The 115343-nt window shown below is 70.1% G+C and carries 93 protein-coding genes and 4 tRNA genes (2 of these 97 cut by a window edge); 28 read left to right on the top strand and 69 right to left on the bottom strand.

The genetic code is table 11. The features are described 5' to 3' along the window. A protein-coding gene (dnaJ, locus tag ACHBTE_RS13890) for a molecular chaperone DnaJ (RefSeq protein ID WP_394724064.1) crosses the window boundary here: on the bottom strand, positions 1 to 73 show its beginning. It extends 1064 nt beyond the left edge of the window; 73 of the gene's 1137 nt are visible here — the first part of the coding sequence; its start codon is at positions 71 to 73; the stop codon falls past the left edge of the window. Continuing rightward, a complete protein-coding gene (hrcA, locus tag ACHBTE_RS13885; protein ID WP_394724063.1) occupies positions 74 to 1090 on the bottom strand; it encodes a heat-inducible transcriptional repressor HrcA in 1017 nt (338 codons plus the stop codon). It abuts the gene before it with no gap. A 163-nt stretch (positions 1091 to 1253) separates the two neighbouring features. Here hrcA and ACHBTE_RS13880 point away from each other — a divergent pair, with 163 nt between their 5' ends. Then, positions 1254 to 1997, top strand: coding sequence for an MBL fold metallo-hydrolase (locus tag ACHBTE_RS13880; RefSeq protein WP_394724062.1), 744 nt, complete (start codon positions 1254 to 1256; stop codon positions 1995 to 1997). Positions 1998 to 2039: 42 nt separating this feature from the next. Continuing rightward, on the top strand, positions 2040 to 2855 hold the full coding sequence (locus tag ACHBTE_RS13875) for a DUF3097 domain-containing protein (RefSeq protein WP_394724061.1): 816 nt from the start codon (positions 2040 to 2042) through the stop codon (positions 2853 to 2855). Here ACHBTE_RS13875 and ACHBTE_RS13870 read toward each other — a convergent pair. The 3 genes from ACHBTE_RS13870 to ACHBTE_RS13860 form a co-directional block, all read right to left on the bottom strand. Continuing rightward, positions 2833 to 3423: a Uma2 family endonuclease gene (locus ACHBTE_RS13870; protein ID WP_394724060.1), complete on the bottom strand. Its 591-nt coding sequence runs from the start codon at positions 3421 to 3423 to the stop codon at positions 2833 to 2835. The genes ACHBTE_RS13875 and ACHBTE_RS13870 overlap by 23 nt on opposite strands. A 101-nt stretch (positions 3424 to 3524) precedes the next feature. Next, entirely contained in the window at positions 3525 to 4757 is a 1233-nt protein-coding gene (gene hemW, locus ACHBTE_RS13865) for a radical SAM family heme chaperone HemW (RefSeq protein ID WP_394724059.1), read from the bottom strand. 62 nt (positions 4758 to 4819) lie between these two features. Next, entirely contained in the window at positions 4820 to 7057 is a 2238-nt protein-coding gene (locus ACHBTE_RS13860; protein ID WP_394724058.1) for a SpoIIE family protein phosphatase, read from the bottom strand. A 102-nt stretch (positions 7058 to 7159) separates the two neighbouring features. Between ACHBTE_RS13860 and ACHBTE_RS13855 the strand changes: the two genes are divergently transcribed. Beyond that, positions 7160 to 11302, top strand: coding sequence for a HAMP domain-containing protein (locus ACHBTE_RS13855; RefSeq protein ID WP_394724057.1), 4143 nt, complete (start codon positions 7160 to 7162; stop codon positions 11300 to 11302). A 12-nt stretch (positions 11303 to 11314) separates the two neighbouring features. After that, on the top strand, positions 11315 to 11875 hold the full coding sequence (locus ACHBTE_RS13850) for a two-component system response regulator (RefSeq protein ID WP_394724056.1): 561 nt from the start codon (positions 11315 to 11317) through the stop codon (positions 11873 to 11875). A 108-nt stretch (positions 11876 to 11983) separates the two neighbouring features. Here the strand turns inward: ACHBTE_RS13850 and ACHBTE_RS13845 are convergent, their stop codons facing one another. Both ACHBTE_RS13845 and lepA read right to left on the bottom strand, forming a co-directional pair. Continuing rightward, positions 11984 to 13858, bottom strand: coding sequence for an AMP-dependent synthetase/ligase (locus ACHBTE_RS13845; RefSeq protein WP_394724055.1), 1875 nt, complete (start codon positions 13856 to 13858; stop codon positions 11984 to 11986). Positions 13859 to 14086: 228 nt separating this feature from the next. Next, positions 14087 to 15955, bottom strand: a complete 1869-nt coding sequence (gene lepA / locus ACHBTE_RS13840) for a translation elongation factor 4 (RefSeq protein WP_394724054.1) — start codon at positions 15953 to 15955, stop codon at positions 14087 to 14089. A gap of 241 nt (positions 15956 to 16196) precedes the next feature. Here lepA and rpsT point away from each other — a divergent pair, with 241 nt between their 5' ends. Further along, entirely contained in the window at positions 16197 to 16463 is a 267-nt protein-coding gene (gene rpsT / locus ACHBTE_RS13835) for a 30S ribosomal protein S20 (protein ID WP_015660447.1), read from the top strand. 255 nt (positions 16464 to 16718) lie between these two features. On the opposite strand, the gene ACHBTE_RS13830 is transcribed toward rpsT, so the two are convergent. The 9 genes from ACHBTE_RS13830 to leuS form a co-directional block, all read right to left on the bottom strand. Then, positions 16719 to 17114 (bottom strand): nuclear transport factor 2 family protein, encoded by a 396-nt coding sequence (locus ACHBTE_RS13830; protein ID WP_394724053.1) that lies wholly within the window; start codon positions 17112 to 17114, stop codon positions 16719 to 16721. 290 nt (positions 17115 to 17404) lie between these two features. Next, a complete protein-coding gene (holA, locus tag ACHBTE_RS13825) occupies positions 17405 to 18391 on the bottom strand; it encodes a DNA polymerase III subunit delta (RefSeq protein ID WP_394724052.1) in 987 nt (328 codons plus the stop codon). A 91-nt stretch (positions 18392 to 18482) separates the two neighbouring features. Beyond that, positions 18483 to 18728: a hypothetical protein gene (locus tag ACHBTE_RS13820; RefSeq protein ID WP_394724051.1), complete on the bottom strand. Its 246-nt coding sequence runs from the start codon at positions 18726 to 18728 to the stop codon at positions 18483 to 18485. Between the two features lie 63 nt (positions 18729 to 18791). Then, positions 18792 to 19631 carry an arylamine N-acetyltransferase gene (locus ACHBTE_RS13815; protein WP_394724050.1) on the bottom strand — a complete coding sequence of 280 codons (840 nt, stop codon included), beginning with the start codon at positions 19629 to 19631 and terminating at the stop codon, positions 18792 to 18794. Positions 19632 to 19635: 4 nt separating this feature from the next. Beyond that, positions 19636 to 22287, bottom strand: coding sequence for a ComEC/Rec2 family competence protein (locus ACHBTE_RS13810; RefSeq protein WP_394724175.1), 2652 nt, complete (start codon positions 22285 to 22287; stop codon positions 19636 to 19638). A 26-nt stretch (positions 22288 to 22313) separates the two neighbouring features. Next, positions 22314 to 23423 (bottom strand): helix-hairpin-helix domain-containing protein, encoded by a 1110-nt coding sequence (locus tag ACHBTE_RS13805; RefSeq protein WP_394724049.1) that lies wholly within the window; start codon positions 23421 to 23423, stop codon positions 22314 to 22316. 405 nt (positions 23424 to 23828) lie between these two features. Continuing rightward, positions 23829 to 24674, bottom strand: coding sequence for a DegV family protein (locus ACHBTE_RS13800; protein ID WP_394724048.1), 846 nt, complete (start codon positions 24672 to 24674; stop codon positions 23829 to 23831). Between the two features lie 92 nt (positions 24675 to 24766). Then, complete coding sequence (locus ACHBTE_RS13795; RefSeq protein ID WP_394724047.1) at positions 24767 to 25579, bottom strand: hypothetical protein; 813 nt, start codon at positions 25577 to 25579, stop codon at positions 24767 to 24769. Between the two features lie 243 nt (positions 25580 to 25822). Further along, positions 25823 to 28705 carry a leucine--tRNA ligase gene (gene leuS, locus ACHBTE_RS13790; protein WP_394724046.1) on the bottom strand — a complete coding sequence of 961 codons (2883 nt, stop codon included), beginning with the start codon at positions 28703 to 28705 and terminating at the stop codon, positions 25823 to 25825. A 613-nt stretch (positions 28706 to 29318) separates the two neighbouring features. Here leuS and ACHBTE_RS13785 point away from each other — a divergent pair. Both ACHBTE_RS13785 and ACHBTE_RS13780 read left to right on the top strand, forming a co-directional pair. Continuing rightward, positions 29319 to 30542 carry a cytochrome b/b6 domain-containing protein gene (locus ACHBTE_RS13785; RefSeq protein ID WP_394724174.1) on the top strand — a complete coding sequence of 408 codons (1224 nt, stop codon included), beginning with the start codon at positions 29319 to 29321 and terminating at the stop codon, positions 30540 to 30542. Then, a complete protein-coding gene (locus ACHBTE_RS13780) occupies positions 30539 to 32155 on the top strand; it encodes an NADH-ubiquinone oxidoreductase-F iron-sulfur binding region domain-containing protein (RefSeq protein WP_394724045.1) in 1617 nt (538 codons plus the stop codon). The genes ACHBTE_RS13785 and ACHBTE_RS13780 overlap by 4 nt, the downstream gene beginning before the upstream one ends. Positions 32156 to 32289: 134 nt before the next feature. On the opposite strand, the gene ACHBTE_RS13775 is transcribed toward ACHBTE_RS13780, so the two are convergent. From ACHBTE_RS13775 to ACHBTE_RS13730, 10 genes are all read right to left on the bottom strand, one after another. Continuing rightward, positions 32290 to 32362, bottom strand: a tRNA-Ala gene (locus tag ACHBTE_RS13775). Positions 32363 to 32517: 155 nt separating this feature from the next. Beyond that, positions 32518 to 32751 carry a hypothetical protein gene (locus tag ACHBTE_RS13770; protein ID WP_003976229.1) on the bottom strand — a complete coding sequence of 78 codons (234 nt, stop codon included), beginning with the start codon at positions 32749 to 32751 and terminating at the stop codon, positions 32518 to 32520. A gap of 3 nt (positions 32752 to 32754) precedes the next feature. Further along, positions 32755 to 32928 (bottom strand): hypothetical protein, encoded by a 174-nt coding sequence (locus ACHBTE_RS13765; protein WP_394724044.1) that lies wholly within the window; start codon positions 32926 to 32928, stop codon positions 32755 to 32757. 325 nt (positions 32929 to 33253) lie between these two features. Further along, a tRNA-Ala gene (locus tag ACHBTE_RS13760) sits at positions 33254 to 33326 on the bottom strand. Positions 33327 to 33430: 104 nt separating this feature from the next. After that, a complete protein-coding gene (locus ACHBTE_RS13755) occupies positions 33431 to 34102 on the bottom strand; it encodes a histidine phosphatase family protein (protein WP_394724043.1) in 672 nt (223 codons plus the stop codon). Next, complete coding sequence (rsfS, locus tag ACHBTE_RS13750; protein ID WP_394724042.1) at positions 34093 to 34539, bottom strand: ribosome silencing factor; 447 nt, start codon at positions 34537 to 34539, stop codon at positions 34093 to 34095. The genes ACHBTE_RS13755 and rsfS overlap by 10 nt, the downstream gene beginning before the upstream one ends. A 147-nt stretch (positions 34540 to 34686) precedes the next feature. Next, the gene (locus ACHBTE_RS13745; protein ID WP_394724041.1) at positions 34687 to 36399 is read right to left on the bottom strand and encodes an LCP family protein; all 1713 of its coding nucleotides are present in this window, start codon (positions 36397 to 36399) and stop codon (positions 34687 to 34689) included. Positions 36400 to 36424: 25 nt separating this feature from the next. After that, complete coding sequence (nadD, locus tag ACHBTE_RS13740) at positions 36425 to 37063, bottom strand: nicotinate-nucleotide adenylyltransferase (protein WP_394724040.1); 639 nt, start codon at positions 37061 to 37063, stop codon at positions 36425 to 36427. Positions 37064 to 37142: 79 nt separating this feature from the next. Further along, complete coding sequence (locus ACHBTE_RS13735) at positions 37143 to 37307, bottom strand: hypothetical protein (protein ID WP_394724039.1); 165 nt, start codon at positions 37305 to 37307, stop codon at positions 37143 to 37145. A 131-nt stretch (positions 37308 to 37438) separates the two neighbouring features. Next, positions 37439 to 37600 carry a hypothetical protein gene (locus ACHBTE_RS13730; protein WP_394724038.1) on the bottom strand — a complete coding sequence of 54 codons (162 nt, stop codon included), beginning with the start codon at positions 37598 to 37600 and terminating at the stop codon, positions 37439 to 37441. A 115-nt stretch (positions 37601 to 37715) separates the two neighbouring features. Between ACHBTE_RS13730 and ACHBTE_RS13725 the strand changes: the two genes are divergently transcribed. After that, positions 37716 to 38846 carry a M48 family metallopeptidase gene (locus tag ACHBTE_RS13725; protein WP_394724037.1) on the top strand — a complete coding sequence of 377 codons (1131 nt, stop codon included), beginning with the start codon at positions 37716 to 37718 and terminating at the stop codon, positions 38844 to 38846. A gap of 138 nt (positions 38847 to 38984) precedes the next feature. Here the strand turns inward: ACHBTE_RS13725 and ACHBTE_RS13720 are convergent, their stop codons facing one another. From ACHBTE_RS13720 to proB, 5 genes are all read right to left on the bottom strand, one after another. Next, positions 38985 to 40112, bottom strand: a complete 1128-nt coding sequence (locus ACHBTE_RS13720; protein WP_394724036.1) for a hypothetical protein — start codon at positions 40110 to 40112, stop codon at positions 38985 to 38987. 122 nt (positions 40113 to 40234) lie between these two features. Continuing rightward, positions 40235 to 40837 (bottom strand): hypothetical protein, encoded by a 603-nt coding sequence (locus ACHBTE_RS13715; RefSeq protein ID WP_394724035.1) that lies wholly within the window; start codon positions 40835 to 40837, stop codon positions 40235 to 40237. Between the two features lie 172 nt (positions 40838 to 41009). Beyond that, the gene (locus ACHBTE_RS13710; RefSeq protein ID WP_394724034.1) at positions 41010 to 42296 is read right to left on the bottom strand and encodes a glutamate-5-semialdehyde dehydrogenase; all 1287 of its coding nucleotides are present in this window, start codon (positions 42294 to 42296) and stop codon (positions 41010 to 41012) included. Positions 42297 to 42379: 83 nt separating this feature from the next. Beyond that, complete coding sequence (locus ACHBTE_RS13705) at positions 42380 to 42835, bottom strand: hypothetical protein (protein WP_394724173.1); 456 nt, start codon at positions 42833 to 42835, stop codon at positions 42380 to 42382. A gap of 262 nt (positions 42836 to 43097) precedes the next feature. Next, the gene (gene proB / locus ACHBTE_RS13700; protein ID WP_394724033.1) at positions 43098 to 44225 is read right to left on the bottom strand and encodes a glutamate 5-kinase; all 1128 of its coding nucleotides are present in this window, start codon (positions 44223 to 44225) and stop codon (positions 43098 to 43100) included. A 190-nt stretch (positions 44226 to 44415) separates the two neighbouring features. On the opposite strand from proB, the gene ACHBTE_RS13695 reads away from it, so the two are divergent. Beyond that, positions 44416 to 45825 (top strand): polysaccharide pyruvyl transferase family protein, encoded by a 1410-nt coding sequence (locus ACHBTE_RS13695; protein WP_394724032.1) that lies wholly within the window; start codon positions 44416 to 44418, stop codon positions 45823 to 45825. A gap of 111 nt (positions 45826 to 45936) precedes the next feature. Next, the gene (locus ACHBTE_RS13690) at positions 45937 to 47985 is read left to right on the top strand and encodes a hypothetical protein (protein ID WP_394724031.1); all 2049 of its coding nucleotides are present in this window, start codon (positions 45937 to 45939) and stop codon (positions 47983 to 47985) included. Here ACHBTE_RS13690 and ACHBTE_RS13685 read toward each other — a convergent pair. The 11 genes from ACHBTE_RS13685 to ACHBTE_RS13635 form a co-directional block, all read right to left on the bottom strand. Beyond that, a complete protein-coding gene (locus tag ACHBTE_RS13685; RefSeq protein ID WP_394724030.1) occupies positions 47954 to 49174 on the bottom strand; it encodes a glycosyltransferase family 2 protein in 1221 nt (406 codons plus the stop codon). The genes ACHBTE_RS13690 and ACHBTE_RS13685 overlap by 32 nt on opposite strands. Before the next feature lie 237 nt (positions 49175 to 49411). Beyond that, entirely contained in the window at positions 49412 to 51514 is a 2103-nt protein-coding gene (locus ACHBTE_RS13680) for a hypothetical protein (RefSeq protein WP_394724172.1), read from the bottom strand. A 146-nt stretch (positions 51515 to 51660) separates the two neighbouring features. Beyond that, positions 51661 to 53160, bottom strand: coding sequence for a D-ribitol-5-phosphate cytidylyltransferase (locus tag ACHBTE_RS13675; protein WP_394724029.1), 1500 nt, complete (start codon positions 53158 to 53160; stop codon positions 51661 to 51663). A gap of 513 nt (positions 53161 to 53673) precedes the next feature. After that, positions 53674 to 55224 (bottom strand): alkaline phosphatase D family protein, encoded by a 1551-nt coding sequence (locus ACHBTE_RS13670; protein WP_394724171.1) that lies wholly within the window; start codon positions 55222 to 55224, stop codon positions 53674 to 53676. Positions 55225 to 55491: 267 nt separating this feature from the next. Next, positions 55492 to 57009: an FG-GAP-like repeat-containing protein gene (locus ACHBTE_RS13665; protein WP_394724028.1), complete on the bottom strand. Its 1518-nt coding sequence runs from the start codon at positions 57007 to 57009 to the stop codon at positions 55492 to 55494. Between the two features lie 238 nt (positions 57010 to 57247). After that, positions 57248 to 58693: a GTPase ObgE gene (obgE, locus tag ACHBTE_RS13660; RefSeq protein ID WP_394724027.1), complete on the bottom strand. Its 1446-nt coding sequence runs from the start codon at positions 58691 to 58693 to the stop codon at positions 57248 to 57250. A gap of 105 nt (positions 58694 to 58798) precedes the next feature. Further along, positions 58799 to 59053, bottom strand: a complete 255-nt coding sequence (gene rpmA, locus ACHBTE_RS13655) for a 50S ribosomal protein L27 (RefSeq protein ID WP_356180782.1) — start codon at positions 59051 to 59053, stop codon at positions 58799 to 58801. Between the two features lie 14 nt (positions 59054 to 59067). Beyond that, a complete protein-coding gene (rplU, locus tag ACHBTE_RS13650) occupies positions 59068 to 59388 on the bottom strand; it encodes a 50S ribosomal protein L21 (RefSeq protein ID WP_003990208.1) in 321 nt (106 codons plus the stop codon). Between the two features lie 257 nt (positions 59389 to 59645). After that, positions 59646 to 63773: a ribonuclease E/G gene (locus tag ACHBTE_RS13645; RefSeq protein ID WP_394724026.1), complete on the bottom strand. Its 4128-nt coding sequence runs from the start codon at positions 63771 to 63773 to the stop codon at positions 59646 to 59648. A gap of 262 nt (positions 63774 to 64035) precedes the next feature. Further along, positions 64036 to 64800, bottom strand: a complete 765-nt coding sequence (locus tag ACHBTE_RS13640; RefSeq protein WP_394724025.1) for a TIGR03936 family radical SAM-associated protein — start codon at positions 64798 to 64800, stop codon at positions 64036 to 64038. Between the two features lie 48 nt (positions 64801 to 64848). Continuing rightward, a complete protein-coding gene (locus ACHBTE_RS13635; RefSeq protein WP_394724170.1) occupies positions 64849 to 65928 on the bottom strand; it encodes a hypothetical protein in 1080 nt (359 codons plus the stop codon). Between the two features lie 189 nt (positions 65929 to 66117). Between ACHBTE_RS13635 and ACHBTE_RS13630 the strand changes: the two genes are divergently transcribed. From ACHBTE_RS13630 to ACHBTE_RS13620, 3 genes are all read left to right on the top strand, one after another. Next, positions 66118 to 66825, top strand: coding sequence for a hypothetical protein (locus tag ACHBTE_RS13630; protein ID WP_394724024.1), 708 nt, complete (start codon positions 66118 to 66120; stop codon positions 66823 to 66825). 39 nt (positions 66826 to 66864) lie between these two features. Further along, entirely contained in the window at positions 66865 to 67377 is a 513-nt protein-coding gene (locus ACHBTE_RS13625; protein WP_394724023.1) for a GNAT family N-acetyltransferase, read from the top strand. 166 nt (positions 67378 to 67543) lie between these two features. Beyond that, positions 67544 to 68140, top strand: coding sequence for a dihydrofolate reductase family protein (locus tag ACHBTE_RS13620; protein ID WP_394724022.1), 597 nt, complete (start codon positions 67544 to 67546; stop codon positions 68138 to 68140). Between the two features lie 15 nt (positions 68141 to 68155). On the opposite strand, the gene ACHBTE_RS13615 is transcribed toward ACHBTE_RS13620, so the two are convergent. The 12 genes from ACHBTE_RS13615 to ACHBTE_RS13560 form a co-directional block, all read right to left on the bottom strand. After that, entirely contained in the window at positions 68156 to 68554 is a 399-nt protein-coding gene (locus ACHBTE_RS13615) for a hypothetical protein (protein WP_394724021.1), read from the bottom strand. A gap of 253 nt (positions 68555 to 68807) precedes the next feature. Further along, positions 68808 to 70781, bottom strand: a complete 1974-nt coding sequence (locus tag ACHBTE_RS13610) for a TIGR03960 family B12-binding radical SAM protein (protein ID WP_394724020.1) — start codon at positions 70779 to 70781, stop codon at positions 68808 to 68810. Between the two features lie 150 nt (positions 70782 to 70931). Further along, on the bottom strand, positions 70932 to 72431 hold the full coding sequence (locus tag ACHBTE_RS13605) for a CHAD domain-containing protein (RefSeq protein ID WP_394724019.1): 1500 nt from the start codon (positions 72429 to 72431) through the stop codon (positions 70932 to 70934). 67 nt (positions 72432 to 72498) lie between these two features. Then, the gene (gene rodA, locus ACHBTE_RS13600; protein WP_394724018.1) at positions 72499 to 73698 is read right to left on the bottom strand and encodes a rod shape-determining protein RodA; all 1200 of its coding nucleotides are present in this window, start codon (positions 73696 to 73698) and stop codon (positions 72499 to 72501) included. Further along, positions 73695 to 75971 (bottom strand): penicillin-binding protein 2, encoded by a 2277-nt coding sequence (mrdA, locus tag ACHBTE_RS13595; protein WP_394724017.1) that lies wholly within the window; start codon positions 75969 to 75971, stop codon positions 73695 to 73697. The genes rodA and mrdA overlap by 4 nt, the downstream gene beginning before the upstream one ends. Positions 75972 to 76107: 136 nt before the next feature. Beyond that, positions 76108 to 76788, bottom strand: coding sequence for a rod shape-determining protein MreD (gene mreD, locus ACHBTE_RS13590; RefSeq protein WP_394724016.1), 681 nt, complete (start codon positions 76786 to 76788; stop codon positions 76108 to 76110). A gap of 13 nt (positions 76789 to 76801) precedes the next feature. Beyond that, positions 76802 to 77857: a rod shape-determining protein MreC gene (gene mreC / locus ACHBTE_RS13585; protein WP_394724015.1), complete on the bottom strand. Its 1056-nt coding sequence runs from the start codon at positions 77855 to 77857 to the stop codon at positions 76802 to 76804. A gap of 148 nt (positions 77858 to 78005) precedes the next feature. Then, on the bottom strand, positions 78006 to 79025 hold the full coding sequence (locus ACHBTE_RS13580; protein WP_004931372.1) for a rod shape-determining protein: 1020 nt from the start codon (positions 79023 to 79025) through the stop codon (positions 78006 to 78008). A gap of 268 nt (positions 79026 to 79293) precedes the next feature. After that, complete coding sequence (gene ndk, locus ACHBTE_RS13575) at positions 79294 to 79707, bottom strand: nucleoside-diphosphate kinase (RefSeq protein WP_030943193.1); 414 nt, start codon at positions 79705 to 79707, stop codon at positions 79294 to 79296. An 82-nt stretch (positions 79708 to 79789) separates the two neighbouring features. After that, positions 79790 to 80146 carry a DUF4233 domain-containing protein gene (locus ACHBTE_RS13570; protein ID WP_394724014.1) on the bottom strand — a complete coding sequence of 119 codons (357 nt, stop codon included), beginning with the start codon at positions 80144 to 80146 and terminating at the stop codon, positions 79790 to 79792. Positions 80147 to 80153: 7 nt separating this feature from the next. Then, on the bottom strand, positions 80154 to 81656 hold the full coding sequence (locus tag ACHBTE_RS13565; RefSeq protein ID WP_394724013.1) for a bifunctional folylpolyglutamate synthase/dihydrofolate synthase: 1503 nt from the start codon (positions 81654 to 81656) through the stop codon (positions 80154 to 80156). A 237-nt stretch (positions 81657 to 81893) separates the two neighbouring features. Continuing rightward, entirely contained in the window at positions 81894 to 84518 is a 2625-nt protein-coding gene (locus tag ACHBTE_RS13560; protein WP_394724012.1) for a valine--tRNA ligase, read from the bottom strand. 136 nt (positions 84519 to 84654) lie between these two features. On the opposite strand from ACHBTE_RS13560, the gene ACHBTE_RS13555 reads away from it, so the two are divergent. Further along, on the top strand, positions 84655 to 85620 hold the full coding sequence (locus ACHBTE_RS13555) for a hypothetical protein (protein WP_394724011.1): 966 nt from the start codon (positions 84655 to 84657) through the stop codon (positions 85618 to 85620). 805 nt (positions 85621 to 86425) lie between these two features. Here the strand turns inward: ACHBTE_RS13555 and clpX are convergent. The 5 genes from clpX to ACHBTE_RS13530 form a co-directional block, all read right to left on the bottom strand. Beyond that, a complete protein-coding gene (gene clpX / locus ACHBTE_RS13550; RefSeq protein ID WP_394724010.1) occupies positions 86426 to 87709 on the bottom strand; it encodes an ATP-dependent Clp protease ATP-binding subunit ClpX in 1284 nt (427 codons plus the stop codon). 180 nt (positions 87710 to 87889) lie between these two features. Continuing rightward, positions 87890 to 88570 carry an ATP-dependent Clp protease proteolytic subunit gene (locus tag ACHBTE_RS13545; protein WP_394724009.1) on the bottom strand — a complete coding sequence of 227 codons (681 nt, stop codon included), beginning with the start codon at positions 88568 to 88570 and terminating at the stop codon, positions 87890 to 87892. A 70-nt stretch (positions 88571 to 88640) separates the two neighbouring features. Continuing rightward, positions 88641 to 89246, bottom strand: a complete 606-nt coding sequence (locus tag ACHBTE_RS13540) for an ATP-dependent Clp protease proteolytic subunit (protein ID WP_394724169.1) — start codon at positions 89244 to 89246, stop codon at positions 88641 to 88643. A gap of 259 nt (positions 89247 to 89505) precedes the next feature. Further along, positions 89506 to 90900, bottom strand: a complete 1395-nt coding sequence (gene tig, locus ACHBTE_RS13535) for a trigger factor (protein WP_394724008.1) — start codon at positions 90898 to 90900, stop codon at positions 89506 to 89508. Between the two features lie 254 nt (positions 90901 to 91154). Then, positions 91155 to 91231, bottom strand: a tRNA-Pro gene (locus tag ACHBTE_RS13530). Between the two features lie 131 nt (positions 91232 to 91362). Between ACHBTE_RS13530 and ACHBTE_RS13525 the strand changes: the two genes are divergently transcribed. After that, positions 91363 to 91433, top strand: a tRNA-Gly gene (locus ACHBTE_RS13525). A gap of 69 nt (positions 91434 to 91502) precedes the next feature. Here ACHBTE_RS13525 and ACHBTE_RS13520 read toward each other — a convergent pair. After that, positions 91503 to 91700: a hypothetical protein gene (locus ACHBTE_RS13520; RefSeq protein ID WP_394724007.1), complete on the bottom strand. Its 198-nt coding sequence runs from the start codon at positions 91698 to 91700 to the stop codon at positions 91503 to 91505. 592 nt (positions 91701 to 92292) lie between these two features. Next, positions 92293 to 92487 carry a hypothetical protein gene (locus tag ACHBTE_RS13515; RefSeq protein ID WP_030044846.1) on the bottom strand — a complete coding sequence of 65 codons (195 nt, stop codon included), beginning with the start codon at positions 92485 to 92487 and terminating at the stop codon, positions 92293 to 92295. 611 nt (positions 92488 to 93098) lie between these two features. On the opposite strand from ACHBTE_RS13515, the gene ACHBTE_RS13510 reads away from it, so the two are divergent. Beyond that, the gene (locus ACHBTE_RS13510; protein WP_394724006.1) at positions 93099 to 94229 is read left to right on the top strand and encodes an acyltransferase family protein; all 1131 of its coding nucleotides are present in this window, start codon (positions 93099 to 93101) and stop codon (positions 94227 to 94229) included. Positions 94230 to 94256: 27 nt separating this feature from the next. Here the strand turns inward: ACHBTE_RS13510 and ACHBTE_RS13505 are convergent, their stop codons facing one another. Both ACHBTE_RS13505 and ACHBTE_RS13500 read right to left on the bottom strand, forming a co-directional pair. Further along, a complete protein-coding gene (locus ACHBTE_RS13505; RefSeq protein ID WP_394724005.1) occupies positions 94257 to 94775 on the bottom strand; it encodes an HD domain-containing protein in 519 nt (172 codons plus the stop codon). A 17-nt stretch (positions 94776 to 94792) separates the two neighbouring features. Then, complete coding sequence (locus ACHBTE_RS13500) at positions 94793 to 95971, bottom strand: PP2C family protein-serine/threonine phosphatase (protein ID WP_394724004.1); 1179 nt, start codon at positions 95969 to 95971, stop codon at positions 94793 to 94795. Between the two features lie 162 nt (positions 95972 to 96133). On the opposite strand from ACHBTE_RS13500, the gene ACHBTE_RS13495 reads away from it, so the two are divergent. Continuing rightward, a complete protein-coding gene (locus ACHBTE_RS13495; protein ID WP_394724003.1) occupies positions 96134 to 97390 on the top strand; it encodes a GNAT family N-acetyltransferase in 1257 nt (418 codons plus the stop codon). 22 nt (positions 97391 to 97412) lie between these two features. On the opposite strand, the gene ACHBTE_RS13490 is transcribed toward ACHBTE_RS13495, so the two are convergent. Together ACHBTE_RS13490 and ACHBTE_RS13485 are read right to left on the bottom strand one after the other, a co-directional pair. Continuing rightward, positions 97413 to 98222: an Fpg/Nei family DNA glycosylase gene (locus ACHBTE_RS13490; RefSeq protein ID WP_394724002.1), complete on the bottom strand. Its 810-nt coding sequence runs from the start codon at positions 98220 to 98222 to the stop codon at positions 97413 to 97415. Between the two features lie 80 nt (positions 98223 to 98302). Then, entirely contained in the window at positions 98303 to 98791 is a 489-nt protein-coding gene (locus tag ACHBTE_RS13485; RefSeq protein WP_394724001.1) for a ribose-5-phosphate isomerase, read from the bottom strand. Positions 98792 to 99018: 227 nt separating this feature from the next. Between ACHBTE_RS13485 and ACHBTE_RS13480 the strand changes: the two genes are divergently transcribed. Then, on the top strand, positions 99019 to 100485 hold the full coding sequence (locus ACHBTE_RS13480) for an amino acid permease (protein ID WP_394724000.1): 1467 nt from the start codon (positions 99019 to 99021) through the stop codon (positions 100483 to 100485). 67 nt (positions 100486 to 100552) lie between these two features. On the opposite strand, the gene ACHBTE_RS13475 is transcribed toward ACHBTE_RS13480, so the two are convergent. Continuing rightward, positions 100553 to 102628, bottom strand: a complete 2076-nt coding sequence (locus ACHBTE_RS13475) for a protein kinase (protein ID WP_394723999.1) — start codon at positions 102626 to 102628, stop codon at positions 100553 to 100555. Between the two features lie 304 nt (positions 102629 to 102932). Here ACHBTE_RS13475 and ACHBTE_RS13470 point away from each other — a divergent pair, with 304 nt between their 5' ends. Then, positions 102933 to 103661, top strand: a complete 729-nt coding sequence (locus ACHBTE_RS13470; RefSeq protein ID WP_394723998.1) for an LPXTG cell wall anchor domain-containing protein — start codon at positions 102933 to 102935, stop codon at positions 103659 to 103661. 161 nt (positions 103662 to 103822) lie between these two features. Here the strand turns inward: ACHBTE_RS13470 and ACHBTE_RS13465 are convergent, their stop codons facing one another. Continuing rightward, positions 103823 to 104404 carry a biotin transporter BioY gene (locus ACHBTE_RS13465; protein ID WP_394723997.1) on the bottom strand — a complete coding sequence of 194 codons (582 nt, stop codon included), beginning with the start codon at positions 104402 to 104404 and terminating at the stop codon, positions 103823 to 103825. A 441-nt stretch (positions 104405 to 104845) separates the two neighbouring features. Between ACHBTE_RS13465 and ACHBTE_RS13460 the strand changes: the two genes are divergently transcribed. Further along, positions 104846 to 106237: an amino acid permease gene (locus tag ACHBTE_RS13460; protein ID WP_394723996.1), complete on the top strand. Its 1392-nt coding sequence runs from the start codon at positions 104846 to 104848 to the stop codon at positions 106235 to 106237. A gap of 218 nt (positions 106238 to 106455) precedes the next feature. Here ACHBTE_RS13460 and ACHBTE_RS13455 read toward each other — a convergent pair whose 3' ends face one another. Continuing rightward, positions 106456 to 107235, bottom strand: a complete 780-nt coding sequence (locus ACHBTE_RS13455; protein ID WP_394723995.1) for an SAM-dependent methyltransferase — start codon at positions 107233 to 107235, stop codon at positions 106456 to 106458. A gap of 177 nt (positions 107236 to 107412) precedes the next feature. Next, on the bottom strand, positions 107413 to 107592 hold the full coding sequence (locus ACHBTE_RS13450) for a hypothetical protein (RefSeq protein WP_394723994.1): 180 nt from the start codon (positions 107590 to 107592) through the stop codon (positions 107413 to 107415). Between the two features lie 174 nt (positions 107593 to 107766). On the opposite strand from ACHBTE_RS13450, the gene ACHBTE_RS13445 reads away from it, so the two are divergent. The 8 genes from ACHBTE_RS13445 to ACHBTE_RS13410 form a co-directional block, all read left to right on the top strand. Further along, positions 107767 to 109188, top strand: coding sequence for an ABC transporter substrate-binding protein (locus ACHBTE_RS13445; protein ID WP_394723993.1), 1422 nt, complete (start codon positions 107767 to 107769; stop codon positions 109186 to 109188). Between the two features lie 4 nt (positions 109189 to 109192). Beyond that, a complete protein-coding gene (locus ACHBTE_RS13440) occupies positions 109193 to 110074 on the top strand; it encodes a carbohydrate ABC transporter permease (protein ID WP_394723992.1) in 882 nt (293 codons plus the stop codon). Then, a complete protein-coding gene (locus ACHBTE_RS13435) occupies positions 110071 to 110901 on the top strand; it encodes a carbohydrate ABC transporter permease (protein WP_394723991.1) in 831 nt (276 codons plus the stop codon). Before ACHBTE_RS13440 ends, ACHBTE_RS13435 begins: the two co-directional genes overlap by 4 nt. Continuing rightward, entirely contained in the window at positions 110898 to 111986 is a 1089-nt protein-coding gene (locus ACHBTE_RS13430; protein WP_394723990.1) for an ABC transporter ATP-binding protein, read from the top strand. Before ACHBTE_RS13435 ends, ACHBTE_RS13430 begins: the two co-directional genes overlap by 4 nt. After that, a complete protein-coding gene (locus ACHBTE_RS13425; RefSeq protein ID WP_394724168.1) occupies positions 111986 to 112837 on the top strand; it encodes a DeoR/GlpR family DNA-binding transcription regulator in 852 nt (283 codons plus the stop codon). The genes ACHBTE_RS13430 and ACHBTE_RS13425 overlap by 1 nt, the downstream gene beginning before the upstream one ends. After that, the gene (locus ACHBTE_RS13420; RefSeq protein WP_394723989.1) at positions 112815 to 113894 is read left to right on the top strand and encodes an ABC transporter ATP-binding protein; all 1080 of its coding nucleotides are present in this window, start codon (positions 112815 to 112817) and stop codon (positions 113892 to 113894) included. Before ACHBTE_RS13425 ends, ACHBTE_RS13420 begins: the two co-directional genes overlap by 23 nt. Next, positions 113891 to 114919 (top strand): 2-hydroxyacid dehydrogenase, encoded by a 1029-nt coding sequence (locus ACHBTE_RS13415; RefSeq protein ID WP_394723988.1) that lies wholly within the window; start codon positions 113891 to 113893, stop codon positions 114917 to 114919. The genes ACHBTE_RS13420 and ACHBTE_RS13415 overlap by 4 nt, the downstream gene beginning before the upstream one ends. Before the next feature lie 72 nt (positions 114920 to 114991). Then, positions 114992 to 115343: the 5' portion of an FGGY family carbohydrate kinase gene (locus ACHBTE_RS13410; protein ID WP_394723987.1), read on the top strand. The gene runs 1070 nt beyond the window's last position; 352 of the gene's 1422 nt are visible here — the first part of the coding sequence; the start codon lies at positions 114992 to 114994; its stop codon lies beyond the right edge, outside the window.

Raw genomic sequence — 115343 nt, 5'->3', positions numbered from 1 at the left:
GGAAGGCCTTCTTGATCTCTTCCTGCGACGCGTCGCGACGCACGCCGAGCACGGCGTAGTAGTCCGTGGCCACTTACGACTCCGCCAGGATCTGTCCGACGTAACGTGCCACTGCGCGTACCGCTCCCATCGTTCCCGGGTAATCCATGCGGGTCGGTCCGACCACGCCGAGCTTGGCGACTGCCTCGCCGCCCGAACCGTAGCCGACCGAGACCACGGACGTGGAGTTGAGTCCCTCATGGGCGTTCTCGTGACCGATGCGCACGGTCATGCCCGAATCCTTCGCCTCGCCCAGCAACTTGAGGAGCACGACCTGCTCCTCCAGCGCCTCGAGCACCGGCCGGATGGTGAGGGGAAAGTCATGTCCGAAGCGGGTGAGATTGGCGGTGCCGCCGATCATCAGCCGCTCCTCGTTCTCCTCGACGAGTGTCTCCAGCAGGGTGGAGAGCACGGTCGAGACGGTGCCGCGGTCCTCGACGTCGAAGCCCTCGGGGAGGTCCTCGACGAGCGTGGGCACATCGGTGAAGCGCCGGCCCGCGACCCGGCTGTTCAGCCGCGCGCGCAGATCCGCGAGCGAAGCCTCGCCGAAGGGCGCCGGGCAGTCCACCATCCGCTGCTCGACCCGGCCGGTGTCCGTGATCAGTACGAGCATCACCCGCGCGGGCGCGAGGGAGAGCAGCTCGACGTGCCGGACGGTGGACCGGGTCAGCGACGGGTACTGCACGACGGCGACCTGCCGGGTGAGCTGCGCGAGCAGCCGGACCGTACGGGCCACGACGTCGTCGAGGTCGACGGCGCCTTCGAGGAAGTTCTGGATGGCGCGCCGCTCGGGCGGGCTCATCGGCTTGACGCCGGCGAGCTTGTCGACGAACAGCCGGTAGCCCTTGTCGGTGGGGATGCGCCCGGCGCTGGTGTGCGGCTGGGCGATGTAGCCCTCGTCCTCCAGGGCCGCCATGTCGTTGCGGACGGTCGCCGGGGAGACGCCGAGACTGTGCCGCTCGGTGAGCGCCTTGGAGCCGACCGGCTCCTCCGTCCCGACATAGTCCTGGACGATGGCGCGCAGCACCTGGAGCCTGCGTTCGCTCAGCATCTCGCGCACACCTCCAGAGCTCGTCCCCTTGACATCTCGCCTGGCACTCTGCGCGTGCGAGTGCCAGCCGTCCCCGGCCAGTGTACGGCCGTGGGGTACACCCCGGGCAAGGCCGGTTCCGTCACGCCGTGCCCCGACGTGCTGTCTTGGCTAGCGTCGCCGTATGACGGTGACTTGGGAAGAGCTCGGGTGGGAACGGCTTGCCGCCGGGGTGGGCCGGTGCCGGCTTCCGGTGTGGGACTGCACGGCCGGGCTGGTCGTGGGGGCGGAGGCGGCGCTGGTGATCGACGCGGGGTCAAGCCTCAAGGAGGGCGCACGGCTGCGTACGCAGGCGCAGTGGCTCGCGGGTCGTCGTGTGACCCATCTCGCGCTGACCCATCCCCACTTCGACCATGTCTTCGGGGCGGCGGCGTTCGCGGGGGCGGAGATCTTCGGGGCCGTCGGCATGGACACGGTCTTCGAGCAGCGGCACGCCCGTGAGGAGCTGCGCGCGGACGCGGTGGGCCACGGCCTGGACCCGGAGTCGGCGGAGGAGGCGGTGGACGCCCTGGCCCGCCCCCGCCACCACGTCAGCGGCGAGTGGACGCTCGACCTGGACGACGGCCACCAGGTGCTCCTGGCGAACGTGGGTCCGGCCCACACCGCGCATGACCTGGTGGTGCTCGTGCCGGCCCGCTCGCCGGGCGACCGGGAGGTGGTCTTCTGCGGCGACCTGGTGGAGGAGTCGGGCGAGCCGCAGGCGGGCCCCGACGCCGTGCCCTCCCACTGGCCGGCGGCCCTGGACCGGCTCCTGGACCTGGGTGGCGAGGACGCCCTGTATGTGCCCGGTCACGGAGCGGTGGTGGACGCGGGGTTCGTACGACGCCAGCGCGACGCCCTCGCGGACCGCTTCGGCGTGTCGCGTTGATCTGTACTCCATCGGGGCCCCGCTTCTCCTATCGTCATCCGAATGCGCCAGTACTCGCCGGACCTGACACCGCCTTGGAAGAAGCCCAAGCCCGTCCCCGAGGTCCCGGCGGACCCCGGCCTGGTGGTGGAGGAGCCCGGCACCGGTTTCTGCGGGGCGGTGATCCGCTGCGAGGCGGGCACGGTGACTTTGGAGGACCGCTTCGGCAAGCACCGGGTGTTCCCGCTGACGCCGGGCGGGTTCCTGCTGGAGGGGAAGACGGTGACACTGGTCCGCCCCGCAGGCGCGGCCCCGGCACGCCCCACCCGTACGGCCTCCGGTTCTGTCGCCGTCCCCGGCGCCCGTGCACGCGTGGCCCGGGCCGGCCGCATCTATGTGGAGGGCCGCCACGACGCCGAACTGGTGGAGAAGGTGTGGGGCGACGACCTGCGCATCGAGGGCGTGGTCGTGGAGTACCTGGAGGGCGTCGACGACCTGCCGTCGATCGTGGCCGAATTCGCACCGGGTCCGGACGCCCGGCTGGGGGTTCTGGTGGACCACCTCGTGCCGGGCAGCAAGGAGTGGCGGATCGCCGAGTCGGTGACGAGCGAGCACGCCCTGGTGGTGGGCCATCCGTACATCGACATCTGGGAGGCGGTGAAGCCGTCGTCGCTGGGGATCGCCGGGTGGCCTCGGGTGCCGCACGGGCAGGACTGGAAGACGGGGGTGTGCCGGGCGCTGGGGTGGCCTGCGGAGAACACCGGGGCGGTGTGGCAGGCGATTCTGGGGCGGGTGGGGTCCTACAAGGACCTGGAGCCGGAGCTGCTGGGGCGGGTGGAGGAGCTGATCGACTTCGTCACGGGTAGCGGTGGGGCTTGACGTTGGGGAAGGTTCCGAACTCGCTGGTGTCCAGTTCGAGCCCCAGATTCTCCAACGGGACCGGGTCGCCGAATTTGATGATCTCCTGGCTGAGGTAGTCGGCGTCCTCGCCCTGGCCCGCGGGCTTCGTCAGCAGGACACAGTGCGCCATGATCGGGTCGAGAATGAGGTAGGCAGGGATCTTTCCCGCGGCGTAGATCGAGCGCTTGACCACGTAGTCCTGGTGGACGCTGGACTTGGAGACGACCTCCACGACCATCGTGACCAGCTTGGAGGGCAGCAGGCGGCCCGAATCAGGAAGGGCATCTCGCGCCACAACCACCAGGTCCGGTACTGGCTCGCTGGCTTCATCCAGAATGTCCACGTCCTGAGTCTGGAGGCGGGACCAGTGCTGCCGCGGGATCTGGTCCTGTACATCGGCAACGATCATGTTGTGCACGATGTCAGGGCTGGCCATCATCACAATTACCCCCCGGAGAAGCTCCATCTTGACGCCCTCAGGAGGCTCAAGCTCCTCGAAGATCTTCACCATGCCGGTGGTCATCGGTCGGTCGTCCACAGCGGTCATCTCCGCAGCCTCCGGTTTCCGCCACCGCTATTACGGCAGCAGCCTACGAACCAGGTTAGGAACCGAACCGACGTTCCGCACCGATTCACACGTCCGAGTGATCAGTCCACCAAATCCCTGACCACCGCGTCCGCCAGCAACCGCCCCCGCAACGTCAGCACCGCGCGCCCCTCCGCATACGGCCCCTCCTGAAGCAGCCCCTCCCCCAGCGCCCGCCGAGAAGCCGCGAGCCCCTCCTCCCGCAGCAGCTCCAACGGCACCCCCTCCCGAAGCCGCAGCTCCAGCAGAATCCGCTCGACCCGCCGGTCCTCCTCCGACAGCAGCTCCCGCCCCGCCCCCGGCGACCGCCCCTCCGCCAGCGCCGCCGCATAGGCCCCTGGATGCTTCACGTTCCACCACCGCACCCCGCCCACGTGCGAGTGCGCCCCCGGTCCCGCACCCCACCAGTCGGCGCCCCGCCAGTACAGCTCGTTGTGCAGGCAGCGACCCGCCTCCGAGGTCGCCCAGTTGGACACCTCGTACCACTCGAAGCCCGCCTCGGACAGCGCCGACTCGGCGATCAGGTACCGGTCCGCGTGCACGTCGTCGTCCGTCATCGGGACCTCGCCCCGGCGGATCCGGCGGGCCAGCTGGGTGCCCTCCTCGACGATCAGTGCGTACGCCGAGACATGGTCGGGGCCGGCGCCGATCGCCGCGTCCAGCGAGGCCCGCCAGTCGTCGTCCGTCTCGCCCGGGGTGCCGTAGATCAGGTCCAGGTTGACGTGCTCGAAGCCCGCCGCGCGGGCCTCCGCGACGCAGGCCTCGGGGCGGCCGGGGGTGTGGGTGCGGTCGAGGATCTTCAGTACGTGCTGCTTGGCGCTCTGCATGCCGAAGGAGATCCGGTTGAAGCCGCCTGCGCGGAGGGTGGCCAGATAGGCCGGGTCGACGGACTCCGGGTTCGCCTCCGTCGTGATCTCCGCGTCCGGCGCCAGTCCGAACTCGTCGCGGATCGCCCCCAGCATCCGTACGAGATCGTCGGCGGCCAGCAGGGTGGGGGTGCCGCCGCCCACGAAGACCGTGCGGACCTCGCGGGGGTCGTCGCCGAGGACCTTGCGGGCCAGCCGGATCTCGTCGACGAGGGTCTCGGCGTAGTTGTCGCGGGACGCCAGCACTCCGCCCGTGCCGCGCAGCTCGGTCGCCGTGTAGGTGTTGAAGTCGCAGTAGCCGCAGCGGGTCGCGCAGTACGGGACGTGCAGGTAGAAGCCGAGGGGGCGGTCGGCCGCGGCGGCGAGCGCGGTCAGCGGCAGCGCGCCGTCGGCGGGGACGGGCTCGCCGTCGGGAAGTGCGGAGGGCATGTCCTCCATTGTCCAGCACCCGCGCGTACTCCCCGCCGCCCCTCGATCAGCTGCCAGATCGGCTACTCGGCCTGCAGCACCAGCAGCGCCAGGTCGTCCTCCGGCGGCCGGCCGCCGAACTCGTGCACCAGCCTGCGGATCCGCTCCGCGATCAGCTCGGCGTTCAGACCGGTGCACCCGGCCAGCGCGGTGGCGAGCCCGTCGCCGTCGTCGAACTGGCGGGAGCCGCTGCGCCGCTCCGTCACCCCGTCGGTGACACACAGCAGGGTGTCGCCGGAGCGCAGCTCGAAGGTCTCGCTGGTGTACGTCGCGTCCTCGACGACCCCGAGGAGGGTCTGCGGGTGCGCGGCCGTGTGGACCTCGCCGCCCTCGCCCAGCACCAGCGGCAGCGGGTGCCCGGCGGAGGCCAGGGTGCAGCGGATGCCGCCCTCGAACGGGGTCAGCTCGCCGTAGAGGAGGGACAGGAAGCGGGTCTGGGGGCCGTCGCCGGGGGCGACCGGGCCGACGAGGGCGCGGGCGGCGGCGTCGGCGGCCTCGGTGGCGTCGTCGAGGAGGAGCTGGTTGAGGCGGTCGAGGACATCGGCGACGCGATAGCCCTCGCGGGCCAGCAGCCGCAGCCAGGGGCGGGCGATGCCGATCACGACGGCCGCCTCGGGGCCCTTGCCCTGGACGTCGCCGATGGCGAAGCACCAGCGGCCGTCGCCGGCCGGGAAGAGGTCGTAGAAGTCGCCGCTCGGACCGCCCTTGTCGCACGGCTCGTACACCAGGGCGCTGGCCACCCCGGGGATCTTCGCGACGGCCCCGGGCAGCAGTCCGCGTTGCAGGACCCGGCTGATGGTGGCCTGCCGGGCGTACTGGCGGGCCGCGCCGATGGCGAGGGCCACCCGGCGGCTGAGGTCCTCGACCAGCCCCGTGATCTCGTCGGGGAAGCGGGCGAGGCCGGCCCGGCCGATGACCAGGGTGCCCAGCGGACGGCCGCCGGCGATCAGGCGGTATGCGAGCGCCGTGCCGCTCGTCCGGCGCTCGCCGAGCGCCTCGCCCGGCCAGGGGTGCGGGACGGGCCCGGCGCGGTGGCTGTCGGTCGGGTGCGGTGGCTCCTTCTCCAGGGCGCGGCGGAGTTCCTCAATGAGGTTCTCGGAGCCGTGCCAGACCCGGGCGAGCCGGGGTCCGGCTCCCGCGATGCCGTCCATGGACCGGCCGGCCTCGCCGTCGGCCTCGCCGGGGCGGGGGTAGCCCCAGCGGCCGGCGACCTCGTCCTCCAGCCACACCGCGCACCAGTCGGCCAGCCGGGGCACGATCAGCTGGCCGGCGAGCGCGGCGACGAGGTTCTCGTCGAGCTGCCCGGCGAGCAGGTCGGACGCCTCGGCGAGGAAGGAGAGGGCGCCGCGGTTGAGCCAGTCCCGCTCGCGTTCGGCGGCGCGCTGGGGTTGGTCGGGGTGGTGGGGTCGGTCGGGGTGGGCCGGGCCGCCGGGGTGCCCGTGGTGGTCATGAGGGCGGGGACGGCCGGGGTGCCGGGGGTCGCCGGCGTACAGGGCGTCGTGGCCGTGGTCGGCGTGCCGGGGGTCGCCCGGGTGCTGGAGGAGCCCGCGGTCGGTGGGCTCGGCCCGTTCGAGGGGATCGAGGGAGGAGGTGAGGGGGGCCGGTGGTGCGGGAGCGCCGGGTGAGGGGGGCGGCTGGGGCGCGAGGATCTCGGCGACGCGCAACCCTCGCTCCAGCTCGCACTCCTCGGCGTACGCCGCCATGTCGTCCCTGTCCGCCCCGAGATTCCCGGCGTCCCCGGCGTCCCCGGCGGGCAGCCGCGCCCACACGGTCTTGGCGCCGGTGCGGTAGGTGACGCCCCAGGACTCGGCGAGCCGGGACACCAGCCGCAGTCCGCGCCCGTACTCCGGGGTGTCGTACGGCGCCTCGGGCTCGCCGTTGCGGGGGGCGCGCGAGGGGTGGTGGTCCAGGACCTCGACGAGGAGGGCGCCGGTGTCGTCCTCGAGCCGGCAGGTGAGCTCGACCTCGGTACCGGCGTGCACGACGGCGTTGGTGACGAGCTCGCTGACGGCCACGACGGCGTCGTCGACGAGACGGTCGGTGAGGCGTTCGGTGCCGGGCAGGCCGGAAGTCGCCCATTCGGTGAGGGCGGCGCGCACCAGGGAGCGGGCGGACCCCGGGGACAGGGGGCTGCCGGGCAGGGTGGTGCGGGTCTCGGGCTGCGGCGGTGCGCCGCGCTCCGCGCGGGGGTGCGCGCCCTCCTGCGCGGGCGCGTCAGAGGCACGGGTGACGGTCTCCCGTTGCACCGGAATGGCCCCCATCAACAGCTCCCCGAACGGTTCGGACGAATACGCCTCGGTCGACGCCGACAGAGTGACAGACTGGCCACGCCCATAAGCACCGAGTTACCGAAGTGGGCCGCCATGAGTGAGAACCGTGCTACGCGTGTGCTCGAAGACGGACACAAAGACGGTCAAATTCGAGCATCCGATCTACGCCCGCTGCTCGCCGCGATGACCGCGGCCCGCGACGGCGACTTCCGCCGCCTACCGGAGACCGGCGAGGGAGTGGTGGCCGAGCTGACGGCGGTCTTCAACCAGATCATGGACCGCAGCACGCATTTCAACCGTGAAGTGCAGCGGGTCAAGCGCGAGTTGGTCCGGCACGGCAGGCTGGACGAGCGGCTCTCGGCGAGCCCGGGCCCGGGTGACTGGACGACCCGGGTCAATGACGTCAACCAAGTGCTGGACGCCCTGGTGGCCCCGGCGGCCAACGCCACGCGCGTGCTGGACGCGGTGGCCGGCGGCGACCTCACCCAGCGCGTCGATCTGCACGACGGCAGCCGCCAGCTACGCGGTGACCTGCGGCGCCTGGGCCGGGCCGTGAACAAGATGGTCGATCAGCTCTCCCTGTTCACCGGCGAGGTCACCCGGGTCGCCCGCGAGGTCGGCACCGAGGGCCGGCTCGGCGGCCGGGCCAAGGTGCAGGGCCTGTCGGGCAGTTGGCGGGATGTGACCGAGGCCGTCAACACCATGGCGTCCCGGCTGACGGCGCAGGTCCGCGACATCGCGTTGGTGACGACGGCGGTGGCGAGAGGCGACCTGACCCGTACGGTCACCGTCGAGGCGACCGGTGAGCTGCTCGAACTCAAGCTGACCGTCAACACGATGGTGGACCAGCTCTCCGCCTTCGCCGACGAGGTGACGAGGGTGGCCCGCGAGGTCGGCACGGAGGGACAGCTGGGCGGCCGTGCGCAGGTGCGGGGCGTCTCCGGCGTATGGAAGGACCTGACCGACAACGTCAACTTCATGGCCTCGAACCTGACCTCGCAGGTCCGCAACATCGCCCAGGTCACCACCGCCGTCGCCAACGGCGACCTGAGCCAGAAGATCACCGTCGACGCCCAGGGCGAGATCCTGGAGCTGAAGTCGACCATCAACACGATGGTGGACCAGCTCTCCGCCTTCGCCGACGAGGTCACCCGCGTCGCCAGAGAAGTCGGCACCGAAGGAAACCTCGGCGGCCGGGCCCAGGTGCGGGGCGTCTCAGGCGTATGGAAGGACCTCACCGACAACGTCAACTTCATGGCGGACAACCTCACTTCGCAGGTCCGCAACATCGCCCTGGTGTCCACCGCCGTGGCCCAGGGCGACCTCGGCAAGAAGATCACGGTGGAGGCGAAGGGCGAGATCCTGGAGCTGAAGTCCACCATCAACACGATGGTGGACCAGCTCTCCGCCTTCGCCGACGAGGTCACCCGCGTCGCCAGAGAAGTCGGCACCGAAGGAAACCTCGGCGGTCAGGCCCAGGTACGCGGCGTCTCAGGCGTATGGAAGGACCTCACCGACAACGTCAACTTCATGGCGCTGAACCTGACCTCCCAGGTCCGCAACATCGCCCAGGTCACCACCGCCGTCGCCAACGGCGACCTCTCCAAGAAGATCACCGTCGACGCGCGCGGCGAGATCCTCGAACTGAAGGACACCGTCAACACGATGGTGCAGCAGCTGCGTGCCTTCGCCGACGAGGTCACCCGCGTGGCCCGCGAGGTCGGCACCGACGGCCGCCTCGGCGGCCGGGCGCAGGTGCTGGGCGTCTCCGGGGTCTGGCGGGACCTGACGGACAACGTCAACTACATGGCCGACAACCTCACTTCCCAGGTGAGGAACATCGCCCAGGTGACGACCGCCGTCGCCAACGGCGACCTCTCCAAGAAGATCGACGTGGACGCGCGCGGCGAGATCCTGGAGCTGAAGACCGCCATCAACACGATGGTCGACACGCTCTCGTCCTTCTCCTCCGAGGTCACCCGCGTGGCCCGCGAGGTCGGCTCCGAGGGACGGCTCGGCGGCCAGGCCCGGGTGGAGGGCGTGTACGGCACCTGGAAGCGCCTGACGACGAACGTGAACGAACTCGCGTCGAACCTGACCACCCAGGTCCGCGCGATCGCCGAGGTCGCCTCCGCCGTGGCCCAGGGCGACATGTCCCGCTCCATCACCGTGGAGACCCAGGGCGAGGTCGCCGAGCTGAAGGACAACATCAACCTGATGGTGGCCAACCTGCGCGAGACGACCCGCGCCAAGGACTGGCTGGAGTCCAACCTGGCCCGCCTGGCCGCCCTGATGCAGGGCCACCGCGATCTGATGGAGGTCGCCGACCTGCTGCTGCGCGAGCTGACGCCGCTGGTGAACGCGCAGTACGGCGCGTTCTTCCTGGCCGACCCGGACGAGGAGAGCGCCGCGCTGCGTACGACCGTGCCCACGAAGGGGCTCGCCTTCATCGCCGGGTACGGCTCGGCCCAGGGCACCACCATCGAGACCGGCGGCCTGCCGGTGCACGGTCTGGTCCGGCAGGCGGCCCGCGAGAAGAAGCGGATCCTCGTCGAGGAGGCCCCGCCGGACTACATCAAGATCAACAGCGGGCTCGGGGAAGCGGCACCGAGCAGTGTCGTCATCATCCCGATCCTCTTCGAGGACAAGCTTCTCGGCGTGATCGAGCTGGCGTCCTTCTCCCGCTTCTCGGATGTGCACCTGGCGTTCTTCGACCAGTTCGTGAACACCATCGCCGTCGCCATCAACACCATCATCGCCAACTCCCGTACGGAGTCCCTGCTCGGCGAGTCCCAGCGCCTGGCCCGGCAGCTCCAGGAACGCTCCGACGAGCTCCAGATGCAGCAGGCGGAGCTACAGCGTTCCAACGCCGAACTGGAGGAGAAGGCGGCGCTGCTGGCCACCAGTTCGCAGTACAAGTCGGAGTTCCTGGCGAACATGTCGCACGAGCTGCGCACCCCGCTGAACTCCCTGCTGATCCTCGCCCGGCTGCTCTCCGACAACCCGGACGGCCATCTCTCCGACCAGGAGGTCCAGTTCGCGACGACGATCCACCGCTCGGGCTCCGACCTGCTCCAGCTGATCAACGACATCCTCGACCTGTCGAAGATCGAGGCGGGCCGGATGGACGTACGACCCAAGAAGCTCCCGCTCATCAAGCTGCTCGACTACGTCCACGCCACGTTCCGCCCGCTCACCATCGACCGGGGGCTCGCCTTCGAGGTGTCGGTCGGCGAGGACGTGCCGCGCGAGATGTACTCGGACGAACAGCGCCTCCAGCAGATCCTGCGCAATCTGCTGTCCAACGCGATCAAGTTCACCGCGACGGGCAAGGTCGAGCTGCGGGTGCACCGGGTGAAGGACCCCGAGCACCGCTTCGTCCGCGAGAGCGACGAGGTGATCGCGTTCGCCGTGTCCGACACCGGTATCGGCATCGCTCCGGAGAAACTCCCGGTGATCTTCGAGGCGTTCCAGCAGGCCGACGGCACGACCAACCGCAAGTACGGCGGCACGGGACTGGGCCTGTCCATCAGCCGGGAGATCGCGGGCCTGCTGGGCGGCCGTATCGTCGCCGAGAGCGAGCCCGGCAGGGGCTCCACGTTCACGCTGTACGTCCCGGTCATGAGCCCCGGTCACGCCGCCCTCGGCCCGGTCCCCGAGGACCGCCCGCTGCCGGTGCCGGAGCAGCTGTCGGCCGAGTCCTTCCAGACCGCCCACGACCCGTACGACTCCTGGCCGACGCCGACCAGGCTGGAGGCATGGCAGACCGGCCGGCCGGGCCGGGTGCTCCCGGGCCGCCGGGTGCTCATCGTGGACGACGACATCCGCAACGTCTTCGCGCTCACGCATGTCCTGGGCCGGGTCGGCATGCCGGTGCTGTACGCGGAGAACGGCCGCGAGGGCATCGAGACCCTGGAGCGCAACCCGGACGTGGAACTGGTCCTGATGGACATCATGATGCCGGAGATGGACGGCTACGAGACGATCTCCGCCATCCGCCGCACCCCCCGCTGGGCGGACCTGCCCATCGTCGCCCTGACGGCGAAGGCCATGCCCGGGGACCGGGAGAAGTCCATCGCGCGGGGCGCCCACGACTACGTGCCGAAGCCGGTGGACGTGGATCAGCTGCTGACCGTCGTCTGCGACCTTCTGGACCCCGAGGGCGCGGTCAGCACCGTAGTACCGGAACCGGGCACTTCCGATGAGGAAGAGGTTCCGCCGACCATCACCGAGTGAGGCCACTTCATCATGAGCGCTGAGGCAACGACCGAAGAGCGTGCCGGCATCCTCCTGGTCGACGACATGGAGGACAACCTGATCGCGCTGGAGGCCGTACTGGGGTCCCTCGACGAGCCGCTCGTCCGCGCGCGTTCGGGCGAGGAGGCGATGAAGGCGCTGCTTCGGCAACGTTTCGCCCTGGTGCTGCTCGATGTCCGCATGCCGGGCATGGACGGCTTCGAGACCGCCACCAACATCAAACGGCTCGACCAGACGAAGGACGTCCCGATCATCTTCCTGACGGGCGCGGAGGACGAGCCCGGCTACGCGTTCCGCGGCTACGCCACGGGCGCGGCCGACTACTTGACCAAGCCGTTCGACCCATGGGTGCTGCGTGCGAAGGTGGCGGTCTTCCTGGACCTCTACCGCAAGAACCGACAGCTGGAGCGCCTGCTGAGCCGGGAGCACGGCCACAGCATGCAGTTGAGCGCCAAGTTGGCATCCCTGGAGGAACAGCTGTCCGGCGACACCCCCGCGGACCTGACGGAACTGCGCGCCAGGGTCCATGAAATACGCCGGCTCGTCGGTTAGGGATGCGCGTCCCGGCCGAAGGGGCGCGGGGCCGTATCGATCTGCGGCCCCGCCGCGGGGGCGCGACCAGCCACGACGGACCGGTCGCCACACCCCGCTCGCAGTCTTTTACACCTCGCGCGTCCCGGCGTACATCTCTTCGATGAGCGCCTTGTACTCCCGCTCCACCACCGGCCGCTTCAGCTTCAGGCTCGGCGTGATCTCACCGTGCTCCACATCGAGGTCCCGCGGCAGCAGCCGGAACTTCTTGATGGTCTGCCACTTCTGAAGGCCCTCGTTGAGCTGCTTCACATACCCGTCGACCAGCTCGACCGTGGCGGGCGCGGCCACGACTTCCGCGTACGACTTGCCGCCGAGGCCGTTCTCCTCGGCCCAGCCGAGAATCGCGACCTCGTCCAGCGCGATCAGTGCCGTGCAGAAGTTCCGGTCGGCGCCGTGCACCAGGATGTTGGAGACGTACGGGCACACCGCCTTGAACTGGCCCTCGACCTCGGCAGGCGCGATGTACTTGCCGCCCGACGTTTTGATCAGGTCCTTCTTGCGGTCGGTGATGCGCAGGTACCCGTCCGGGGAGAGCTCGCCGATGTCGCCGGTGTGGAACCAGCCGTCGGCCTCCAGCACCTCGGCGGTCTTCTCGGGCAGCCCGTGGTAGCCCTCCATGATGCCGGGGCCGCGCAGCAGGATCTCGCCGTCCTCCGCGATCCGCACCTCCGTGCCGGGCAGCGGCTTGCCGACGGTGCCGGTGCGGTAGGCCTCCCCCGGGTTCACGAAGGACGCGGCGGAGGACTCGGTCAGGCCGTAGCCCTCGAGGATGTGGATACCGGCGCCGGCGAAGAAGAAGCCGATCTCCGGGGAGAGGGCGGCCGAGCCGGAGACGCAGGCACGCAGGTTGCCGCCGAAGGCCTCGCGGATCTTGGTGTAGACGAGCTTGTCGGCGACCTTGTGCTTGGCGGCGAGGCCGAAGGGCGCGGAGTGGGTGCCGGTGCGGCGGAAGTTGTCCTGGGTGACCTTGGCGTACTCGCGGGAGACCTCGGCGGCCCACTGGAAGATCTTGTACTTGGCGCCGCCGGCCGCGCGGGCCTTGGCGGCGACCCCGTTGTAGACCTTCTCGAAGATGCGCGGGACGGCCGCCATGTACGTCGGCTGCACGACCGGCAGATTCTCGATGATCTTGTCGACGCGGCCGTCGACGGCGGTGACGTGGCCCACCTCGATCTGCCCGGAGGTGAGCACCTTGCCGAAGACGTGCGCGAGCGGCAGCCACAGGTACTGCACGTCCTCCGCGCCGACCAGGCCGGTCGCGGCGATCGCCTTCGCCATGTAGGACCAGTTGTCGTGCGGCAGCCGTACGCCCTTGGGGCGGCCGGTGGTGCCGGAGGTGTAGATGAGGGTGGCGAGCTGGTCCTTGGTGATCGCGCCGACCCGCTGCTCGATCAGCTCGGGGTCCTTCTCCAGCCGGGCCGCGCCGCGCTTCTCCAGCTCGTCCAGGGTGAGGATCCAGTCGGCGGTCTCGACGCCGGCCGGGTCGACGACCACGACATGCGTCAGATTCGGCAACTCGGCGCGCTTCTCCTGCGCCTTGGCCAGCTGGGCGGCGTCCTCGGCGATGAGCACCCGGCTCTCGGAGTCGGCGAGGATGAACGCCGATTCATCGGCGTTGGTCTGCGGATAGACGGTGGTCGTCGCGGCGCCGGCGCACATGATGCCCAGGTCGGCCAGTATCCACTCGATACGGGTCGAGGAGGCGAGGGCCACCCGCTGCTCGGGCTGGACGCCCAGCTCGATGAGGCCGGCCGCGATGGCGAAGACGCGCTCGGCGGACTTCCCCCAGCTCAGCGACTTCCAGTCGTCCGGACCCTGACCCGCGGCCGACGGTACGGGATACCGATATGCCTCGGCATCCGGTGTGGCGGCCACGCGCTCCAGGAAGAGGGCCGCCACGGACGGCGGACGGTTCTCGATCAGTGTCTGTGCGTCGCTCACGACATCCTCCGGGCCCGCGACTGTGCGGCTGGTTCCACTCGCGTTGTTTAACTCGCGAGTAACTATCGAGCAGGGATCAGAGTAAAGGGCGGCAGGCCCCGGCGTAAGGGCCCGCGGCCTGTCACTTCCTCCGAAGACCCTCCCCGTACACGCACAGGGGCCCACCGCACTTTCGTACGACGGACCCCCGATGCGGCGATTTGCCGGGTCACCCGGTGTTACCTGCGGCTACTTCTTGCCCTTGCCCGACCCCGCGCTGTCATCGCTGCTCAGCACGGCGATGAAGGCCTCCTGCGGAACCTCCACCGAACCCACCATCTTCATCCGCTTCTTGCCTTCCTTCTGCTTCTCCAGCAGCTTGCGCTTACGGGAGATGTCGCCGCCGTAGCACTTGGCGAGGACGTCCTTGCGGATGGCGCGGATGGTCTCGCGGGCGATCACCCGGGAGCCGATGGCGGCCTGGACCGGCACCTCGAAGGCCTGCCGCGGGATGAGCTCCTTGAGCTTGGCGACGAGCCGGACGCCGTACGCGTACGCCTGGTCCTTGTGGGTGATCGCCGAGAAGGCGTCCACCTTGTCGCCGTGCAGCAGGATGTCGACCTTGACCAGGCTGGAGGTCTGCTCGCCGGTGGGTTCGTAGTCCAGCGAGGCATACCCGCGCGTCTTGGACTTCAGCTGGTCGAAGAAGTCGAAGACGATCTCCGCGAGCGGCAGGGTGTAGCGGATCTCGACGCGGTCCTCGGAGAGGTAGTCCATGCCGAGCAGGGTGCCGCGCCGGGTCTGGCAGAGCTCCATGATCGAGCCGATGAACTCGGTCGGGGCGAGGATCGTGGCGCGTACGACCGGCTCGTACACCTCGTTGATCTTGCCCTCGGGGAACTCGCTCGGGTTGGTGACGGTGTGCTCGGTGCCGTCCTCCATCACCACCCGGTAGACCACGTTCGGCGCGGTGGCGATGAGATCGAGGCCGAACTCGCGCTCCAGCCGCTCGCGGATCACATCGAGGTGGAGCAGGCCGAGGAAGCCGACGCGGAAGCCGAAGCCGAGCGCGGCGGAGGTCTCCGGCTCGTAGACGAGCGCGGCGTCGTTGAGCTGGAGCTTGTCCAGGGCCTCGCGCAGCTCCGGGTAGTCGGAGCCGTCGAGCGGATACAGGCCGGAGAAGACCATCGGCTTCGGGTCCTTGTAACCCCCGAGCGCCTCCGTGGCCCCCTTCTGCTGGCTGGTGACGGTGTCACCGACCTTGGACTGACGGACGTCCTTCACACCGGTGATCAGGTAACCCACCTCACCGACACCGAGGCCGTCGGCCGACAGCATCTCCGGCGAGTTGGTCCCGATCTCCAGCAGCTCGTGCGTGGCGCCGGTGGACATCATCCGGATCCGCTCACGCTTGTTGAGCTGGCCGTCGATGACACGGACGTAGGTCACGACACCGCGGTAGGAGTCGTAGACCGAGTCGAAGATCATCGCGCGGGCGGGCGCGTCCTTGACGCCGACCGGGGCGGGGACCTCGGCCACGACCTTGTCGAGCAGGGCATCGACGCCCAGGCCCGTCTTGGCCGAGACCCGGAGCACATCGCTCGGGTCGCAGCCGACCAGGTTGGCGAGCTCCTCGGCGAACTTCTCGGGCTGCGCGGCCGGCAGGTCGATCTTGTTCAGTACGGGGATGATCGTGAGGTCGTTCTCCATCGCCAGGTAGAGGTTGGCGAGGGTCTGGGCCTCGATGCCCTGGGCGGCGTCGACGAGGAGGATGGTCCCCTCGCAGGCGGCGAGCGACCGCGAGACCTCGTAGGTGAAGTCGACGTGCCCCGGGGTGTCGATCATGTTGAGGATGTGCGTGTTGCCGGGGTCGTGGGTCGGAGCCCACGGCAGCCGCACCGCCTGGGACTTGATCGTGATGCCGCGCTCGCGCTCGATGTCCATCCGGTCGAGGTACTGAGCACGCATCTGCCGCTGCTCGACCACACCGGTCAGCTGGAGCATCCGGTCGGCGAGCGTGGACTTGCCGTGGTCGATGTGCGCGATGATGCAGAAGTTGCGGATCAGAGCCGGGTCGGTACGGCTCGGCTCGGGCACATTGTTAGGGGTCGCGGGCACGCAGGGTCCTGTCTCTTGAGGCGCCTTATGCCTCGGGTCGGATCGATACGTAGGTTCCATGGTCCCATGGGCGGCGACCTGGAGCGGGTTTGGGCCATTCTCCGGCCCGCTGGTAGTCTGGGTGGCTGTGTCTCATGCCCTCTCAGCGCGAGGCACATCCTCAAGAAATCACCTGGTACGGGACCCGGTCTCCTTACGAGGAGCCTCCTGGCCCCGTGCCTGAACCTGAAAAGGCTCATTCGTGGCGAACATCAAGTCCCAGATCAAGCGGATCAAGACCAACGAGAAGGCCCGGCTGCGCAACAAGGCCGTCAAGTCCTCCCTGAAGACCGCGATCCGCAAGGCCCGTGAGGCCGCTGCCGCGGGTGACGTCGAGAAGGCCACCGAGTACCAGCGCGCTGCCGCGCGTCAGCTCGACAAGGCCGTCTCCAAGGGCGTCATCCACAAGAACCAGGCCGCCAACAAGAAGTCGGCGCTTGCTTCGAAGGTCGCGTCCCTCAAGGGCTGACACCTTTCTTTGATCTGACCGCCGGAGGGAATCGAGCGGGCCCTCTCTCATCCGCTCCCGTCCGGCACCCCGGATCCGCACGCGGCCTGCGTTCGCCACGCGGGTGCGGATCCAGCAGCTTCATCCGAAGGCCCCGGTGCCTCACCCTTCCCCAGGGTGGGCGCCGGGGCCTTCGGCATGCCGCAGCGGGCCGGTGCGGCACCGCCGCCGGGGGACGCCGTCGAAGGCCGTCGACGCCCGACCGAAGGACGCCGGTCAGCTCCAGAACTCGTCGGCCCTGTCGATGTCCTCGACGCACTCGTCCAGATCGGTGGCCTTGTCTCCGACGATCCGGAAGATGATGGCGCCCTCGTCGTCGATGTGCTTGCCGTTGCGGTCGGCGCTGAAGTGGTGCACTGCCACGACATGGCCCCGGCCGTCGACCAGGAGGGAACGCAGCTCGGCCCGCATGGTGCCGTTGGTCTCCGCGGCGAGCCGACCGTACATGTCGACGATCGCGTCCACGCCCTTGAAGTCACCCGAGAGCGGGTGACTGCCGGGCACATGATGCGTGCAGTCCGATGCCATCAGCTCGCGCAGGGCGTCCATGTCACCGCGTTCGAACGCCTCATAGCCCCTGCGGACGAGCTGTGCGTGCGGGTGCTCAGCCATGGCGACCGCCACCTTTCATGATCCGGCGGATGAACGGCTGACAGGACAATTTTCCACCCCGGGGCCTATCTCGGCGCCCGGGACGAGCGGGACCCTTCACGCCGGGGTCGGGGGCGTGGGCGTTTTCGGCCGTCGGATTCTTCGGCCGTCGGATTCTTCGGCCGTCGAGGTTGTCGACCATCGAGGTTCTCGGCCGTCCGCTTCGGCATGGGTCTCGGCATGGGCCTCGGCCTTCGGCTCCGGCTTCCGGCCTCGACTCTCGGACGCCGCTACAGCCAGTGGTGATGTGGCTACCGGCCCCTGGCCCGCGCCGCCCGCGCGATGACGACGACCGCCTTCTCCAAGGCGTACTCCGGGTCGTCCCCGCCCCCCTTCACACCGGCATCGGCCTCCGCTACCGCCTGCAACGCCACCGCCACGCCATCGGGCGTCCAGCCCCGCATCTGCTGGCGCACTCGGTCGATCTTCCAGGGGGGCATGCCCAGCTCCCGCGCCAGGTCGGCGGGGCGACCGCCGCGCGCGGAGGACAGCTTGCCGATGGCCCGGACGCCCTGTGCGAGCGCGCTGGTGATCATCACGGGGGCCACGCCGGTCGCCAGCGACCACCGCAGCGCCTCCAGCGCCTCCGCGGTCCGCCCCTCCACCGCCCGGTCGGCCACGGTGAAGCTCGACGCCTCGGCACGGCCGGTGTAGTACCGGCCCACCACCGCCTCGTCGATGGTCCCTTCGACGTCGGCGACCAACTGGCTCACCGCAGACGCCAACTCCCGCAGATCGCTCCCGATGGCGTCGACGAGCGCCTGACACGCCTCCGGCGTCGCGGACCGCCCGGTCGCCCGGAACTCAGCGCGCACGAACGCCAGCCGGTCCGCCGGCTTGGTCATCTTCGGGCACGCCACCTCCCGCGCCCCCGCCTTGCGCGCGGCGTCGAGCAGCTTCTTGCCCTTGGCCGCACCCGCGTGACACAGCACGAGGGTGATCTCCTCGGCCGGTGACCCCAGATACGCCGTCACGTCCTTGATCGTGTCGGCCGCAAGGTCCTGAGCATTGCGCACGACCACGACCTTGCGCTCCGCGAACAGGGAGGGGCTGGTCAGCTCGGCCAACGTGCCCGGCTGCAGCTGCTCCGGGGTCAGCTCCCGCACATCCGTATCGGCGTCGGCGGCCCTGGCGGCCACCACCACCTCCCGCACGGCGCGGTCGAGCAGCAACTCCTCCTGCCCCACGGCGAGGGTCACGGGAGCGAGGGGATCGTCATTCGCAGTCTTCCTGGGCATCGCGACAAGGATGGCACGAGGGACTGACATCGGGGCCGGGCCGCCCACGAGGTGGCCAGGTGCCGCTGCCGGGCTCCGAGCAGGCGGGCGGCTACGGCTCCTCGCGCCACCCGTCCCACTCCCCCGCGAACTCGTCCAGCGCCCCCGGATCGAGCCGCCCCGCCTCGTCCCGCAGCACCACCAGCCACTGCGCGTCCTCCGCGTCGTCCTCTCCGGCCAGCGCATCCCGCACCAGCCGCGGCTCCTCATCGATCCCGAACCGCTCCCCGAGCGCCGCCACGACCTCCTCCGCCGCGTCTCGGTCGGGCAGCACCAGCACATGTCTCACATCACTCACGGAGGCATTCTCATGCACCGACGGGAGGTCGATCCGCGCCGGGGGTCAGTGCGCGCGCACCCATCACCCGGCCCGGCCGGGCCCCCGTACCACGGGCACCCGATCCAACGCGAGCCCGAACCGCTCCCGGTACACCCCCAACACCTCCTCGTCCGTGTCCAACTCCCGCTCCTCCCGCGCCCCGTCGGCCGCCGTCGCCTTGAGCGTGCGCCCGCTCAGCGTGATCCGCCCTCCGTCCTCCGTCACCCGGGAGCACACCAGCGACTGTGTGAAGTGCGAGGCAGGCGAGGTGCTGTGCCACCACGCCCCGGCCGCGAAGTCGCCCAGCACCCGCGGACGCCGCTCCAGCCGGTACTCCGGCCTGCCCGCCATGACGACCTCCAGATCCGCCGCCTCCGCCACGTCGTGCCCGCCGCGCACCCCGGCCGCGTCGGGCTCGGCCTCGACGATCCGGAACACCCCCGCAGGATCCTCCTGCTCACCCCGCGCCTCGAACGCCAACGGATAGTGGCTGTGCGCCCCGAACCCCACGTCCGCCAGCCATGTGCCCCCGTCCACCGTCCGCACCTTCAGTGCCATGTGGTCGTAGGGAATCCCGAGCCGCCCCTCCTTGCCGTGCACCCGCGCCGCGAGTAGCGTCACATCGAACCCCAGCGCGGTGAGCAACGCCCCGAACGCCCCGTTCAGTTCGTAACAGAACCCACCCCTCCTGGCCCCCACCACCTTGTCCAGCAGCCTCTTCTCCTCCAGGACGATCTCCTCGCCGAGATGGATCGACAGGTTCTCGAAAGGCACGGTCTGCACATGGCGCAGGTGCAGCTCGCGCAGCACGTCCACGGTGGGCCACGCCGGGTACTCGACCCCCAGGCGACGGAGATAGGCATCAACCTCAACGGAATCCATGCCCTCAGTCTCCCGCCACCCGCAGCGCCGCGCCCGTGCCCGCCACCGCAAGCGCCCCGTCCACGTCCGTCCGCCTCACCATCGCCCCCTGCGCCCGCAGCGCCGCGAGCGTGCTGGGAGCCGGGTGGCCGTACTGGTTGCCTTCACCGCAGCTGATCAGCGCCAGCCGTGGAGCAGCCCTGCGGATGAGCTCCGCGTCCTGGTACGCCGAACCGTGGTGGGCGACCTTGAGCACATCCACCCCGCCCAGCAGTGCTCCTGCCGGTGATCTCAACAGTGCCCCCTGGGCCGGGGGTTCCAGATCCCCCAGCAGCAGGAGCCGCAGCCCGGCCGACCGGACAAGCAGAGTGACACTGGCGTCGTTCGGGCCCTGTGCGGCCACCGTCGGGTGCGGTGGCGGCCAGAGCACCTGCCAGCTCAGCCCTCCGGTGCGCCGCTCCTCCCCGGCGGCGGCCCGCGTGACCGGGACCCGCCGGACGGCCGCCTCCCTGTGCACGAACGCCACCTGATCAACGGGCTCCTCGTGCCCTGTCGTCTCGATCCCGCCCACCTCCCGCCCCCGCAGCACACCCGGCAGGCCCGCCACATGGTCGGCGTGGAAATGGGTCAGCACGACCAGCGGCACCCTGGTGATTCCCAGCGTGCGCAGGCACCGGTCGATCAACGTCGGATCGGGGCCGGCGTCCACCACCACCCCCGCCCCCTCGCCCGCGGCGAGCACCGTCGCGTCGCCCTGCCCCACGTCGCACATCGCGAACCGCCAGCCGGGCGGCGGCCACCCCGTCACCACCCTGGTCAGCGGCGGCGGCTGCACGACCACCAGCAGAAGCAGCGCCCCGCACACCCCGCACCACCAGGGGTGCCGCAGCAGCCGTCGGCCGGCGATCAGGACGACGCCCGTGGCGAGGGCGAGCAAGGCCGCCCCGGCCCAGCTGCCGGGCCAGTCCACGCCCGCCCCGGGCAGCGCGGCACCGGTCCGCGCCACATCCGCGATCCAACCGGTCGGCCAACCGGCACACCACGCCAGGCCCTTGGCCACCGGCATCACGAACGACGCCGTCGCGAGCGCCGCGAAGCCCAGCACCGTGGCCGGCGCGATCGCGAACTCCGCGAGCAGATTGCACGGCACCGCCACCAGGCTCACCCGGGCCGACAGCACCGCCACGACGGGCGCACACAGTGCCTGCGCCGCAGCCGCGGCTGCCAGCGCCTCCGCCAACCGCGGCGGCACCCGGCGCCGCCGGAGCGCCGCGCTCCACCGGGGCGCGAGCGTGAGCAGGGCACCCGTCGCCAGGACGGAGAGCAGGAAGCCGTAACTGCGAGCCAGCCACGGGTCGTACAGAACCAGCAGCAGGACGGCCGTCGCCAGCGCCGGAATCAGCGATCTGCGGCGTCCGGTCGCCATGGCGAGCAGCGCAACCGCTCCACAGGCCGCCGCCCGCAACACGCTCGGGTCCGGCCGGCACACGACGACGAACGCCAGGGTCAGCGCCCCGCCCAGCAGTGCGGTCGTCCGCAGGGAGATGCCGAGGCGGGGCGCGAGCCCCCGGCGCTCGGCGAGCTGCGCCAGGCCGGGCGGGCCGATCAGCAGGGCCAGGATGATCGTGAGATTGCTGCCGGAGACAGCGAGCGTATGCGCGAGGTCGGTCTCCTTGAACGCCTCGTCCAGCTCCGGAGTGATCCTCGACGTGTCGCCCACGACCAGCCCCGGCAGCAGCGCCCGAGCGTCCGCGGGAAGTCCGTCCGTCGCCTCGCGCAGCCCGGCCCGCAAGTGCCCCGCCAACCGCTGCGCCGCCGACGGCTTCCCCACGATCTGCGGATCCACTCGGCCCCGCACCCGCAACACGGCCGCGATCCGGTCTCCGTCCGCCGACGCGGGAGCGAGCCGCCCGCTCACACGCAGCCGCGTGGACGGCAGGAGTCGCAGCCAAGGGGAACGCCGGTCCTCGCGAGAGCGCGGCCCGTCGGAGGATCGCGGTTTTGCGTCGCCGGTGTGGAGAGGCGACGGGCCGCTGCCGCCGTCGTCGAACACCCCCGGCCCGCCATCCACGACCATCAGTACCGGCGTCCGCATCACCGCCGCAGTGCCGTCCGACTTCACGACTCCTCGGACCTCGGCGTTGATCAGGACCGAGGTCGGTGCCATGTGGTCCCCCTTGACCCGGGGCCGGGTGAGGCGGGGATCGGCCGTGACCTCGACCTCTGCGGTCACCGTCGCGTAGGCCTCCGCCAGCCCGGGCACCGGCCCGCGCCGAAGGTCCGCCCCGTGCAACCCGGCGGAAACGGCCGCCGCGGCGATGCAGAGCAGCACGGCCGCGACCGCAGTACGTGACAAGGCGAGCCGCACGAGCGCCCGACGATCGGGCCTTCCACCCACTCTCCGGAACCGGAGGACGACGCCTGCCGTCACCAAGCACGCGACCGCCGTTCCGGCCACCCACACCGGTGGGGCGTCCAGCATCAGTGCCGCCGTTGCCCAGGCCGCGAGGGCAGGCGGTACGAGTCGGAGGTCCGTCGGTCCTTCCTGGTGGGGGTGGGAGGCACCGAGCCGGCTGCCGGACTCGGCGTGGACGGAGGCGCGGACGCGAGACGGTGCGGGGGCGTCGTCGCGGACACGGGGCTCTGCACCGGTGTCGTCGCGGACGCCGCCGGACACCTCGTCCGTACTCGGTGTCGGCGGCCTCACGGCCGTACCAGATTCCGCATATCGGCGAAGCGGCGGTCGCCGATGCCGTTGACCTCACGCAGTTCGTCCACCGAACGGAAGCCGCCGTGCTGGTTGCGGTAGTCGATGATGTGCTGGGCCAGCACCGGGCCGACGCCCGGGAGGGTGTCGAGTTGCTCGACGGTGGCCGTGTTGAGGGAGACCGGACCGGCGGGTGCCGTACCGGGGACCAACGCACCGCCGGAGCCCGGCCCCGGGCCCGCCGCTGCCCCGGGGACGGCAGCCGGGTCACCGACGATGACCTGCTCGCCGTCCACCAGGAAGCGGGCTCGGTTGAGCCCGTCGGTCTTCGTGCCGGGCCGCACGCCACCGGCCGCGCGCAGGGCGTCGGCGACACGTGACCCCGCCGGCAACCGGTGGATCCCCGGCTCACGCACCTTGCCGCCGACGTCCACCACGATCTCTGCCCCGGCGGTACCCCCGGCGCCGGACGCACCCGCCGCCGAAGCCCCGGGCACACCGAACGCCGAGGCACCCGTCCCCGTCTCCTGACCCGAGACACCTCCCGCCTGCGAGGGCGCGGCCCGCACCACCTCGGGTGCCCGCACGGCCTGCGTACGGCCGGCCCAGAAGTGCTGCACGGCGAACCCGGCGGCGAGGACGAGCACCACCGTGAGCGCGACCAGGCTCCGCCGCTCCAGCCCGCACCTCGCCTGCAACCACACAGGCATCCGCTCCCGCAGAGCCGACCCGACCCGCCGCCCCCGCCAGTGCCCGCCCTCCACATCACCGGCACGGCCATCGGCCCCGCCACGGACACCGAGGCTCACCTCGTGACCAGCACCGCCAACCGCGCCGGCCTCATCCGGCGTGCCCGACTCCGCCCTCTCGCCACCGGTCACGCCCCGGCCCGCGTACAGCTCCGCCGCCCCGATGCGTCGGCCGCGCTGCTGATCCCCGCCCGCTGCACCCGCCGCACCCGCCGCACCCTGGCCGTACTCCTCCCCCGGCGGCCCCGCTCCCGACTCCCGCCATTCCTCGGCCTGTTCGGCGAAAATCACCTCCGCCCTGCGTCGCAGCTCCTCCGCGGAGGCGCGGCGCTGCCGATCGCGCCCTGGGGCATGCATGCGTCGTCGGTGGCGGGCGCGGCCGTCGGAGCGAGGGCCACGGCCCGGACCGCTGGTGACCGGAGCGGTACGTGAAGCTGTACGCGTTCGCTTAGGTGTACGCGTACTTGTAGATGTACGCGCGCCTGCGCTTGTGCCCGCGCCTGCACCTGCGCCCGCGGTCGTACTCGTGCTTGTGCTTGTGTTCGTGCTTGTGCGTGATCGAAGTGCCATGCCACGAGGATCGAGCACCCCGCCACATCCGCGATGATCATGCTCAGTTCCCGGGGATTACCAACCGGTTGTGGATAACTCCGCCACTCACACGAGTGAACTCACCCACTCCGCAGGGCGCTCCACCTACCCCAGCCTCCCACCCCGACCCAACTCCAACCCAACCCCAACCCCCCGCCCCAGCCGTCCACATCACCGAGGCGAGACCACAACCCCCAACAACCCGGGCCCCGTATGCGCCCCGATCACCGCCCCCACCTCGCTCACATGCAGCTCGGCCAGCCCCGGGACCCGCGCCCGCAGCCGGTCCGCGAGTGCCGATGCCCGGTCGGGGGCCGCGAGATGGTGGACCGCGATGTCCACCTGTGCGCTGCCCGCCCGGTCGGCCGCGATCTCCTCGAGGCGGGCGATCGCCTTGGAAGCCGTCCGTACCTTCTCCAGAGGGCCGATCCGGCCGTCCTCCAGCTGCAGCAGCGGCTTCACCGCGAGCGCCGAGCCCAGCAGAGCCTGTGCCGCCCCGATGCGGCCTCCGCGGCGCAGATAGTCGAGGGTGTCGACGTAGAAGTAGGCGGCCGTGGCCCCGGCTCGCTTCTCCGCAGCCGTGACGGCGTCGTCCACCGTGCCGCCCGTCTCGGCCGCCTCCGCCGCGGCGAGCGCGCAGAACCCCAGGGCCATCGCGATCATCCCGGTGTCCACCACCCGCACCGGCACCGGCGCCTCGCGCGCGGCGAGGACGGCCGCGTCGTAGGTGCCGGAGAGCTCGGCGGACAGGTGCAGCGAGACGATGCCGGTGGCGCCCGACTCGGCGACCCTGCGGTAGTGCTCGGCGAAGACCGCGGGGCTGGGGCGCGAGGTGGTGACAGGACGTCGCTTCTGCAATGCCTGCGCGAGGGAACGGGTCGAGATCTCGGTGCCCTCCTCGAGGGCCTTGTCACCCAGGACCACGGTCAGGGGTACCGCGGTGATGCCGTGACGCTCCATCGTCCGCGGCGGCAGGTAGGCCGTTGAATCGGTGACGATCGCGACATGGCGGGACATGAGCTGGAGGTTACCTGGCGTACTGCCCGGGCGGCAGCCCGACCCCGCTCTGCATGCGATGCCGTGACTGGATCAGAGCGGGCGACGCGGGCTCAAGTCGTGCTCTCGGGGCGGGCCTTCTTCTGCCAGGGGTACGTCGGGCGGGGCGTGGAAGGGGCGATGGCGGGCCTTGTCGGCTCCTCGGCCCGCTGTGTGCCGGGGGTCTCCGGCCAGGACTGTTCGGTCGTCGCATCCGTCCCGGTGGCCGGGGCCTCCGGCCACGGGGGTGGCGCCGCGGAGGCCCGTTCCGACGGCGGCGGTGTCGCCGAGGAGGACCCCGTGGCCTGGGCGGAGGCCTCCGCCTTCGGCTCCGGGGGCTCGATCGTCTCCCAGTGCCGCAGGGCGCCGGTCTCCACGCCGATCTGCGCGCTGAGGGAGTCCAGGTCGTCCTCGGCGAAGCGGCGGGCCCGGTCACGGGCCGCCCAGCGCAGTGAGTCCGCCGACTCGACGATCCGTTTCGTACGCTCGCGCAACTCGGGCAACCGCCCGGTGAGCGTCGTACGGTCGGGCTCGGACTCCAGGCGCCGCAGTTCGGCGTCCAGTTCGTGCCCGTGCGCGCTGAGGCGCTGGAAGAGGTCGAGGGACTCCTTCAGGGACTCGTCCTCGGCCGCGCCCGCTTGCAGCGCGTCCTGGGTGGCCCGCATCGACGTGCGCAGCTTCAGCCGCAGCTGGGCGAGCTCGCCGGCCGGGCCCGGCTGGGCGAAGGACTTCGCGCGCAGGGTGTGGTCCTCGACCGTCCGCCGGGCGTGCGTGATGGTGTCGTCCACGCGGCGCTTGGCGGCGCCGACCACCTTCACCGTGGCGTAGGCGCCGAGCGCCACGAAGAGCACGAAGAGCAGGGCCACTACTGCGATCACTGCGTCCACGAACTCCTCCTCCGACCGGTCGCGGCACCTGCCGCATGACACTCTTCAACGGTAAACGCAACGGGCAGGCCCGGAGTTCCAGCAGAACCCCGAACCTGCCCGTAGGGGATCACCCCGAGCCGTCGGCACCACTGACCGCGGCCCGGTTGCGGCCCGACAGCGACACGGAACCCGGCCCGGACCCGGCCGGGCACCGGCCCGGCGACCGCAGACCTACGCGGAGCGGACCTACGCGGAGCAGACCTACGCCGGAACGATGTTCACCAGCTTCGGCGCCCGAACGATCACCTTCCGGATCCCGGCCCCGTCCAGCGCCGCGACCACCTTCTCGTCGGACAGCGCAACCTTCTCCAGCTCCTCCTCGGAGATGGACGGCGAGACCTCCAGGCGGGCCTTGACCTTGCCCTTGATCTGTACGACGCAGGTGACCGTCTCGTCGACGACATACGCCGGGTCGGCGACCGGGAAGTCCCGGTGGACGACCGAGTCCTCGTGCCCCAGCTTGCGCCACAGCTCCTCGGCGATGTGCGGGGCCAGCGGCGCCACCATCAGCACCAGGGACTCGGCGACCGAGCGCGGCACCGAGCCGCCCGTCTTGGTCAGGTGGTTGTTCAGCTCGGTGACCTTGGCGATGGCGGTGTTGAACCGCATGCCCTCCAGGTCCCCGCGCACGCCGTCGATCGCCTTGTGCAGGGCTCGCAGCGTGTCCTCGTCGGGCTCGGCGTCGACGACCGTGACCTCGCCGGTCGTCTCGTCGACGACGTTGCGCCACAGCCGCTGCAGCAGCCGGAACTGGCCGACCACCGCGCGCGTGTCCCACGGCCGGGACACGTCCAGCGGGCCCATGGCCATCTCGTACAGGCGCAGCGTGTCGGCGCCGTACTCGGCGCAGATCTCGTCCGGGGTGACCGCGTTCTTCAGGGACTTGCCCATCTTGCCCAGCAGCCGGGAGACCTTCTCGCCCTGGTACCAGTAGGCGCCGTCGCGCTCCTCCACCTCGGCGGCCGGCACCGCGATGCCGCGGCTGTCGCGGTAGACGTAGGCCTGGATCATGCCCTGGTTGAACAGCTTGTGGAACGGCTCCGCGGAGGAGACGTACCCCAGGTCGAACAGGACCTTGGACCAGAAGCGGGCGTACAGCAGGTGCAGCACGGCGTGCTCGGCGCCGCCGACGTACAGGTCGACGCCGCCGTGCGGCTGACCTTCGCGCGGGCCCATCCAGTACTGCTCGATCTCGAGGTCGACCAGCTGCTCGCTGTTGTGCGGGTCCAGGTAGCGCAGCTCGTACCAGCAGGAACCGGCCCAGTTGGGCATGGTGTTGGTCTCGCGGCGGTACCGCTTCGGGCCGTCGCCCAGGTCCAGCGTGACGTTGACCCAGTCCTCGTTGCGCGACAGCGGCGTCTCGGGCTGGGTGTCGGCGTCGTCCGGGTCGAAGGTGCGCGGGCTGTAGTCCTCGACCTCGGGCAGCTCCAGCGGCAGCATCGACTCGGGCAGCGCATGGGCGATGCCGTCCTCGTCGTAGACGATCGGGAAGGGCTCGCCCCAGTAGCGCTGGCGGCTGAACAGCCAGTCGCGCAGCCGGAAGTTGACGGTGCCCTCGCCGATGCCCTTGGACTCCAGCCATTCGGTGATGCGCGCCTTGGCCTCGGCGACGCCCAGACCGTCCAGACAGATGTCGTCGTTGGCGGAGTTGATGATCTTCGCGTCGTACGACGCGAAGGCGTCCTCCCAGGTCGAGGTGTCCGTGCCCCGCCCGTCCGTCGGCTCGACGATGCAGACGATCGGCAGCTCGAAGGCGCGTGCGAACTCGAAGTCGCGCTGGTCGCCCGCCGGGACGGCCATGATCGCGCCGGTGCCGTAACCCATCAGGACGTAGTCGGCGATGAAGACGGGGACCTGCTCGCCGTTGACCGGGTTGGTCGCGTACGAGCCGATGAAGACGCCGGTCTTGTCCTTGGCCTCGGCCTGGCGCTCGACGTCGGACTTGGAGGCGGCCTGCGCACGGTAGGCGGCGACGGCCTCGGCCGGGGTCGCATGGCCGCCGGTCCAGACGTCGTGGGTGCCCTCGGGCCAGGCGTCCGGGGTGAACTTCTCGACCAGCGGGTGCTCGGGGGCCAGCACCATGTAGCTCGCGCCGAACAGGGTGTCCGGGCGGGTGGTGAAGACGGTGATGCGCTCACCGTCGATCGGGAAGTCGACCCGGGCGCCCTCGGAGCGGCCGATCCAGTTGCGCTGCTGCAGCTTGATGGCCTCGGGCCAGTCCAGCTCGGTCAGATCGTCCAGCAGCCGGTCGGCGTAGGCGGTGATGCGCATGTTCCACTGGCGCAGCTTGGCCTTGAAGACCGGGTAGTTGCCGCGCTCGGAGCGGCCGTCGGCGGTGACCTCCTCGTTGGCCAGCACGGTGCCCAGGCCGGGGCACCAGTTGACCGGCGCGTCGGAGGCGTACGCCAGGCGGTACTCGCCCAGGACGTCGGCGCGCTCGGCGGTGTTCAGCTCGCTCCACGCGCGCGTGGAGCCGTCAACGCTCGGTACGGCACGCTCGCCGGACTCGAACAGGGCGATCAGCTCGGAGATCGGACGGGCCTTCTTCGCCTCGTCGTCGTACCAGGAGTTGAAGATCTGCAGGAAGATCCACTGGGTCCACTTGTAGTAGTCCGGGTCGATCGTGGCGAACGACCGTCGCTTGTCGTGGCCCAGGCCCAGCCGGCGCAGCTGGGCCTTCATGTTCACGATGTTGGCCTCGGTGGACACACGCGGGTGTGTGCCGGTCTGCACGGCGTACTGCTCGGCGGGCAGGCCGAAGGCGTCGAAGCCCAGGGTGTGCAGGACGTTGTGGCCGGTCATGCGCTGGAAGCGCGCGAAGACGTCGGTGGCGATGTACCCCAGGGGGTGGCCGACGTGCAGACCCGCACCAGAGGGGTACGGGAACATGTCCATGATGAACTTCTTGGGCTTGGCGACCAGCTCCGGGTCGCCCGCCAGGTCGCCCTTGGGGTTGGGCGCCGCGTAGGTGCCGTCGGCGTCCCAGAAGTCCTGCCAGCGTGCCTCGATGTCGGCCGCCATGGCGGCCGTGTAGCGGTGCGGCGCGACCACCTCGGCGGTGGCAGCGGGGTTCGTCTCGCTCATGATCCTCAAAGCTCCATCGATCGTCTCTGCCAGCGGCTGCGATTCCCGAGAAACGAAAAATCCCCTCGCACAGGAGGGGACGCCGCGCCGATTCCGACCATCCGATTCGCCCGGTGGTCGGGACTGATCAGCGCGGCCCGCTAAGCAGAAGGCGTACGGCACGCATGGCGTCAGGGTACCGCAGCGCCGGAGCGGGTCGCGACGGACTTCCGGCCCGGGGCGCGACGGGGCTCGAGACGGGGGCGCGCGTGAACAATGGCGCCCCTGATTCCGTACCTGAGAGTTGTGAAGAGACCGAAAAGCTGAATCAAGTTCAACTATTACCTGGCGTAACAGTCACTAAGGGGCATCGCGTGCCCCACTCGACCCTTAGATAACAACGCAATAACTCAAACGCCGTACCCGTCGGTATGGAGCCACTTAGAGTGCGGCAGCGGGACCGCTTTCCCGAACCGTTCGGAGTCGCCCCCATGAACCCTCGTCCTCACCTCAGCTCGCCTCCCGGGCCGGATCTCCCGGCCGGCGAGGCGTCGGTCGCTGACACTCTGCTGTCCATACCCCTCATCGTGCTGTCGGGAGGTCTGTCGTGACGACGGATCCCAACGACAGCACGATGGACGACGCGTTCCTGGAGTTCCTCAACTTCGGCGCCGGTGTGCTGTCCCTCGTCTGCCTCACCTGCTCCGTGATCTGGGGGCTCGTCGCCCAGGACCGGATGATCCTCGACACCCGCCAGCGGATCATCGCGCAGGCCGTTCACCGGATCACCGCGGTCGCCTCGATCGCGTTCCTCCTCGTGCACATCATCGCGAAGCTGGCACTGGAGCACGTGAGCTGGATCGCCGCGGTGATCCCCTTCGGGCTGTTCATCACCGGCGGTGACGAGTTCACCGGGACCGCCTTCCTGATCGGCCTCGGCACCCTGGCCGCGATGCTCATGATCTTCGTCGGCATCACCGGCGCGCTGCGCAACCGCTTCGCGTCCCCGGCGCCGGTCGCGGCGCGCTGGCGAGCGATGCACATGCTGGCCTACCCGGCCTGGTGCGCGGCACTGATCCACGGCCTGTTCGCCGGCCGCCCCGCGAAGACGTTCTTCATGGTCTCCTACGAGCTGTGCGTCGTCGCGGTCGCCGCCGCCCTCGCCCTGCGCGCGGCACCTCGCCCGTTCAAGCGCAAGGTCGCCGACCAGATCGCGCAGCTCATCGGCGGCGGCGAGCCCGCGGTCCGGGAGAAGCTGGAGGCGAGCCGGGCCCGGTCGTCGGAGTCCGCGCCGTCCGGCCGCAGGGGACGAGGAAGGCGATCGAGGCAGCCCGACCCGACCGCCTCCCAGCCCCAGACCTCGTTCTCCGCCGACCCCCTCTACCAAGCCCCCCCGGCCCCCTCCCAGGAGTCCGCGTCCGGATTCGCCGCCGCCTACCGCGCGGTCTCCGGCTCCTCCCGCGCGCGGCAGCCGTACGACACCGGCCAGACCTCCCGCACGGACCTGCCGCTGGACATGCAGCCCACGGAGGCCATGCCGCGCGTCGACAGCAGCACCTCCGGCAGCTGGCCGATCCCGTCCCCTCCGCCGGTGGGCGAGGCACCCCGCTCCTCCTACGACCCGCTCAACGACACCGGCTACAACATCCCGGTCTATGGCAATGGCGGCGCTTCGGGCTACGGCTCGAGTGATGTGTACGACACCTCTGAGACGAACGCGGTCTTCGGGACGTACAACCAGAACGACACGTACAACAACAGCGGTCCCGCCACTGAAACACTGCCCGGTGCGTCCTACGACTTCGACGCCCCGGGTCCGGGCGAACCTTGGAACACGCCTTCCGGAGGCTTTAAGTGAACGAGGCCCTGCCCGACGTACCCGAAGTCCGTGTGGTCGGACTTCCCCAGCTCACGTCGGGCTTCGACCTTGTGGAAAGACTCGATCTGCCCATGCATCTGAAGGTGCACGGGCCGCTCGAACCGATGGGCGGCGAGCAGTTGGCCAAGCTCGCCGAGAACATCAATCTGAAGGGCCGCGGCGGCGCGGGGTTCCCCTTCCACAAGAAGCTGCGCTCGGTGGCCGAGTCCGCGATCAAGCGGGGCGTACGGCCGGTCGTCGTCGTCAACGGCAGTGAGGACGAACCGGCCTGCCGCAAGGACACGGTGATGATCAACCGTGCCCCGCATCTCATCCTGGACGGCGCCCTGCTGTGCGCCGAGGCCCTGGGTGCCCGCACGCTCGTGGTGGGGGTCACCCGGGAATCGACCCAGCGCTCCATGGAGGCCGCCCTCGCCGAACGCGGTCTGAGCAACAGCCGCCGGTCCGCGCTACGCGCGTTCGTGCAGCGCAACCCGGTGCGCATGGTCACCGGCGCCGCCGCCTCCCTGGTCCGCTCCATCGACGGCGGTCCGGCGATCCCGCCCGGCCGCAAGATCAGCGCCTCGCAGAGCGGCGTCGGCGGCGCACCCACCCTGCTGTCCAACGCCGAGACGTTCGCCCAGCTGGCCATCGCCGCCCGCATCGGCCCCGAGCGCTACGGCAACACCGGCCTGTACGACGAGCCGGGCACCGTCATGCTCACGGTGTCCGGCGCGGTCGCGCGCCCCATGGTGATCGAGGTCCCCACGGGCGTGCCGCTGCGCTACGTCCTTCAGCTCGCCGGCGCCCCGCCCGTGCCGCAGGGCGTGCTGACCGGCGGCTACCACGGCAAGTGGATCGACGCGGCGACCGTCAACGAGGCCATCGTCTCGCGCAACTCCCTGGACGCCGTGGGCGGTTCGCTGGGCGCCGGCGCGATCCTGCCGATCACTCAGGAGACCTGCCCGCTGGGCGAGTCGCTGCGGGTGGCGCAGTGGCTCGCCGAGGAGAGCGCGGGGCAGTGCGGCCCCTGCTACCTCGGCCTGCCGGCCGCCGCGCGCGGCCTGGAGGACATCCTGAACGGCGGTGGCCCCGCCGCTCTGGAGGCGCTCAAGCAGGTCGCCAAGAACGTCAAGCGGCGCGGCGCCTGTTCGCACCCGGACGGCTCCGCGATGTTCCTGGAGTCGACCATCAAGGCCTTCACCGACGACCTCGCGGCCCATGTCCTCGGCAATGGCTGCGGACGGCCCGTGGAGGGCGTTCTGCCGCTCTTCGAGGGCGGCAGGGCCCCTACGGGCATCCCGGGCGGCGAGACGGAGGAGAACGGCCCCAGCCGCCAGAAGATCCACGTCGACTGGACCCTGTGCCGGGGGCACGGCCTGTGCGCGGACATCCTCCCGGAGGTCTTCCAGCTCGGCGCCGACGGCTTCCCGACGGTCGCCCAGGCCATGGTGCCGCGCTACGCCGAGGCCAAGGCCCTGCGCGCGGTGCGCCGTTGCCCGGCCCTGGCGCTGCGTCTGGAGGAGGACACCCGCGGGCAGGACCCGTCGCGCAACAACCTGCCGGTCCTCTCCCAGGGCCGCGGCAGGCGCGCGCTGGGCCGCGGGAACTGAGCACGCGCGCGTGAAGGGGCCGGCCGGCATCGGGCGGCCCCTTTCAACGGCCGCTGGGGCCAGGGCCGCAGAGCTACGGCTCACGGCAAACGAAAGATCCCGCCGGATCTGTCCGATCCGGCGGGATCTTGCTGTGGAGCTAAGGAGAATTGAACTCCTGACCTCCTGCATGCCATGCAGGCGCTCTACCAACTGAGCTATAGCCCCTTGCTTTGGTCCGCCCGGTTTCCCCGGCGGCGACGCCAACATTACCGGGCCGGGGCCTCAGCACCAAATCGTTTCCGATCCGACCCGCTACGGGCCTGATGTCGGCCTCTGTCTCGTCGAGTTGCCGCCGGCCGCCCTGCGGGAGCCGGACACGCTCAAGCCGTGACGAAGGAATAGAAGCGCTTGAGTGTGCAGTGTTCTTCGAGCAGGCGACCATAGATCGGTTCACCCTCGAGTTCGCGGTAGGTCTCGATCGGATCGCCTTTTATGATCAGCGCCCGCGCGCATTCCTCACACCAGTACTGGTAGTCGGGGTTCACCGGTTCCATGTCCCGGACGATCGGCGTTCCGCTGCCGCACCAGTCGCACTTTCGCCTGTGTGCACCCATCGATCAGCTCCAGCTGTGGCCGCAGGCCGTGCACACGTAGGAAATTCCGCCGTTGTCGCCGAGGAGCTGCGCGACATGGGCGGATCCGCAGGAAGGGCAGCTGAGACGGGTGATCGTGTCCCGCGCCAACGCTGCTTCGAAGAGGTGACCGACCTCTTCGAGGATGCTCGCAGGCATCACCACTCCCTCCCGTCGGGCCGCGTCCCCTTCCGGCCGTTTGATTCTGCCACGGCCGGACCAATACGGTCAGCGACGCCTCAGTACCAGTCCGGACACGGCAGCCCTCGCCGCCGCCCGGACCGCCCGAACACGCACCCCGAAGCGCCTCATGAGAGGTATACGCCTGACGGGGCCGAAGTGCTCAAGCCGAACCCGAACAGTTCGACGCGGGCGGTGCCGCGCGAACCGGAGGTACGCGTCCGGCCGTTGATCCGATCGCCCGCCGTGGATACCAGAAGATCCCGCCGATCGAAGTGATCGGCGGGATCTTGTTGTCTCGCTGTGGAGCTAAGGAGAATTGAACTCCTGACCTCCTGCATGCCATGCAGGCGCTCTACCAACTGAGCTATAGCCCCTCGTTCCTTCCCCGCTCAACGGGGCGAACAAGAAGAACTTTAGCCTGCGACCTGCCGGAAAGTGAAATCCGGGTCCCTGGCGGCCCCGGACGGATCCCCGCCGGTCAGTCGTCGTCGCCGAGCACCGGCTCCGGCAGGGTGCCGGCGTTGTGCTCCAGCAGCCGCCAGCCGCGGGCACCCTCGCCCAGGACGGACCAGCAGCAGTTGGAGAGCCCGCCGAGGCTCTCCCAGTACCGGGCCTCCAGGCCGAGGAGGCGGCCGATGGTCGTACGGATGGTGCCACCGTGGCTGACGACGACGAGCGTGCCTTCGTCGGGCAGCTTCTCGGTGTGCCGGAGCACCACCGGGGCGGCGCGGTCGGCGACCTCGGTCTCCAGTTCGCCGCCGCCGCGACGCACCGGCTCACCGCGCTTCCAGGCGGCGTACTCCTCGCCGTGCCGGGCGATGATCTCGTCGTGCGTCAGGCCCTGCCAGACGCCCGCGTAGGTCTCGCGCAGGGCCTCGTCGTGGGTCACGTCGAGGCCGGTGAGCGCGGCGAGCTCGGCGGCCGTGTGGGCGGCGCGCTGGAGGTCGGAGGCGATGATCGCGTCGGGCTTGAGGCCCGCGAGCAGCCGGGCGGCGCGGCGGGCCTGGGCGAGGCCCGCCTCGGTGAGGGCCACGTCGGTGCTGCCCTGGAAGCGGCGCTCCACGTTCCAGGAGGTCTGGCCGTGCCGCCACAGGATGACGCGGCGGCCCCGACCGGGCCTGGCGGCCTCGCTGAAGGCGCTCACCGCCACTCACCGCCGGTCTCGGCGGCATCCTCCTCGGCCCGGAGCTTGGCGTGCTCCTCGGCCTTGCCACGAGTGGCCTTGGCGTCCTCGGGGAGGTCGAGCTCGGGGCAGTCCTTCCACAGCCGCTCCAGGGCGTAGAAGACACGCTCCTCGCTGTGCTGGACGTGCACGACGATGTCGACGTAGTCGAGCAGCACCCAGCGGGCCTCGCGGTCGCCCTCGCGGCGCACCGGCTTGGCGCCGAGCTCCTTGTGGAGCCGCTCCTCGATCTCGTCGACGATCGACTTGACCTGGCGGTCATTGGGCGCGGAGGCCAGCAGGAAGGCATCCGTGATCGACAGTACGTCGCTGACGTCGTAAGCGATGATGTCGTGCGCGAGCTTGTCGGCGGCTGCCTGGGCGGCGGTGTTGACGAGCTCGAGGGAACGGTCGGTTGCGGTCACCACAAGGCTTTCGGTCGGCGGTTGCTTGACAACAAGGGTCTCACGGACCGCCGACAGCACCCCACGTGATTATCGGCTCACATGGGGCGCCCCGGGCATCTCGCCTGCCAGGCCGTGTCCGCAAAGTCCCGCCTGCCCCGCGACGACCTAGGACGACGGTGCGTAGTCCTGGCCGACCACGACGGTGACGTCCGCGTTGCCGGACACCTCGCCCTTGGTGACGGCGCCGGCCGGCAGACCGAGGGTCTTGGCGACCTCGGTGGCGTTCTCCTTGTCGGCGGCGTCGGCGTAGACGACCTCGGAGGTGGCCGCGGTGTCGGCGGTGCCGCCCTCCAGGAAGGTGAAGCCGCCGTTGAGCAGCGTCACCCGGACCTTGCCCGTGTTGTCCTTCACACCGCTGGCGTTGCGGACGGACACCCGCACGGCGGCGTCCTTGTCGGGGCTCTTTGCGGTGCCGCCGAGCACGTCCTTGACGACGGCGGCGCTCGCCCGGGCGCTCAGGGTGCCGTCGTCCTGGACGGGCAGCATGGCCGTCTTGTAGTCGCCGCCCTTGGCGAGGTCGGCGAGCCTGGCCAGGAAGGCACCGAGGTCCTTGTCGGTGAGCGGGGGCTCGATGATCATGCCCAGCGTCTGAACGGTGACGGTCGCGCCCTGGGCGTCCGAGGTCATCTTGCGCAGCACGGCCTGCATGACCTGCCCGAACCGCGCCAGCTGGGCGTTCTGTGCCTCGCCCGCGGCGCGGTAGGTGGCGTAGGCGACGGCCGTCTTGCCGCTGAGGGTCCGGGCCTCGCCCTTGCGGACGAGGGGCGCGGCGCCCTTGGACTTGGCCTCCGGGTCGGGGACGTTCACGTCCGTGTCGACCTCGATGTTGCCGACGAGGTCGACGAGGTTCTGGAGGTACGGGGTGTCCAGGCGCCAGGTGCCCTGGATCCGGGTGCCGAGCGCGGTGTCGAGCGCGTCGCGCGTCCCGGCGGAGCCGTCGTCGTCGACGGACTTGGCCAGGGAGGTCTGGTCGCCGTCGTCGCCGGTCAGGGCGAGCGAGTTGGGCAGCAGGACGGTCGTGCCCTGCTTGGTGGTGGTGTTGTCGACGAGCAGCGCCGTGGAGGTGTCGCCCTTGCCGGTGTTGTGCAGATGGACGACGATCACGTCCCGCTTCTGGGCGCTCACGGGCGTCCCGGTGCCGGCCTTGTCGTCCGACGAGGACAGCCCGGGCAGCTTTCCGGCGTACCAGAGGTAACCGACGCCGCCGACCGCGACGAGCGACAGGACGACCACGAGGGCGATCACACGCGCGCGTGCCCGGCGCCGGGCCTCCTCGCGCCGCTCGGTGCGGTTCTCGGTGAACTTCAGCCAGTCGATGACGTCCTCGGAGTCCTGGTCGGGCTCCTCGACGAAGGCGAACTGCTCGGTGCGGTAGTCCCGTTCGCCCCGGCCCCGGTCCTGGTCCTGCTCCTGCGGTTCCTCGACCGGTCCGGCCTGCTGCGGGATGTAGGCGGTCTGCTCGGCGACCCGGTGCTGCTGACCGCCGGCCGCGGTACGGCCATAGGGGTCGTACGGCGGTGAGTGCGCGCCGCCCTGCTGCGGGTCGTGGTGTGTGCCGGTGCCGTACGCGTCGTAGGCCTGCGTCTGCGGCTGCCGGCCGGTGTCGCCGGCCGCGTAGGGGTCGTACGGCGGAGCCTGATGCTGACGGGCGGTCGCGTACGGATCGTAGCCGTAGCCTTGCTGTGCGTAGGGGTCGTACTGCTGCTGGGGCGGCTGTTGCTGTTGCGGGATCTGCCGGTACACCGGCTGCCCGTACTCGTCGTAGCCGACGAGTTCGTACTGGTCGGCCCCGTACCCCGCGTCGTATCGGTCGTTCACCGTCGCCCCTCTCGGCTCACTCGCCTCACTCGCCGCGGTACAGCTCGCGCTTGTCGATGTAGCGCACGACTCCGTCCGGCACCAGATACCAGATGGGGTCGCCCTTGGCGACTCTCGCGCGGCAATCGGTGGACGAGATGGCCAGCGCGGGAACCTCGACCAACGACACGCCGCCTTCCGGTAGCCCGGCGTCGTCGAGGTGGTGGCCGGGCCGGGTGACCCCGATGAAGTGCGCGAGGGAGAACAGCTCCACCGAGTCCCGCCAGGTCAGGATCTGACCCAGGGCGTCGGCACCGGTGATGAAGAACAGATCGGTGTCCGGGTTGAGCGCGCGCAGGTCGCGCAGGGTGTCCACCGTGTACGTCGGGCCGCCTCGGTCGATGTCGATGCGGCTGACGGAGAACTGCGGGTTCTCGGCGGTGGCGATGACCGTCATCAGATAGCGGTCCTCGGCCGGGGAGACGTGCCGGTGGCTCTTCTGCCAGGGCTGGCCGGTCGGCACGAAGACGACCTCGTCGAGGTGGAACTGCGCGGCGACCTCACTGGCCGCGACGAGGTGGCCGTGGTGGATCGGGTCGAACGTTCCGCCCATGACGCCGAGGCGGCGTTTGCCGGGGTTCGTCGGGCCGTTTCCGGGGCCGGTAGGCATGTCCTGCTCTCCCATGCGTGCAGACCCTACCGGCCCCGCCTGAGGGCCCCGGCCGCCCGCTTCCCGGACGGACCGGGTGGGGGCCGGTCGGGACTCAGCGGTCGCGGTTGAAGCGGGTGGTGATCCACAGCAGGAGCATGAGGATGACGAAGGCGCCACCCCCGGTGACCCACGGGCTGATGCTGTTGTGGTTGCCACCGTGCCCCTCGCCCTCGGCGGCGAGGGTGACCAACTGGGCAGCTGCGCTGTGGAAGCTCATCTTCGGCGTGACCTATCGGGTGTGGGCGGGATAAAGATGTCGGCTCATGGTAAGCGGGCGCCATGACGGCGATCACGCCGACTCCACCGTTGGAGAACCTCCGCCGGCCCGCGGGGAACCTTCCCGGGGGCTCATTCGTCCTTCCGCCTGTAGCCCCGCAACAGGAACCACGCGGTCAGCACACAGCCCACGACCATCACGATCAGCACGACCCGGAGCAGGCTCCCCGCCCCCTGCTGCTCGGCCGCGCTCGCGGCTTCGGCGAGCCAGGCGGCTGCGGGGCTGTGCTCCATGGTTCGCAACTCCTTCGCTGTAGTGCCCGTCCACGGTAACTCCGCCTAGGCTGGGCTCGGCTTCGGGGGGCGCAAAGGGACGCACAAGGGTCCGCACAGGGCCACACTCACGCACATGGGGGAAGACATGTCCGAAGGCCACCAGCAGGACGGCCGCGAGCACGTTCCGAGCAGGCAGCGCAGGCGCTTCCCGGGGATCTCCTCGCGTGCGTACGAACACCCGGCGGACCGCTCGGCCCTGGTGGCCCTGCGCAAGCTGAGCGGCTTCGACACCGTGTTCAAGGCGCTGAGCGGCCTGCTGCCCGAGCGCAGTCTGCGGCTGCTCTTCCTGTCCGACTCGGTGCGGGTGTCGGACCAGCAGTTCGCGCACCTCAACGACATGCTGCGGGACGCCTGTTACATCCTGGACCTGGAGAAGGTCCCGCCGATGTACGTGAACCAGGACCCGGTGCCGAACGCGATGTGCATCGGCCTGGACGAGCCGATCATCGTCGTCACGACGGGACTGCTGGAGCTGCTCGACGAGGAGGAGATGCGCGCGGTGGTCGGCCACGAGGTGGGCCACGCCCTCTCCGGCCACTCGGTGTACCGCACGATCCTGCTGTTCCTGACCAGCCTGGCGGTCCGGGTCGCCTGGATCCCGCTGGGCAACATCGCGATCATGGCGATCGTGACGGCACTGCGGGAGTGGTTCCGCAAGTCGGAGCTGTCCGCCGACCGGGCCGGCCTGCTCGTCGGCCAGGACCTCCATGCCTCGATGCGCGGCCTGATGAAGCTCGCTGGCGGCCACCATCTGCACGAGATGAACGTGGACGCATTCCTGAAGCAGGCCGACGAGTACGAGGCGGGCGGCGACCTGCGCGACTCGGTGCTGAAGATCCTGAACGTACTGCCCCGCTCGCACCCCTTCACCACGGTCCGCGCGGCCGAGCTGAAGAAGTGGGCCGAGTCCCGCGACCACCAGCGGATCATGGACGGCCACTACCCGCGCCGCACGGAGGACAAGGACACCTCCGTGACCGACTCCTTCCGGGAGTCGGCGTCCCATTACGCCACCCACGTGAAGTCGTCCAAGGACCCGCTGATGAAGCTGGTCACGGACATCGCCGGCGGCGCCGGGGACCTGGGCGGCCGAGTGCGGCGCGGTTTCGGCGGCTTCACGAGCACGCCCCCGCGGCAGGAACCGCGCCGGGACGACGACACCCCGGGCGGCGAAGGCGACCGCGACCGCCGGGACGACGGCTGACCCCTGACGGCTGACGGCTGACGGGGACAGGGACCGACCGATCCGCGGGCCTGCGCCTCAGCCGGCAGGGGCCCGGCCCACGAACGGATGGCGTACGGCCGACAGGGCCCCGCCCCCGCCGCCGGCCGGAGGCCCCGCTCACACCTTCGGCTGCGCTCCCGTGGCCAGCGATCCGCACAGCGCCGTCGCCCCGCCCGTCGCGTAGGGATTCGTCCCCGCCGGGCCGCCGGCCTTGGCGGTCTGCCCGGCGAGCAGCGGACGCAGCCGGTTGGTGGGGTCGTCCGCGCAGGACAGCGGACCGGCCTGGACATAGGAGACGACCAGCTGGGCCTGGTGCAGCCGCAGGTCGTCACGGTCGAAGCGGAAGTGCAGCTCGCGCCGGACGGTGAACAGCGACGCCTCGCCGGCCTCGACCGCCTCGCCGGCCTTCCGCGGATCGCCGGCCTTCTTCGGATCGGCGGCCTTCTTCGGATCGGCGGCCCGCAGGGCGTAGACGAACGTGTGGTCCGCGGTGACCTCCAGCGTGGACGAGTCCGTCTCGGCGGCGGCGAGCGTCCCCTGGACGCGGATCTTCCGGTCGGCGAGCTCCGCCTGGGCGGCGTCGAAGCGGACCAGCCACCCGGTCGGCGCATGCCGCCCGTCCGCGGCCGGGTGACTGAAGCTCTGGTCGAACTGGTCGAGTTGGTCGGGGTCGAGCAGCACCCGCACCGGCCGGACCTGCTCCCCGGTGAGCACTTCCGGATACAGCGAGGACCGCACGATGTAGTCCTTCGCGATGGTCAGCGCGTTCGTCACCTGGCTGTCGGAGAAGTGCGCGGTGCGACGCGCGGCCGGCAGCGGGATGCCCTCCGCGCCGATGCGGTACTGCGCCGCGGGACTGCGCGCGTACAGCAGGTCGGTGTCAGCGGTCCCGGGCACCTTGCCCTGCGGGGCGAGCGGGATGACGGTCATCCGTAGGGGCTCGGCGGGCGGCCCGGAGCTCGCGGGGCTCTGGTAGGGATGCCGTACACCCATGTAGATCGCCGTACCGAAGGCCACGGCGATCAACAGGACGAGGATCAGCGCTTGCCGGGACAGTCCCCGGCGCAGTGGTGGGCGGTGGCGCACGGCGGGCGCGTGGTCGGACATGCGCTCCTGCGCGGAGAACTCCTGGAGGCGGGCAGCCCGCACGAACGATTCGTCGAAGACGACGGACCGGTATTCGTCCTCGCCACCTCCGGGGCCGCCCTCGGGTGTCCCCTCAGGTGGGTCTCCAGACCCTCCCATATCTTCAGGGTAGGTCGCCGGGAGCTCAGGTAAACGCCCCGCTGTGCGACAAGTTCTGACAGGTTCTCACCGGGTCGGCCGGACGGCCCACAGCGGCGCCCGGGCCTTCGACCGGCCCCCGGTCAGGGCGTGCGCGGGGTCGCCGGTACGGCCGGCCGGGAATAGTCGGCGGAGGCCGACGGGGTCACTCCGCTGCCCTGCTCCAGCCCGGTGGACGCGGGGGGTGTGATCTGGTCCCGGCCGTTGGAGGAGGCGCCGCGGTAGACCGCCGCGAAGGCCAGGGCGACCATGCCGATCCCCATCACCAGGGCGAGCACCCAGGCCACGGGACGATGCCAGCGGACCTGTTTGCCGTACGCCCCCGGGGCGCCGTAGTGGTCCTCGTGGAGGTCCGGGTCGTCCAGGTCGTCGAAGTCGGGATCATGGCCGAATCCGGTGCGGCCGTCGCGGCCGTACCCGTCGTCGTACCGCTCGCCCCGGCCGTGTGCCCGGCGGGCCTCGGCCTCGGAGGCCTCCGCTCTCGCCTGGGCGGCGGCCAGGAGGCGCTCGACGGCGGTCGGCTCGTGCACCACGGCCGCCTGTACGAAGGCCTCGTCGAAGACCACGGAGGCGAACTCTTCGTCCGACACCCCGCGGTCGTGGTCGTCGTCGGGCTCCCAGCCGTCAGGGAACGGCGTGCCCCCCACGTCCTCCGGCACGGCTCCAGAGTAGACCTGGGGGGTCAATTTGGGCAGACGGTATGGAAATTCATCCGCCTTGTGAGACGCCTCCGCTGCTGCACGGGCGCAGACCGGGGGCGCGTGTCGGACGCATATGCCCTGGCCGCGCGCCCTGCGCCGGTGAGCGCTGCGACACGCCCCGAGCGCCGGAGCGCGCGGGTCGGACGCCCCGGGCCGCTCAGCGTCGTACGTGCCCGTCACCAGTGACGATGTACTTCGTGCTGGTCAGCTCCGGCAGCCCCATCGGGCCACGGGCGTGCAGCTTCTGCGTGGAGATGCCGATCTCCGCGCCGAAGCCGAACTGGCCGCCGTCGGTGAAGCGCGTGGAGGCGTTCACCGCGACCGTGGTGGAGTCGACCAACTGGGTGAACCGGCGGGCGGCCTGCTGCGAGGTCGTGACGATGGCCTCGGTGTGCCCGGAGGTCCACAGCCGGATGTGCTCGACGGCCTTGTCCAGCGAGTCCACGACCGCGGCGGCGATGTCGTACGACAGGTACTCGGTCTCCCAGTCCTCCGCCGTGGCCTCGACGACGGTCGCCTTGGAGTCCTTGCCGTACGCCATGACCCTCTCGTCGGCGTGCACGGTCACCCCGGCCTCCGCGAGGGCGTCCAGGGCACGCGGCAGGAACTCGGGGGCGATGTCCTGATGGACCAGCAGCGTCTCGGCGGCGTTGCAGACGCTGACGCGCTGGGCCTTGGAGTTGATCAGGATCTCGATCGCCATGTCGAGGTCGGCCTGGGCGTCGACGTAGACGTGGCAGTTGCCGGTGCCGGTCTCGATGACCGGGACGATCGACTCCGAGACGACCGTCTGGATCAGCGAGGCGCCGCCGCGCGGGATCAGCACGTCGACCAGGCCGCGAGCGCGCATCAGCTCGCGCACGCTCTCCCGGCTCTCCCCGGGCACCAGCTGGACGGCGTCGGCGGGCAGGCCGGCGCCGCCCACGGCGTCGCGGATCACCCGGACGAGCGCGGTGTTCGACTCGTAGGCCGAGGCGGAGCCGCGCAGCAGGACGGCGTTGCCGGACTTCAGGCAGAGGGCGGCGGCGTCCACCGTGACGTTCGGGCGGGCCTCGTAGATGATCCCGACGACGCCGAGCGGGACGCGGACCTGACGCAGGTCGATGCCGTTGGGCAGGGTGGACCCGCGCACGACCTCGCCGACCGGGTCGGGCAGCGCGACGACCTCACGGACATCGGCGGCGATGGCCCGCACCCGCTCCGGCGTGAGCGTCAGCCGGTCGATGATCGCCTCGCTGGTGCCGGCCTCACGGGCCTTGGCGATGTCCTTGGCGTTGGCCTCGACGATCTCACTCGTACGGACCTCCAGGGCGTCCGCGATGGCGAGCAGCGCGTCGTCCTTCTCGGCCCGCGGCAGCGGAGCGAGGTCGGCCGCGGCGGCCTTGGCGCGATAGGCGGCCTGGGTGACCGGGGTCATGGCGTCGTACGGCGAAAGCGAGGTCATGAAAAGAAGGGTAGTGCGCTTCCCAGGCCCTCCCCTTGCTCATCCCAAACCCCGAGACAAGCCCACACGCCGCTCAAGGGCGCTCAAAAGGGATGGACGCCGACCGGGGCCGCCGGGAGCGGACCGCAGCCCTCCGCGATGCGCTGGTGGTAGGTCTCGCGGTCGATGACCTCCAGGCCGACGATCTCCCATGGCGGCAGCCCCGCGCTCTGGCGGTGCTCGCCCCACAGCCGCAGCGCCACCGCCGCCGCGTCGTGCAGGTCGCGGGCCTCTTCCCAGTAGCGGATCTCCGCGTGATCGTTGGCATATCTGCTGGTCAGCAGAAAGGGATGGTCGTGGGCGAGCTGTTCCAGGGCGCGCCGGACCTCCTTCAGCGGGGCCTCCTGACCGGAGACGCTGAGGGTGACATGCCACAGGCGCGGCAGGTCCTTGGGCTCCTCGTAGCGGTCGCCGGCCGCGACGCTCGTCAAGGCGCGCTCCTCACCGGCCGCACGGGACGAGACCCCACCGGCACTGCGGGACGCCGCCCCCGGGCGCACTCGTCTCACGACGGCCTCCTTTTCGCAGTGACCGACTCGGTGGTCGTTTTCCGAACGTGTCCCTGAGACAAAGTTGAGCAGGCCGCAAGGGCTCGCGGGGCGATTTTGCGGAACGTCCACCTCAGGGCGACCTCTATAGCAGGGCGTTCCCCCTGTTTTCGGCCCGGGGATCAGCGGTCGGCCCGGTCCCGCCAAGACCTCACGCCTCAGGGTTCAGAACTCACGGCTCACGGCTCACGGCTCACGGCTCACGGCTCACGGCTCACGGCTCCAGGATCACCAAGTCGTCCCGGTGGACGATCTCCCGCTCGTACTCCGCCCCCAGCTCCTTCGCCAGTTCCCGTGTCGACCGCCCCAGCAGCTGCGGGATCTCCTTGGCGTCGAAGCCCACGAGTCCCCGGGCGACCGGGCGCCCCGCGCTGTCGCGCAGCTCGACCGGGTCGCCCGCGCTGAACTCGCCCTCGACGGCGGCGATCCCGGCCGGCAGCAGCGACTTGCGGCGCTCCACGACCGCCCGCACCGCACCGTCGTCCAGGGTCAGCGAGCCCTGCGGGGTGGACGCGTGCTGGAGCCACAGCAGCCGGTCGGCGGAGCGCTTGCCGGTGGCGTGGAAGTAGGTGCCGGTGTCACCGCCCACCAGGCCCTCGGCCGCGTGGATCGCGCTGGTCAGAACCACGGGGATGCCGGCCGCCGCCGCGATCCGGGCGGCCTCGACCTTGGTGACCATGCCGCCGGTGCCGACGCCCGCCTTCCCGGCGCTGCCGATCTCGACGTGCGCGAGGTCCTGCGGCCCGCGTACCTCCGCTATCCGCGAGGTGCCGGGTCGGCCGGGGTCGCCGTCGTAGACGCCGTCCACGTCGGACAGCAGGACCAGCAGGTCGGCGCGGACCAGGTGGGCGACCAGGGCGGCGAGCCGGTCGTTGTCGCCGAAGCGGATCTCGTCGGTGGCGACGGTGTCGTTCTCGTTGACGATCGGGAACGCGCCCATGGCGAGCAGCTTGTCGAGGGTGCGCGAGGCGTTGCGATGGTGGGCGCGGCGGCTCATGTCGTCGCTGGTCAGCAGCACCTGGCCGACGCGGACGCCGTGCCGGGCGAAGGAAGCGGTGTAGCGGGCGACGAGCAGGCCCTGGCCGACGCTCGCGGCGGCCTGCTGGCGGGCCAGGTCCTTGGGGCGCCGGCGCAGGCCCAGCGGGGCGAGTCCGGCGGCGATGGCGCCGGAGGAGACGAGGACGATCTCCCGCTCGCCGCCGCTGCGGCTCTTGGCGAGGACGTCGACGAGCGCGTCGACCCGGTCGGCGTCCAGACCGCCCGATGCGGTGGTCAGCGACGAGGAACCCACCTTGACGACGACCCTGCGGGCCTCGCGCACACCCTGCCTTACCCCTGCCACCTGTGTTCTTTCCCCTCGCATGCGTGTGGTTCCCTGCTCGGCAATCTACGCGAAGCGGATCGTCGCGCGCGCGGGGATTCCAGCCCCCGGACACTGGGGCGGTAACTGTTTGCTCACGCGTTGCATACGGCAAAAAGGTTGTATTGGTTGCCTGTAGAAACATCGGCTGAGCAAATTTAAGTTGAGCGTCGTGTCACACGATGCTCATCAGATTCACCGCGGCAAACGCATCCTCCTGCGCTCGGGCAAGAGCCCCTATGACGTCGTCCCCGTCGAGGAAGCCCTGCACCGGGACGTCATCGCCACCAACTCCGGCAACCTGATCTTCAGCGACGCCACGCACAAGATCCTTCAGACGCCCCGCACCGAGGTCGTCTCGAACGGCATCCGCACCGATGTCTCGGCGGCCGGCCGGATCAACGAGGAGTACGACGCGTTCGTCGTCCCGCTCGCCAACGCGTTCCGTCCCTCGTTCGAGGCACAGCTGAAGCGGCTGACCCGGCTGATCACCAGGCTGCGGATCCCCGTGGTCGTGGTGGGGGTCGGCGCCCAGGCCGGGCTCGGTTACAACGCGGCGCGGCTGAAGGGCATCGAGCCCTCGGTGCGCGAGTTCGTCTCGGCGGTCCTCGACCGCAGCGCCTCGATCGGGGTGCGGGGCGAGTTCACCGAGCAGTACCTCAAGGGGCTGGGCTTCAAGGACGTCGAGGTCATCGGCTGCCCTTCGCTGTTCATGTACGGCAAGGAGCTCACCGTCACCAAGCGGGAGCCGGCGCTCGGCCCCGACGCCCGGATCGCGATCAACGGATCGCACAGCGCGGTGAAGTCCCAGGGCCTGGAGCGGGTCATCACCCGCACCCACGCCCGGTACCCGAACCTGCGCTTCATCGGCCAGAACCTCAGTGACGCACGGCAGTTGCACTGGCGGGACCTGTCCGACCCGAACGGCCTGGTGAGCGCGATGCCGACGCACCCCGAGCACCCGATGTACCGAGAGGACAAGGTCCGCGTCTACATCGACCCGGTCACCTGGATCGACGACCTGCGGGGGTTCGACTTCTCCTTCGGCTCCCGCATCCACGGCAACATCGCCGCCCTGCTCGCCGGCACTCCGGCGACCGTGCTGTGCGGCGACTCGCGCACCCTGGAGCTGTGCCGCTACTTCGACATCCCGCACCGCCGGATCGACAAGCTGCCCGAGGACCTGGACCCGGCGGCGCTGTACGAGGAGGCCGACTTCGACGCTCTGACGAGCGGCCACCAGGAGCGGTTCGAGCGGTTCACGGCGTTCCTGGACAACAACGGCCTGGAGAACACGTTCACGCACGGCGACGGCGGCGCCGCCTTCGAGGAACGGATGCGGTCGCTGTCCTTCCCGGCCGGCATCCGCCCGTGGAACGACGCCGACCTCACCTCGCTCACCAGCCGGTTCGGCTGGCTCCAGAGCCGTATCGGCGAACTCGCCACCGACAACGACCGGTTGCGACGGGAGCTGGAACGAGCCACCAAGGCGGGGGCGGGGGTCGCGACGGCGTCCGTGTACCGCCGGGCGCGTCGCGTGGTGGGCGGCCCGATCAAGCGGGCACTTCAGTCGGGCCGGTAGCGGGCTCCGGGCAACCGGGTCACTCCATGGCTCCCGGACACGCGCGTGTCGTCTACAGGTCGGCGCGCGTTAACCCGGGCGACGTCCCGCGCCGAGCTTGGAGTGACCCCGTTGCCCACACCTCTGTCCCGTATTCCGACCAGAGCGCTCGTCACGGCTCTCCTGGTCGCGGCCTTCGGCGCCCAGGCCGTGGCGGCGCTGCGCCCCCACGTCCCGCTGCTGCTGGCCTCGACGCTCGTGTCGCTGGCCATGGAGGGCGTGCTGTACCGCTGGCAGCGCGGCATGCTGTCGGTGTTCGCCAAGTCGCACGCGGACATCACCGTGCGGCACGTGCTGCGGGATCTGCTGCTGGTGGTGGGTCTGCTGCGGCTCGGCGAACAGCAGCGCGAGACGCTGTACGCCCCTGCGGTCGCCGGCCTCCTCGCCTTCTACGCGCTGCACTGCGCGATCCAGGCGCTCTCCGTCCTGGTCCGCCGCATCCGCACACTGCCGGTGATCACCCGCAACATCGACGCCTCGGCGCTGCGCCTCTCCCCCGCCCCGCCCCAGCTGCTGCGCCGCCCCGGCGACCGTCTGCTGGTCTTCGGCCTCCCGGCCACGGCGGGCCTGCTCACCACCGCGGCCATCGACGACCCCCGCTGCGCGGCTCTCGGCATCGCGCTCTCCCTCGGCCTCGGCTTGCTGGGCCTGTACGATCTTCTCGTACGGCTGCTGCCGAGCCGCCGTCCGGTGACCGAGCAGGAGGCGCTGAACTGGCTCGACGCCTGGCTTGCGGAGTACCGGCCGACGGTCGGGCTGTACTTCTCCGGCGGCGCCGCCTCGGCGTACCAGGCGAACATGTGGCTGGAGCCGCTCGCCCAGCTGGAGGGCCGTCCGCTGATCGTGCTGCGGGAACGCTTCATGGTGCAAAAGCTCGCGCCGACCGACATCCCCGTCCTGTGCCTGCCGAAGGTGTCCACCCTGATGCGGCTGGAGCAGTCCTCGCTCCAGGTCCTCATCCACCCCTCGAACTCCGGCAAGACCTCGCAGGTGCTGCGGATCCCCACGCTCAAGCACACGTTCGTCAACCACGGGGAGAGCGACAAGCTGTCGTCCTGCAACCCGTACGCGAAGGCCTACGACGAGGTGTGGGTGGCCGGTCCGGCGGCGCGTGAGCGGTACGCGCTGGCCGAGGTCGGCGTCGAGGACAAGGACGTGGTGGAGATCGGCCGCCCGCAGCTGGACGCCGTACAGCCCTACGAGGGCCCCTCGGACGGCGAGTGGACGACAGTGCTGTACGCGCCGACCTGGGAGGGCTGGGACGGCAACCCGGGCAACACCTCGGTGATCGAGGCCGGCGAGAACGTCGTACGGGCGCTGCTCGCGGACCCGGGCGTACGGCTGCTGTACAAGCCGCATCCGCTGACGGGGTCGGTGGATCCGCGGGCGGGCGCGGCCGATCTGCGCATCCGTGAGCTGATCAGGGCGGCGAACCGGGAGCGGTCGGCGCAGCGGCCCGGCGACAGCGCCGCGCTCGCCTCGCTCACCGAGGAGTTGGACCGGCTCACCACGACCGACGTGCGGGCGAGCGCCGACCAGGTGGAGCGGATGCTGCTCCAGGGGGCGCCGGAGCCGGGGCGGGCCGAGGCGGTGGCGCGGGCGACCGCGGCCTGGGAGGAGGCGTACTGGGCGTCCCTGCCGCCGGGGGAGCACCAGGTCGTCACGGCGGCCAGGCCCACGCTGTACGCCTGCTTCAACGTCGCCGATCTGCTGATCAGCGATGTGTCGAGCGTGATCAGCGACTTCCTGGCCAGCGGGAAGCCGTACGCGGTGGCGAACACCAGCGGCCTCGCCGAGGACGTGTTCCGCAAGGCCTTCCCGACCGTGCGCGCGGGGACCGTGCTGACGCCGGACGCGGCCGGGATGCCCGAGCTGCTGGATGCGGTCCGGCATCCTGAAAAGGACGAACTGGTCGAGGCGCGTGCCGAGTTGAAGCGGCATCTGCTGGGCCCGGACGAGCCGACCTCGCAGGAGCGTTTCAACACGGCCGTTCAGGCGCTGTGCGCGGCGGCGCAGGAGCACCGCACGCGGATGGAGGAGCGGCTGGCCGCGGAGCTCCCGCCGGACATCCCGGACCAGCGGCGGTCCGTCACGCCGCAGCAGCCCGCCCGCCCGGCCTAGCCACGCCGCGCAGCACCCGTCGTGCCTTGCGCGCCGCGCGCCTCAGTAACGAGCTCGCGCCGCCCTCCCGGTACCCCGGGTAGGCGCGGGCCTCGCGCGGCTCGGCGAGGTACACGGAGTCGGGTATCCCCGCCGCCGCGTCCCGGAAGTGCGGGTAGGCGAGGTAGACGTGGCGGCCCTTCTTCTCCAGAAGGGCCGTCGGCTGCTTCTTGGCTTTGATGAACTCCACGACGGACAGCAGGAGTTCGGGGCGCTGTTCGGCGACCAGGTGCAGTCGCAGACGCTCCTCGACCTTGAGGCGGCGGGCGATGCCGGGCGTCCAGTAGGCGTCCATGAGGGGCCCCGCCAGCTCCAGCTTGTGCTGCCTGACCTTCTCGCTGTCCGCCGCGTACTTGGGCCCGAACTGCGGTAGCAGGGTGACGGTGAAGGGGCGGACCATGAGCTGGTCGCGCCGCTCGCCGGCGGGGACGTGCTCGGCGATCAGCCGCATCAGGGCGCGTGCGGAGTCGAAGCGCAGGGTGTGGCCGCCGCTCTTGGTCACATGCTTGCCGTCGTCGCGGCCCACCAGGTAGTAGCAGGTGTAGTCGGCGATCACGGAGACGCCGTCCGCCCGCAGATAGGCCTCCATCGTGAACAGCGCGTCCTCGCCGGTCCACAGGGACTCGTCGAAGCGCATGTGATGGCGGGTCAGCAGCTCACGGCGGAACAGCTTCTGCGCGCTCAGCGTGAACTTGATGTTGGAGGAGAAGACGTCGGTCCGCTCCAGCGTCCTGCCCCACATCGACTTCGGCGCGCCGCGGTTGACGCCCTCGATACGGCCCAGCACGACATCGGTGCCGTTCGCGTCGGCCATCGCGACCATGCGCTCCAGGGCCTCGGGGCCGAGCCGGTCGTCGGCGTCCAGGAAGAAGACGTAGCGCCCGGCCGCCTTGCCCAGGCCGACGTTGCGCGGGCCGCTCGGACCGCCGGAGTTCTCCTGCCGGATGACGGTCACCGGCATCGGCGCGCGGCGCGCGAACTCCTCCAGGCACTCCCCCGTACCGTCCGTCGATCCGTCGTCGACGGCGATGACCTCGATGCGCCCCGGATCGATGGTCTGCGCCTCGACCGAAGCCAGGCACTCGATCAGGTACGGCATCGCTTCGTACGCCCCGATGATCACAGTGACATCAGGCTGCGTGACGGTCACGTTTTCCCCCTAGTCAATGGGATATTCCCCCCGTATCGCCTCATTCGCTACCTGATAGACGGCTTGACGTGGAGGGCGGTTGCCTCACACCCCTCGATTAGTGACTCAGGACACGTTGCGGCCTGACATGGACTCATGTGATGCGGGCACGGTGGGAAATCCCCTGAGAACGACGCGGCAAGCAAGAAGCGGCCCCCGAGGATCGCTCCTCGGGGGCCGCTTCGCCGGCTGTGCGGGTCAGGCCGTCACATCGTCCCCTGCCGCGGCCACCCGCTGCCCGGGCACGGTCGCCGGCACGGCCTCGGCGGCTCCGGCCGCCGCCCGTGACTCCTGGCCGACGTTGCGCGTCTCGGCCTTGATCGCGAGGTTCGCCACCGCGGTGTTGAACTGCGTGATGGAGGTCGGCTCGTCCGGGCCGAGCAGGTACCGCTTGAGATCCTTGCGGTCCTCGGCCAGCGGGTCCGCCGCCGGGTTGCGTACGGCGTCCAGCAGCTCGCCCAGTTCGGCGGCGCTGTTGGACAGGATCGTCGCGGCGCGCACCGCCGTGTTCTGACGCTTGAACTCCTCCACGCCCACCTCGGCGGAGTCCGTGACGGCGTACGGCTTGCCGCTGGCGATGAAGTCGGAGACCACGCTGGAGATGTCGGAGACCATCGCGTCGGAGACGTTGAAGCAGTCGTACAGGCGCGGCTCGGCGCCCGTGATGACGCGGTGCTCCCAGACCGGGAAGGAGCGCCAGTACGCGTCGTTCCACTCGGCGCGCAGCCGGGCGATCTCCTCGTGCCTGCCGACGTCCAGCAGACCGTCCCGGGTGGCCTCCGCCTCGTCGCCGCCGTTGCCCTTGCCGCCCTTGTTCTTGCCGGACAGCTCGGCGAGGCGGGCCTCGATACGGGCGAGCTCGGCCTTGGCGGCGGTCTGCGCGGCGGTGTCGGCCTTGAAGCGCGGGTCGGTGGCGCGCTCGGTGGCGGCGTGCTTGACCAGCGCGGTGATCCGCTGGCCCGCGGCCTTGGCCTCGGCGCTCACGGTGCCGGTGAAGGGGTGCGGCTTGTACAGGACGCGGACCGGCGGGTCGGCCTGCACGAGCTGCCGCACGATGTTCTCGCCGGCGAGGACGATCGAGGTGTTGCCCGGGTTGCCGTCCCAGCCCTCCCAGGTGGGCGCGTACAGCACGGTCGGGCAGCCGCCGTCAGCGGCTGCGCCGCGGGCGCCCTCGGGCCCGCCATGCCAGGTCTGGATCGGCGCGAGCTGCGGGCGGCCGACCTCGACGATGTCGTCGTCACGGACACCGACATCGGCTATGGCGTAGCGGTCGCGGCCCGCGCGGCCCGCGGTCCACACCTCGTCGTAGACCTTGCTGTACGGGTTGACGCTGGCCAGCTTGTCGCTGTCGCCGTGCCCTATGAAGACGTGCTTCATGGTGGGGACGCGCAGCAGGTGGATGTTCTTGCCGACGTTCGCCGCGTACAGGGCGACGCGCACGTTGGTCAGGTCCATGTTCATCAGGTGCACCCCTCCGGGCACGCAGATGACGGGGACCGTGGTGGCCGCCAGGTTGTTCAGGATGACGCGCTCACGCAGGATGATCAGCGGCTTGGAGTCCAACTGCTCCATCGTCTCCAGCCACATGTTGACCTGGTACGCGGAGTCCTTGGAGCCGGAGAAGTACAGCACCGTCTCGGGCCGGTACTCGGCCAGCCAGTCGTCGACGGCGGCCAGGACCTTCTCGGCGTTCGGCGGGATCTTCGCGCCGCGCACGTACGGCACCAGCGCGAGGACGTAGAGGCAGCCCAGGCCGACCGTGATGCCGATGCCGACGAAGCCGGCCACGGCCGACTCCAGGGACGCCGAGACCAGGATGCCGCCCACGGCCGCCAGGTCGAGGTGCAGCATCTTCTCGGCGGAGCGGTGCAGCAGCCTGCGCGGCGGGGCGTCCGGGATGCGGATGCGGGAGGCGAGGTCGACATTGCGGGTGGCGACCGGCATACGGCGGCGGTTGCGGATCAGGGTGACCAGCGCGCCGTGCGGGGCCTGAAGGCCGTAGAAGGCGATGAAGCAGGCGATGGCCCCGTAGTAGATCAGGTTGTCCGCGAGGCCGAGCCGGGCCAGCAGCAGGATCAGCAGCAGCTGCCGGATCAGGAAGCGGATCGACAGACCGGCCCGGACCTTGCTCAGGCGATTGACCAGATAGCTGCCCTTGCGGTGCAGATAGTGGTCCGCCAGGTACGTCACGGCGGTCGCGGCCACGAAGGCGGGAACGCTCGGGACGAGCGCGGCCAGCATGAGTGCCGGGAAGCCCAGCACCATGAAGGCCGCCGCGGCCAGCTCGGCCGCGCTGCCCACCCGGGCGACGCGAATAGCGGTGGATATCACGAAGAACCTGCTCAGGGGAGGGGCTGGTCTGAAGGGGGAAGGACTCAGGCCCCTGTGAATTCTTCGTGAATGAAGAATCGCAGAGGCCTGAATTCCATAAGGCTATTAACCGCTGATTATGCCATGCCGTCCTGGCGGTCCAGAACACTGGCCAGCGCCTGCTCGAAGCCGGACGCCTTGCCCGCCGCCGCCGTCGGGTCCTGCTGACGGACGTCGATGACATGGCCGGTCAGCTCGGAGAGCAGCACGTCGAGGGACGTACGGGCGACGGCCTCGGAGGAGAGCAGCGAGCCGGCGGGCTCCTGGCCGAAGGCCTTGGTGCGCATCGGGGTGGCGGTGCGCTCGGGGTTGATGCAGTTCACGCGGACGCCGTCACCGGCCCACTCGTCGGACAGCGCCTGGGTGAGGTTCACCATGGCGGCCTTGGTCGAGGAGTACAGGCTGTACTCGGCGCGCCCGCGGGTGTAGCTGCTGGAGGTGTACAGCAGCAGCTGGCCCTTGGTCTCGGACAGGTACTTGTACGAGGAGCGCGCGATCTGCACCGGCGCGAGGTAGTTGACCTTCAGCGCCTCCTCGATGGTGGCGTTGTCGGTCTCGGCGAGCTTGCCGATGCGCAGCACGCCGGCGGTGTTGACCACGTAGTCGATCCGGCCGGTCTCGGCGTACGCCTTGGACAGCGCGTCGTCGACCTCCTCCGGGTTCTCCACGTGGGTGCCGGTGGTGGAGCGGCCCAGAGCGTAGACCTTGGCGCCGTAGGACTCGGCGAGTTCGGCGATGTCCTTGCCTATGCCGTAGCTGCCGCCGAAGACGACGAAGGTCTTGCCGGTCAGCAGCTGCCGGTAGGTCTCCTCGCTCACCTGCTCGGGAGCGGCGGTGGAGGCCAGCTGGAAGAGCTTGTCGGCGATGAAGACGTCGACGGGCTGGGTGACCTTCATGTTGTACTCGTCACCCGCGACGACGTGGATCGGCACGTCCGGCAGGTACTTGAGCACCACGGAGCAGTCGTCGGTGGCCTGGAAGTTGGGGTCGCCGGCCGCGACCTCGTAGGCCCGCTTGATCGTGGACAGCTTGAAGGCCTGCGGGGTCTGGCCGCGGCGCAGGCGGGAGCGGTCCGGGATCTCGGTGATGAACTCGCCGTCCTCACCGTGCGTGCGCGTGACGATGATGGTGTCCGCGGACGGGATGGCCACGTCGACGGCCTGGAAGCGGTCCAGGGCGACGACACAGTCGTCGATGACGCGCTGCGACAGCAGGGGGCGTACGGCGTCGTGGAACAGGACGTTCAGGTCCTCACCCTCGGCCAGGCCCTCGCCGAGCGCGTCGATGGCGCGCTCGGTCGTCTCGTTGCGGGTCGAGCCGCCCTCGATGATCTTCTTGACCTTCGTGAACCCGGCCTTGGCGACGATCTTCTCGATGTCCGGGACGTAACCGGGCGCCATCAGCACGATGATGTCGTCGATCGAGTCGGCCTTCTCGAAGGTGGTCAGGGTGTGCTCGATGACGGCCTTGCCGGCGATCTTCAGCAGCTGCTTGGGGATCGACAGACCCACGCGCTGGCCGGTTCCACCGGCCAGGATCACTGCGGTGGTACGGGGCTTGGCTATGTGCTGGGACACAGGTGACCTACCTTGTGGCGACTGGGAACTTCGAAATGGTCCCACTTGGGGTTACCGCAGTGCAAGGTGAGTGACCCCGGCCGCATATGTGCGCGCCACCTGTCATTCACCTTGCACGCATGGCCCTTGCCCGGAAGCCCTGTGAAGGTTCCTGTGAATTGCTGTGAGTAACGGCACAGGTTCACGGACGCCACCTCGTGGGTGACATGTGCCCTTTGTGCTCATCGACCGTGCTCATCAACTGTGCTCATCGACGCCCCGCGTCGGCACCTCGGCCTTCACGCCACCGGGACCGGGGGTGCACATGTTCTCCATTTGCACCCCCGCGCCGTTTGGCATCCGCTGTGAATAGAGCTTCACGGACGGCTCATTCGGCGCGGAATTCCGCATCAAGATTTTGCAGCATTTCGGTCTCGGTAACGCAGGCATGACGAGAGACCCGGGACACGGATGCCATGGATGTGTCCCAGGTCACGATCAGACGTCACCCCCGCCGGGCCCTCGGCGGGGCCGTCACACCACCTCGACGCCCGGCTCCCCCGCCTCGACCCGCAGCCGCGCCAGCGTGCTCGGCGTCGCCGTCGGCCTGCGGACCGTGTCCACGATCCTGACCTGGGCGTCGATACCGTCCCGCCGGATGTCGAAGAGGTGGTAGCCGCGGTGGGCGTCGAGCAGCTTCCAGTGCGGGTTGTCCGGCACCCGTGGGTCCCACTCCCGGTGGAAGGCGTCCTGGTCCTGGTCGCCGTTGCTGGAGATCGACGTTCCCACGAACTCGGCGCCCACGACGTCGGAGCCGGGGTCGGCGTAGTCCTCCTTGAGGTCGCTGATCATCGTCAGATGGCGGTCGCCGGTGAACACGACCGGGTTGCGGACCTGCTTCAACTCCCCCATCAGGGCGTTGCGTTCGGCCTGGTAGCCGTCCCAGGCGTCGTAGTACCAGAGCTTGCCCTCGCCGACCTTGAGATCGGTCTCGGCCATCATGATCTGCGAGCCGATCAGGTTCCAGCGGGCCGGCGAGTGCCGCAGTCCGTCGAGCAGCCACCGCTTCTGCCGGGCGCCGAGCATGGTGAGCCCGGGATCCTGGGCGCCCTCCTGGCTGGTGGCCTGGTCACTGCGGTACTGCCGGGTGTCCAGCACGCTGAGCCGGGCGAGACGGCCGAACTCCAGGCGGCGGTACATCTGGATGTGCGGGCCCGTCGGGACGGCGCTCGCCCGCACCGGCATGTGCTCGTAGAACGCCTGGTAGGCCGCGGTGAGGCGGGCCACGAAGGCGTCGTGCGGCTGCTTGTCCGGGTCCTGCGGGATCTCACCGGCGAAGTCGTTGTCGACCTCGTGGTCGTCGAAGGTGACCACCCAGGGCGCGTTCGCGTGCATCGCCGCGAGGTCCGGGTCGGTGCGGTACTGGGCGTACCGGTTGCGGTACTGGACGAGGCTGTACGGCTCCCCGGTGCCCTCGTGCCGGCGCACGCCGGTCGCCGACGGCGTGGACTCGTAGATGTAGTCGCCGACGAACAGGACGACGTCGGGGTCCTGGGCCAGCATGTCGGCGTACGGGGTGAACCAGCCGTGCTGCCAGTTCTGGCAGGAGGCCAGCGCCATGCGCAGGCTGCCGCCGGAGCTGTAGGGGTGGGGCGCGGTGCGGGTGCGGCCGGTGGGCGAGATCTGGCCGCCGGCGCGGAAGCGGTACCAGTACGTACGGCCCGGGCGCAGCCGCCGCACGTCCACGTGCACGCTGTGCCCCAGCTCGGGCCGGGCCTGGGCGACGCCCCTGCGCGCCGGCTTTCTGAACCGCTCGTCCTCGGCGATCTCCCACTCGACCGGGACGACGGCATCGGGCATGCCGCCGCCGTTCAGCGGGTCCGGGGCGAGACGCGTCCACAGGACGATGCCGTCGGGCAGCGGGTCGCCGGAGGTGACACCGAGGCTGAACACCCCGTCGGGCAGCGGCGTTTCGGCGGCTCGCGCCGTGGTCGGCAGCCACAGCTGGGCGGAGGCGGCGGCACCGAGGACGGCGGCGCCGGCGGTCAGAAAGCGACGTCGGTCGGGCGACATGGATCCGCTCATCGTTCGCGTTCCGGGCGCTGCTGCGGTCATCGGCGAACTCCCTTGCCTCGCTGGCCTCTTGGACACTTCGGATGCTCACGCGCCTGGGCGGTCGGCTCACTGAACTGCGTGCTTCGCGTGCATGACAAGAAGGGAGACAGCAGAAGACCCGTTGCGGCACGGGAACGTGCCCTTGCCACAACGGGTCTGTCGTTCGATCAGGAGGTGAACCCCGGAACCCGGCTTCGACATCGGCCGCGACCGTGCCGGAGCGGGCGCCTTGGCCCGTCAGTCCCCCAGCGAGGCCGCGAACCGGGCGCCGGCCGGGGGCAGGCCCATGGTCGTCGGACCGAACGACGACGAGCCGCTCGCGGTGATACCGCCGGACCTGGCGGAGAACAGCCACACGGAACCGTTGCCGGCGTTCTCCGCGGGGTCGCCGACGATCAGCCCGTGCTTCTTGTCCCCGTCGGGGTCGACGAAGGCGGTCTCCGCACCGAACTTGTCGCCCTTCTCCGCCGTGCCGGGAACACCGGCGGTCTGCTGGGTGAACACCTTGCTGCCGGTCGCGGTCAGGCCGTTCGCGCTGCCGCGCAGCACGAGGACGCTGCCGGCGTCGGTGATCTTGTCCAGGTCCTCGCCGGGCAGCCCGGTCGCCAGGTCGGCGTAGCCGTCGCCGTCGGTGTCGCCGATGGACAGACCCGACCCCATGCCGTCGCTGTGCTCGCTCGCGCCCGGCACACCGGCCGTGTCCTGGTTGAACCACACCGGCTTGCGGGTGGTGGAGAACCCGCCCGGACCGCCGTACACGACAGCCAGCCCGCCGCCGCGGAAGGGCGGTTCGGCGCTGTCGTACATGTCGTCGGAACGGCCGACGACGACATCGCCGTAGCCGTCCTTGTTCAGGTCACCGATCGCGGTGTCCTCGCCGCCGATGATGTGGCCCTGGGCGTCCCTGAGCCAGCCCTTGAACGTGAGGCCGTCGCTGCCGCCCGTGAGGAGAGCGACGGCACGCGAGTCGGCCGACCCGTTGCTCCCGATGCGCGCGACGACGTCCGCGACCCCGTCGCCGTTGACGTCACCGGCCGTCAGCGCGTTGAACCGCGTCCCGCGCTCCGGCCGGAGACCGAAGTAGTCCTTCTTCGCGGGCTGTCCCTCTCGGTCGAAGGGGCCGTGCCACACCGTGCCGTCCCCGTTGTCCGTGCCGGGGTTCTCGCTCTGCCAGTCGTCGGCGCCCACCGTCACCACGTCCGGACGCTTGTCGCCGTCCACGTCCCCGACGGTGAACTCCCCCTGCCACTCGCCCTGCGGGGCCGTCGTCACGGTCGTCGCCCGCTCCGACAGCCCCTTGGGGCCGCCCCAGTTGACGACGAGGGAGTATCCGCTGTCGATGTCCCACATGTAGGTCCGGACCGAGGACAGCAGATCCGCGTACCCGTCGCCGTCCAGATCGGCGCTCTGCAACCGTGTGCCGTACCCGCCGTCGTAGTCGCCGGCCGGCCACTTCAGCACCTGCCCCCGCGAGGTCGACAGCCCGCCGGCGGCGCCGTACAGCACACTGACCGCACCGGACCTCGCGTCCCCGCCCAGCGCGGTGCCCGGCGCGCCGATCGCCAGGTCGGCGTGGCCGTCCCCGTTGAAGTCGTCGTGCAGCCGCTTCGTGCTCGGTCCCGTGCTCCCGGTCTTCGTGGCGGCGCTGACGACGGCCGGAACCGCCAGCGTGCCGGCGACGAGCACGACGCCGGTGGCGAGGACCAGGCGTCTGCGGCGGGAGAGAAAGGTGCGGCGACGGGAACGCGAGGGCACGACAACTCCGGTGATTCAAGGGGCGGTTGACGCGCGGGCAAGTCCAAGATCCTCTTCCGCGCCGCCCAGTACGACTCACCGGGGCACCGAGGGGTTGCCCTGGGATGCGCCGCGAGTTTCCCGCACATTCACCGATCCGGACCGACCGCGTCCGGGAACGACGGCGCCGGGGCACCCTCTGGTGCCCCGGCGCCGTGAAGATCCGTGTGATCCGTGTGATCCGTGTGATCCGTGTCCGTCAGAACGGCTCGAAGTCGTCGAACTCCCGCGACGCCTCGTCCCGTTCGGCCTGCTTGTCCCGCCTGCGCTGCGCGGAGGGCCGCGGCGCCTCGAAGCGATGGTCCTCGCCGCGGCGGCCCAGCATCTCCGCACCGGCCATCACGGTCGGCTCCCAGTCGAAGACGACCGCGTTCTCCTCGGGCCCGATGGCGACGCCGTCGCCGGAGCGGGCGCCCGCCTTCATCAGCTCCTCCTCCACCCCGAGGCGGTTGAGCCGGTCCGCGAGATACCCCACGGCCTCGTCGTTGTTGAAGTCGGTCTGCCGCACCCAGCGCTCGGGCTTCTCACCACGCACCCGGAACAGCGGCTCGCCGCCGGCGTCCTCGCGTGTCACGGTGAACCCTGCGTCGTCGACGGCCTTCGGCCGGATCACGATCCGGGTCGCCTCGTCCTTCGGCTTCGCGGCCCGTGCCCTGCCCACCAGATCGGCCAGCGCGAACGACAGCTCCTTCAGCCCGGTGTGCGCGACGGCGGACACCTCGAAGACCCGGTATCCACGAGCCTCCAGATCCGGCCGCACCATCTCGGCGAGGTCCTTGCCGTCCGGTACGTCGATCTTGTTCAGGACGACGATCCGCGGCCGGTTGTCGAGACCGCCGTACTCGCGCAGCTCCGCCTCGATGATGTCCAGGTCGGAGACGGGGTCCCGGTCGGACTCCAGCGTCGCCGTGTCCAGGACGTGCACCAGCACGCTGCACCGCTCGACGTGCCGCAGGAACTCCAGGCCCAGGCCCTTGCCCTGGCTGGCGCCCGGGATCAGGCCCGGGACGTCGGCGATGGTGTAGACGGTCGAACCGGCGGTCACCACGCCGAGGTTGGGCACCAGGGTCGTGAAGGGGTAGTCCGCGATCTTCGGCTTGGCGGCGCTCAGCACGGAGATCAGCGAGGACTTGCCGGCGCTCGGGTACCCGACCAGCGCGACATCGGCGACCGTCTTCAGCTCCAGCACGATGTCCTGGAGGTCGCCGGGCTCACCCAGCAGCGCGAAGCCGGGCGCCTTGCGCCGGGCCGAGGCCAGCGCGGCGTTGCCGAGGCCGCCCCGGCCGCCCTGCGCGGCGACGTACGACGTGCCGTGCCCGACCAGGTCGGCGAGGACATTGCCGGCCTTGTCCAGCACCACCGTGCCGTCCGGCACCGGCAGCACCAGGTCCTGGCCGTCCTTGCCGGAGCGGTTGCCGCCCTCGCCGGGCTTGCCGTTGGTGGCCTTGCGGTGCGGGGAGTGGTGGTAGTCGAGCAGCGTGGTGACCGATTGGTCGACGGTGAGGATCACATCTCCGCCGCGCCCGCCGTTGCCGCCGTCGGGTCCGCCGAGCGGCTTGAACTTCTCACGGTGGACGGAGGCACAGCCGTGGCCTCCGTTACCCGCGGCGACGTGCAGTTCGACGCGGTCCACGAAGGTGGTCATGGTGCGGTGCCTCCAGTTACGTACGGGAATGTCTCTTGTGCAACACGCGAAAGGCGGACCCGCTTCCCCGCAGGGAAGTGAGGTCCGCCTCGCGAAAGCTTCCGGTCAGGCGACCGGAACGATGTTCACGACCTTGCGGCCACGGTGGGTACCGAACTCCACCGAACCGGCCTGGAGGGCGAACAGCGTGTCGTCGCCGCCACGGCCGACGCCGGCGCCGGGGTGGAAGTGGGTGCCGCGCTGACGGACCAGGATCTCACCCGCGTTGACGACCTGACCGCCGAAGCGCTTCACGCCGAGCCGCTGGGCATTCGAGTCGCGACCGTTCCGGGTGGACGATGCGCCCTTCTTGTGTGCCATTTCTCCTCAGTCCCTTACTTCGCAGCCGTGGGGATCTCAGTGACCTTGATCGCCGTGTACTGCTGGCGGTGGCCCTGGCGACGGCGGTAACCGGTCTTGTTCTTGTAGCGCAGAATGTCGATCTTCTGGCCCTTGTGGTGGTCCACGACCTCGGCCTGGACCTTGATGCCGGCCAGCACCCACGGGTCGCTGGTCACAGCGTCGCCGTCGACAACGAGCAGGGTCGAGAGCTCGACCGTGTCGCCAACCTTGGCGGTGGAAATCTTGTCAACCTCAACGATGTCGCCGACAGCAACCTTGTGCTGGCGACCACCGCTGCGCACGATGGCGTACACGCGGATCTCACTCTCTCGCTCGGGAACGGCACCCTCGCAGTCCAGCCACCGGAAAACCGGGCGGCCTCTCCGAAAGCACCCGGTGCTCCGGAGGAAGAGGTTTACGAGGATGTGGCGCGTCCTTTATCTGCGGACACGCCGAGGGTCAAGGTTACGGGGCCGTGGCCGAGGGGGTCAAACCGGGCCGGTCCCCGACGCAGTGCGGCCGGTCACATGGACCGGCCGCACCTCGCGTCACTCACGACGCGTCAGACGCGTCACTCGTCGGTGGCGGCAGAGACCGTGGTCTTCTTCGCCGTCGCCTTGGCGGCAGCCGTCTTGGCGGTGGTCGTCTTCGCCGCCTTCTTGGCCGTCGCCTTCTTGGCGGCCGTCTTCTTGGCCGCGGTCTTCTTGGTGGCGGCCTTCTTCGCGGTGGCCTTCTTGGCCGTCTTACGGGCCGTCTTCTTGGCCGGAGCCGTCTCCTCGACGTCCTCCTGCGCGGTCACCGCGGCCTCCGGCTCGCCGGCCTCCGCCGCGGGCACGACCACGACGGCCGTCTCCTCGGACGCGGTCGGCGCGGTGGCCTTGCGCACGGCACGGCGCCGCGGACGGGCGGGAGCGGCGCTCTCGGTGACCTCCTCGGCCGGAGCCTGCCCGGCCTGCTCCGCCGGAGCCTCGGCCGGGGCTTCGGCGACCGGCTCGGGCGTGGTCTCGCCGACCGTCACCACGGCGGCCTCGGCCCCCGCGGGCGACCCGGCGGGCGCCGACACCTTCCGGGTCGCACGACGGCGCGTACGTCCCTTGGGCGCGGCCTCGTCGGCGGCCGGAGCCTGGGTGGTCGCCGCGGCCGGCGTCTCGACGACCGCGTCCTCCACAGCGGCCGGCTCGGCCTTCGCCTCGGTGGCCGACTCCGGCTGCACCGGACGCGCGACCTCCTCCTCGACGGTGACGTGCTGGGCCGTGGGGGCCGCCTCGGGCTTCTTCGGCGCACCCGCCGGGGCGGACACGCGCCGACCGCCACGCCGCCGCGAACGACCACCGCGACCGGCGGCGGCCTCCGCCTCGGCGACGCTGCTGTACAGCTCCTCGTCCGGCGCGAAGGCGGGCTCCGCGAGCGCGGCGGGCGCGGCGACCTCGGCCGCGACCTCGGCCTCGGACTCCGCCTCCTCCTCGGCCGTCTCGACCGGCTCGGTGGCGACGGACGCCTCGTGGACGTGCTCAGGACCGGCACCGGCACGCGCGCGCTTCTTGCGCTTGCCGCCGCCACCGCCACCGGCGGACGTCGGCTGCTCCATGTGCACGATGACGCCGCGGCCGTTGCAGTGGACGCAGGTCTCGGAGAAGGACTCCAGCAGGCCCTGGCCGACCCGCTTGCGGGTCATCTGCACGAGGCCCAGCGAGGTCACCTCGGCGACCTGGTGCTTCGTACGGTCCCGGCCCAGGCACTCCAGCAGGCGCCGCAGCACCAGGTCCCGGTTGGACTCCAGCACCATGTCGATGAAGTCGATGACGATGATGCCGCCGAGGTCACGCAGCCGCAGCTGGCGGACGATCTCCTCGGCCGCCTCCAGGTTGTTCCTGGTGACGGTCTCCTCGAGGTTGCCGCCCTGGCCGGTGAACTTGCCGGTGTTGACGTCGACGACGACCATCGCCTCGGTCCGGTCGATCACCAGCGAACCGCCGCTGGGCAGCCAGACCTTGCGGTCCAGCGCCTTGGCGAGCTGCTCGTCGATGCGGTACGTGGCGAAGACGTCGACCTCGCTGGTCCACTTCTGGAGCCGGTCGGCCAGGTCGGGCGCCACGTGCGAGACGTATCCGTGGATGGTCTCCCAGCCCTCGTCACCGCTGACGACGACCTTGGAGAAGTCCTCGTTGAAGATGTCCCGGACGACCCGGACGGTCATGTCCGGCTCGCCGTACAGCAGCGTCGGCGCGTTGCCGTTCTTGGCCTTCTTCTGGATGTCCTCCCACTGCGCCTGGAGCCTCTCGACGTCCCTGCGCAGCTCGTCCTCGCTCGCGCCCTCGGCGGCGGTACGCACGATGACGCCCGCGTCCTCGGGGACGATCTTCTTGAGGATGGTCTTCAGCCGGGCCCGCTCGGTGTCGGGCAGCTTGCGGCTGATGCCGGTCATGGAGCCCTCGGGGACGTACACGAGGTAGCGCCCGGGGAGAGAGACCTGGCTGGTGAGCCTGGCGCCCTTGTGCCCGATCGGGTCCTTGGTGACCTGGACGAGCACGGACTGGCCGGACTTCAGGGCGGACTCGATGCGCCGCGGGCCGTTGGCCATGCCGAGCGCTTCGAAGTTGACCTCACCGGCGTAGAGCACCGCGTTGCGGCCCTTGCCGATGTCGATGAAGGCGGCCTCCATCGACGGCAGCACGTTCTGGACCTTGCCCAGGTAGACGTTGCCGACGTACGAGGTCGACTGCTCCTTGTTGACGTAGTGCTCGACGAGCACGTTGTCCTCGAGGACGCCGATCTGCGTACGGTCGCCGTGCTGGCGGACGACCATCACGCGCTCGACAGCCTCACGGCGGGCCAGGAACTCGGCCTCGGTGATGATCGGCACGCGGCGGCGGCCCTGCTCACGGCCTTCGCGGCGGCGCTGCTTCTTGGCCTCCAGGCGCGTGGAGCCCTTGATGGACTGCACCTCGTCGGACGGCTCGGCCTTCGGACGCGGCTCGCGGACCTTGACGACGGTGCGCTCGGGGTCTCCGTCGCCGGGCTCGGTGTCCACACCGGAGTCCCCGGCGCGACGGCGCCGACGACGACGGCGACGGCTGGAGGAACTGGACCCGGAGCCGTCCTCGCCGCGGGCGTCCTCGGCGTCCTCTTCCTCCTGCTCGGCGGTGTCCTCGGCGTCCTGCTCGGCCTGCGCGGCAGCGGTGTCCTCGGTCTCGGCGTCGGCGCCCTCGACGTCCGACTCCGCGGCCTCACCGCGACGACGGCGCCGGCCACCGCGCCGACGACGGCGACGCGACCCGGTCTCCTCGCTCTCCTCGCCGTCCGCGGAGTCCTCGGCGCCTTCCTCGGCCTCCTCGGACTCGTCCTCGGCCGCGGTCTCGGTCTCGGTGCCCTGGGCCTCGGCGTCCTCGCCGAACCCACCGCCACGGCGCCGGCGACGGCGCTTCGACGTCGCGGACGGCTCCTCCTGGAGCTCCTCGGCGTCCTCGGTCTCCGCCTCGGCGGCGGCCTGTGCCGCGGCACGCTCGGGCGTCTGGAACTGCGGTTCGGTGAACACGGGCGCCTGGAACACGGCCACTGCGGGCCGCGCCGGACGCGGGGCCTCGTCGGAAGCCTCGGACGCGGCGGCCCGGCCGGGCTCGGCGAACCCGCCCGCGGCCCCTCGGGCGACCCGGCGACGGCGCCGGGGGGCGGCCTCCTCGCCGGACTCGGCCGCGGGTGCCTCGGGCTGCGCGCCGACACCGGTGACCGCGGCGGCCTCGGTCTCGGCACCCGGGGTCACGGGGGTCTCGGCGGCGGCCCCCTCTTCGGCAGCGGCGGGCGCGGCCGTACGGCGGGTGGCGCGACGACGTGAACGACGCGGGGCGGCCTCGGCGGCCTCCGCGGTCTCACCGGACTCAGGGGCGTCGGCCGCCACGGCGGGTGCCTCGGCCTCGGCGGGTTCCTGCGGCACGGTGGCAGCCTCGGCGGCCTCCGCGATCTCGGCCGTCTCAGCGGTCTCGTCGGCAGCGGCGGGAGTGGCCGCCGGGGCGGAGACACGGCGGGTGGCACGGCGACGCGTCCGGCGCGGGGCAGCTTCTTCGCTGTCCGCGGCGGGCTCGGCCACCACGGCGTCCGCGGCGGCGCTCTCGGTGCCGTCGGTGCTCTCGGCGGTCGCGGCGTTCTGCACCGCGGCCGGAGCGCCGGCCGGCGCCGAAGCCCGGCGGGTGGCGCGACGACGCGTGCGGGGCGGGGCCGCCTCCTCGGTCACCTCGGCCGGGGCCTGGGCGGCGGCAGGGGTCTGCTCCTCGGCGGCCGGTACGGCAGCCGTGGTGGCCGTGGCGGGAACCACCGTCTCGGCGGCCTCGGCTGCGGCCGGCGACCCGACGGGCGTGGACGCACGGCGCACCGCGCGCCGACGCGTACGAGCCGCGGGGGCGGCGGGCTCCGCCGTCTCCTCGGCTTCCACGGCCTCCTCGGCCTCAGCGGTCGTGTCGGCCTCGACGGCCTCGACACTCTCGTCGGGCTTCTCGGCCTCGTCGCTCACGGCCGCCGCATCGGCGACATCAGCGACATCGGCGGCCGGTACGGCCGGCTCGACCAGCTCCGCGGGCTGCGCCTCGGCGGCAGCGGTGGGGGGTCCCGCCGGGCGGGACGCGGCGCGACGCCGCCGGCGCGGCGGCAGGGTGTCGCTGGGAGTGTTCAGTTCGGAACCCTCGGTGGGTTCGGTCGGTTCGAGCATGCGGGCGTTTCTCCCGTCAGGCTCCCGGGCGCCGCGCCTGGTCCGGCGGTGTGCCGGTGACGTCCGCGGCTCGCGCGGTGCGCGACTGCCGCCGTCCGGGGCGCGGGCGCCGCACGGGAGCTCTCTGTGTCCTGTCTCGCCGGTTCCGTACGCCTCATGCGTACGGCCTGGCGAAAGTCTTCTGGTCGGTGCGCTGCCCGACCCAGGTGGCTCCCGAGTACGAGGGCGGCGCTTCGACGTCCGTCCCTACGCGGAACCTTCCTTACGCCGGCGCCGTCGCGGCGGCAGCGGTCTCGGCCTCGGTTGGGGCCGTCGCTGCCTCGCGGTCAGGCGCGAGCGGGTCGGTCACCGTGCCGGTCTCTTCATCGAACAGCCCCTGCGCCAGCCTGGTCACCGCTGCGGGGACCGGCGGCGCCAGGTCGGCCACGGCGCGGAGACCGGACAGGACGTCGTCGGGTCGTACGGCAGGCGTCACGTGCCGAACAACCAGCCGCAGTATCGCACAGGGCTGGTCGGTCGGCCTATCAGCCGTTTCACTCTGTGTTTCAAGTTGTACGACCGCGGGGCGGGCGTCGAAGGTCCGGACGCCGTTCTTGGTCATCCGCTGGACCTCGACCGCCTCGGCGGCGTTGAAGGCCGCCACGGCTCGCTCGGCCTCGGCCGGTTCCACGCCGTCCAGCCGCAGCTCCCAGACGGAAGCGGTGAGCCGGTCGGCGAGCCCCGAGGTCCGGGCCTCGACCGCATCGACGATGTCGAGGCCGGTGGGCAGCGACTCGTCGAGGAGAACCCTCAGCTTCTCGGGATCCCGCGCCTTGGTGAGCGCGATCTCCAAATACTCCGCCTCACTGCCCGTGCCGGTGGGTGCGGCATTGGCGTACGACACCTTCGGATGCGGCGTGAACCCCGCCGAGTACGCCATCGGCACCTCGGCACGGCGCAGCGCACGCTCGAAGGCGCGCTGGAAGTCACGGTGGCTGGTGAACCGGAGGCGGCCGCGCTTGGTGTAGCGCAGTCGGATGCGCTGCACCGCGGGTGCGGGCGGCGGGCCTTCGGGCTGTCGCTTGCCCAGTGTCGTTCAGTCCTTCGTGAGAGCGGTCGTACTGCTACCAAGAGTACGTGTCTCGCGGCCCGTAGGTTCCCGCCGGGCCACCGCCTCCCGCTGCCGCGGCTCCCCGAACAGCATCCGCCGGACGTCGGCGCGCGCCTGCCGTACGGAGTCGCGGGCGGCGGTGAGGGCCTGCCGGGTGGCCCGGCCCACGCTGCGGGCGGCATCGGCGACGGGCCGCAGCACGGCGTCGCGGACGGCGTGCCCGACCGGCGTGAGCACCGTGCGGTACACCCAGCGCACCGGCTCGACGAAAATCCACCGGAAGAGGCCGGCCAGGAACCTGCCGACGGCGAGCGAGATCCGCCCGGCGACCCGCCACGCGTGCCCGAGCGCGTCCCGGATCTCCCGCCCGAGCACGGCGAGCACCCGCCCGACGGGCGCCAGGACCCACCGGTACAACCCCACCGCGGGCAGCACGAACAGCACGCGCACGGTCCAGTACAGCGCGACCCCGATCCCGGTGACGACCGCGCTCACGGCCCGCCCGACCGGCGCGAGCACCCACTGGTACACCCACACGGCCGGAACGACGACGAGGTACCGCCCCAGCCAGGCGAGGGCGCCGAACACACCGAGCCCGATCGCGGCGAACACCGCACCGAGCCCCTTCAGGACCCACATCAGCGCATGCCCGATCGGCGTGAGCACGCGCGCGTACAGCCACGCGAGCCCGGCCAGGACCCCACGCCCCAGCCACGCGCACGCGTGCCCCGACGGAGTCAGCACATACCGGTACAGCCATACGGCGGGCACGACGAGGAGGACGTTCCCCAGCCAGGCGAGCCCCGTGCCGAGGGGTACGAGCACATACCGCCACAACCCCACGAACGGCCACACGAACACCGCCCGCCCCAGCCAAAGCAGGGCCCGTCCCAACGGCCGCAGCACGGTGTCGTTCAAGAACCGTCCCGCAACGACAAGCGCGTCCCACGCCATCCGCACCGGCACGACCACCAGCAGCGCGACGATCCGCACGGGAAGACGTATGGCGACGACCAGGCAGCCCTCGGGCTCCTGCCGTCGCGCCGACGGCTTTTCGAGATCCATACCGTCGTAGACGCCGGTACGACGTGGCCGGATGCAGACGGCGAGAATCACCGGGCGGTAGTGCCGAAGATCACCGTGCCTGGCGACGGGCATCGGCCAGGCGTCACACCCCACGCCCGGCGTCACGGACCACGACGACCGGGCACGGTGTCAGTGAGCAGTGTCAGTCCCCCGTGCCATCATCCTCGGGTGCTCAAGATCCCCGGATACGCGGACGGCCCCCTCGTCCAGGGCGGCGCCTACCTGGACAGCCCCCTGTTCTGGCCGGTGCACCTCGGCAGCTGCCTGCGCGGCGAGGACGCTCAGCGAGTCGCGTTCGGTGCCGACTGGGACGCGGCCATGGAGCTGCAGCGCGCGCTGTCGGCCGAGCACCAGTGGCCGGTCTTCGAGGTGCCCTTGCGCTCCGGCCACACCATCCACATCGTCTACCGCAATGACGAGGGCGAGCGAGGGGTGGACTACCTGATACATCACCCGACGTGGCCCGAAGCCGAGGAGCTGGCGGTCGACGACGGTCACTTCATGGGCCCCGGCATGGCCTGGCCGGAACTGGTGTCCACCGCTCGACGACCGACGGCGCAAGGCATCCGCGACCCGGACGCCCGACTCCTGCTCCTCTTCCCCACCCTCGGCGACGCACAACTGCCGGACGACGCGGCCACGATCCTCACAGCTGCGCTCACCGCACTCACCGTGATCGAGGAGCCCGCCGAACTGGCGGGGATGCTTCTGGAGAAGCAGGGCCAATGGGCCCGCGCGCACTGGAGTTCGACCCACGGCGTCCGCGTCAACGACGGCGGCCACTCCTTCCGAAACCCCGCCAATACCTTCGCCATGCCGGAGGAACGCCTGCGGGAGATCAGCGTCGCACTGCACGACGTCTCGCGATCACCGTGACAACAGATCCCCAGGGAACGCTTGTGCGATGCTCGCTCGATGGATGATCTACACGTCCGCCCGGCGGCCGAGCCCGATCTGACAGCCCTGGTCCGCCTGCGCGACGACGCCGCCCGCTGGATGCTGACCCGGGGCATCACCGGCCAGTGGCAGCCCGGGGAACTCGACGAGGAGCACTTCCGCCGGACCATGGCTCACGGCGAGGTCTGGCTCGCGGAGACCGACGGCCACATCGCCGGCGCCTGGGAGGTGTGGTGGGAGGACGAAGCCGCCTGGGGCCCCCAGCCGCCCGTGGCCGGTTATGTGCACCGGCTCATGGTGGACCGGGCCACCGCACCACCCGGGACGGGACGGCGACTGCTGCGGGCCGCGGAAGACCGAGTGGCAGCGGCGGGCCGGACACACGTCCCCCTGGACTGCCTGGAAAGCAACGCCCCGCTCAACGCCTACTACCGGGACGCCGGTTACCGGGTCGTCGGCCGCAAGGAGGGCAAGCCCCAACCGGGCGGAACACCCAAGTCCTTCACCCTGCTGGAGAAGGAACTCGCGTAGGCGAAAGGAGCGATCACCGACCGGCGCACCCATCCCTCCCGTTTCCCGCCGCGGAGCCACGCCCCATGCGATGATCACCACGCATGCGATCGGGGGGCCGTCATCAACGCTGCACGCACGGTCGCTTCGAGCCGCACCATCGCAGCCGATCGACGAAAGGCCATCCGTGCGCAGGCTCGTCTACTACATCGCCACCACGCTCGACGGTTTCATCGCCGGGCCGGACGGCGCCGATCCAACCGGTCCGAACGGCTTCTGGCCGATCCCGGACGACTACATCCAGCACCTCGTGACCGAGTACCCGGAAACTCTGCCCGCCCCGGCCCGGGCGGCCCTGTCGGTCACGGCGGAAGGAACACACTTCGACACCGTCCTCGAGGGCCGGCGCACCTACGAGATCGGCCTCGCGGCCGGAATCACAAACGCCTACCCACACCTGCGCCACCTCGTCTTCTCCCGCACCCTCCAGGAGAGCCCGGACCCCGCCGTCGAACTGGTGGCCGACGATCCGGTGGCGAAGGTACGGGAGCTGAAGCAAGAGGCCGGCAAGGACATCTGGTTGATCGGTGGCGGGGAGCTGGCCGATTCCCTGTACACCGAGATCGATCAGCTGATCCTCAAGGTGGGACCGCTGACCATCGGTGCCGGGATTCCCCTCTTCTCCCACAAGGCCACCTTCGATCCAACCCGCTGGGAACTCACGTCCCACACCGCCCTGAAGAGCGGAGCGCTGTTCCTCACGTACACACGCATCACCGACTAGTCGGCGGAGCTCGGTTCAGGAACTGGCAGTGCGGTCGAAGCTGGTGATGTTGAGTTCGATGCCCTTCACGCCCTTGAGCGTCGTGAAGTACTCGCCCCGGGCGGACTGCCCGGGCCGCACGTCGGTCTCAAACTGCGACCCGTTCGCCACGCGAGTACCACCGGCATCGACCGCCTCCCACTCCCACGAGTAGTCGGACTTCTCACTACTACTGTTCTTGATCGTCCACACGAGCCAGATGTTGACGATTCCGGCTTCCGAGCGGTCGTCCAGCTCGAAACTTATGAGGTCGGCCCGTTCACCCCGGGGCTCCTTCGGGGTGCTGGTCGTACTCAGCGCGGGCGTGGTGCTCTCATCGCCGTCCCGCAGCGCAACCGCCAGGACGACGACGCCGATGACGACGACCGCAGCCACAGCTCCTGCGCAGCCCCAGAGACAGCCACGACCCCGCCGTCTCTTCTGCGGCGGCCCGGAAGGAGGCACCCATGCCCCTACCGGCTGATCGAAGCCGCCCGGGCGGGAGCCCCATTGCGGACCACCCGCCCGCGTTCCCCCACCCGATGGGTCACTCGCCGACATACGGGCCTCCTCCGCAGCGCATGCCGCAAACGCTAAGGAGGCAGGAGCCGCACAGCGAACCGGGATCGGCCAGTCAGGGGAAAACCCCTCAGTGCGAGTGCCCGCCAGGCGCAGCCGCCGCGTTCTTGACCGTCAGCGGCAGCAGCTTCTTCCCGGTCGGGCCGATCTGGATGGACGTGTCCATCTGCGGGCACACCCCGCAGTCGAAGCACGGCGTCCAGCGGCAGTCCTCGACCTCGGTCTCGTCGAGGGCGTCCTGCCAGTCCTCCCAGAGCCAGTCCTTGTCGAGGCCGGAGTCGAGGTGGTCCCAGGGGAGGACTTCCTCGTAGGTGCGCTCGCGGGTGGTGTACCAGTCGACGTCCACGCCGAAGGGGGCCAGTGCCTTGTCGGCGCAGCTCATCCAGCGGTCGTACGAGAAGTGCTCGCGCCAGCCGTCGAAGCGGCCCCCGTCGTCGTAGACCGCGCGGATGACGGCGCCGATGCGGCGGTCGCCTCGGGAGAGCAGGCCCTCGACGATGCCGGGCTTGCCGTCGTGGTAGCGGAAACCGATGGAGCGGCCGTACTTCTTGTCGCCTCGGATCTTGTCGCGGAGCTTCTCCAGGCGGGCGTCCGTCTCCTCGGCGGAGAGCTGCGGCGCCCACTGGAAGGGGGTGTGGGGCTTGGGGACGAAGCCGCCGATGGAGACCGTGCAGCGGATGTCGTTCGAGCGGGAGACCTCGCGGCCCTTGGCGATGACCTTCGTCGCCATGTCGGCGATCTGCAGGACGTCGTCGTCGGTCTCGGTCGGCAGGCCGCACATGAAGTACAGCTTCACCTGGCGCCAGCCGTTGCCGTAGGCGGTGGAGACCGTGCGGATCAGGTCGTCCTCGGAGACCATCTTGTTGATGACCTTGCGCATGCGCTCCGAGCCGCCCTCGGGGGCGAAGGTCAGACCCGAGCGGCGGCCGTTGCGGGTCAGCTCGTTCGCCAGGTCGACGTTGAAGGCGTCCACGCGGGTCGACGGGAGGGACAGACCGATCTTGTCCTCCTCGTAGCGGTCCGCCAGGCCCTTGGCGATGTCGCCGATCTCGCTGTGGTCGGCCGAGGAGAGGGACAGGAGGCCGACCTCCTCGAAGCCCGTCGCCTTCAGGCCCTTGTCGACCATCTCGCCGATGCCGGTGATGGAGCGCTCACGGACCGGGCGGGTGATCATGCCCGCCTGGCAGAAGCGGCAGCCCCGGGTGCAGCCGCGGAAGATCTCCACCGACATGCGCTCGTGGACCGTCTCGGCCAGCGGGACCAGGGGCTGCTTGGGGTACGGCCACTCGTCCAGGTCCATGACCGTGTGCTTGGACACGCGCCACGGGACACCGCTCTTGTTCGGTACGACACGGGCGATACGGCCGTCGGCGAGGTACTCGACGTCGTAGAACGCCGGGATGTAGACCGAGCCGGTCCTCGCGAGGCGGAAGAGGACCTCTTCGCGGCCGCCGGGGCAGCCCTCCGCCTTCCAGGCGCGGATGATCGCCGTCATGTCCAGCACGGCCTGCTCGCCGTCGCCGATGATGGCGGCGTCGATGAAGTCGGCGATCGGCTCGGGGTTGAAGGCCGCATGGCCGCCGGCCAGGACGATCGGGTCGTCGAGGGTGCGGTCCTTGGACTCCAGGGGGATGCCCGCGAGGTCCAGGGCCGTGAGCATGTTGGTGTAGCCGAGTTCCGTGGAGAAGGACAGGCCGAACACGTCGAAGGCCTTCACCGGGCGGTGGCTGTCCACCGTGAACTGCGGGACGTCGTGCTCCCGCATCAGCGCCTCCAGGTCCGGCCACACGCTGTACGTGCGCTCGGCGAGGACGCCCTCCTGCTCGTTCAGTACCTCGTAAAGGATCATGACGCCCTGGTTGGGCAGCCCGACCTCGTAGGCGTCGGGGTACATGAGCGCCCAGCGGACATCACAGGACTCCCACGGCTTGACCGTGGAGTTGAGCTCTCCGCCGACGTACTGGATCGGCTTCTGCACATGCGGGAGCAGAGCTTCGAGCTGCGGAAACACGGACTCAGCGGCCGCAGCGGCTTCGGCAGACATCTCGCGAACCTTCGTGAGCTGGACTGAACTGACAGGGGTGACCATCTAGCCTAACGCGACCGCGGGCGCCCCCATCACGTCCTGGGGCTCAGATGATCACTTCCTGGGGTTCAGAGGATCGCGTCCTGGGCCCGAGGACGGCGTCCCGGCTCAGAGGGCGTCCGCCCCGTCCTTGATCCCTTTCCAGAACCCTGGCAGCTGGGCCTCCACGGTCACCGCCCGCTGTTCCTCACGCCCGTACAGCAGCCCGTAGGTGAAGGCGCTCTCCCCCGCGGCGTGCGCGACCGCGGACAGCTCGCGCAGGGTCTGGCGGGCCATGACGCTGTCCTGGTGCTCGCCGAGCAGGTTCTGCAGGGCCTTCATCGACTTCACCAGGTCCTTGGCCCGGCCGCCGAGAGCCGGAATCGCCGCCTCCGCCGCATAACGGGTGCGCTTGGTCTTCTTGCGGGCCTCATGGATGGCGACGTCCCGGTCGGTGCCCCAGTCCAGTTCCACCGCCTGCCCCACCAGCGCGGCCACCTTGCCGAAATCCTTCCGTACGGCCTTGGGGAGCACCTTGCCGGGCTTCTTCCCCGCGGCCTTCAGCAGGGGCGGGTCGGTGAGCACCCCGTCCAGGGCGTCGAGCAGGGCCAGGTAGCGGCGGGAGTCGAGGACGCCGATCAGCCGTCCGCTCGCCCCGCCGGGCCTCTCGCCCGCCCAGCGGCTCAGCCGCTCGGCGACCGGGCCGGACACCAGCGTGTGGGGCACCTCGCCGAGGGCCGCCGACAGGCGTTCGTCCAAAACCTCCCGGTCCCGGTCCACGCCCAGCTCCCCGGCCAGCCACTTCAGCTCGTCGGCGATCGGGTCGGTGACGGCCCGGTCCAGGACCTTGCCGAACGACTTGAAGGTGCTGCGCATCCGGCGGGTGGCAACCCGCATGCTGTGCACGGAGTCCTCCACGTCCCGGCGTACGGCGGGGTCGAGCCCGACGATCGCGTCCCGCTGGACGCGGACGTACGCGAGCACATGGTCACCCGCGGTCACGGGCTCCCCGGCGGACGCGGGGGCGGGCTTCGGGGCGGTCTCGGCCAGGGCCCGCGCGAGCTTCGACGCCGACTTCGACGGCCGTACGCCTGCTTTACGCAACCGCTTCTCCACCTTGTCGAGGATGGCCGGGTCGACGTCGTCCGCCAGCTCCACCTCGATCTCGGTCCACTGGGCGCTGCCGTCCCCTCCGGCGAGCCGTTGCGCGAGTACGCCGTCCACGCTGACCTCGGCGAGCACCCGGCCGTCGACGTCCACGAGGTCGCGCACGTCCCGTTCGGAGCGCAGCCGGACCACGGGCACCAGCTCCGCGTCCCGGACCCGGGAGCGGACCAGGCCGGCGAGGGTCTCGGGCAGAGTGTCGGAGAGGGGGGCCTGGATCTCGTCCCGCACACCGGGGGCGACGGGGAACTTGAGATGCCAGCCCGCGTCGGAGCCGCCGGTCCTGCGGCGCAGGGTGATCGAGGACGCGGCGAGACGCTCGTCCGCGGTGTCGTAGTAGGTGGCGTCCAGTTCCGCGACACCCTTGTCGATGACGGCCGCGACGCCGGCGACGCCGGTCAGATCGGGCAGGCCACTGTCGTCGGACTCATACTTCCGCTCGATTTCACGCTTCGTGTCCGCCATGAACCGAATCTAATCGGAGTTCAGGAGGGACGACAGGTGTAACCGGCCAAGAACGTCCCGGCTCCGCTCACGCCGACATCGGTCGTTGCACCCGGATCGACTGGAGCAGCCCCACCGCCACCCACACCGCGAACATCGAGGATCCCCCGTAGGACACGAACGGCAACGGCAGACCCGTCACCGGCATGATCCCCAGGGTCATCCCGATGTTCTCGAACGACTGGAAGGCGAACCACGCCACGATGCCCGCCGCGACGATCGTCCCGTACAGCTCGGTCGTCTCGCGGGCGATCCGGCAGGCACGCCACAGGATGACGCCGAGGAGCAGGATGATCAGCCCGCCGCCGATGAAGCCCAGTTCCTCCCCCGCCACGGTGAAGACGAAGTCGGTCTGCTGCTCGGGGACGAACTGGCCGGTCGTCTGCGAGCCGTGGAACAGTCCGGATCCGGTGAGCCCGCCCGAACCGATCGCGATACGCGCCTGGTTGGTGTTGTAGCCGACACCCGCCGGATCGAGCTCGGGGTTGGCGAAGGCCGCGAACCGGGCGATCTGGTAGTCGTCCAGGACGCCCAGCTGCCAGACCGCGATCGCCCCGATGGTGCCGGTGCCGATCAGGCCGAACACCCAGCGGTTGGAGGAGCCGGACGCGAGCAGCACGCCCAGCACGATCACCACCATCACCATGACCGAGCCGAGGTCGGGCATGAGCAGCACGATCAGCATCGGGACGGCGGCCAGGCCGAGCGCCTGCATCACGGTGCGGTGGTCGGGGTACTGCTTGTCCCCCGCGTCCACTCTCGTCGCCAGCAGCATCGCCATGCCCAGGATGATCGTGACCTTCACGAACTCCGAGGGCTGGAGGGAGAAGCCGCCGGGGAGCTTGATCCAGGAGTGGGCGCCGTTGATCGTGGAGCCGAGCGGGGTGAGCACCAGCAGGATCAGGAAGACCGAGACGCCGTACAGGATGGGCACGGCCGTGCGCAGCGTGCGGTGGCCGAGCCAGACGGTGCCGACCATCAGGGCCAGGCCGATGCCGGTGTTCAGCAGGTGCCGGACCAGGAAGTAGTACTGGTCGCCCTGGTTTAGCTCGGTGCGGTTGCGGGTCGCCGAGTAGACGAGGAGCGTGCCGAGCAGCGACAGGGCCAGTGCCGCCAGCAGCATCGGCCAGTCGAGCCGGCGGGCCAGCGAGTCACGGGCGAGCAGCCGGGTCCAGCCCGCCCGTTCGGGCCCGTATCCGGAGACCTGGAAGCTGTTGGCGCCGGTCATGTGAGCATCCTCCGGCTTCCTCGGCCACAGTCTCCGCGTCCACGGCTCCCGCGCCGTCGGCGCCGGGTGTCGCGGTTCTCGGGCGAAGGCGTCGACACCGTCCCGGCGAGCCGCTGCTCGTCGGGCGCGTCCTCGCCCTTCTGGCTGGCCCGCTGCTCCTTCGCCGGGTCCTTGCCGACCTTCGGCGAGGCGATGGTCCCGTCGGTGCGGACCTTCGGCAGCTTCTTCAGGGGTGTCGGCAGCAGCGCGTTCTTCTTGTTGATCGTGCCGTCGTCGGAGACGCCGTACAGCGCGTCGTAGATGTTGCGGACGGCGGGACCCGAGGCGCCGGAGCCCGTACCACCCTGGGAGATCGTCATGACGACGGCGTAGTCATCGGTGTACGTCGTGAACCACGAGGTCGTCTGCTTGCCGTAGACCTCCGCGGTACCGGTCTTGGCGTGCATCGGGATCTTGTCCTGGGGCCAGCCGACGTCCGCGAACCGCCAGGCGGCCGTACCGCGGGTGGCGACGCCGGCGAGGGCGTCGTCCATCTCGGCCAGCGTCTGCTTGCTTATGGGCAGCTTGCCGTGCGACTTGGGCTTGATCTCCTGGACGGTCCTGCCGTCGGCGCTGATGACCGCCTTGCCGACGGTCGGGTCGTACAGGGTGCCGCCGTTGGAGATGGCCGCGTAGATGGTGGCCATCTGGATCGGGGTGACCAGGGTGTCGCCCTGCCCGATGGAGTAGTTCACGGAGTCACCGGCGCGCATCCGGTTGCCTTCGAGGCAGTTCTCGTAGGCGATCTGCTCGGCGTACGAGCCGCCCTTCTTGCCGTACTTGCACCAGGCGTCCTTGTTGGCCTTCCAGTAGTCCTGCTTCCACTTGCGGTCGGGGACGCGGCCGGTGACCTCGTTGGGCAGGTCGATGCCGGTCTCCGCGCCGAGGCCGAACTGGTGGGCGGTCTTGTAGAACCAGTCGTTGGCGTTCTTCTTCGGCTTGGTGCCGCCGTCGCGCTTCCACTCCTCGTGGGAGAGCCGGTAGAAGACGGTGTCGCAGGAGACCTCCAGGGCCCGGCCGAGGCTGATCGGGCCGTATCCCTTGGACTCGAAGTTCTTGAAGACCTGGCCGCCGATCGAGTAGGAGCTCGAGCACTGGTAGGGGCCGTTGAAGGAGTACCCGGCGTTGACCGCGGCGGCCGTCGGGATCACCTTGAAGACGGAGCCCGGGGCGGACTGGCCCTGGATGGCGCGGTTGAGCAGGGGGTAGTTGGAGGACTTGCCGGTGAGCCGCTTGTAGTCTTTGGCGGAGATGCCGCCCACCCACGCGTTGGGGTCGTAGGACGGGTTGGACGCCATGGCGACGATGCGGCCGGTCTTGGCCTCCATCACCACGACGGCGCCCGAGTCGGCCTTGTAGCGCTCGTTGGTGTTGCGGTCCCACTCCTTGCGGGCGTCCTTCATCGCCTGGTTGAGCTCGTACTCGGCGACGCGCTGCACCCGGGCGTCGAGGCTGGTGACGAGGTTGGAGCCGGCCTGGGCCGGGTCCGCCTTGGCCTGGCCGATCACCCGGCCCAGGTTGTCCACCTCGTACCGGGTCACGCCCGCCTTGCCGCGCAGTGCCTTGTCGTACTGGCGCTCCAGGCCCGAGCGCCCCACCTGGTCGGAGCGCAGATACGGGGAGTTGCTGTCCTGCGCCTGCTTGATCTCCTCGTCGGTGACCGGCGAGAGATAGCCGAGGACCTGGGCGGTGTTGGCCGCGCCGGGGCTGGGGTAGCGGCGCATGGCCTGCGGCTCCGCGGTGATGCCGGGGAAGTCCTCCGCCCGCTCACGGATCTGGAGCGCCTGCTTGGGCGTGGCCTCGTCCGTGATGGGGATCGGCTGGTACGGCGAGCCGTTCCAGCAGGGCTGGGGGGTTTCGGCGTCGCACAGCCGGACCTTCTCCTGGACCTCCTTGGGCGTCATGCCCAGCACACCGGCCAGCTTGGCCAGTACGGCCTTGCCGTCGTCCGGCATCTTCAGCAGGTCCGTGCGGGAGGCGGAGACCACCAGTCGGGTCTCGTTGTCGGCGAGCGCCACCCCGCGGGCGTCCAGGATGGAGCCGCGGACGGCCGGCTGGACGACCTGCTGGACGTGGTTGCCCGACGCCTCCTTGGCGTAGGCGTCGCCCTCGCGGATCTGGAGGTACCAGAGACGGCCGCCGAGGGTGCCGAGGAGGGAGAGGACGAGGATCTGGATGACGACGAGCCGGATCTGGACGCGTGGCGTGCGGCCCGTCTCGGGGATGTTGGTCACGTCTGTCGCTCCCCCTCTCAGCGCTTGGACGATTCGGCGTGGCCGGGCGACGGCCGGCTGTGTACGAGTGAGGAACGACCGGCTCGCTCGGCGCAGTTCCGGTGATCGTCACCCGTTCCGGTGAACTCTTGTGCGGTCACAGCCGCTTGACCCCCTTGATGCGTCCGGCGCGTGCCGTCTTGGCCCGTACGGCCTTCACCTTCAGGCTGCCCAGCCCGCCGCGCTGGCCGCCAATGCGCAGGCCCGTGCCGCCGGAGAGCCAGCCGGAGGAGATGCTGGGCTTCTTCGCCTGGGAGTTGGTCTCGGCCAGCGGGTCGTTCTCCGCGCGCCGGGCCAGCGCCATGATCCCGGGGACGACGAACGGCGCGAGCAGCAGGTCGTACAGCGCGGCCGTGAACAGCAGGCTGCCGAGGCCGACGTGGCGGGCGGCGGTGTCGCCGACGAGGGCGCCGACACCGGCGTACAGCAGGGTCGAGCCGATCGCGGCGGCGACCACGACCACCATCGGCGCGGTGGCCGACTTCAGCCGGCCGTTCTCCGGTTTGACGAGCCCGGCGAGATAGCCGATGACGCACAGCACCAGCGCGTAGCGGCCGGCGGCGTGGTCGGCGGGCGGGGCGAGGTCGGCGAGGAGTCCGGCGCCGAAACCGACGAGGGCGCCGCCGACATGGCCGTAGACCAGGGCGAGGCCCAGGACGGTCAGGAGCAGCAGGTCGGGGACGGCGCCCGGGAGGTGCAGGCGGGCGAGGACGCTCACCTGGAGCACCAGGGCTACGACGATCAGCGAGGAGGAGAGCAGGATTCGGTTGACGCGCATCAGGCTTCAGCTCCTACTGCTCTTGCTCGTACTGGTTCTGGCCGTCGGCCGGAGGTTGGTACTGCCCGTCGGTCCCCGGCTCGTCCTGCCCCTCGATCCGAGGCTCGCTCAGACCGTCGGCCTGCGGCTGCGGCTGGTTCTGGCCGTCGCCCGGGGCGTCGGCGCCCGGTGTGACGGTGACCGTCACGGTCGGCCGGGGCTTCGGCTTCGGTTTGTCCGGGAGCACCGTGTCGCGCGGGTCCTTGGCGGGCGCCTGGACGACGACGCCGACGATGTCGAGCTTGCTGAAGGCGACGTACGGCGTGACGTAGAGGGTGCGGGTCAGGTTGCCGCCGGACGGGTCGACGCGGGAGACGACGCCGACGGGGACGCCAGGCACGAAGGGCTTGTCGGCCTGCGAACCGAAGGTGACCAGGCGGTCGCCCTTCTTCACCTCGGCCTTGCCGTTGAGGAGTTCGACGCGCAGCGGGCGGTCACCCTGGCCGGAGGCGAAGCCGAGTTCGTCGCTGGACTCCATGCGGGTGCCGACGGTGAAGTCGGGGTCGCTGGCGAGGAGCACGGTCGCGGTGTTGGGCCCGACCGTCGTCACCCGCCCGACCAGGCCGTCCCCGTTCAGTACGGTCATGTCGCGCTCGAGGCCGTCGTTGGCGCCGGCGTCGATGGTGATGGTCCAGGAGAAGCCCTGGGCCGCTCCTATGGCGATGACCTGGGCGCCCTTGATGCCGTACTGGCCCTCGCCGGCGATCTTCAGCATCTTGTCGAGCTGCTTGAGCCGGCTGCGGCTGCGGTCGTCGCTGCCGAGTTTCGCCTTGAGGGCGGCGTTCTCCTGCTCCAGCCGGGCGAGCCGGTCGTGGCGCTCGCCGGAGTCGCGGATCGCGGCGACCGCGTTGCCGACCGGGTCGACCGCCGAGGACACGCCGCTCTCGATCGGCCCGAAGGCCGCTGCCGCCGCGGAGCGGGCGCCGTCGACCGGGGAGTCCTCACCGCCGCGGATGTCCACCGTGATCAATGCGAACGCGATGGCGATCAGCAGCACCAGGAGCAGCCGACTCTCTCGTGTGTCCCTCACGTGCGGCGGCCGTGCCTTTCCTCATAGGAATGTGCAGAGGTTTGGGTGTTCACATGTGCAGAGGCTTTATGGGCGAGCTTATGCCTCTATACCAACGATCCGCCGTACGAGAGGGGGTCGTCCCGTACGGCGGAATCGAAGAGTTACGTCATCTGCGCGGCTGGGCGTCCAGCACCTGCTGCAACGCCTCGAACTCCTCGACGCATTTGCCGGAGCCGAGCGCGACGCTGTCCAGCGGGTCCTCGGCGATGTGGATCGGCATGCCGGTCTCCCGCCGCAGCCGCTCGTCGAGACCGCGCAACAGCGCTCCGCCGCCGGTCAGAACGATTCCTCGGTCCATGATGTCGCCGGAGAGCTCCGGCGGGCACTTGTCGAGGGTCGTCTTCACGGCGTCGACGATCGCATTGACCGGTTCCTCGATGGCCTTGCGTACTTCGGCCGCGGAGATGACGACGGTCTTCGGCAGTCCGGAGACGAGGTCCCGGCCGCGGATTTCGGTGTGCTCGTCGGCGTCGAGGTCGTACGCCGAACCGATCGTGATCTTGATCTGTTCGGCCGTGCGCTCACCCAGCAGAAGGGAGTACTCCTTCTTGATGTGCTGGATGATCGCGTTGTCCAGTTCGTCGCCCGCGACGCGGATGGACTGGGCGGTGACGATGCCGCCGAGGGAGATGACCGCGACCTCCGTGGTGCCGCCGCCGATGTCGACCACCATGTTGCCCGTGGCCTCGTGGACCGGCAGGCCGGAGCCGATGGCGGCGGCCATGGGCTCCTCGATGATGTGCACCTGGCGGGCGCCGGCCTGGGACGACGCCTCGATGACGGCGCGGCGCTCGACGCCGGTGATGCCCGAGGGCACACAGACGACGACCCGCGGACGAGCCAGATACCGCCGCTTGTGGATCTTCAGGATGAAGTAGCGGAGCATCCGCTCGGTGATCTCGAAGTCGGCGATCACGCCGTCCTTCAGCGGGCGGACGGCAACGATGTTGCCGGGCGTGCGCCCGATCATCTTCTTCGCTTCGGCCCCGACCGCGAGGATGCCACCGGTGTTGGTGTTGATCGCGACGACGGACGGCTCGTTGAGTACGATCCCTCGGCCCCTGACGTACACCAGCGTGTTGGCGGTCCCGAGGTCGACAGCCATGTCACGGCCGATGAACGACATTGAGTTCCCCATCAGGATTCGTCTGGCCTTCCTGGGAGCTTTTGACGGCTTTTCAGGACGGCGAAGTGGGTGCTGTGACGTGAAGGCTTCCATCGTAGACGCGCCTTCGCGAACACTGCGGGAGGGTCTTCGCCATTGTCAGCAGATGGCGAGCCGCCCCGCTTGTGGAGACGGGCCATCGGGGGCACTCGTTCCCTCGATCGCCACGCATATGCCGCGGGGCGGCCGGAATTCTACGACCGCCCCAGATAGGGCCGTGATACGGGGCTCAGGCGCGGCCCGGGAAGAAGATCTTCACCTCGCGCTCGGCGGACTCCTCGGAGTCGGAGGCGTGGATGAGGTTCTCACGCACGATCACGCCGTAGTCGCCGCGGATGGAGCCGGGCGCCGCGGCGATCGGGTCGGTCGGGCCGGCGAGGGCGCGCAGCCCCTCGATGACCCGCTCGCCCTCGACGATCAGGGCGACGACCGGACCGGAGGCCATGAACTCCACCAGCGGCTCGTAGAAGGGCTTGCCCTTGTGCTCGCCGTAGTGCTGCTCCAGCGTCTCCTGGTCCAGGGTGCGCAGCTCCAGCGCGGTGATCTGCCAGCCGGCCTTGCGCTCGATGCGGCTGATGATCTCGCCGGTCAGGCCTCGACGGACGGCGTCGGGCTTGAGGAGGACGAGGGTGCGCTGGGTCACGGGAGGGCTCCTTCTTACTGCCGGTGTGCGGTGGATGCCGGTGTGCGGTGGGATGAGGTTACAGGGCGTGTCCGGCGCCCTGTTACGCAGCGTCAGGGGTGGAGGAGTCGCCCTGCGCGGCGAATCTGGCCTTTGCCTCGTCGACCTTCCGGCCGAAGTGCACCGAGGCCCACCACAGCGCCGCGAAGACCACGCCCAGGAAGAACATCATGGGGACGACGAAGCCGGAGGCGATGAGGGCGATCTGGAGGGCCCAGCCGAGAGCGACACCGCCGGGGCGGGTCACCATCCCGCACAGCACCACGCACAGGAACATCGCGATGCCGCTGACCGTCCACACCTGCGTCATGGACAGATCGGGGTCCTTCATCGCGACCAGGCCGGCGAAGCCGATGACGAAGAACTCGCCGATCAGCGTCGAGGAACAGAGCGTACGCATGCTTGACTCAGCCCTTCCCCAGCAGCAGCCGGGCTTCCCCGACGGTGATGACGGACCCGGTGACGAGCACCCCGCCGCCCGCGAACTCGCCTTCCTCCTCGGCCAGCGTGATCGCGGCCTCCAGAGCGTCCGGCAGCCTCGGCTCGACCTGTACGCGCTCGTCGCCGAACACCTCGACGGCGATGGCGGCGAGTTCGTCGGCGTCCATGGCACGGTGCGAGGAGTTCTGGGTGACGACGACCTCGGCGAAGATCGGCTCGAAGGCCTCCAGCAGCCCCCGGACGTTCTTGTCGCCGCTCGCGCCGACGACACCGATCAGCCGGCTGAAGTCGAACGCCTCCCCCACCGCCTCGGCTGTGACCCGGGCGCCGGCCGGATTGTGGGCGGCGTCCAGCACGACGGTCGGAGAGCGCCGTACGACCTCCATCCGCCCCGGCGAGGCGACGGCGGCGAAGGCCTTGCGGACCGTGTCGATGTCGAGCGGTTCGGCGCGGGCGGCGCCGACGCCGAAGAACGCCTCGACCGCGGCGAGCGCGACGGCGGCGTTGTGCGCCTGGTGCGCGCCGTGCAGCGGCAGGTACACCTCGGGGTACTCCCCGCCCAGTCCGCGAAGTGTGGCCAACTGTCCGCCGACGGCGACCTGGCGCGAGACGACGCCGAACTCCAGGCCCTCGCGGGCGACCGTGGCATTGACCTCCACGGCCTTCTTCAGCAGCACCTGGGCGGCGTCCACCGGCTGCTGGGCCATGATCACGGTGGCGTCCTGCTTGACGATGCCGGCCTTCTCGGTGGCGATCTCGCCGGGGGTGCCACCGAGCCGGTCGGTGTGGTCGAGGTCTATGGGGGTCACGACGGCGACGTCACCGTCGATCACATTGGTGGCGTCCCAGGAGCCGCCCATGCCGACCTCGACGACCGCGACGTCGACGGGCGCGTCCGCGAAGGCGGCGTACGCCATGCCCGTGAGCACCTCGAAGAAGGACAGGCGGTACTCCTGAGAGGCGTCGACCATCTCGATGTACGGCTTGATGTCCTGATACGTCTCGATGAACCGCTCGGCGGAGATCGCGGCGCCGTCGAGGCTGATCCGCTCGGTGATCGACTGGACGTGCGGGGAGGTGTAGCGGCCGGTGCGCAGCTCGAAGGCGCCGAGCAGGGCCTCGATCATGCGGGCCGTCGACGTCTTGCCGTTGGTGCCGGTGATGTGGATCGAGGGGTACGACCGCTGCGGCTCCCCCAGGACGTCCATGAGCGCGGCGATACGGCTGACCGAGGGCTCCAGCTTGGTCTCGCCCCACCGGGTGGCCAGCTCCGCCTCGACCTCGCGCAGGGCCTTGTCGACCTCGGGGTCCTCGGGGCGCGCGGGCACGTCGGCCTGCGGCGGGCCGCCCTGGGTGCGCAGGGTGCGGCTGCCGGCCTCGATGACCGCGAGATCGGGGTCGCGGTCGGTCTCGGCGGCGATGATCTCTTCGAAGGAGTCGAGGGGGTCGGGCTCGTTCTGGTCGCTCACGGGGCCAGTCTACGGAGGGCGACTGACAGCGCGCCCAAGGACTGGGGTGTGCGGGTCGGCGGGCGGCTCATGGGTCGGTGAGGGCTGGTCGCGCGGGTCCCCGCGCCTTCGGCTGGTCGCGTGGTTCACCGCGCCCCTGGTGTTTCCGGTGCGCCCTGGTGTTCCCCGCGCCCCCGCCGTACGTGAAGGCCCCCGGCGCTGGAAAGCACCGGGGGCCGTGACTGCCGTACGCGACACCTACGCCTGCGGGAGCCTCTCCAGCTGCGCGGTGATCCGGGCGATGTCCTCGTCCGCCTTCGCCAGTCGGCCGCGGATCTTGTCGACCACCTGGTCCGGGGCCTTCGCCAGGAAGGCCTCGTTGCCGAGCTTGGCCGTGGCCTGGGACTTCTCCTTCTCGGCGGCGGCGAGGTCCTTGGCCAGGCGCTTGCGCTCGGCCGCGACGTCGATCGCGCCGGAGAGGTCCAGGGCCACCTCCGCGCCCGCGACCGGCAGGGTCGCCGTGGCCGAGAAGGTCTCGCCCTCCGGCTGGAGGCGCAGCAGCTGGCGGATGGCCGGCTCGTGCGGGGCGAGTGCGGTGCCGTCCAGCTTCAGACGGGCCGGGACCCGCTGGCCGGGCTGGAGGCCCTGGTCGGCGCGGAAGCGGCGGACCTCGGTGATGACCTGCTGGAGAACGGCGATCTCCTGCTCCGCCGCCGCGTCCCGGAAGCCGCTGTCGCCGGGCCAGTCGGCGACGACGACGGACTCGCCGCCGGTGAGCGTCGTCCAGAGGGTCTCGGTGACGAACGGGACCACCGGGTGCAGCAGCTTCAGCGTGACGTCCAGGACCTCGCCGAGGACGCGCTTGGAGACCTCGGCGCTCGCGCCGCCCGCGGCGAACGTCGTCTTCGACAGCTCGACGTACCAGTCGAAGACCTCGTCCCACGCGAAGTGGTAGAGCGCGTCCGACAACTTGGCGAACTGGAAGTCCTCGTAGAACGCGTCGACGTCGGCGACCGTCTTGTTCAGGCGGGACAGGATCCAGCGGTCCGTCGCCGACATGTCCGCCGGGTCGGGGAGCGGGCCCTCGACGGTCGCGCCGTTCATCATGGCGAACCGCGTGGCGTTCCAAATCTTGTTGGCGAAGTTCCTCGACGCCTGGACCCAGTCCTCGCCGATCGGCACGTCCGTGCCGGGGTTGGCGCCGCGGGCCAGGGTGAAGCGGACGGCGTCGGAGCCGTACTTGTCCATCCAGTCGAGCGGGTCGACGACATTGCCGAAGGACTTCGACATCTTCTTGCCGCGCTCGTCGCGGACCAGACCGGTCAGCGCGATGGTCTTGAACGGCACCTCGCCGTCCATCGCGTACAGACCGAACATCATCATCCGGGCGACCCAGAAGAAGATGATGTCGTGGCCGGTCAGCAGGACGTCCGTCGAGTAGAACTTCCGCAGGTCCGCGCTCTGTTCGGGCCAGCCCAGGGTGGAGAACGGCCACAGGCCGGAGGAGAACCAGGTGTCGAGGACGTCCGTGTCCTGCGTCCAGCCCTCGCCGGTCGGCGGCTCCTCGTCGGGTCCGACGCAGACGATCTCGCCGTCCGGGCCGTACCAGACCGGGATGCGGTGGCCCCACCACAACTGGCGCGAGATGCACCAGTCGTTCATGTTGTCGACCCAGTCGAAGTAGCGCTTCGACATGTCCTCCGGGTGGATCTTCACCCGGCCGTCGCGGACCGCGTCACCCGCGGCCTTCGCGAGCGGGCCGACCTTGACCCACCACTGCATGGAAAGGCGCGGCTCGATGGTGGTCTTGCAGCGCGAGCAGTGGCCGACGGAGTGGACGTACGGGCGCTTCTCGGCGACGATCCGGCCCTGCGAGCGCAGCGCCCCGACGATGGCGCTGCGGGCCTCGAAGCGGTCCAGGCCCTGGAACGGGCCGTGCGCGGTGATGACCGCGCGCTCGTCCATGACGGTGATCGACTCCAGGCCGTGCCGCTGGCCGATGGCGAAGTCGTTCGGGTCGTGGGCCGGGGTCACCTTGACGGCGCCGGTGCCGAACTCGGGGTCGACATGGCTGTCGGCGACGACCGGGATGTGGCGGTCGGTCAACGGCAGCTTGATGCGCTTGCCGATCAGGTGCCGGTAACGCTCGTCGTCGGGGTGGACGGCGACGGCGGTGTCACCGAGCATGGTCTCCGCACGCGTCGTGGCGACGACCAGGGTGTCGTCCCCCTCGCCGTACTTGATGGAGATGAGCTCGCCGTCGTCCTCCTGGTACTCGACCTCGATGTCGGAGATCGCCGTCAGACAGCGCGGGCACCAGTTGATGATGCGCTCGGCGCGGTAGATCAGCTCGTCGTCGTAGAGCTTCTTGAAGATGGTGAGGACGGCCTTGGACAGGCCCTCGTCCATGGTGAACCGCTCGCGGTTCCAGTCGACGCCGTCGCCGAGGCGACGCATCTGGCCGAGGATCTTCCCGCCGTACTCCTCCTTCCACTGCCAGACGCGCTCGACGAACTCCTCGCGGCCGAGGTCGTGCCGGGACTTGCCCTCCTCGGCGAGCTGCTGCTCGACCTTGTTCTGCGTGGCGATACCGGCGTGGTCCATGCCCGGCAGCCACAGCGACTCGTATCCCTGCATGCGCTTGCGGCGGGTGAGGGCGTCCATCAGCGTGTGCTGGAAGGCGTGCCCGAGGTGCAGGCTGCCCGTGACGTTCGGCGGCGGGATGACGATGGTGTACGGCGGCTTCTCGCTCTTCTCGTCCGCCGCGAAGTAACCGCGCTCTACCCAGCGCTCGTACAGCGGCCCCTCTACGTCGGCCGGCGCGTACTGGGTCGGCAGTTCGGTGCTGGGCGCTGGTGGCTGCTGCTGAGCGTTCTCGGTCACGCGCTCAGTTTAGGGGTGTCGCGGGCGTGTCCCGAAACGCGTTTGTTCTGTAACGGTGCACCCCCCGATGCCGTGCGCCCGTTGGCTTTGCGCCAGGATGTCGTGAACGCATAAGCATCTGGAGGGGAACCCAGAAATGAGCTACAACCAGCCGGGCCCGTACGGCGGGCAGCCCCAGCAGCCCGGTCCGTACGGCCAGCCGGGTCCGTACGGCCAGCAGCCGCAGGCACCCCAGCCCGGCTACGGCTACCCCCAGCAGGCTCCGCCGCCCCAGCCCCAGCCCGGTTACGGCTACCCGCAGCAGGCCCCGGGCGTCCCGCCCCAGCAGCCGAACCCGTACGGCCAGCAGCCCCAGCCGCCCTACGGCCAGGCCCCGTACGGCATGCCCCAGCCCCCGGCTCCGGCCGGCGGCGGCAAGAAGACCGGCCTGATCATCGGCGCGGTGGCGGTCGTGGCGGCGATCGGCGTGGGCGCGTACTTCCTGATCGGCGGGGGTGCCGGCGCGGGCGGCGTCGAGGACGACGGCGCGCACAAGCTGACCACGCCGGCGACGGTGCTGAACGGCGAGTACAAGAAGTCGAACAACGCCGCCTCCGCAGACTCGATGACCGGGGATGACAAGGCGGAATTCGAGAAGTGGGGGGTTAAGGACCCCCAGGACGTCAGCGCGGGTTACGTCAAGGGCACGGGGCTCAGCGCGAAGAACCTCTCCTTCAGCGGCGTCTACGGCACCATTGACGACCCGGAAGCCGTGGTCGATGCGATGTTCGCGAAGCTGAAGACAGAGTCCGAGAAGGACCAGAGCGGCGACAGCAGCACCGGAAAGCTCATCGGCAGCCCCGAGGAGGTCTCGCCGTCGGGCTTCAAGAACGGCATCATGAAGTGCCAGGAAGCCGAGATCACGAACAACGACCCGTCGGGCGCGAGCGCCGGTGCCCCGGAAAGCTTCAAGATGCCCATGTGCGTCTGGGGTGATCACAGTACCGTCGCCGTAGTGACGTCGTTCGGTCTGGCCGATCTTGCCAGCGGGGATGGCAACTCTATCGATGACACCGCTGACCTGGCCGTCAAGCTCCGCAATGACGTGCGCCAGAAAGCCTAATGCCTCTCCCTCATGAGCGGGGCTCAACGTTGTGGTTGGGCCCCTCTCATGCGGGATGTCACTACAGCCGTGACTGCGCCGGGGAATAGAGCGCGCACATGACCTAATCATTTTTCTGGAGTGCACCGAAAGGCGCTCGAATTCGCTCGCACTCCCAGGCATTACGAATTTACGAAGGCGGCTACCTCGCCTCTACTCCCGCCCCGCTCCTGCGAATGGCGGCGTGCAGGCCGCGCCCGTCTGGCAAGGGGCGTCCTGTTCCGCGATGACTCCAGGACCGCTCGCGAATGGCCGCGCATCAGAGGACCCTGGGCTCCAATCCAAGCGAACGGACATGCTAACCGATGATCCGCTATGCTGATCATGCCCATGACCAGGGCATCGAAATGCATCGAGGGGATCTAACGTGCTCAAGCGAGCATTTGCCGTGGCAGGTCTTGTAGTTGCGGGGACTATCATCCCGCTGGCGACAGCAACGCCCGCATCCGCCAACGTCGCTCAGTGCACAGGCGTCTTGAAGAGCTACGGACTGTACACGATAGGGCCTAAGACAAAAATAGCCTGCAGCTGGTTCGCCCTTCCGGGTAACGTACCCAACCCGGAGTGCTGGAACGCGCTCATGAGGCTTGGCGTGAGGCAGCAACACGCCTTCAAGGCCTGCTCGTGGGCCTAGAGAGCAGCCGCACCAGGTAGGAGTTAGGCCGCCCCTGGCACAGCCAGGGGCGGCCTTCTCTCATTGAGCCGTACGACGGGCCTTCAGCAACCGCTCAGTGACTCACCCGGCCCACCGCTCTGACCTAATTGCCTACGCCGACTTCTGCTCGCCCGGCCCGCGGCGCGCGTCCCGCGGAATGAGGGTCGGGTTCACGTTCGAGTGGACGACGTCCGCCGTGATGACGACCCTCGCCACGTCCTTGCGGGAAGGCACCTCGTACATCACCGACATCAGGACCTCCTCCATGATGGCGCGCAGGCCGCGTGCGCCGGTCTGGCGGAGGATGGCCTGGTCGGCGATGGCTTCCAGGGCCTCACGCTCGAAGTCCAGCTCCACGCCGTCGAGTTCGAAGAGGCGCTGGTACTGCTTGACGAGTGCGTTGCGCGGCTCGACCAGGATCTGGAGGAGGGCTTCCCGGTCCAGGTTGTGCACGCTGGTGATGACCGGGAGGCGGCCGATGAACTCGGGGATCATGCCGAACTTGACCAGGTCCTCGGGCATGACGTCCTCGAACTGGTCCTTGGCCTCCAGCTCCCGCTTGGAGCGGATCGTGGCGCCGAAGCCGATGCCCTTGGCGCCGGCCCGGGACTCGATGATCTTCTCCAGACCGGCGAACGCGCCGCCCACGATGAACAGGACGTTCGTCGTGTCGATCTGGATGAACTCCTGGTGCGGGTGCTTGCGACCGCCCTGCGGCGGGACCGAGGCCGTCGTGCCTTCGAGGATCTTCAGCAGGGCCTGCTGGACGCCCTCACCGGACACGTCACGCGTGATCGAGGGGTTTTCGCTCTTCCGGGCGACCTTGTCGATCTCGTCGATGTAGATGATCCCGGTCTCGGCCTTCTTGACGTCGTAGTCGGCCGCCTGGATCAGCTTGAGCAGGATGTTCTCTACGTCCTCGCCGACGTATCCGGCCTCCGTCAGCGCCGTCGCGTCGGCGATGGCGAACGGGACGTTCAGCATGCGGGCCAGGGTCTGGGCGAGCAGGGTCTTGCCGGAGCCGGTGGGGCCCAGCAGCAGGATGTTGGACTTCGCCAACTCGATGGCGTCGTCGCGCCCTTGGGCGCCGCCGTTCTCACCGGCCTGGACGCGCTTGTAGTGGTTGTAGACGGCGACGGAGAGGGCCTTCTTCGCCGCCTCCTGGCCGACCACGTACCCCTCGAGGAACTCGTAGATCTCGCGCGGCTTGGGCAGTTCCTCCCAGCGGACCTCACTGGTCTCCGCGAGCTCTTCCTCGATGATCTCGTTGCAGAGATCGATGCACTCGTCGCAGATGTACACACCAGGGCCTGCGATGAGCTTCTTGACCTGCTTCTGGCTCTTGCCGCAGAACGAGCACTTGAGCAGATCGCCGCCGTCACCGATGCGTGCCACGGTGTGCTTCCCCTTCGCCTGGGAGACGACTGGACGTTTCGGATCCAGCGGCTCCTGGTGCTGCCTTATGTCCGACGGTACCTTGCCTGGCCCCCGGTTCGGGCCCCCCTTGGCGCGGTTCACTTTGACGTGCACCGTCCCAAACCGTGCCAAGGGGCAGCAGACAATACCCGGTCCGCGTCAGCGAACGTCGGCGTTGTTCATCTTCCGGGTGGAGATGATCTGGTCGATCAGGCCGTACGACAGCGCGTCCTCGGCCGTGAGGATCTTGTCGCGCTCGATGTCCTCGCGGACCTTCTCGATCGGCGTGGTGGAGTGCTTGGCCAGCAGTTCCTCCAGCTGCGAGCGCATCCGCAGGATCTCGTTGGCGGCGATCTCCAGGTCGGAGACCTGACCGCGGCCGGTCTCGCTGAACGGCTGGTGGATCAGCACGCGCGCGTTCGGCAGCGCCATGCGCTTGCCGGGCGTGCCCGCGGCCAGCAGGACGGCGGCGGCGGAGGCCGCCTGGCCCATGCAGACCGTCTGGATGTCCGGCTTCACGAACTGCATCGTGTCGTAGATGGCCGTGAGCGCGGTGAAGGAGCCGCCCGGGCTGTTGATGTAGACCGAGATGTCCCGGTCGGGGTCCATCGACTCCAGGCACAGCAGCTGCGCCATGACGTCGTTGGCGGAGGCGTCGTCGATCTGCACGCCGAGGAAGATCACGCGCTCCTCGAAGAGCTTCGCGTACGGGTCGTACTCGCGGATGCCCTGCGAGGTGCGCTCGACGAAGCGCGGGATCACATAGCGGGACTCGGCGGCGGGACCCGTGTACTGGGCTCGCGTGCGGTCGTACAGGCCGCTGCCGGGGAAGTCGTTCACTGTCTGTCTCCTAGGGGCTGAGGCGGTCGGCTGGGGGCTGTGCGGGGGCGCTGTGGCCATCCGCTGGGGCTCAGGCCCCGGTGCCGCCGCCGCCCGGCATACCGGCGGCCGTGGCGATCACGTCGTCGATGAGGCCGTACTCCTTGGCCTCGCTCGCGTCGAACCAGCGGTCGCGGTCCGAGTCACGGGTGACCTGCTCGACCGACTGGCCGGTGTGCAGGGCCGTGAGCTCGGCCATGCGCTTCTTCGTGTACAGCAGCCGCTCGGCGTGGATCTTGATGTCGGAGGCCGAACCGGCCAGGCCCGCGGAGGGCTGGTGGATCAGGATCTCGGCGTTCGGCAGCGCGAAACGCTTGCCCGGGGTGCCCGCGCTCAGCAGGAACTGGCCCATGGAGGCGGCGAGGCCCATGGCGATGGTCACCACGTCGTTCTTGATGTACTGCATGGTGTCGTAGATCGCCATGCCGGCCGTGATCGAACCGCCCGGGCTGTTGATGTACAGGTAAATGTCCTTGTCCGGGTCGGCGGCAAGGAGCAGCAGCTGTGCGGTGATCTTGTTCGCGATGTCGTCGTCCACCGGCTGGCCGAGGAAGATGATCCGCTCGCCGAGCAGTCGGTTGTAGACATGGTCGCCGAGGCCACCGCCGATGGAAGGCTCGCCGGCGGCGGAGGGCATCAGATTCGTCACGTATCCACCTGCTCGTCTTACGACGGCGCCGGGCCGTCTCACGTCTTCTGCGTGGGCAACGGGGACTCCCCTGCCCTCATACTCATGGACCCTAACGCGGTGGCCCTGTGCCGCAATCCCGGTTCAGGGAGTGTTCGCTGTGAGCGCATGCGCCGCGCGAGCGCACCCGCCCGCCGGACGACGGAAGGGCCCCGGGGACGTCGTCCGTCCCCGGGGCCCTTCCACGTGCTGCTGCGGTGCCGTGGGCTCAGCCCTCGGTCTTCGCCTCGGCGGCCTCGTCGGCGGTGCCCTCGGCGGCCTCCACCGTCTCGGTGGCCTGCTCGACCTCGTCCTCGTCGGACATGTCGATGATCTCGCCGTCGGTGTCCTTGACCGTGGCCTTCTCGACCACGACGGCCAGGGCCTTGCCGCGGGCGACCTCGCCGACCAGGAGCGGAACCTGGCCGCCCTCGACGACCGCCTGGGCGAACTGGTCGGGGGACATGCCGGAGGAAGCGGCGCGGCGCATGAGGTGCTCGGTGAGCTCCTCCTGGCTGACGTTCAGCTTCTCCTGCTTGACGAGCTCGTCGAGCACGAACTGGGTCTTGATGCCCTTGACCGCGGCGTCCTTGGTCTCGGCGTCGAACTCCTCGACCGTCTTGCCCTGGATCTCGAGGTACTTCTCGAGGTCGAGGCCCATCTGGCCGAGCTGGTGGTGCTCCAGGTTGTGCTTGCGGGTGTTGACCTCGTCCTCGAGCAGCTTCTCGGGGACGGGCACCTCGACGAGCTCCAGCAGCTTCTCCAGGACGCGCTCCTGGGCCTGCGTGGCCTGGTCGTACTGCTTCATGTTCTCGAGGCGCTTGCGGCTGTCGGCCTTCAGCTCGTCGAGGGTGTCGAACTCGGAGGCGAGCTGCGCGAACTCGTCGTCCAGCTCGGGCAGTTCACGCGCGGCGACCTGGGTGACCTTGACGGTGACCTCGGCCTCCTTGCCGGCCGCAGAGCCGCCCTTCAGCTCGGAGGTGAAGGTGGCCTCGCCACCGGCCTCGAGGCCCTTCACGGCGTCGTCGATGCCGTCCAGCAGCTCGCCGGAGCCGATGGTGTAGGAGACGCCGCTCGCGACGCCGTCCTCGAGGACCTCGCCGTCGACCTTGGCCTCCAGGTCGATCGTGACGACGTCGCCGTCCTCGGCGGCGCGCTCGACCGGGGAGGTGGAGGCGAAGCGCTCACGGAGCTGCTCGACCGACTTCTCGACGTCCTCGTCGGTGACCTCGACGGCGTCGACCTCGACCTCGATGCCGGAGTAGTCCGGGATCTCGATGGCGGGGCGGACGTCGACCTCGGCGGTGAAGTTCAGCGTCTCGCCGTCCTTCAGCTCGGTGATGTCGACCTCGGGCTGGCCGAGGACGTTGAGCTCGGCCTCGTTGACCGCCTCGGTGTAGAACTTCGGGAGCGCGTCGTTGACGGCCTCCTCCAGCACGGCGCCACGGCCGAACCGCTGGTCGATGACGCGGGCCGGGATCTTGCCCTTGCGGAAGCCCTTCACCGTGACCTGCTGGTTGATCTTCTTGTACGCCGCGTCGAGGCTGTCCTTGAGCTCCTCGAAGGGCACCTCGACAGTGAGCCGAACCCGGGTCGGGTTCAGGGTCTCCACGGCGCTCTTCACGGTTCGGTCTCCTTGTGGCTGACTTCTTGGGTTCTGCCGGAGCCAGACTGGTCCGGCGGATTCGCCGCCCGGAGGATCGTGTACTTCGTACGGAGAGACACACGGGCGTGCAGCTTGCATAGTAACGGCAGCGGCGACACGCCCCCAAAGGCGATCACGGGACGCGATCGTCCGAGGTCGTCCCGCGTCTGGCCTGGGGCGACCGGGCGGCCCTGGAACCGGTGGGGGCCGGTCGCGGGCGGCGTGGCCGGTCATGGTCGGGGTGGCGGGATTTGAACCCACGGCCTTCCGCTCCCAAAGCGGACGCGCTACCAAGCTGCGCCACACCCCGTGCTGGTGCGACACGTAGGGTACATGCCCGCCGACAGTGGGGACGCCGCATTTACGGGGTGTGCGACAAGGGGTCCCGACCCGCTACGATGCCTTCAGTGCCGCGGTCACCGACCTGCGGCGCGTCGCTGTGCGGGCGTAGCTCAATGGTAGAGCCCTAGTCTTCCAAACTAGCTACGCGGGTTCGATTCCCGTCGCCCGCTCTGTACGACTCAGGGCCAGGTCAGAGGATGATTCCTCGGCCTGGCCCTGAGTGTTTCCGGGGGCCGTGTTCAGCTCTTTGGATCTCCGGGGAACATCCAGCGGGCGGCGAGGGTGATGGTGCCCAGGGATGCCAGGGCCAGGCCGTGGCGGAGCCATCTCAAGGTGCCCTCCCAGCTCTGGGGGGAGCCGAAGACCAGCCAGGCTGCGACGCCGATGCCGGTCGCCAGGGCCGCTGAGGCCGCTGTGCGGCGTAATGCAAGATTCATGGGCTCATGATCGCCCATGCGTCGGCGGCTTCACAGGGCCCCCACGGCCACCGAGCACACCGAGCGCCGAGGCGTCCGCCGGTGCCGTCGGCGTCCGGCAGGATGACCCGGCGCTGGGCCGGGAGGCTGCGCACAGGGGGTGGACGACGGGCGAGAGGGCGCCGCTTCACGCCGTCTCGCAAGGGATCGGGCTGCCGAACGGGCCGCAACTCGGACGGCGGGAGCGGGCCGTTGCGGTGAGCGTGGCTGTCGAGGTCGTTGCCGGGGTGGGTAGGGCGTTGCGGCCGAGGGGCGCGACGGAGGCGGGGAAGGTGCCGCTGACCCGATGCAGCCACCGCACGGCGGAACCGGGTGCGGAACTCGTCGTCGTCGGCGTGCTGCGTGTGCGCAGCCGTGAGGGCGAGGTGGCCTCCGGGGCGGAACGGACCCAGGGGCACCGCGCCCATGCCGTCGGAGGCGAGGCGGGTCTCGATGCGGTGGTCAGCCCAGCTCCACGGGTCCGTCTCGCGCAGCGGCGTCCGGACGCCCCCGACCGGGTCGTTCGACGATCACGATCGGGGGTATCCGTACGTTTCCGGGCCGCCCCGTGGACCTAGAACTGGATCGAGTTGATGGTCTCCGCTATCGAGTTGAGGAAGCGCTGGATGTCGTCGGCCATGCCGGTCGAGGCGAGGAAGAAGCCGAACAGCACGGCGACGACGGCGGGGCCGGCCTTCAGGGAACCGCCACGGATCAACACCACCAAGATGATCGCCAACAGCAACACCACTGACAGCGAAATGGCCACAACAGATCACACCCTCGGTCGGTCCGCTCTCCCGGCCCGGGGACGCAACCCCGCGCACCCCGCCAGAACCATCGTGCCACCAACCAGGCCCCGCTATGCGGCCCATGACGTTTCGTTCGCCACACCTGTGCCGGATCTGTGCGCGTCCACCGCGCGCACCGACCTCTCGCGTTGTGCCCGCACAGCATTTCGAGAGGACACCCGCAGCGGGAATTCGACGGGATCGTTTCCAATGCCACACAACGTGTTCGCAGGGATTTCGAATTTACCGCGCACTGATCATTACACCGGAGCCGCCTCCTGGCCATATGCACCTTTTAGTCAGGATGAATCCGGACAAGGCGGTCGCCCAACAGGCGTCCAGCAGGTGCATGTTCGCTGCACACATGACGTCGACTGCAATAACCGGTAATGACCTCGCAGGTTTTACGAAATCCCACTGGCAACGCTAGGGTGCCTCAGATGTTCCACGCTGCCTCGTCCCCCGCATGCGCAGCCAGGTCTTGGATCGACTCCCCCGGATTCCGGCGGGAGGGTCTGTGACGAACTCGCTGCGCCCGCACGGCCACAACAGAGCGCCACTCCCCCCGGCAGAGTCGTCGGCGGACGGAGTGCCGAGTCCGCGCTCGCCGCAGAACAAGAAGGCTCAGGCGAACGAGAGATCCGCGACCGCCGGCGCCAAGCAGCGCGACGCGTTCTTCGACAACGCCAAGTACCTGGCGATCGTGCTGGTCGCCATAGGACACGCGTGGGAGCCCATCAAGGGCGACAGCCGGCTCCTGGAGACCGTGTACACCATCGTGTACACCTTCCACATGCCGGCGTTCATCATCATCTCCGGCTTCTTCTCACGCAGTTTCGACGCGAGCCCCAGCCGGATGAAGCGGCTGATCACCGGTGTCGCGGTGCCGTACATCCTCTTCGAGGCGGCCTATCCGCTCTTCAAGCGCTGGATCGACGACGACCCGAGCCAGGACATCTCCATCCTGGACCCGTGGTACCTGACCTGGTTCCTGTGCGCGCTGTTCATCTGGCGGCTGACCACCCCCATCTGGAAGATGGTGCGCTGGCCGCTGCCGATCGCGCTCGGCCTCGCCATGGCGGCGACGGTGACCCCGGAGATCGGCGACGACCTCGACCTCCAGCGGGTCCTTCAGTTCCTGCCGTACTTCGTGCTGGGCCTGTGCATGAAGGCGGAGCACTTCCACATGGTGCGCACCCGCACGGTGCGGATGCTGTCGGTGCCGGTGGGCCTGGTCGCGCTGGTCGTCGGGTACTGGGCGGTGCCGCGCATGAACACCGCGTGGTTCTACCACCGTGACTCCGCCCAGGAGCTGGGCGCGCCGTGGTGGACCGGCCCGGTCATGGTGCTGGCGATGTTCGGCTGCTCGCTGCTGCTGACGGCCTGCTTCTTCGCCTGGGTCCCACGCCGCCACATGTGGTTCACGGCGCTCGGCGCGGGCACGCTCTACGGCTATCTGCTGCACGGATTCGTCGTGAAGGCCGGTGACTACCAGGGCTGGTTCGAGGCCGCCTGGCTGCACACCCCGCTCGGCGCGATCTTCGTCAGCGTTCTCGCGGCGGCCGGTGTCACCCTGCTGTGCACCAAGCCGGTGCAGCGGGCGTTCCGGTTCGCGATGGAGCCCAAGATGGAGTGGGCCTTCAAGCGGGACGCGGCGGAGCTGGCCCGCGAGCGCGAGCGGCGCGAGGGCGTGGCGCCACGCGAGAAGGTCAACGCCTGATACGGAAGTTCCGGACGATCAGGACGATCAGGACGAACTCCGACCTACCAGACCGAGAAGTGCGCGCATCCGTGCGTACTTCTCGGTCAGTCGTTTCCGGGTCTCCTCGTCCAGGACCGCGAGCCGCACCGGATCCGCGTTGTGCGCCAGGTCCGCCTCCTTCACCAACAGCGCGCCCGGCGTGGCGAGGATGCGCCCCGCGTACGCCTCGGCCGACTCCCCGGCCCGCTTGGTGACGGCGCGCACGACGTCCTTCGTACGACGGCTCAGCGCGGCTTCCTCCAGCCACCGGTCGGACAGCGCGTCGTCCTCCACGGCGTCGTGCAGCCAGGCCGCCGCGATCTGGTCGTCGTCGCCGCCCCGGGCCCGTACACCGTCGGCGACGGCCTTCAGGTGCTCGGTGTAGGGGCGGCCGGCCTTGTCCGTCTGGTCGGCGTGAGCGGCTCGGGCGACGGCCTCCACTTCGGCGAGGGACAGCTGTTCCCGTTGCCTCACCGGCCGCTCCCGCTGTTTCTCCGGCTGATCGCCCTGGGGTGTCTCGGTCATCCCCCCAGTGTCGCGGCTCAGCGGGCCGCCGTGGCCGTGGGGCCCTCGCGGCAGATCAGCAGCAGTGCCCTGTCGTCGTTGACGTCCTTCGCGACGGCCTCGATGAGATGCCAGGCGGCTCCGTGGAAGCCGCCGGCCACATAGCGGTCGGCCTCGCCGGTGAGGCGGTCGATGCCCTCGACGATGTCGCGGTCGGACGTCTCGACCAGACCGTCGGTGAAGAGCATCAGTACGTCGCCGGGGCGCAGCGTGCCCTTGACGGGGTCGAACTGGGCCCCGTCGTACACGCCGAGGAGGGGGCCCTCGGCCGCCTTCTCCTCCCAGCGGCCGGTGCCCGCGCTCAGTTGCAGCCCCGGCGGGTGGCCCGCCGAGTAGAGCTCGTAGTCGCCGGAGTCCAGGTCCAGGACGAGGTGGATCGAGGTCGCGAAGCCCTCGTCCCAGTCCTGGCGCAGGAGATAGCCGTTGGCCGCAGGGAGGAACGCGTGCGGGGGCAGGCTGCCCAGGAGGCCGCCGAAGGCACCGGAGAGCAGCAGGGCCCGGGAGCCGGCGTCCATGCCCTTGCCGGACACGTCCGTCAGGACGACCTCCAGTGTGCGTCCGCCGTTGGTGCGCGCCGCCACCACGAAGTCGCCCGAGAAGGACTGGCCGCCAGCGGGGCGCAGGGCCATCTCGTGGTGCCAGCCGTGCGGCAGGCCGGGCAGCTCGCTCTGCACGCGGATACGTTCACGCAGGTCGAACAGCATGGTGCCGCCGCGCCGCCAGGGCACGCCCACCCGGCTGCGGAACTGCGCGATGAGCAGCCCGAAGAAACCGCAGGCCGCCACGACCAGGACCACACCGGGGGTGACTCTCGACGGCCCTTCGGTGTACGGCCCCAGCTGTACCGACTCCACGATGAGGGCGGTGGCCGCCGCCGCGTACAGGCCCAGCAGGCTCGCCGGGCGCAGCAGCAGTCCGCCCGCCACGATCGGCAGCACCAGCGCGGCCGGGGAGAACCACACCGGGTTGGCCATCGTGAGGGCGCAGATCAGGGGCACCATGAGGAGCAGGCCGGCCAGCGCGATCCAGTCCGAGCCGTCGCCGCGGAAGTAGTCCACGGCGCTTCTGCGCATGCCGACACGGGCCCGGTGCCACTGCATCTTCAACCGGGCCGTGAACGTCTCGGCCACCGTGCGGCGGTCTCGTCCTGCTGCCATTAGTTCGGGACCCTATCCATCGGACCAGCTGCTTGGCACGGGAGGTCCCACTTGTCCCCCGTCCGAGGTTCAACTTCACAGTGAACTTCACGGAAAGCCGCCTTGCCGCCGCCAAAGAGAAATTCCCTCGCTCGTCCTGCAATGCCCTGGTAGGCATGGTTCATGGCGAAAGACAGTGCGAGCGACACCGGCCTCCCCGAGCTGCGGGTGCTGCGGCAGGACGAGTGGAACACCTGGTACGACACGCTGATCCGCGGCTTCGGCGGCGTTCCGGAAGCGGCTGAGGAGCGGGAGTTGTGGAACTCGCTCACCGAGCTCGACCGCTCCATCGGCGCCTGGGACGGGGACGTGTGCGTGGGGACGGCCGGGGCGTTCAGTTTCCGGGTCACCGTGCCCGGCGGTGCAGCCGTGCCCGCGGCCGGGGTCACGATGGTCAGTGTCGCCGCGACCCACCGCAGGCGGGGCGTCCTGACGTCGATGATGCGCCGGCAGCTGGACGACGTGCGCGAGTGGGGCTGGCCGCTCGCGGTGCTGACCGCGTCCGAGCCGGAGATCTACGGCCGGTTCGGCTACGGCGTCGGCACCTTCCAGGTGAGCGCCGAGATCGACACGGCTCGGGTACGGCTGTCCGTGCCGCCCGGCACCGATGACGTACGTCTGCGGTACGCCGTGGCGGCCGATGTCGTCGACGCGTGCGAGGCGGTGTACGCGCGCAAGGTGCCCGGTCGGCCGGGGATGATCGCGCGGCTGCCCGGGTGGGAACGGCTCGGGCTGCTCGACCCGGAGAGCGACCGGGAGGGCGGCTCGCCGATCCAGTGCGTGCTGGCGAAGCGGGACGGCGAGGTCGTCGGTTACGCGCGTTTCAGGGTGAAGCCGGAGTGGGACGGCAACGGCCCGTGTGGCACGGTGCTGGTGCGGGACGTCCAGGCGCTGGACCCGGCGGCGGAGGCCGCGCTGTGGCGGTTCCTGTTCGGCATCGACCTGACGTCCACGGTGAAGGCGTGGTCGCGGCCGGCGGACGAGGCATGGCAGCACCAGGTCTCGGACCTGCGGCGGTGCGTGGTGCGGGTGAAGGACGCCCTGCACGTACGGCTGGTGGACGTAGGGGCCGCGCTCGCGGCGCGCACGTATCAGGCGCCGGTGGACGTGGTGTTCGACGTCGAGGACGCCTTCTGCCCCTGGAACACCGGGCGTTGGCGGCTGAGCGGGAACGCCAAGGGGGCGTCCTGCGAGCGTACGACGGACCCGGCCGATCTCGCCCTGTCCGTACGGGAGTTGGGGGCTGCCTACCTCGGTGGTGTGAGCCTGGACGCGCTGGGCGCCGCCGGGCGGGTGCGTGAGCTGCGGCGGGGGGCGCTGGCGGAGGCTTCGGTGGGCTTCGGGTCTTCCGTCGCGCCGTGGCTGCCGCACGGCTTCTGAGCGGGAAGCGGGAGCAAGTGCCTTACGGGGTCTGGCAGTCCGGGCACCAGAAGAGGTTGCGGGCTGCGAGGTCGGCGGTGCGGATCTCGCCGCCACAGATGTGGCAGGGCAGGGTGGCCCGGCGGTAGACGTAGACCTCGCCGCCGTGGTCGTCGACGCGGGGCGGGCGGCCCATGGCCTCGGGGGTGTGTTCCGGGCGGACGGTGTCGATGCGGTTGTTGCGGACGCCTTCGCGCATCAGCTCGACGAGGTCCGTCCAGATGGCGTCCCACTGGGCGGGGGTGATGTCCCTGCCCGCGCGGTAGGGGTCGATGCGGTGCCGGAAGAGGACCTCGGCACGGTAGACGTTGCCGACGCCCGCGATGACCTTCTGGTCCATGAGCAGGGCGGCGATGGTCGTACGGCTGCGGGAGATCCTGCGGTACGCGGCGTGCGGGTCGGCGTCGTCGCGCAGCGGGTCCGGGCCCAGGCGGTCGTGTATCGCCCGCTTCTCGGCGGGGGTGATCAGGGCGCAGGTGGTGGGGCCGCGCAGATCGACGTACGACGTGCTGTCGGCGAGGCGGAGCCGGACGGTGTCGGTGGGCGGGGGCGCGGGGGCGTCGCCGAAGGTGACCTTGCCGAAGAGGCCGAGGTGGATGTGGATCCAGTCGGTGTCCCGGAACCCGAGGAAGAGGTGCTTGCCGTGGGCCTCGGTGCGGGTGAGCTCGGCGCCGTGGACCAGGGCGGCTCCGTCGGAGAACTTGCCCTGGGGGCTGGTAACCCGCGGGGACGTGCCCAGGAAGCGGTCGGCGTAGTCGAGCGCCAACCGGTGAATGGTGTGCCCCTCTGGCACGGTGCCTGTTCCTTCCAGCCCCCGGGGCTCGCGCCGGCCCCGGGTCGGTCCGTCCTGTCTGCGGCCGGTAGGGCCGGCGGTCAGTCCTGCTGCGGGTGGTGGGCCGGGATCGGGGGAAGGTCGCCCGTCGTCTCGTAGTCGGCCAGCATGGCGATGCGGCGGGTGTGGCGCTCGTCACCCGAGTACGGGGTGGCCAGGAAGGTCTCGACGAACTTCGTCGCCTCGTCCTGCGTGTGCATGCGCGCACCCACCGCGACGACGTTGGCGTTGTTGTGCTGGCGGCCCAGCGACGCCGTCTCCTCGCTCCAGGCGAGCGCCGCGCGGACGCCCTTCACCTTGTTCGCGGCGATCTGCTCGCCGTTGCCGGAGCCGCCGATCACGATGCCGAGCGCCTCGGGGTCCGCGGCCGTCTTCTCCGCCGCGCGGAGGCAGAAGGGCGGGTAGTCGTCCTGGGCGTCGTAGATGTGGGGACCGCAGTCGACCGGGTCGTGGCCCGCCGCCTTCAGCCAGTCGACGAGGTGGTTCTTGAGTTCGAAGCCCGCATGGTCGGAGCCGAGATACACGCGCATGGCACGAGTGTGACACGGCGGTTCCGGGGCAGCAGCGCCGGGTGCCGATCACCTCGATTGTGACCCAGACCATAGAACCTCAAGGAAACCTCAAGTAACAATCCCGAATCAAAGGTTCCCGAAACCATTCTCCTCCGATTCACTGGTGCGACTCGTACATCGCTCGTGCGACTCGTACACCGCTGGTACGGGAAAACCTCTCCAACGGCGCAAAGGAAATCCGTTCCATGACTTCGCAGCCGAGCCAGAAGACGGCCGAACCGGCCGCAGGCGGGCATGGCCTACAGGCCGGACTCAAGAACCGCCACCTCTCGATGATCGCCATCGGCGGTGTCATCGGCGCCGGGCTCTTCGTCGGGTCCAGCTCCGGTATCGCCACCGCCGGGCCCGGCATCCTCCTCTCGTACGCGCTCGTCGGCACGCTCGTGGTGCTGGTGATGCGGATGCTGGGTGAGATGTCCGCGGCCAACCCCACCTCGGGTTCCTTCTCGGCGCACGCCGACCGGGCGCTCGGCAGCTGGGCCGGCTTCTCCATCGGCTGGCTGTACTGGTTCTTCTGGGTCGTCGTGCTGGCCGTCGAGGCGACCGCCGGTGCGGTGATCCTGGAGGGCTGGATCCCGTCCGTGCCGCAGTGGGCCTGGGCCCTCATCGTGATGGTGGTGCTCACCGCCACCAACCTGGTCTCGGTCGGCTCCTACGGCGAGTTCGAGTTCTGGTTCGCCGGCATCAAGGTCGTCGCGATCGCCGCGTTCATCGTCATCGGCGGACTGGCCGTGTTCGGGGTGCTCCCGGGCGTCGACAGCGACCAGGCCGGGCTGAGCAACCTCACCTCGCACGGCGGATTCCTGCCCCACGGGGCGGGCGCGATCCTCACCGGTGTGCTGCTGGTCGTCTTCTCCTTCATGGGCAGCGAGATCGCCACCCTCGCCGCCGGCGAGTCGGAGAACCCGCAGCAGGCCGTCACCAAGGCCACCAACAGCATCATCTGGCGAGTCGCCGTCTTCTACCTCGGCTCGATCCTCGTCGTCGTGTCCCTCCTGCCCTGGGACAGCAAGGCGATCGCCAAGGACGGCTCGTACGTCGCCGCGCTGGACTCCCTCGGCATCCCGCACGCCGGTCAGATCATGAACTTCATCGTGCTGACCTCGGTGTTGTCCTGTCTCAACTCCGGCCTCTACACCGCCTCCCGCATGGCCTTCTCCCTCGGCCAGCGCCGTGACGCGCCGAAGGCGTTCGCCCGCACGACCGGCAACGGCGTGCCGCGAACCGCGATCCTCGCGTCGGTCGCGTTCGGCTTCGTGGCCGTGTTCTTCAACTACAAGTTCCCGGACTCCGTCTTCCTCTTCCTGGTCAACTCCTCCGGTGCGGTCGCGCTGTTCGTCTGGCTGGTGATCTGCTTCTCGCAGCTGCGGATGCGGAAGATCATCCAGCGCGAGTCGCCCGAGAAGCTCGTCGTGAAGATGTGGCTGTACCCGTACCTGACCTGGGCGACGGCCGCGTTGATCGTGTTCGTCCTCGGCTACATGCTGACCGACACCGAGCACGACGGCCGCAAGACCGTGCTGCTGTCCCTCCTCGTGGCCGCGCTGGTCCTGGCCGTCGCCTTCATCAAGCAGAAGGTCGCCGGCAGCCGTCCCGCGACCGTCGAGGCCGCCGCCTCCGAGGTGGCGCGCGACGAGGTCAAGACCGGCTGAGCCGACGGCTCCTCGTGGAGGGGCGGCGGGGGTGCGTGCACGCGCGCCTCTGCCGCCCCTCCTTTTCTCAGAGCACGGTGAAGCTGTCTCGCACCTTTTCGTACGTCCTCATGGCCTGCGCCTCGATGTCCGGGTGGTACCAGGTGTTGATCTGGTACGTCCTGCCGTCCACGGTGAAGCCGAGCAACCGGGCGTGCCAGGGCTCTTGCCGGAGGGTGAAGGTGTACTCCCAGACGACCGCCGGGCGCCCGCGGAAGGTCGTCCGCTCCAGGCGGATCTTGCTGTAGTCCTTGCCCTGCTGGGCGTTCTGCTCCGACTCCTGCCAGGAGTCCATGAGGTCGTCGCGGGCCAGGGAGGACTTGGCGGCCAGTTCCTGCATGCCGTCCGGTGAGGTGTAGTGCACCTCCGAGCCGGTCTTGACGTTCCGCCGCCAGCCTTCGGGAGGCGCCCACGCGAAGCCGCCCGCCTCACGGTGTGCGCCGGGCGGCAGGCTCTGCGGCCTCGAAGTGCCCTCGACCGTCGACGACGGGCTGCTGCCCGGGGAGGACTCGGCGGAGACGGACGGTGCTGTCGATGAGCCGTCCGCCCGGTCGTCGTCCTTCGGCGCCCCCAGGTTCGTCACCAGCACCACCGTCACGACGGCGCCCGCGGCGGCCACACCGACGGCCACGACGAGGTTCCTACGCCGACGCCCGCGCCCGGGTCGGGGGCGGGGGCGCGGGCGGGCCGGAACCGCCGGGCCGGGGGGTTCGCCGGGCGGCATGGCGGTGCTGTACGGCCCCTGGGCGCCGGGAACTTGCCCGGGCTCCGGTGCCGGCCGCTGCTCGGTCACCGCTTCGGAGCGCGCCAAGGAGACGCCGCTGCGGCGGCGGGGCGAGGGGTCCGGATCGGCGGTGGGGGAGGTGTTTCCGGGGTGCGGCAAGGGCGTTGGCGGTATCGCGTCGCGCTTGCCGTGGTCCGGGTGCGCAGACGGGGGCGGGTCCGCGTGTGGGTGCGGGCGTGGGTGCGGTTGCCGAGGGTCGGGGTGGGGCGGGACGCGGGAGGCTTCCGGGAGGGCGGGGGTGGGGGATTCCTCCGGGGGGGTTGCGGGGCTCGGAAGGTGGTCGGGGGCTTCGATTGCCGGGGAGGGGGTGGGAGCTGTGACGTGCGTCGGGGTGGGCTCCGGCTCGGGGCGGCGCACGGAATCCGCGCTCCCCGGCCACGTCCGCTCCTGACCGGGCCCGGCCTCGGTCGTCGGCTCTCGTCCTTCTTCCTCGGGCCCGCTCTCCCCCGGCGGCGTCGGCGCAGGCGTCCCGACCTCACCGGTGTCGCTCCCTACCTCCGGTGTCCCCCCTTCCGGAGGCGCCGCCACGACCGCGACCGGCATCGTCGGTGTGGGCGGCAGGAACGCCACCGGCTCCAGGGCCGACTCCAGGTCGTCGAGACCGGGGCGGTGGGCGGGTTCCTTGTCCAGGAGGGCGGCGAGGAGCGGGCGCAGGGGGCCTGCCGTCGGCGGGAGTTCGGGCTCCTCGTACAGGACCGCGTGCAGGGTCGCCAGCGTCGTGTCGCGGGCGAAGGGTGAGCGGCCGGCCAGGGCCGCGCTGAGCGTGGCGCCCAGGGACCAGAGGTCGGAGGGCGGTCCCTGGAGGCGGCCGGAGATGCGCTCGGGGGCCATGTAGTCGGGCGAGCCGACCAGCATGCCCACCATCGTCAGGGCTTTGGCGTCCTGGATCGCCGCGATGCCGAAGTCGGTCAGCACCGCCCGGCCCCGCCCGCGCGTCTCCTGCGACTCCACCAGGACGTTGCCCGGCTTGATGTCACGGTGGAGCACACCTCGGGCGTGGACCTGGCGCAGGGCCGCGACCAGCCCTAGGCCGATCCGGGCCGCCTCATGGGGAGTGAGCGGGCCTTCCTCCGCCATGATGCGTTCCAGGGAACGGCCGGCCACCAACTCCATGACGATCCACAGGCGTTCGCCCTCGTCGACGACGTCGTAGACCCGTACGACATTGGGGTGGTCGATCCTCGCCGTCGCCCTGGCCTCGCGCAGTGTGCGTTCGCGGCGGGTACGGGTGTCCTCCGGGTCCAGGCCGTCGATGCGCATCTCCTTCGCGGCGACCAGCCGGTCGAGCACCTCGTCGACGGCCCGCCACACACGCCCCATTCCCCCCTGGCCGATGCTTTCGACCAGCCGGTATCGCCCCGTCACCAGAAAACCGGGAATCCCACCGCTCCGGGTATTTCCCGAGCCTCCCGCGTTCACCGCACTTCCCGCGTTTCCCGCGTCTCCCCTGTTCTCCCCATTCCCCGGCAATCCGCTGCACCCCCTCGACCGCTCCCAGGACGTCCCCCGACATCCCGACTGAAACACAATGGTCACACTTCAGGCGGTACCAGCATAGTGCGGAGAAATCTTGTGGTACCTCTTTCAAGTACTGCGAATTCAGGCGCAGACAAGGGGGACGAACATGAGTTCTCGTCGCACGAAGACCATCGCGGGATCGCTGGTCGCGGCATCTTTCTCGGCAGTGGTGATCCTTTCCGGCACTGCCGACGCGGACGAGGGGGACACCGGGAGCAGCAAGGGTGGAAAGGTCATCGACGAGGCACCGGCGGGGGTCGAACTGACCACTCTGCTGCCCGAGAAAATCTCGGTGGACAACAGTTCGGGGACCACCGACATCACCGCCACGGTGAAGAACGAAGGGACCAAGGACAGCGGAAAGACAAAGCTTCTGGTCGTCGGGTTCGACGGCCTCACGGTAAAGAATGTCGAGGGATGTTCGGCGATCGAGAAAGGCAGTCTCCCGGAGGGCTCGAACAGCGGTTTCGCCTGCTCTCTCGACAATCTCCCGGCGGGTGAGTCGAAGTCGTACGCCGTCGAGGCGACGTACGACCTGAAAAAGGCGGGGAAGATCTGCCTGCCCGTCCAGAGCGCCGACGGCAAGAAGACGTACTGGCAGCAGGGCCCCGTGCCGTTCGGTACGACGAACCCGTCGCCCGACGCCCCGGCCACCCCGCTGCTCCTCGGCACCGACAACGAGCCGGTCGCGCCGGGCGCCGACAAGCTGCCCAAGACCGGACTCGGCCGTGACGTCCTGCCGTTGGGCGCGGCCGGTGCGGCGCTGATCGCGGCGGGCGGGGCCGGGCTGTGGTGGTCGCGGCTGGGGCGGCCGGGGCGGGCGCGGCAGAGCTGAGTTACGCCGGGACGCGAAGAGGCTCGCCGGGCCGAAGTCGAGTGGCGACGACGACCGGGCGCGCCTCTGCCGTGCGAACTACCGCGAAACGAGTCTCTGCCGTGCGAACTACCTGGAGACGAGTCTCTGCCGTGCGAACTACCGGGAGAGCTGTCGCCGCGTCAACGGTCCAGCAGCTTCCACGTCGTGGGCAGGGCTCCCATCGCGAGAGCGGCCTTGAGCGCGTCGCCGATCAGGAACGGGGTGAGGCCGGCCGCGATCGCGGCGGACGCCGACATGCCGGTGGCGAGGGCGAGGTAGGGGACGCCGATCGCGTAGATGATCGCCGAGCCGAGCAGCATGGCGCCGGCCGTGCGCAGCATGGTGCGGTCGGCACCGCGGCGGGCCAGGGCACCGACGACGGTGGAGGCCAGGATCATGCCGAGGATGTAGCCGAAGGACGGGGCGGCGGCGCCGGAGGTGCCGTCCGCGAACCACGGCACGCCCGCGATGCCCGCGAGCGCGTACAGGGCGAGGGAGAGGAAGCCGCGGCCGGCGCCGAGGGCCGTGCCGACGAGGAGCACCGCGAGAGTCTGGCCGGTCACCGGCACCGGGGATCCGGGCACGGGCACCGCGATCTGGGCCGCGAGGCCGGTGAACACCGCACCGCCGACGACCAGCGCGATGTCGCGGACGCGGGAGGCCGGCAGCAGGTCGGCGAGGACCTGGCCGGTGCGGGCGGGGGCGGCGGCAGCGGTGCTCATGGGGACTCCGCGAGGTGAGGGGCGGTACGGGACGCTGTGACGCTATCCCGGGGAGCGTGCCGCGATCACCGTCACTGGTCGACAAAGGGGTGTTCGCGTGCTTGGTGGGCTCCGGACAAAGGATGGTGGTTACACCGAGTATGAGGTGATGTCGATCACTGAGGCAGGGACATGAGGCTCACATTCCGGACCGGGGGCCGACTGTTGGGTTTCGCCAATCGCTTTGTCCGATGCCGTTCGGGCAGCGCACCGTCACGTGGGGCAAGGAGGGCTACTCCCTCGAGTAAGACGCGCCGCACCTCACCCCTGTCGCTGCGTGATCGGCTCGACACCGGCAGTGCGGTAAGTGTCCGCATAGTGGGCAGCTTCTTCTTCTGAGCGGAGAGGCTGCCCAGACTGTGGGGGTTTTTTGCCCTCTCACGCATTGGACGAGCCGCGCCCATGCCTCACACGACCACGGAGACGCCCGCCGCCCAGACGGACGGCGCCTCCTTGTCCCACGGCCTCAAGCAGCGCCATCTGTCGATGATCGCCCTCGGCGGCGTCATCGGCGCGGGCCTGTTCGTCGGCTCCGGCGCCGGTATCGCCGCCGCCGGCCCGTCGATCGTCATCGCGTACATCCTCTCCGGCCTCCTGGTGATGCTGGTGATGCGGATGCTCGGCGAGATGTCGGCGGCGTATCCGTCCTCCGGGTCCTTCTCGGCGCACGCCGAGCGGGCCCTCGGCCCCTGGGCGGGCTTCACCGCCGGCTGGTCGTTCTGGGTGCTGCTGTGCACGGCCGTCGGCCTGGAGGGCATCGGCGCCGCGAAGATCGTCACGACCTGGCTGCCGCATACTCCCGAATGGGCGTGGGTGGCGCTGTTCATGGTCGTCTTCTGCGGGGCGAACCTGGCCGCCGTGAAGAACTTCGGCGAGTTCGAGTTCTGGTTCGCGGCGCTGAAGGTCGGCGCGATCACCCTGTTCCTGGTGCTGGGCGGCCTCGCGATCGCGGGTCTCCTGCCGGGCACGGACGCGCCGGGCACGGCGAACCTCACCGGCGAGGGAGGTTTCCTGCCCAACGGCAGCGAGGGCCTGATCATCGGCTTGCTCGCCTCGGTCTTCGCCTACGGCGGACTGGAGACGGTCACCATCGCGGCGGCCGAGTCGGAGGACCCCGTGCGCGGTGTGGCGAGCGCGGTCCGCACGGCCATGTGGCGCATCGCCCTGTTCTACATCGGCTCGATGGCGGTCGTGGTCACCCTGGTCCCCTGGGACTCCAAGGAGGTCGTCGAGAAGGGCCCGTACGTCGCCGCCCTCGAAAGCCTCGGCATCCCCGGCGCCGGCCAGCTGATGAACGTCGTGGTCCTGGTGGCCCTGCTGAGCGCCATGAACGCCAACATCTACGGCTCCTCGCGCATCGCGTACTCGCTGGTCGAGCGCGGCCAGGGCCCGAAGGCGCTCAGCCGGGTGTCGGGCGGCGTCCCGCGGATCGCGGTCCTCGTCTCCTCGGTGTTCGGCTTCGCGTGCGTGGTGCTGAGCTACTGGCGTCCGGACGACGTCTTCCCGTGGCTGCTGAACATGATCGGCGCGGTCATCCTGGTCGTCTGGATCTTCATCGCCGTCTCACAGCTGCGGCTGCGCAGCCGTCTGGCGCGCGAGGCGCCGGAGAAGCTGGTCGTCCGGATGTGGGCGTTCCCGGTGCTGACCTGGGTGGCCCTGGCGGGCATGGTGGCGATCTTCGTCCTGATGGCACGGGAGCCGGACACGCGGGTGCAGCTGTACTCGACGGGCGGCATGACGCTGTTCCTGGCGGCCGTCGGGTTCGCCTGGCAGAAGGCGCGCGCCAAGGGCTGACCCGCCGCGACGAGCATCGAAGCCCCTCGTGTGATCCACACGGGGGGCTTTTTGCTGTTAGCTTGTTATTGCGACCTTGTTGCAACAACAGGGCCGACCAAGGCGCCCTGCCTCGTGATCGTCTTCTCACCTTTCGCGGCGGCAGGCGGAATGAGGGAAGCCCCCGCGAGGACGTGACTCGCGGGGGCTTTCCCCTGGCCGGAGCAGCGGGGCCGGGGTCAGGGCTTGCGGCCCAGGCCGCCGTGCTGGCCGATCGGGCGGGGCTCGGTCCCACCCGGGTCCGGGCGCCACAGCGGGACGGACACGATGCCGGGCTCCACCAGCTCCAGCCCCTCGAAGTACGCCTCAATCCGGTCGACCGGGCGCAGGAAGTACGGCACGGCACCGGTCTCGTTGTAGGCGTCCTGGGCGTTCTCGTAGTCCGGGTCGGTGCCGCGGGAGCCCTCGTTGAGGGAGAGGTAACTGCCGGAGGGCAGGCCCGCCAGCAGCCGCCGGACCAGGTCGCGGGCCTGGTCGTAGTCGGCGACATGGCCGAGGATGCCGCTGAGGATCAGGGCCGTGGGGCGGGAGAGGTCGAGCGTGCGGGACGCCGCCTGAAGGATCTTCTCCGGCTCGTACAGGCTCAGGTCCTCGTACGCCGTCACGCCCTCGGGCGTCGAGGTGAGCAGGGCACGGGCGTGGGCCAGGACCAGGGGGTCGTTGTCGACGTAGACGATCTTCGACTCGGGGGCGTGGCGCTGGGCGACCTCATGGGTGTTGTCGACCGTGGGCAGACCGGTGCCGACGTCGAGGAACTGGCGTACGCCCGCTTCCGTCACCAGGTACCGGATGCTGCGGCCGAGGAAGGCACGGCTGCTGCGGGCGATGGTGACGATGCCGGGGAAGACGGCGGTGTAGGCGTCGCCCGCCGCCTCGTCCACGGGGTAGTTGTCCTTGCCGCCCAGCCAGTAGTTCCAGATGCGGGCCGAGTGCGGTACCGAGGTGTCGATCTCCGTCATGTGCCCATGGTGCTACGCCGGGTCGGGCCGCAGGGCACATTGAGGGATACAAGTGCGGCGGATCCGTCGGATTTCACGGGGAGTTCGCCGATCGCCGCGGTGCACGACCGCGGAACACCCTGCGGTACTCCCCGGCCGCGACCGGGACCGGCGGCGGCGTGGTGGCGGTGGTCGTGGTCAGGAGCCGGCGGCATCCCCGGCCAGGCGTGCGTGGGCGTGCGCCGCGACCGCGGGCGGGAGCCAGCTCCGGGTGGTGAGTTCGTCGACCAGGCGGGCGTAGGGCTCGGCGACGCGCACACTCTGGGTGCCCAGGTCGATCCCGAGCCAGGTCTCGTCCCCGGACCACTCGTCCGCCATCCGGAACCTCCCGCACTTCGCGATCCGATCCGTGAACTTCTCACTCTGACTTGAGATTTTCCGATGCGCGAGGGATTGACGGCCAACTTCCGCCGCTCCACCCTCGGTTAGCGAGTCGACTCGCCGTGTCAATGCCGAGCGCCCGGATGACCGAACCCCACGTGGAGGTCACGGATGGACAAGCACGTGCACGACCGCCGCCGCTTCCTCGCCCTGACCGCCGCCGCCGCGGCGACCCCGCTGCTCGCGGCCTGCGGGGCCGGATTCGGCGGTGACGACGACAAGAGCGACGGCTCGGCCGCCGACGACGTCACCGGTTCCTTCGACTGGAAACGGGAGAAGGGCACGACCGTCAAGGCGCTGCTCAACAAGCACCCGTACACGGACGCCCTGATAGCCGACCTGAAGTCCTTCACCGAGAAGACCGGCATCAAGGTCGAGTACGACGTGTTCCCCGAGGACAACTACTTCGACAAGCTCACCGTCGACCTGTCCAGCGGACGCGCCTCGTACGACGTGTTCATGCTGGGCGCCTACATGGTCTGGCAGTACGGTCCGCCCGGCTGGCTGGAGGACCTCGGCCCCTGGATGCGCAACTCCTCGGCCACCGGAGCCGAATGGGACCAGGCCGACTTCTTCCCGAACCTCCTCCAGGCCGACCAGTGGTCGCTGAAGGCGGGCGCGCCGCTCGGCCAGGGCGGGCAGTACGCGCTGCCGTGGGGCTGGGAGACCAACGTGGTCGCCTACAACACGGACGTGTTCAAGAAGCTCGGCCTGAAGCCCGCCGAGACCTTCGACGAGCTGCGCGAGATCGCCGGGACGATCAAGCGGAAGGCGCCGGGCGCGGGCTTCGACGGCATGTACGGGATCGCCGTGCGCGGGTCCCGGAGCTGGGCCACGATCCATCCGGGCTTCATGACGATGTACGCCCGCAACGGGCTCAAGGACTTCACAGTCCAGGGCGGGAAGCTCACACCGGCCATGAACAGCCCCGAGGCCGTCGCCTTCACCGAGGACTGGGCCGGCATGGTCAAGCAGGGCGGGCCGCCGTCCTGGACGTCGTACACCTGGTACCAGTGCTCCAGCGACCTCGGCGCGAAGAAGGCCGGGATGCTGTTCGACGCGGACACGGCCGCCTACTTCCAGGCGGTCGAGGGCGCGAGCCCAGCCTCCGGGAAGATCGCCTTCCACCCCGGGCCGAAGGGGCCCGACGGGTCACTCGCCACCAACATGTGGATCTGGTCGCTCGGCATGAACGCCAAGAGCAAGAAGAAGAGCGCCAGTTGGCTGTTCCTCCAGTGGGCGACCGGCAAGGAGCACCTGCGCAAGAGCGCGATCACGCACAACCACATCGACCCGGTCCGGAAGTCGATCGCCGACGACTCCGCCTACAGGAACAAGATGAAGCACCTGCCGGGCTTCATCGAGACCTTCGAGACGGTCGTCGACCAGACGAAGATCCAGTTCACCCCGCAGGCCCAGTTCTTCGACGCCACCACCAGCTGGGCCGCCGCCCTTCAGGAGATCTACGGCGGGCAGGGCGCGAAGTCGGTGCTCGACGGCCTCGCGGGCGACCTCGCCGACAAGGTGGGCTAGCGCGATGGGATGGCGGCTCGCCCTTCGTCCGTACCTTCTGATCGTCCCCGCGCTGCTGCTGACCTGCGGGATCCTGTATCCCTTCGGGCTCGGGCTCTACTACACCCTGTTCGACTTCTCGGCGAGCAAGCCGCAGCCGGACATGGTGCACTTCGAGAACTACGAGACGGTCTTCACGCAGGAGGCGTTCTGGAACTCGGCGTGGGTGACGGTGCTGTACGCGGTGGGAGCGGCCGTCGTGGAGACGTTCCTGGGCGTCGCCGTCGCCCTGCTGCTGCACCGGTCGACGATCGTCGGACGGGTGCTGGAGAAGATCCTCATCCTGCCGCTGATGATCGCGCCGGTGATCGCGGCGATCATCTGGAAGCTGATGCTCCAGCCGTCGGTGGGAGTGGTCAACTATCTGCTGAGACCCTTCGGGCTGGGCGGAGTGCAGTGGACGGACACCCCGACCGGCGCCCTGCTGTCGTCGATCGCGGTGGACGTCTGGGTCTACACCCCGTTCGTGGCGATCCTCGCGCTGGCCGGGCTGCGGTCGCTGCCCGCCTCCCCCTTCGAGGCGGCGGCCGTGGACGGCGCGAGCTGGTGGTACACCTTCCGGCGGCTGACGCTGCCGATGCTGTGGCCGTACGTCCTGGTGGCGGTGATCTTCCGGTTCATGGACTCGCTGAAGGTGTTCGACATCATCTACGCCCTCACGGAGGGCGGGCCGGGCGACTCGACCGTCGTGCTCCAGATCCGGGCCTACCTGGAGGCGATCCGCTTCCAGCGCTACTCGTTCGGGATCAGCTACACGATCGTGCTGTGGGCCGTGGTGTATCTCGCCGCGATGGTGCTGGTGAAGCACCTGGGGAAGATCCAGCGGAAGGCCGCGGAGGTGAAATGACCGTCAGGAAACGTCTGTTGGGGTGGCTGGCCGACGCCGCCCTCATCCTCTACTTCGTCTTCGCGCTGTTCCCCATCGCCTGGATGGTGATCCTGTCGCTGAAGCCGACCAACGAGCTGTTCTCCACCTACTTCTCCTTCTCCCCCACCCTCGACGGCTACCGCACGGTCCTCGGCGACAGCGAGGGCATCCCGTTCCTGCGGTTCTTCGTCAACAGCCTGGTGGTGTCGGTGGGAGCGGTCGTGCTGTCGCTCCTGGTCGGACTGCCGGCCGCGTACGCCTCGGCGCGCTGGCGGTTCAAGGGATCCGAGAACCTGATGTTCACCCTGCTGTCGTTCCGGTTCGCACCCGAACTCACCGTGATCATCCCGCTGTTCGTGCTGTACCAGAAGCTCGGGCTCTTCGACACCTACGTCGGCATGGTCTGGGTGCTCCAGCTCGTCACCCTGCCGCTGATCGTGTGGATCATGCGCTCCTACTTCGCCGATCTGACCCCCGAGCTGGAGCAGGCGGCGCTGCTGGACGGTTACACACGCAAGCAGGCGTTCGTGCGGGTGGCCCTGCCGCTGGTGAAACCGGGGGTCGCGGCGGTGTCCCTGCTGGCCTTCATCTTCGCCTGGAACAACTTCGTCTTCCCGCTCATCCTGACCTCCAACGAGGCCCAGACGGTGACCGTGGGTGCCCTGTCCTTCCTCGGCGGCGACCGCCCCAAGTACAACCTGACGGCCGCGGCGGCCCTGATCTCCGTCGTACCGCCGCTGCTGCTCGCGCTGACCATCCAGCGGTATCTGGTGCGGGGACTGTCGTTCGGGGCGGTGAAGTCGTGATCACGCTCCAGGGGATCAGGAAGACGTACGGCAAGACCACGGCCCTGGACGACCTCGAACTGGAGGTCCACGAGGGCGAGTTCTTCTGCCTGCTCGGCCCGTCCGGCGCGGGCAAGACGACCACGCTGAAGACGGTCGCCGGACTCGAACAGCCCGACGCCGGCACGGTCCGGCTCGACGGCAGGGACATGCGCGGCGTCGAACCGTACGACCGTGGCGTGGCGATGTGCTTCGAGAGCTACGCCCTCTACCCGCACAAGTCGGCCTACGACAACCTCGCCTCGCCGCTGCGCTCCCCGCGCCACCGCCTGCCCGCCGCGCGGGCCCGCGAGCGGATCGGCGAGATCGCCGAACTCCTTGGCATCTCCGCCCTGTTGGACCGCCCGGTCGGGCAGCTGTCCAACGGTCAGCGCCAGCGCGTCGCCCTCGGCCGGGTCCTGGTCCGCCCCGCCCGCGCCTTCCTCCTCGACGAGCCCCTGTCCCACCTCGATGCCAAGCTGCGCCAGCAGATGCGGGCCGAGCTGAAGGCGATCGGGGCGGTGCGGCGCACGACCACCCTCTACGTCACCCACGACTCGGTGGAGGCACTCGCGCTCGGCGACCGGATCGGGGTGCTGCGCGAGGGACGGATCGTGCAGACGGGGACGCGCGAGGAGATCTGGTACCGGCCCTACGACACCGAGGTCGCGCGGGCCTTCGGGCGCCCCCGGATCAATCTGCTGCCCGGGTCCGTCACCCCAGGCGGCGGTTTCCGCTCGGCGGACGGGGCGGTCGAACTGCCCCTCGGGGCCGGGGCCGCCGCGCCCGGCACCGAAGTGCTGATCGGTGTCCGGCCCCGGGATCTCACCCTCGGCGAGGGACCCGGCCACCGGCTCACCGGCACGGTCTATGTCACCGAGGTGCTCGGCCGTTCCGTCGAGGTCACCGTCCGGCTCGGCGAGCAGCACCTGTCGCTGGTCGCCCCGCGCGGCGACGCGGCCGGTCTGCGGCCCGACGACCCGGTCCGGCTGTCGGTCCGGCCTGAGAGCCTGCTGCTGTTCGAGGCCGACGGGCCGCAGCGTCCAGGACGACGGATCGAGACATGATGAGCAGCAACAGCAGCGACCGGCAGGGCCCCGCGGCCCGCCGGGCGGCCGTGGCCGAGCAGGTGCTGGCCGACGGCTCGGCGTCCGCCGCGGAACTCGCCGAACGCTTCGGCGTCAGCCTGATGACCATCCACCGGGACCTCGACGAGCTCGAACGGCAAGGCATCGTAAGGAAGTTCCGGGGCGGCGTGACGGCCCAGCCGTCCGGGGTCTTCGAATCCAACGTCCAGTACCGGCTGAAGACCATGCGCGCGGAGAAGGCCGCCGTCGCCGACCGTGCCCTGAAGCTGATCGAGCCCGGCATGGCGATCATGCTGGACGACTCCACCTCCACCCTGGAGATAGCCCGCGGGCTGCGGCTCGGCGAGATCACCCCGCTCACGGTCGTCACCAACTTCCTGGAGGCGATCAACCTCCTTGCCGACCAGCGCGGCATCCACCTCATGGCCCTGGGCGGCGACTACGATCCGCTGCACTCCTCCTTCCTCGGCGTGTCCTGCGTCGAGGCGATCGAGCAGCTGCGCGTGGACGTCTGCTTCGCGTCGACGTCGGCGGTGCGCGGGGGCTACGCCTATCACCAGGAGCAGCACATCGTGTCGGTGAAGCGGGCCATGCTCGACGCGGCGGCCCGCAACGTCCTGCTGATCGACCACACCAAGCTCGCCCGGGTCGCCCTGCACCGGGTGGTCCCGCTGTCCCGCTTCGACCTGCTCCTCGTCGACGACGGGGCGTCGGCTCAGGCGCTGCGGGACCTGGACGAGCACAAGGTCACCTACGAAGTCTGTGCCAGGTCCAGTCCTGGTGCCCCGACCGTGACGAAGGGCAGCGATGACCGAGCTGGAGCTACGTGATCTGCGCAAGACCTATTCGGCGCGGGGGCGTCCGGCCGTGGACGCCGTGCGCGGCATCGACCTGGCGCTGCGCTCCGGCGAACTGCTCGGCCTGCTGGGGCCGTCGGGCTGCGGAAAGTCCACGACGCTGCGGATGATCGCCGGTCTGGAGAAGGTGACCGGCGGGGACATCCTGGTCGGCGGGGCGTCGGTGATCGAGCGCCCGGCCCAGCGGCGCAACATCGGCGTGGCCTTCGAGAACTACGCCCTCTATCCGCCGCTGACGGTCGCGGAGAACCTGTCCTTCGGGCTGCGGGCCCGCCGAAGGGCCGACCGGGGCGACGTCGGCCGCAAGGTCAAGGAGATCGCCGAACGCGTCGACCTCACCGCCATCCTGGACGCCCGCCCGGCCGGTCTGTCCAGCGGCCAGAAGCAGCGGGTCTGTCTGGCCCGCGCGCTCATCCGCGAACCGGACGTCCTGCTCCTCGACGAGCCCCTGTCCCACCTGGACGCGGCCCAGCGCGACACCACCCGCCGTGAACTCAAGCGGATCCAGCGCGACCTCGGCCACACCACCATCCTGGTCACCCACGACCAGGAGGAGGCCCTCTCCCTCGCCGACCGGATCGCGGTGATGAAGGACGGCGTCATCCAGCAGCTCGGCACCCCTTACGAGATCTACGACAGCCCGGCCAACGTCTTCGTCGCGGACTTCGTCGGCGAGCCCGCGATCAACCTCCTGTCCGGCGTCACGGAGGCGGACGCCCACGCCCGTCTCTCCGGCACCGCGCGGATCGCCCTCCCGGTGCCGGTCCCGGCGGGGCGCGAGGTCGTGGTCGGCATCCGCCCCGAGGACCTCACCCTCAGCGGCGAAGACGGCCTGCCCGCCCGGGTGGTGGCCCATGAGCCCCTCCTGGAGTCCGGCATCGCGACCCTCTCGCTCGCCGGCGTCGACCGCCCCCTCGTCGTCCTCACCGACCCCGACGTGCGCCTCGCCCACGACGACCTCGTCCATGTCACCGCCGACCCTCATCTCACCCATGTCTTCGACGCCGAGACAGGAGACCGCCTGCGATGACCGACGGAAAGAGCGTGCGTGTGGTGGCGGCCGGCGACCACTTCATCCTGCCGTCCCTCATCAGGAAAGCACTCGCGCATCAACTCGCTTGTGACGTGGTCGAGTTGCAGCTCGGCTGGCCGCTGGCCCCCTTCGGTCCGGTGGCCGAGGTGACGGAGGCGAGCGACGCCGAGGACGAGCTGATCGAGGCGCTCGCGGGCGCCCAGGTGCTGGTCACCCAGATGGGCCCGGTGACGGAACGCGTCCTCGACGCCTGCCCCGGCCTGCGGCTCGTGGTCGTCTGCCGGGGCGGACCGGTGAACGTCAACCTGGACGCGGCGAAACGGCGCGACGTCCACGTCTGCTACGCCCCCGGCCGCAACGCCGCCGCCACCGCCGAGTTCACCATCGGCCTCCTCCTGGCCGCACTGCGCCGCATCCCGCAGGCCCATGACCTCCTGGCCCGACAGGGCAGTTGGGAGGGCGCGGCCTACTACACGTACGAGCACAGCGGGCTGGAGCTGGAGGATCTGCCGGTCGGGCTGGTCGGCTACGGGGCCGTGGGCAGCCGGGTGGCGCGCGTGCTGTGCGCTTTCGGTGCCCGGGTCATGGTGTACGACCCGTACGTCCACGGCGAGATCCACGGCCTGCGGGTCGCCTCTCTGGAGGATCTTCTGCGCCGGTCCGCGGCGATCACCCTGCACGCCCGCCTCACCGCCGAGACCCGGGGCCTGATCGGCGCACGTGAGCTGGCGCTGCTGCCGGCCGGCGCGGTGGTGGTGAACGCTGCCCGCGGCCCGCTCCTGGACGAGGAGGCGCTGTGCGACGCCCTGGAGCGCGGCCACCTGTCGGCGGCGGCACTGGACACCTACGCGACGGAGCCGCTGCCCGCGCTCTCCCGCCTGCACGCCCTGGCCGACCGCGTCGTCCTCACCCCCCACCTGGGCGGGGCGTCCCGCGCGGTGGCTCAGAAGGCGGCGGCGATCGCGGCGGCGGAGGTGGGCCGCTGGGCGAGGGGCGAGACGCTCGCCCACGCCCTGACCTGAGCCCCACCGCAGCCCGGGCAGGCGCCCACCGACCGCACTGATCCGACGACACCGGCCGCGAGGGAGCTCGGAATGTACATCGGCATCGACGTGGGCACATCCACCGTGAAGGCGGCGGCCTTCGACCGTGCGGGCCGTGAACTGGCCGTCGCGGCCCGCCCCGTGGCCCTCGCCCTGCACGGCGGGAGCGTCGAGCAGGACATGGAGGAGGTGTACGGCGCGGTCCTCGCCGTACTCGACGAGGTGATCGCACGCGTCCCGGAACCGGTCGAGCTGGCCGGGCTCACCGGCCAGGGCGACGGCGTCTGGCTGGTCGACGCGGACGGCCGCCCGGTCCGCCCCGCCGCCTCCTGGATGGACGGCCGCGCGCACGAACTGCTCGACCGGTGGCTGGCCGACGGCACGTTCGAGTCGGTGTTCCGGC

Origin of the sequence: Streptomyces sp. M41 (assembly GCF_043673425.1) — a bacterium.
GTDB lineage: Bacteria > Actinomycetota > Actinomycetes > Streptomycetales > Streptomycetaceae > Streptomyces.
The sequence above is the reverse complement of the archived record's forward strand: the minus strand, read 5'-3'. Positions and strand labels throughout refer to the sequence as shown.

Bases quoted from the DNA above. Each gene is read 5' to 3' on its own strand.
- hrcA (WP_394724063.1), bottom strand. From the start codon at position 1,090: ATGCTGAGCGAACGCAGGCTCCAGGTGCTGCGCGCCATCGTCCAGGAC.
- ACHBTE_RS13880 (WP_394724062.1), top strand. From the start codon at position 1,254: ATGACGGTGACTTGGGAAGAGCTCGGGTGGGAACGGCTTGCCGCCGGG.
- ACHBTE_RS13875 (WP_394724061.1), top strand. From the start codon at position 2,040: ATGCGCCAGTACTCGCCGGACCTGACACCGCCTTGGAAGAAGCCCAAG.
- ACHBTE_RS13870 (WP_394724060.1), bottom strand. From the start codon at position 3,423: ATGACCGCTGTGGACGACCGACCGATGACCACCGGCATGGTGAAGATC.
- hemW (WP_394724059.1), bottom strand. From the start codon at position 4,757: ATGCCCTCCGCACTTCCCGACGGCGAGCCCGTCCCCGCCGACGGCGCG.
- ACHBTE_RS13860 (WP_394724058.1), bottom strand. From the start codon at position 7,057: ATGGGGGCCATTCCGGTGCAACGGGAGACCGTCACCCGTGCCTCTGAC.
- ACHBTE_RS13855 (WP_394724057.1), top strand. From the start codon at position 7,160: ATGAGTGAGAACCGTGCTACGCGTGTGCTCGAAGACGGACACAAAGAC.
- ACHBTE_RS13850 (WP_394724056.1), top strand. From the start codon at position 11,315: ATGAGCGCTGAGGCAACGACCGAAGAGCGTGCCGGCATCCTCCTGGTC.
- ACHBTE_RS13830 (WP_394724053.1), bottom strand. From the start codon at position 17,114: ATGGCTGAGCACCCGCACGCACAGCTCGTCCGCAGGGGCTATGAGGCG.
- holA (WP_394724052.1), bottom strand. From the start codon at position 18,391: ATGCCCAGGAAGACTGCGAATGACGATCCCCTCGCTCCCGTGACCCTC.
- ACHBTE_RS13815 (WP_394724050.1), bottom strand. From the start codon at position 19,631: ATGGATTCCGTTGAGGTTGATGCCTATCTCCGTCGCCTGGGGGTCGAG.
- ACHBTE_RS13805 (WP_394724049.1), bottom strand. From the start codon at position 23,423: ATGCATGCCCCAGGGCGCGATCGGCAGCGCCGCGCCTCCGCGGAGGAG.
- ACHBTE_RS13800 (WP_394724048.1), bottom strand. From the start codon at position 24,674: ATGTCCCGCCATGTCGCGATCGTCACCGATTCAACGGCCTACCTGCCG.
- leuS (WP_394724046.1), bottom strand. From the start codon at position 28,705: ATGAGCGAGACGAACCCCGCTGCCACCGCCGAGGTGGTCGCGCCGCAC.
- ACHBTE_RS13785 (WP_394724174.1), top strand. From the start codon at position 29,319: ATGGACGACGCGTTCCTGGAGTTCCTCAACTTCGGCGCCGGTGTGCTG.
- ACHBTE_RS13770 (WP_003976229.1), bottom strand. From the start codon at position 32,751: ATGGGTGCACACAGGCGAAAGTGCGACTGGTGCGGCAGCGGAACGCCG.
- ACHBTE_RS13765 (WP_394724044.1), bottom strand. From the start codon at position 32,928: ATGCCTGCGAGCATCCTCGAAGAGGTCGGTCACCTCTTCGAAGCAGCG.
- nadD (WP_394724040.1), bottom strand. From the start codon at position 37,063: ATGGGAGAGCAGGACATGCCTACCGGCCCCGGAAACGGCCCGACGAAC.
- ACHBTE_RS13735 (WP_394724039.1), bottom strand. From the start codon at position 37,307: ATGAGCTTCCACAGCGCAGCTGCCCAGTTGGTCACCCTCGCCGCCGAG.
- ACHBTE_RS13730 (WP_394724038.1), bottom strand. From the start codon at position 37,600: ATGGAGCACAGCCCCGCAGCCGCCTGGCTCGCCGAAGCCGCGAGCGCG.
- ACHBTE_RS13725 (WP_394724037.1), top strand. From the start codon at position 37,716: ATGGGGGAAGACATGTCCGAAGGCCACCAGCAGGACGGCCGCGAGCAC.
- ACHBTE_RS13720 (WP_394724036.1), bottom strand. From the start codon at position 40,112: ATGGGAGGGTCTGGAGACCCACCTGAGGGGACACCCGAGGGCGGCCCC.
- ACHBTE_RS13710 (WP_394724034.1), bottom strand. From the start codon at position 42,296: ATGACCTCGCTTTCGCCGTACGACGCCATGACCCCGGTCACCCAGGCC.
- ACHBTE_RS13670 (WP_394724171.1), bottom strand. From the start codon at position 55,224: ATGAGCGGATCCATGTCGCCCGACCGACGTCGCTTTCTGACCGCCGGC.
- obgE (WP_394724027.1), bottom strand. From the start codon at position 58,693: ATGACCACCTTCGTGGACCGCGTCGAACTGCACGTCGCCGCGGGTAAC.
- rpmA (WP_356180782.1), bottom strand. From the start codon at position 59,053: ATGGCACACAAGAAGGGCGCATCGTCCACCCGGAACGGTCGCGACTCG.
- ACHBTE_RS13645 (WP_394724026.1), bottom strand. From the start codon at position 63,773: ATGCTCGAACCGACCGAACCCACCGAGGGTTCCGAACTGAACACTCCC.
- ACHBTE_RS13635 (WP_394724170.1), bottom strand. From the start codon at position 65,928: ATGGATCTCGAAAAGCCGTCGGCGCGACGGCAGGAGCCCGAGGGCTGC.
- ACHBTE_RS13625 (WP_394724023.1), top strand. From the start codon at position 66,865: ATGGATGATCTACACGTCCGCCCGGCGGCCGAGCCCGATCTGACAGCC.
- ACHBTE_RS13610 (WP_394724020.1), bottom strand. From the start codon at position 70,781: ATGTCTGCCGAAGCCGCTGCGGCCGCTGAGTCCGTGTTTCCGCAGCTC.
- ACHBTE_RS13605 (WP_394724019.1), bottom strand. From the start codon at position 72,431: ATGGCGGACACGAAGCGTGAAATCGAGCGGAAGTATGAGTCCGACGAC.
- rodA (WP_394724018.1), bottom strand. From the start codon at position 73,698: ATGACCGGCGCCAACAGCTTCCAGGTCTCCGGATACGGGCCCGAACGG.
- mreD (WP_394724016.1), bottom strand. From the start codon at position 76,788: ATGCGCGTCAACCGAATCCTGCTCTCCTCCTCGCTGATCGTCGTAGCC.
- ACHBTE_RS13580 (WP_004931372.1), bottom strand. From the start codon at position 79,025: ATGTCGTTCATCGGCCGTGACATGGCTGTCGACCTCGGGACCGCCAAC.
- ACHBTE_RS13570 (WP_394724014.1), bottom strand. From the start codon at position 80,146: ATGCGTACGCTCTGTTCCTCGACGCTGATCGGCGAGTTCTTCGTCATC.
- ACHBTE_RS13555 (WP_394724011.1), top strand. From the start codon at position 84,655: ATGAGCTACAACCAGCCGGGCCCGTACGGCGGGCAGCCCCAGCAGCCC.
- ACHBTE_RS13540 (WP_394724169.1), bottom strand. From the start codon at position 89,246: ATGCCCTCCGCCGCCGGCGAGCCTTCCATCGGCGGTGGCCTCGGCGAC.
- ACHBTE_RS13520 (WP_394724007.1), bottom strand. From the start codon at position 91,700: ATGAATCTTGCATTACGCCGCACAGCGGCCTCAGCGGCCCTGGCGACC.
- ACHBTE_RS13505 (WP_394724005.1), bottom strand. From the start codon at position 94,775: ATGACCGAGACACCCCAGGGCGATCAGCCGGAGAAACAGCGGGAGCGG.
- ACHBTE_RS13500 (WP_394724004.1), bottom strand. From the start codon at position 95,971: ATGGCAGCAGGACGAGACCGCCGCACGGTGGCCGAGACGTTCACGGCC.
- ACHBTE_RS13495 (WP_394724003.1), top strand. From the start codon at position 96,134: ATGGCGAAAGACAGTGCGAGCGACACCGGCCTCCCCGAGCTGCGGGTG.
- ACHBTE_RS13485 (WP_394724001.1), bottom strand. From the start codon at position 98,791: ATGCGCGTGTATCTCGGCTCCGACCATGCGGGCTTCGAACTCAAGAAC.
- ACHBTE_RS13480 (WP_394724000.1), top strand. From the start codon at position 99,019: ATGACTTCGCAGCCGAGCCAGAAGACGGCCGAACCGGCCGCAGGCGGG.
- ACHBTE_RS13475 (WP_394723999.1), bottom strand. From the start codon at position 102,628: ATGGGGCGTGTGTGGCGGGCCGTCGACGAGGTGCTCGACCGGCTGGTC.
- ACHBTE_RS13470 (WP_394723998.1), top strand. From the start codon at position 102,933: ATGAGTTCTCGTCGCACGAAGACCATCGCGGGATCGCTGGTCGCGGCA.
- ACHBTE_RS13465 (WP_394723997.1), bottom strand. From the start codon at position 104,404: ATGAGCACCGCTGCCGCCGCCCCCGCCCGCACCGGCCAGGTCCTCGCC.
- ACHBTE_RS13460 (WP_394723996.1), top strand. From the start codon at position 104,846: ATGCCTCACACGACCACGGAGACGCCCGCCGCCCAGACGGACGGCGCC.
- ACHBTE_RS13455 (WP_394723995.1), bottom strand. From the start codon at position 107,235: ATGACGGAGATCGACACCTCGGTACCGCACTCGGCCCGCATCTGGAAC.
- ACHBTE_RS13450 (WP_394723994.1), bottom strand. From the start codon at position 107,592: ATGGCGGACGAGTGGTCCGGGGACGAGACCTGGCTCGGGATCGACCTG.
- ACHBTE_RS13445 (WP_394723993.1), top strand. From the start codon at position 107,767: ATGGACAAGCACGTGCACGACCGCCGCCGCTTCCTCGCCCTGACCGCC.
- ACHBTE_RS13440 (WP_394723992.1), top strand. From the start codon at position 109,193: ATGGGATGGCGGCTCGCCCTTCGTCCGTACCTTCTGATCGTCCCCGCG.
- ACHBTE_RS13435 (WP_394723991.1), top strand. From the start codon at position 110,071: ATGACCGTCAGGAAACGTCTGTTGGGGTGGCTGGCCGACGCCGCCCTC.
- ACHBTE_RS13425 (WP_394724168.1), top strand. From the start codon at position 111,986: ATGAGCAGCAACAGCAGCGACCGGCAGGGCCCCGCGGCCCGCCGGGCG.
- ACHBTE_RS13420 (WP_394723989.1), top strand. From the start codon at position 112,815: ATGACCGAGCTGGAGCTACGTGATCTGCGCAAGACCTATTCGGCGCGG.
- ACHBTE_RS13415 (WP_394723988.1), top strand. From the start codon at position 113,891: ATGACCGACGGAAAGAGCGTGCGTGTGGTGGCGGCCGGCGACCACTTC.